This is a genomic window from Synergistaceae bacterium (assembly GCA_012728235.1).
In the GTDB taxonomy this organism is placed as follows: domain Bacteria; phylum Synergistota; class Synergistia; order Synergistales; family Synergistaceae; genus JAAYFL01.
The window spans coordinates 1-115,343 of sequence record JAAYFL010000055.1; the positions used below are offsets into that span (position 1 = coordinate 1).

At 35.8% G+C, this 115,343-nt stretch carries 92 protein-coding genes, 6 tRNA genes, 1 rRNA gene and 1 pseudogene (1 of these 100 running past the window's edge); 9 read left to right on the forward strand and 91 right to left on the reverse strand.

The features are described from left to right. Positions 1 to 132 (reverse strand): 16S ribosomal RNA (locus GXZ13_04140); the annotation flags it as partial. A gap of 289 nt (positions 133 to 421) precedes the next feature. Here GXZ13_04140 and GXZ13_04145 point away from each other — a divergent pair. Further along, positions 422 to 2,713 carry a PBP1A family penicillin-binding protein gene (locus GXZ13_04145; GenBank protein ID NLX75024.1) on the forward strand — a complete coding sequence of 764 codons (2,292 nt, stop codon included), beginning with the start codon at positions 422 to 424 and terminating at the stop codon, positions 2,711 to 2,713. Here GXZ13_04145 and GXZ13_04150 read toward each other — a convergent pair. The 16 genes and pseudogenes from GXZ13_04150 to GXZ13_04225 form a co-directional block, all read right to left on the reverse strand. Then, positions 2,710 to 3,726: a deoxyguanosinetriphosphate triphosphohydrolase gene (locus GXZ13_04150; GenBank protein ID NLX75025.1), complete on the reverse strand. Its 1,017-nt coding sequence runs from the start codon at positions 3,724 to 3,726 to the stop codon at positions 2,710 to 2,712. The two genes, GXZ13_04145 and GXZ13_04150, sit on opposite strands and share 4 nt — an antisense overlap. A gap of 92 nt (positions 3,727 to 3,818) precedes the next feature. Next, positions 3,819 to 6,455, reverse strand: a complete 2,637-nt coding sequence (locus GXZ13_04155; protein NLX75026.1) for a pyruvate, phosphate dikinase — start codon at positions 6,453 to 6,455, stop codon at positions 3,819 to 3,821. Positions 6,456 to 6,541: 86 nt separating this feature from the next. Continuing rightward, entirely contained in the window at positions 6,542 to 8,602 is a 2,061-nt protein-coding gene (locus tag GXZ13_04160; protein ID NLX75027.1) for a glycine--tRNA ligase subunit beta, read from the reverse strand. Then, positions 8,602 to 9,507 carry a glycine--tRNA ligase subunit alpha gene (gene glyQ, locus GXZ13_04165; protein ID NLX75028.1) on the reverse strand — a complete coding sequence of 302 codons (906 nt, stop codon included), beginning with the start codon at positions 9,505 to 9,507 and terminating at the stop codon, positions 8,602 to 8,604. Before glyQ ends, GXZ13_04160 begins: the two co-directional genes overlap by 1 nt. A 28-nt stretch (positions 9,508 to 9,535) precedes the next feature. Continuing rightward, entirely contained in the window at positions 9,536 to 10,252 is a 717-nt protein-coding gene (recO, locus tag GXZ13_04170) for a DNA repair protein RecO (GenBank protein NLX75029.1), read from the reverse strand. Beyond that, a complete protein-coding gene (locus GXZ13_04175; GenBank protein ID NLX75030.1) occupies positions 10,249 to 11,118 on the reverse strand; it encodes a GTPase Era in 870 nt (289 codons plus the stop codon). The genes recO and GXZ13_04175 overlap by 4 nt, the downstream gene beginning before the upstream one ends. Before the next feature lie 86 nt (positions 11,119 to 11,204). After that, complete coding sequence (gene ybeY / locus GXZ13_04180; protein ID NLX75031.1) at positions 11,205 to 11,693, reverse strand: rRNA maturation RNase YbeY; 489 nt, start codon at positions 11,691 to 11,693, stop codon at positions 11,205 to 11,207. A 6-nt stretch (positions 11,694 to 11,699) separates the two neighbouring features. Further along, entirely contained in the window at positions 11,700 to 13,772 is a 2,073-nt protein-coding gene (locus GXZ13_04185; protein ID NLX75032.1) for an HDIG domain-containing protein, read from the reverse strand. Further along, positions 13,741 to 14,751, reverse strand: a pseudogene (locus tag GXZ13_04190) (PhoH family protein). Before GXZ13_04190 ends, GXZ13_04185 begins: the two are co-directional and overlap by 32 nt. Positions 14,752 to 14,857: 106 nt before the next feature. Next, on the reverse strand, positions 14,858 to 15,682 hold the full coding sequence (gene mazG, locus GXZ13_04195; GenBank protein NLX75033.1) for a nucleoside triphosphate pyrophosphohydrolase: 825 nt from the start codon (positions 15,680 to 15,682) through the stop codon (positions 14,858 to 14,860). 53 nt (positions 15,683 to 15,735) lie between these two features. Next, complete coding sequence (locus tag GXZ13_04200; protein NLX75034.1) at positions 15,736 to 18,831, reverse strand: DEAD/DEAH box helicase; 3,096 nt, start codon at positions 18,829 to 18,831, stop codon at positions 15,736 to 15,738. A gap of 47 nt (positions 18,832 to 18,878) precedes the next feature. Then, positions 18,879 to 19,466, reverse strand: a complete 588-nt coding sequence (locus tag GXZ13_04205; GenBank protein NLX75035.1) for an aminoacyl-tRNA hydrolase — start codon at positions 19,464 to 19,466, stop codon at positions 18,879 to 18,881. 20 nt (positions 19,467 to 19,486) lie between these two features. Continuing rightward, on the reverse strand, positions 19,487 to 20,173 hold the full coding sequence (locus tag GXZ13_04210) for a 50S ribosomal protein L25 (GenBank protein ID NLX75036.1): 687 nt from the start codon (positions 20,171 to 20,173) through the stop codon (positions 19,487 to 19,489). Positions 20,174 to 20,234: 61 nt separating this feature from the next. Then, positions 20,235 to 21,206, reverse strand: coding sequence for a ribose-phosphate pyrophosphokinase (locus GXZ13_04215; protein ID NLX75037.1), 972 nt, complete (start codon positions 21,204 to 21,206; stop codon positions 20,235 to 20,237). A gap of 1 nt (position 21,207) precedes the next feature. Then, positions 21,208 to 22,605 (reverse strand): bifunctional UDP-N-acetylglucosamine diphosphorylase/glucosamine-1-phosphate N-acetyltransferase GlmU, encoded by a 1,398-nt coding sequence (gene glmU / locus GXZ13_04220; protein NLX75038.1) that lies wholly within the window; start codon positions 22,603 to 22,605, stop codon positions 21,208 to 21,210. A gap of 62 nt (positions 22,606 to 22,667) precedes the next feature. After that, positions 22,668 to 22,742: transfer RNA gene (locus tag GXZ13_04225), tRNA-Gln, on the reverse strand. Positions 22,743 to 23,163: 421 nt separating this feature from the next. Between GXZ13_04225 and GXZ13_04230 the strand changes: the two genes are divergently transcribed. After that, complete coding sequence (locus GXZ13_04230) at positions 23,164 to 24,159, forward strand: hypothetical protein (protein ID NLX75039.1); 996 nt, start codon at positions 23,164 to 23,166, stop codon at positions 24,157 to 24,159. A gap of 37 nt (positions 24,160 to 24,196) precedes the next feature. Here the strand turns inward: GXZ13_04230 and GXZ13_04235 are convergent, their stop codons facing one another. The 16 genes from GXZ13_04235 to polA all read right to left on the reverse strand — a co-directional run bounded on the left by GXZ13_04235 (position 24,197) and on the right by polA (position 44,172). Continuing rightward, positions 24,197 to 25,075: a UTP--glucose-1-phosphate uridylyltransferase gene (locus GXZ13_04235; GenBank protein NLX75040.1), complete on the reverse strand. Its 879-nt coding sequence runs from the start codon at positions 25,073 to 25,075 to the stop codon at positions 24,197 to 24,199. Further along, a complete protein-coding gene (glmM, locus tag GXZ13_04240; GenBank protein ID NLX75041.1) occupies positions 25,062 to 26,447 on the reverse strand; it encodes a phosphoglucosamine mutase in 1,386 nt (461 codons plus the stop codon). Before glmM ends, GXZ13_04235 begins: the two co-directional genes overlap by 14 nt. Positions 26,448 to 26,488: 41 nt before the next feature. Further along, positions 26,489 to 27,784 carry a hypothetical protein gene (locus GXZ13_04245; GenBank protein NLX75042.1) on the reverse strand — a complete coding sequence of 432 codons (1,296 nt, stop codon included), beginning with the start codon at positions 27,782 to 27,784 and terminating at the stop codon, positions 26,489 to 26,491. Next, positions 27,777 to 28,607, reverse strand: coding sequence for a TIGR00159 family protein (locus GXZ13_04250; GenBank protein NLX75043.1), 831 nt, complete (start codon positions 28,605 to 28,607; stop codon positions 27,777 to 27,779). The genes GXZ13_04245 and GXZ13_04250 overlap by 8 nt, the downstream gene beginning before the upstream one ends. A gap of 20 nt (positions 28,608 to 28,627) precedes the next feature. Continuing rightward, positions 28,628 to 29,476 carry a deoxyribonuclease IV gene (locus tag GXZ13_04255; GenBank protein NLX75044.1) on the reverse strand — a complete coding sequence of 283 codons (849 nt, stop codon included), beginning with the start codon at positions 29,474 to 29,476 and terminating at the stop codon, positions 28,628 to 28,630. A gap of 55 nt (positions 29,477 to 29,531) precedes the next feature. Continuing rightward, positions 29,532 to 29,783 (reverse strand): trp RNA-binding attenuation protein MtrB, encoded by a 252-nt coding sequence (mtrB, locus tag GXZ13_04260; protein NLX75045.1) that lies wholly within the window; start codon positions 29,781 to 29,783, stop codon positions 29,532 to 29,534. Positions 29,784 to 29,807: 24 nt separating this feature from the next. Then, complete coding sequence (locus GXZ13_04265; protein NLX75046.1) at positions 29,808 to 33,224, reverse strand: DNA polymerase III subunit alpha; 3,417 nt, start codon at positions 33,222 to 33,224, stop codon at positions 29,808 to 29,810. Next, a complete protein-coding gene (dnaX, locus tag GXZ13_04270) occupies positions 33,217 to 35,016 on the reverse strand; it encodes a DNA polymerase III subunit gamma/tau (protein NLX75047.1) in 1,800 nt (599 codons plus the stop codon). Before dnaX ends, GXZ13_04265 begins: the two co-directional genes overlap by 8 nt. 51 nt (positions 35,017 to 35,067) lie before the next feature. Next, positions 35,068 to 36,171, reverse strand: coding sequence for a M48 family metalloprotease (locus tag GXZ13_04275; protein ID NLX75048.1), 1,104 nt, complete (start codon positions 36,169 to 36,171; stop codon positions 35,068 to 35,070). A 148-nt stretch (positions 36,172 to 36,319) separates the two neighbouring features. Further along, positions 36,320 to 37,516, reverse strand: coding sequence for a thioredoxin-disulfide reductase (gene trxB, locus GXZ13_04280; protein NLX75049.1), 1,197 nt, complete (start codon positions 37,514 to 37,516; stop codon positions 36,320 to 36,322). A gap of 54 nt (positions 37,517 to 37,570) precedes the next feature. Continuing rightward, positions 37,571 to 38,416, reverse strand: a complete 846-nt coding sequence (prmC, locus tag GXZ13_04285; GenBank protein ID NLX75050.1) for a peptide chain release factor N(5)-glutamine methyltransferase — start codon at positions 38,414 to 38,416, stop codon at positions 37,571 to 37,573. Positions 38,417 to 38,426: 10 nt separating this feature from the next. Then, positions 38,427 to 39,500, reverse strand: a complete 1,074-nt coding sequence (gene prfA / locus GXZ13_04290; protein NLX75051.1) for a peptide chain release factor 1 — start codon at positions 39,498 to 39,500, stop codon at positions 38,427 to 38,429. Then, positions 39,484 to 40,434 carry a DUF1385 domain-containing protein gene (locus GXZ13_04295; GenBank protein ID NLX75052.1) on the reverse strand — a complete coding sequence of 317 codons (951 nt, stop codon included), beginning with the start codon at positions 40,432 to 40,434 and terminating at the stop codon, positions 39,484 to 39,486. Before GXZ13_04295 ends, prfA begins: the two co-directional genes overlap by 17 nt. A 2-nt stretch (positions 40,435 to 40,436) precedes the next feature. Continuing rightward, entirely contained in the window at positions 40,437 to 41,129 is a 693-nt protein-coding gene (locus GXZ13_04300) for an FAD-dependent thymidylate synthase (protein ID NLX75053.1), read from the reverse strand. A gap of 75 nt (positions 41,130 to 41,204) precedes the next feature. After that, positions 41,205 to 41,447, reverse strand: coding sequence for a 50S ribosomal protein L31 (gene rpmE, locus GXZ13_04305; GenBank protein NLX75054.1), 243 nt, complete (start codon positions 41,445 to 41,447; stop codon positions 41,205 to 41,207). Positions 41,448 to 41,568: 121 nt separating this feature from the next. Beyond that, entirely contained in the window at positions 41,569 to 44,172 is a 2,604-nt protein-coding gene (gene polA, locus GXZ13_04310) for a DNA polymerase I (GenBank protein ID NLX75055.1), read from the reverse strand. A gap of 139 nt (positions 44,173 to 44,311) precedes the next feature. Between polA and gltX the strand changes: the two genes are divergently transcribed. Continuing rightward, entirely contained in the window at positions 44,312 to 45,652 is a 1,341-nt protein-coding gene (gene gltX / locus GXZ13_04315) for a glutamate--tRNA ligase (GenBank protein ID NLX75056.1), read from the forward strand. Between the two features lie 189 nt (positions 45,653 to 45,841). On the opposite strand, the gene GXZ13_04320 is transcribed toward gltX, so the two are convergent. The 4 genes from GXZ13_04320 to GXZ13_04335 all read right to left on the reverse strand — a co-directional run bounded on the left by GXZ13_04320 (position 45,842) and on the right by GXZ13_04335 (position 50,530). Continuing rightward, a complete protein-coding gene (locus tag GXZ13_04320) occupies positions 45,842 to 47,515 on the reverse strand; it encodes a glutamine--tRNA ligase/YqeY domain fusion protein (GenBank protein ID NLX75057.1) in 1,674 nt (557 codons plus the stop codon). A gap of 68 nt (positions 47,516 to 47,583) precedes the next feature. Next, positions 47,584 to 48,603 (reverse strand): hypothetical protein, encoded by a 1,020-nt coding sequence (locus tag GXZ13_04325; protein ID NLX75058.1) that lies wholly within the window; start codon positions 48,601 to 48,603, stop codon positions 47,584 to 47,586. A gap of 14 nt (positions 48,604 to 48,617) precedes the next feature. Then, a complete protein-coding gene (locus GXZ13_04330) occupies positions 48,618 to 48,926 on the reverse strand; it encodes a hypothetical protein (GenBank protein NLX75059.1) in 309 nt (102 codons plus the stop codon). Then, positions 48,926 to 50,530 (reverse strand): hypothetical protein, encoded by a 1,605-nt coding sequence (locus tag GXZ13_04335; GenBank protein NLX75060.1) that lies wholly within the window; start codon positions 50,528 to 50,530, stop codon positions 48,926 to 48,928. The genes GXZ13_04330 and GXZ13_04335 overlap by 1 nt, the downstream gene beginning before the upstream one ends. A 239-nt stretch (positions 50,531 to 50,769) precedes the next feature. Between GXZ13_04335 and GXZ13_04340 the strand changes: the two genes are divergently transcribed. Then, positions 50,770 to 51,981: a dicarboxylate/amino acid:cation symporter gene (locus tag GXZ13_04340; protein ID NLX75061.1), complete on the forward strand. Its 1,212-nt coding sequence runs from the start codon at positions 50,770 to 50,772 to the stop codon at positions 51,979 to 51,981. Between the two features lie 82 nt (positions 51,982 to 52,063). On the opposite strand, the gene GXZ13_04345 is transcribed toward GXZ13_04340, so the two are convergent. From GXZ13_04345 to GXZ13_04440, 20 genes are all read right to left on the reverse strand, one after another. Continuing rightward, entirely contained in the window at positions 52,064 to 52,597 is a 534-nt protein-coding gene (locus tag GXZ13_04345) for a rubrerythrin family protein (GenBank protein NLX75062.1), read from the reverse strand. A gap of 126 nt (positions 52,598 to 52,723) precedes the next feature. Further along, positions 52,724 to 52,800 (reverse strand) — tRNA-Arg (locus GXZ13_04350). A gap of 19 nt (positions 52,801 to 52,819) precedes the next feature. Next, positions 52,820 to 52,915, reverse strand: a tRNA-Ser gene (locus GXZ13_04355). Between the two features lie 89 nt (positions 52,916 to 53,004). After that, complete coding sequence (locus GXZ13_04360) at positions 53,005 to 53,772, reverse strand: hypothetical protein (GenBank protein ID NLX75063.1); 768 nt, start codon at positions 53,770 to 53,772, stop codon at positions 53,005 to 53,007. 73 nt (positions 53,773 to 53,845) lie between these two features. Continuing rightward, positions 53,846 to 54,778 (reverse strand): riboflavin biosynthesis protein RibF, encoded by a 933-nt coding sequence (gene ribF, locus GXZ13_04365; GenBank protein ID NLX75064.1) that lies wholly within the window; start codon positions 54,776 to 54,778, stop codon positions 53,846 to 53,848. A gap of 1 nt (position 54,779) precedes the next feature. Then, positions 54,780 to 55,718, reverse strand: a complete 939-nt coding sequence (truB, locus tag GXZ13_04370) for a tRNA pseudouridine(55) synthase TruB (GenBank protein NLX75065.1) — start codon at positions 55,716 to 55,718, stop codon at positions 54,780 to 54,782. Beyond that, positions 55,709 to 56,695 carry a bifunctional oligoribonuclease/PAP phosphatase NrnA gene (locus GXZ13_04375; protein NLX75066.1) on the reverse strand — a complete coding sequence of 329 codons (987 nt, stop codon included), beginning with the start codon at positions 56,693 to 56,695 and terminating at the stop codon, positions 55,709 to 55,711. The genes truB and GXZ13_04375 overlap by 10 nt, the downstream gene beginning before the upstream one ends. Then, on the reverse strand, positions 56,682 to 57,068 hold the full coding sequence (gene rbfA / locus GXZ13_04380; protein NLX75067.1) for a 30S ribosome-binding factor RbfA: 387 nt from the start codon (positions 57,066 to 57,068) through the stop codon (positions 56,682 to 56,684). Before rbfA ends, GXZ13_04375 begins: the two co-directional genes overlap by 14 nt. A 247-nt stretch (positions 57,069 to 57,315) precedes the next feature. Next, a complete protein-coding gene (infB, locus tag GXZ13_04385; GenBank protein NLX75068.1) occupies positions 57,316 to 59,358 on the reverse strand; it encodes a translation initiation factor IF-2 in 2,043 nt (680 codons plus the stop codon). Next, positions 59,351 to 59,695 (reverse strand): hypothetical protein, encoded by a 345-nt coding sequence (locus GXZ13_04390; GenBank protein ID NLX75069.1) that lies wholly within the window; start codon positions 59,693 to 59,695, stop codon positions 59,351 to 59,353. Before GXZ13_04390 ends, infB begins: the two co-directional genes overlap by 8 nt. Beyond that, the gene (locus tag GXZ13_04395) at positions 59,679 to 59,990 is read right to left on the reverse strand and encodes a YlxR family protein (GenBank protein ID NLX75070.1); all 312 of its coding nucleotides are present in this window, start codon (positions 59,988 to 59,990) and stop codon (positions 59,679 to 59,681) included. Before GXZ13_04395 ends, GXZ13_04390 begins: the two co-directional genes overlap by 17 nt. 5 nt (positions 59,991 to 59,995) lie before the next feature. Next, on the reverse strand, positions 59,996 to 61,102 hold the full coding sequence (nusA, locus tag GXZ13_04400; GenBank protein ID NLX75071.1) for a transcription termination/antitermination protein NusA: 1,107 nt from the start codon (positions 61,100 to 61,102) through the stop codon (positions 59,996 to 59,998). A 38-nt stretch (positions 61,103 to 61,140) separates the two neighbouring features. Further along, positions 61,141 to 61,647, reverse strand: a complete 507-nt coding sequence (locus GXZ13_04405; GenBank protein ID NLX75072.1) for a ribosome maturation factor RimP — start codon at positions 61,645 to 61,647, stop codon at positions 61,141 to 61,143. Positions 61,648 to 61,781: 134 nt separating this feature from the next. Further along, the gene (gene rlmB / locus GXZ13_04410; protein ID NLX75073.1) at positions 61,782 to 62,537 is read right to left on the reverse strand and encodes a 23S rRNA (guanosine(2251)-2'-O)-methyltransferase RlmB; all 756 of its coding nucleotides are present in this window, start codon (positions 62,535 to 62,537) and stop codon (positions 61,782 to 61,784) included. Then, positions 62,530 to 65,358, reverse strand: coding sequence for an excinuclease ABC subunit UvrA (gene uvrA / locus GXZ13_04415; GenBank protein ID NLX75074.1), 2,829 nt, complete (start codon positions 65,356 to 65,358; stop codon positions 62,530 to 62,532). The genes rlmB and uvrA overlap by 8 nt, the downstream gene beginning before the upstream one ends. Beyond that, the gene (uvrB, locus tag GXZ13_04420; protein ID NLX75075.1) at positions 65,288 to 67,324 is read right to left on the reverse strand and encodes an excinuclease ABC subunit UvrB; all 2,037 of its coding nucleotides are present in this window, start codon (positions 67,322 to 67,324) and stop codon (positions 65,288 to 65,290) included. Before uvrB ends, uvrA begins: the two co-directional genes overlap by 71 nt. Positions 67,325 to 67,472: 148 nt before the next feature. Then, complete coding sequence (locus tag GXZ13_04425) at positions 67,473 to 69,353, reverse strand: ATP-dependent metallopeptidase FtsH/Yme1/Tma family protein (GenBank protein NLX75076.1); 1,881 nt, start codon at positions 69,351 to 69,353, stop codon at positions 67,473 to 67,475. A gap of 35 nt (positions 69,354 to 69,388) precedes the next feature. Then, positions 69,389 to 69,925, reverse strand: a complete 537-nt coding sequence (gene hpt, locus GXZ13_04430; protein NLX75077.1) for a hypoxanthine phosphoribosyltransferase — start codon at positions 69,923 to 69,925, stop codon at positions 69,389 to 69,391. A 65-nt stretch (positions 69,926 to 69,990) separates the two neighbouring features. Further along, positions 69,991 to 71,043, reverse strand: a complete 1,053-nt coding sequence (gene tilS, locus GXZ13_04435; GenBank protein ID NLX75078.1) for a tRNA lysidine(34) synthetase TilS — start codon at positions 71,041 to 71,043, stop codon at positions 69,991 to 69,993. A 198-nt stretch (positions 71,044 to 71,241) separates the two neighbouring features. After that, positions 71,242 to 71,317: transfer RNA gene (locus GXZ13_04440), tRNA-Gly, on the reverse strand. Between the two features lie 158 nt (positions 71,318 to 71,475). Between GXZ13_04440 and GXZ13_04445 the strand changes: the two genes are divergently transcribed. Both GXZ13_04445 and GXZ13_04450 read left to right on the forward strand, forming a co-directional pair. Continuing rightward, a complete protein-coding gene (locus GXZ13_04445) occupies positions 71,476 to 73,656 on the forward strand; it encodes a hypothetical protein (protein NLX75079.1) in 2,181 nt (726 codons plus the stop codon). Positions 73,657 to 73,705: 49 nt separating this feature from the next. Next, positions 73,706 to 73,783: transfer RNA gene (locus tag GXZ13_04450), tRNA-Pro, on the forward strand. A gap of 115 nt (positions 73,784 to 73,898) precedes the next feature. On the opposite strand, the gene GXZ13_04455 is transcribed toward GXZ13_04450, so the two are convergent. The 11 genes from GXZ13_04455 to GXZ13_04505 form a co-directional block, all read right to left on the reverse strand. Continuing rightward, positions 73,899 to 74,525 carry a V-type ATP synthase subunit D gene (locus GXZ13_04455; GenBank protein ID NLX75080.1) on the reverse strand — a complete coding sequence of 209 codons (627 nt, stop codon included), beginning with the start codon at positions 74,523 to 74,525 and terminating at the stop codon, positions 73,899 to 73,901. A gap of 14 nt (positions 74,526 to 74,539) precedes the next feature. Continuing rightward, positions 74,540 to 75,961, reverse strand: coding sequence for a V-type ATP synthase subunit B (locus tag GXZ13_04460; protein ID NLX75081.1), 1,422 nt, complete (start codon positions 75,959 to 75,961; stop codon positions 74,540 to 74,542). Next, a complete protein-coding gene (locus GXZ13_04465) occupies positions 75,948 to 77,744 on the reverse strand; it encodes a V-type ATP synthase subunit A (protein ID NLX75082.1) in 1,797 nt (598 codons plus the stop codon). Before GXZ13_04465 ends, GXZ13_04460 begins: the two co-directional genes overlap by 14 nt. Before the next feature lie 20 nt (positions 77,745 to 77,764). Beyond that, positions 77,765 to 78,103 (reverse strand): V-type ATP synthase subunit F, encoded by a 339-nt coding sequence (locus GXZ13_04470; GenBank protein ID NLX75083.1) that lies wholly within the window; start codon positions 78,101 to 78,103, stop codon positions 77,765 to 77,767. Beyond that, positions 78,096 to 79,106: a V-type ATPase subunit gene (locus tag GXZ13_04475; protein NLX75084.1), complete on the reverse strand. Its 1,011-nt coding sequence runs from the start codon at positions 79,104 to 79,106 to the stop codon at positions 78,096 to 78,098. The genes GXZ13_04470 and GXZ13_04475 overlap by 8 nt, the downstream gene beginning before the upstream one ends. 12 nt (positions 79,107 to 79,118) lie before the next feature. Next, complete coding sequence (locus tag GXZ13_04480) at positions 79,119 to 79,706, reverse strand: hypothetical protein (GenBank protein NLX75085.1); 588 nt, start codon at positions 79,704 to 79,706, stop codon at positions 79,119 to 79,121. 19 nt (positions 79,707 to 79,725) lie between these two features. Next, positions 79,726 to 80,226: a V-type ATP synthase subunit K gene (locus tag GXZ13_04485; GenBank protein NLX75086.1), complete on the reverse strand. Its 501-nt coding sequence runs from the start codon at positions 80,224 to 80,226 to the stop codon at positions 79,726 to 79,728. Between the two features lie 65 nt (positions 80,227 to 80,291). Beyond that, positions 80,292 to 82,310, reverse strand: coding sequence for a V-type ATP synthase subunit I (locus GXZ13_04490; GenBank protein ID NLX75087.1), 2,019 nt, complete (start codon positions 82,308 to 82,310; stop codon positions 80,292 to 80,294). Beyond that, positions 82,288 to 82,623: a hypothetical protein gene (locus GXZ13_04495; GenBank protein NLX75088.1), complete on the reverse strand. Its 336-nt coding sequence runs from the start codon at positions 82,621 to 82,623 to the stop codon at positions 82,288 to 82,290. Before GXZ13_04495 ends, GXZ13_04490 begins: the two co-directional genes overlap by 23 nt. A 154-nt stretch (positions 82,624 to 82,777) precedes the next feature. Next, a complete protein-coding gene (locus GXZ13_04500) occupies positions 82,778 to 86,482 on the reverse strand; it encodes a UvrD-helicase domain-containing protein (GenBank protein ID NLX75089.1) in 3,705 nt (1,234 codons plus the stop codon). Next, positions 86,475 to 89,366 (reverse strand): hypothetical protein, encoded by a 2,892-nt coding sequence (locus GXZ13_04505; GenBank protein ID NLX75090.1) that lies wholly within the window; start codon positions 89,364 to 89,366, stop codon positions 86,475 to 86,477. Before GXZ13_04505 ends, GXZ13_04500 begins: the two co-directional genes overlap by 8 nt. A 528-nt stretch (positions 89,367 to 89,894) precedes the next feature. On the opposite strand from GXZ13_04505, the gene GXZ13_04510 reads away from it, so the two are divergent. The 3 genes from GXZ13_04510 to GXZ13_04520 all read left to right on the forward strand — a co-directional run bounded on the left by GXZ13_04510 (position 89,895) and on the right by GXZ13_04520 (position 90,563). After that, a complete protein-coding gene (locus GXZ13_04510; GenBank protein ID NLX75091.1) occupies positions 89,895 to 90,041 on the forward strand; it encodes a hypothetical protein in 147 nt (48 codons plus the stop codon). A gap of 120 nt (positions 90,042 to 90,161) precedes the next feature. After that, entirely contained in the window at positions 90,162 to 90,419 is a 258-nt protein-coding gene (locus GXZ13_04515; protein ID NLX75092.1) for a hypothetical protein, read from the forward strand. 69 nt (positions 90,420 to 90,488) lie between these two features. After that, positions 90,489 to 90,563 (forward strand) — tRNA-Ala (locus tag GXZ13_04520). Between the two features lie 81 nt (positions 90,564 to 90,644). On the opposite strand, the gene GXZ13_04525 is transcribed toward GXZ13_04520, so the two are convergent. The 23 genes from GXZ13_04525 to mraZ form a co-directional block, all read right to left on the reverse strand. Then, on the reverse strand, positions 90,645 to 90,995 hold the full coding sequence (locus tag GXZ13_04525) for a hypothetical protein (GenBank protein ID NLX75093.1): 351 nt from the start codon (positions 90,993 to 90,995) through the stop codon (positions 90,645 to 90,647). A gap of 40 nt (positions 90,996 to 91,035) precedes the next feature. Continuing rightward, positions 91,036 to 91,848 (reverse strand): MogA/MoaB family molybdenum cofactor biosynthesis protein, encoded by an 813-nt coding sequence (locus GXZ13_04530; protein ID NLX75094.1) that lies wholly within the window; start codon positions 91,846 to 91,848, stop codon positions 91,036 to 91,038. 2 nt (positions 91,849 to 91,850) lie between these two features. After that, positions 91,851 to 92,333: a cyclic pyranopterin monophosphate synthase MoaC gene (gene moaC, locus GXZ13_04535; GenBank protein ID NLX75095.1), complete on the reverse strand. Its 483-nt coding sequence runs from the start codon at positions 92,331 to 92,333 to the stop codon at positions 91,851 to 91,853. A 3-nt stretch (positions 92,334 to 92,336) separates the two neighbouring features. Further along, entirely contained in the window at positions 92,337 to 93,311 is a 975-nt protein-coding gene (moaA, locus tag GXZ13_04540; GenBank protein NLX75096.1) for a GTP 3',8-cyclase MoaA, read from the reverse strand. Then, the gene (locus GXZ13_04545) at positions 93,296 to 95,215 is read right to left on the reverse strand and encodes a molybdopterin biosynthesis protein (protein ID NLX75097.1); all 1,920 of its coding nucleotides are present in this window, start codon (positions 95,213 to 95,215) and stop codon (positions 93,296 to 93,298) included. The genes moaA and GXZ13_04545 overlap by 16 nt, the downstream gene beginning before the upstream one ends. Beyond that, entirely contained in the window at positions 95,209 to 96,444 is a 1,236-nt protein-coding gene (locus GXZ13_04550) for a molybdopterin molybdotransferase MoeA (protein ID NLX75098.1), read from the reverse strand. Before GXZ13_04550 ends, GXZ13_04545 begins: the two co-directional genes overlap by 7 nt. A gap of 31 nt (positions 96,445 to 96,475) precedes the next feature. Beyond that, positions 96,476 to 97,141, reverse strand: a complete 666-nt coding sequence (locus GXZ13_04555) for a hypothetical protein (GenBank protein NLX75099.1) — start codon at positions 97,139 to 97,141, stop codon at positions 96,476 to 96,478. Positions 97,142 to 97,164: 23 nt separating this feature from the next. Beyond that, positions 97,165 to 98,604: a radical SAM protein gene (locus tag GXZ13_04560; GenBank protein ID NLX75100.1), complete on the reverse strand. Its 1,440-nt coding sequence runs from the start codon at positions 98,602 to 98,604 to the stop codon at positions 97,165 to 97,167. 88 nt (positions 98,605 to 98,692) lie between these two features. Then, positions 98,693 to 100,066, reverse strand: a complete 1,374-nt coding sequence (gene ftsZ, locus GXZ13_04565) for a cell division protein FtsZ (GenBank protein NLX75101.1) — start codon at positions 100,064 to 100,066, stop codon at positions 98,693 to 98,695. Positions 100,067 to 100,095: 29 nt separating this feature from the next. Continuing rightward, a complete protein-coding gene (gene ftsA, locus GXZ13_04570) occupies positions 100,096 to 101,460 on the reverse strand; it encodes a cell division protein FtsA (protein ID NLX75102.1) in 1,365 nt (454 codons plus the stop codon). Positions 101,461 to 101,498: 38 nt separating this feature from the next. Next, on the reverse strand, positions 101,499 to 102,320 hold the full coding sequence (locus GXZ13_04575; GenBank protein NLX75103.1) for a hypothetical protein: 822 nt from the start codon (positions 102,318 to 102,320) through the stop codon (positions 101,499 to 101,501). Next, positions 102,277 to 103,170 carry a UDP-N-acetylmuramate dehydrogenase gene (gene murB, locus GXZ13_04580; protein NLX75104.1) on the reverse strand — a complete coding sequence of 298 codons (894 nt, stop codon included), beginning with the start codon at positions 103,168 to 103,170 and terminating at the stop codon, positions 102,277 to 102,279. Before murB ends, GXZ13_04575 begins: the two co-directional genes overlap by 44 nt. Continuing rightward, entirely contained in the window at positions 103,154 to 104,542 is a 1,389-nt protein-coding gene (murC, locus tag GXZ13_04585; GenBank protein NLX75105.1) for a UDP-N-acetylmuramate--L-alanine ligase, read from the reverse strand. Before murC ends, murB begins: the two co-directional genes overlap by 17 nt. A 19-nt stretch (positions 104,543 to 104,561) precedes the next feature. Beyond that, entirely contained in the window at positions 104,562 to 105,677 is a 1,116-nt protein-coding gene (locus tag GXZ13_04590) for a UDP-N-acetylglucosamine--N-acetylmuramyl-(pentapeptide) pyrophosphoryl-undecaprenol N-acetylglucosamine transferase (GenBank protein NLX75106.1), read from the reverse strand. After that, positions 105,674 to 106,711: a cell division protein FtsW gene (locus GXZ13_04595; protein ID NLX75107.1), complete on the reverse strand. Its 1,038-nt coding sequence runs from the start codon at positions 106,709 to 106,711 to the stop codon at positions 105,674 to 105,676. Before GXZ13_04595 ends, GXZ13_04590 begins: the two co-directional genes overlap by 4 nt. Before the next feature lie 97 nt (positions 106,712 to 106,808). Then, positions 106,809 to 108,182 (reverse strand): UDP-N-acetylmuramoyl-L-alanine--D-glutamate ligase, encoded by a 1,374-nt coding sequence (murD, locus tag GXZ13_04600; GenBank protein NLX75108.1) that lies wholly within the window; start codon positions 108,180 to 108,182, stop codon positions 106,809 to 106,811. A 21-nt stretch (positions 108,183 to 108,203) separates the two neighbouring features. Further along, positions 108,204 to 109,166 carry a phospho-N-acetylmuramoyl-pentapeptide-transferase gene (locus GXZ13_04605; GenBank protein NLX75109.1) on the reverse strand — a complete coding sequence of 321 codons (963 nt, stop codon included), beginning with the start codon at positions 109,164 to 109,166 and terminating at the stop codon, positions 108,204 to 108,206. Positions 109,167 to 109,171: 5 nt separating this feature from the next. Next, entirely contained in the window at positions 109,172 to 110,560 is a 1,389-nt protein-coding gene (locus GXZ13_04610; protein NLX75110.1) for a UDP-N-acetylmuramoyl-tripeptide--D-alanyl-D-alanine ligase, read from the reverse strand. Beyond that, a complete protein-coding gene (locus tag GXZ13_04615) occupies positions 110,557 to 112,062 on the reverse strand; it encodes a UDP-N-acetylmuramoyl-L-alanyl-D-glutamate--2,6-diaminopimelate ligase (protein ID NLX75111.1) in 1,506 nt (501 codons plus the stop codon). Before GXZ13_04615 ends, GXZ13_04610 begins: the two co-directional genes overlap by 4 nt. Positions 112,063 to 112,086: 24 nt before the next feature. Then, complete coding sequence (locus GXZ13_04620) at positions 112,087 to 113,775, reverse strand: penicillin-binding protein 2 (protein ID NLX75112.1); 1,689 nt, start codon at positions 113,773 to 113,775, stop codon at positions 112,087 to 112,089. Continuing rightward, a complete protein-coding gene (locus GXZ13_04625; protein ID NLX75113.1) occupies positions 113,762 to 114,160 on the reverse strand; it encodes a hypothetical protein in 399 nt (132 codons plus the stop codon). The genes GXZ13_04620 and GXZ13_04625 overlap by 14 nt, the downstream gene beginning before the upstream one ends. Then, positions 114,132 to 115,085, reverse strand: coding sequence for a 16S rRNA (cytosine(1402)-N(4))-methyltransferase RsmH (rsmH, locus tag GXZ13_04630; GenBank protein NLX75114.1), 954 nt, complete (start codon positions 115,083 to 115,085; stop codon positions 114,132 to 114,134). Before rsmH ends, GXZ13_04625 begins: the two co-directional genes overlap by 29 nt. Before the next feature lie 2 nt (positions 115,086 to 115,087). Then, a protein-coding gene (gene mraZ, locus GXZ13_04635; GenBank protein NLX75115.1) for a division/cell wall cluster transcriptional repressor MraZ crosses the window boundary here: on the reverse strand, positions 115,088 to 115,343 show its 3' portion. Its footprint extends 164 nt past the window's final position; only the last 256 of its 420 coding nucleotides appear in the window; the start codon falls outside the window, past its right edge — the gene reads right to left on this strand; its stop codon occupies positions 115,088 to 115,090.

Here is a 115,343-nt window from a genome sequence, read left to right on the forward strand (position 1 = left end):
GTTACTCACCCGTTCGCCACTAGAATATTTAAAGTCCACTACAAGTAGCTTCTTCTAAATATCCCCGTTCGACTTGCATGTGTTAAGCACGCCGCCAGCGTTCGTCCTGAGCCAGGATCAAACTCTCCGTTTGATTCTGGTGCTCATTTGCTAGCTTTTAAATAGTTTCCTTACGTACTGTATTCTATTGGCAAGGTGCATACGTCGTTATTATTTAATGTGTTTTTTTTATAACGACGGGATGTAATATACTATGCATTTGATAAAAAAGCAAGTAGTTTTTATTTTTAGATTTTTATTTTTTCTTTTAACAAAGTATAAATACCCTTTGTATATATAAGTTGTATTTTATATATTAATAATCTAGAATTAACATAGAAATAAAACTGTTGTTGCCTTAAGTTTAGGGGGAGTCATAATAATGAATATTGATAAAAATAAAAAAGATTTTTCAACTAACAAGCAAAGGAAAGAAAAATCTTTTTTAAATCGGTTATCTTCAAATATCTTTCTCATGTTTATAGTGTCAATTGCTATTTTAGCTATTGTTCTGACTTTATTTATAAAAGATATATCAAGCAGCTTACCTACATCACAAGAAATCTTAGATCATGAACCTAATCTCGCTACTGTTTTGTATGATAGAAACGGACAAATTATCACACACCTATTTCAAGAAAATAGAAGGTGGGTCAAGCTTGATGATGTGTCCATTTGGATGGTTAAATCAATATTGGCAGCAGAAGATGACAAGTTTTATGAACACTCGGGAATAAGACCTACAGCAATTCTTCGAGCAGCATTAGTAGACTTTTTTTTCAGGGGAGCTTTACAAGGAGGAAGCACGATAACACAACAATTAGCAAGAAACCTCTTCTTGAGTAAAGAAAAAACAATTATAAGAAAAGCAAAAGAAGCAGTTTTAGCGATACGACTAGAAAAAATATACTCTAAAGACCAGATACTAGAGATGTACTTAAATACTATATATATGGGGCATGGAGCATATGGAATTGATTCAGCAGCTCAAATATATTTCCAAAAAAAGCCAAAGGACTTAAATGTGACGGAATCAGCCATATTGGCTGGATTAGTAGCTGCTCCAGAGAAATATTCTCCATATAAAAGCACAAATAACTCACAGATTCGCCGACAATATGTTCTTAAACGCATGTTAGATCTTAATTGGATGTCAAAAACTGATTATGACAAAAGTGTGTCAGAAGTAGTAACCCCCGCTAAAAGAGACACGTCAAAACAATCTCTATTCCTCACTGATGCACCACATTTTGTTTCATATATTTTGTTTAAAAAACTATTTCCTGAATATGGAGCGGATATGGTTTATAGGGGTGGAATGAAAATATTTACAACTATTGATTTTGATTTACAAAAAAAAGCAGAAGAACTAATTTCTGCAATGCCTAATGAGGGTGCTTTGGTCGCTCTAGATCCAAATACTGGTGAAATTTTAGCTTTGGTTGGCGGTAGAAACTTTGATGAAAGCAAGTTCAATCGTGCAACTCAAGCTTATAGACAGCCAGGTTCAGCATTTAAACCAATCATATACGCTACTGCTTTAGAAAACGGTTTTCGTTCAATAGAACATATACTTGATGCTCCTTTAGTTTTTCCTAATGGATGGGAACCTAAAAATTATTCTTCGCAATATGCGGGAGAAGTTACCATCATGGATGCTGTTGCCAGATCATTAAACACTGCTGCCGTTAGAGTCGCACAAATTAGCGGAGTCAGCAAAATAGTTGATTTCTCAAGAAGAATAGGGATTACTACTCCTCATTTGCCGGAGGATTTATCTTTGTCTTTAGGTACTGCGAGCGTAACACCTTTAGAAATGGCAGTAGCTTATTCAACTTTTGCAAATAACGGTTATAGGGTAGAGCCGTATGGGATAAAAGAAATAAAATCAAATAAAGGTGTTTCTATTGAGCAAAATGGGCCAAAGTTGACAAATGCAATCTCTGTTACAACCGCAGTTACAACACGATCACTTTTAGAACAAGTAACAACATGGGGAACTGGTGCAAATGCACATATTAAAGGATTTCAATCTTTTGGAAAAACAGGAACAACTAATGACTGGACTGATGCTTGGTTCATAGGAGGGGTCTCCGGTTTGGTTGTGGCAGTTTATGTTGGTAATGATGATCATAGTCCTCTTGGTGGTAAAAAAACAGGAGCAGTAGCTGCTCTACCTGTATGGAAAGCATTTGTTAGTTATGCTACAGAGAAATTAAAGTTGCCTACAACCTTTATTTTACCCCCAGATGCGGGGGTGGAGTCGGTTGAAGTCTGTAAAAAAACCGGATTTATTGCTGCCGACGGCTGTCCTAAAGCTAACATTCTACTCCCATCGGGACACGCTCCAACAGCAACCTGCCCTTGGCATGGAGGGAATATAACTGAAGCTAAATCTGATCCTAATGCGCCACAACTGCTTCTTGCTCCTATAGATGATGAAGCTACATATTATACCTACGTACTTAGAATTCCTAACGAAAATAAATCTACAGAAAGTACTATGGCTGAAGCAGACAGAACTGCGAGTAACATTAAAAGAACAACATCCCAAGAACAAGATAAAGTTCCTAACAAAGATGTCAAAGCATATAAAGATCCACATTCTAATGAAGAGAAAGAAATGGAAGCAAAATATCAAGAACTATTAAAAAAATATAAGATTATTGATTAGTCTATTAACTGGTTTATATGCTTGTTTTGTGGCCATGGTGACGGCACAAAGCGTTCTTGAAAAAGCTGGAGAGCATATCTATCTGTCATACCAGATATAAAATCAACTGTTTCTTGAACACTCTTCTGCTCTTTTTGTACTTCATATTCAAAAAGAGCAGTTAGCACGTGTTCTACTCTTGAGTCTTCTATTAAAGCATTCGCTCTACTATAAACATTTAAATAAAGGAATTCTCTTAATTTTTCTATGACAGAAAGCATTTCTGGATTAAATTGCAACGTATTCCGGCAGCTATTTTTAATTATATCTTTAACTAATGAATCTATTCTTTCAGCATGAGTTTCTCCCATTATTTTTAAAACATCTTTTGGGAGATCTTTTTCTTGAATCATACCTGCTCTTATAGCATCATCTAGATCATGGTTTAAATATGCGATTGAATCTGATATCCTAACAACCCATGCTTCCATGCTTGATGGATTTTTCAAATCATAGCCAACTTTAACATCTACTTGCCCTTTAGAATGCTGTAATATCCCCATTCTTACTTCCCATGTTAAATTTAGGCCTCTTCCATTCTTCTCTATAAAGTCAACAACCCTAAGGCTTTGATTTGCATGATGGAACCCATTTAATTTATATTTTTTTGCAAGCCCATCCAACACTTTTTCTCCCATATGACCAAAGGGAGTATGCCCTAAATCATGCCCTAAAGCTATAGCCTCTGTTAAATCTTCATTTAATGAAAGGGATCTAGATATTGTTCTTGCTATTTGAGAGACTTCAAGTGTATGAGTCAACCTTGTTCTATAGTGATCACCTTCTGGTAATAATAGAACTTGGGTTTTATATTTTAACCTTCTAAAAGAATTAGAATGTATTATTTTATCTCTATCACGTTGGAAACAGGTTCTTATTTCACAATCACTCTCTTCGTGTAAGCGCCCTTTACTCTTTGACGCCAACGCCGCATAAGGAGATAATATTTTTTCTTCGATCTCTTCCCAGTGCATTCTTATGTTCACATTTTATCTCCTCTGTTCATATAACCGTACGCAAAGTAAAAAACAAATTATATTTAACGTCTCTTATAAATTTTCTTTCATTAATCAAGTAAACCAAGTGCGACGTGCGCAGCAGAAATTCTGGCAACCGGAATCCTAAAAGGAGAACAGCTAACATAATTTAAACCTAAATGATGGCAAAATGCGACGCTTGAAGGCTCTCCCCCATGTTCTCCGCAGATTCCTATCTTTATTTCTGGATTTGTGGCTCTTCCTGAAGATACGGCCATTCTCATAAGAGTTCCAACGCCTTCTCTGTCCAATATCGCAAATGGATTGTGTTTTAGGATACCTTGATCAATGTATTGAGCCAAGAATTTTCCTTCTGCATCATCTCTTGAAAAACCAAACGTAGTTTGCGTTAAATCGTTTGTGCCAAAGCTGAAAAATTGAGCATATTCTGCAATTTTGTCTGCTACCATGGCAGCCCTAGGCAATTCAATCATAGTGCCTATATAGTAATTTAATGAACAATTATTCTTTTTTATAATATTATCTCCTATTTCTTTTACTGTGTTAAAGAGTCTTTTGGTTTCTTCTTGCGTGGAAACAAGGGGTATCATTATATTAGGAATAACGGTAATCTTTCTTTTTGCTAATTTACAAGCCGCATTAAATATGGCTCTTATTTGCATTTCATAAATTTCAGGATAAACCAATCCTAAACGACAACCTCTAAAACCTAACATTGGATTTTGTTCGCTTAATTCTATTGCTCTTTTTATAGTGTTTTTTATTTTTTTAGCTTCTTCACTATTAGAATTTGTTTTTTTAAGTTTTTCTTCCAGAACATTAAGTTTGGGTAAAAACTCATGCAGAGGTGGATCTAGAAGCCTAATGGTAACGGGTAATCCGTCCATTGCTTCTAAAATTCCTAAGAAATCACCTTCTTGCATTTTCTCTAATTTATTTAGTTGCTCTATTCTCTCTTCTGTGGTAGTCGAAACAACCATTTCTTCCATAACACTTATTCTTTCAGGAGCCATAAACATGTGCTCAGTTCTACAGAGGCCTATGCCTTTAGCACCAAAAACGCGTGCTCTCTCTGCATCTTCAGGAGTGTCCGCATTGCCCCAAACTTCTAGAGTCGCAACTTTATCTGCCATGTCAAGTATTATCTGGAAGTTTTCATCGAAAAGTGGATCAACTAAAGTGAGCTTTCCTAAGGCCACCTCTCCTGTATTGCCATTTAAAGTAAGATAGTCACCTTTGTTGACGATAACTCCATTCACAACAAAGTTTTCTTCCTTAAGGTTAATCTTAATTTCTTCACATCCAGAAACACAAGGTTTTCCCAAACCTCTTGCCACTACAGCAGCGTGACTTGTCATTCCTCCGTGTGTTGTAAGAACTCCTTGAGAAGCAAAAAGACCATGAATATCATCAGGTGTCGTTTCAGGTCTAACCAAAATAATCTTCTCTCCGTTAGAACCGCGTTCAGCTGCTTCATCTGCGTTGAATACTACTATTCCTACAGCTGCTCCAGGTGAGGCTGGAAGACCCTTTGCTAACCTTTGATAATCTACGTTGGGATCAATTTGAGGATGCAAGAGCTGTTCAATTTGCTCTGGAGAAACTCTTGATATTGCAGTTCTTTCATCTATTAATTTTTCTTTAAACATATCCACTGCTATTTTTACGGCAGCAGAAGCAGTTCTTTTGCCATTTCGGGTTTGCAAAATATATAGCTTGCCCTTTTCTATTGTAAATTCTATGTCTTGTGCATCTTTGTAATGCTGTTCTAAGAGCCTTACTATTCTAGAAAACTCTATAAAAACTTCAGGCATTTCTGTTTCAAGCTCTTCTATTGGAACAGGGGTTCTTATACCGGAAACAACATCTTCTCCTTGAGCATTAACTAAATATTCACCGTAAAGACGATTCTCTCCAGTAGAAGGACTTCTTGAAAAGCAAACCCCAGTAGCACAATCATCACCTAGATTTCCAAACACCATTGCCACAACGCTAACTGCGGTGCCATAGGAATCTGAAATGTTATTTATTTTTCTATAGGTTATAGCTCTTGGTGTATTCCAGCTTCTAAAAACTGCTTCTATAGCAAGCTTGAGTTGCTCCCACGGATCAACCGGGAACTCTAGCCCTTCACTTTTTACTATATCTTTGTATTCTTTAGTTAGTTCTTTTAATGATTCGGCAGATAATTTATGATCTTTTGATACTCCAGTTTTAATTTTTAAGGCATGCAATTTCTCTTCAAATTTATCCATTTTTACTCCTAAAACCACATTGGAGAACATTTGTATAAATCTCCGATAACTGTCATATGCAAACCTTTCATCTTTTGCTTCTTCTGCAAGAGCCACAACTGTTTTATCATTAAGCCCAAGATTTAAAATCGTGTCCATCATCCCTGGCATAGATACGGGGGCTCCAGAGCGGACGGAAACTAACAGGGGGTTTTTATCGCCTCCAAAATTTTTACCCGAAAGTGTTTCCACTTTTGATATGGCTTCTGTTACATTCGACCATATACTTGATACAAAATCCTCTTCTTTCCAATATTCATGACATGCCTCGGTTGTTATTATAAATCCTGGAGGAACAGGTAGCCCTATTTTCCACATTTGTGCAAGATTTGCTCCCTTGCCTCCTAAAAGCCCTCGCATAGACTCGTCACCTTCAGAAAAATCATATACATACTTTTTTGCCAAATCCATAATACTTCCCCCTAATAAATTAAACTTATTTAAATTATCTAAATTAAAAAGGCATTGTATAAATTATTTTTTACTTCTTAATAATACTACTTTAACAAACTAAAATCCCCAATTTGCATAAAAAACAACTCGCATTTCGCAAGTAAGGCTAGGCGGTTATTTCTAATTTCCAGATTTTTGTCCATTACTAATACGTCTTCAAAAAAACGTGATATTAGTGGGGCGAGCTTAGCTAACGTCAAAGAAAGCTTTTCCCAGTCGGAAGCTTTTATTGCATCTTTTGCAATGGTCGTTAAATATTCTAACTCATCATTAAGCTTCTTTTCAGAATCGTTAAGAAATTTCTGTGGGTCAACTTCGTTAAATTCTCTTGTAGCTTTTGTGAGTAAGTTTTTAACTCTGACCGCTGCAATAATTAAATCAGCAAACCAATCTTCTTTGCATACCTTTTGTAATGTTTCAGCCAAGCGCAGTATCTGTAATGGTCTATATGGTACCGTTTGTAAAGCTAAAAGGACAACATTTCTATCAAAGTTTCTTTCAAGTAATTGTACTTCAATACGTGTATTCAAAAAAGATAAAACTTGCTCAATCCTTTTACTTTCTAAAACAAACAGTGCGGCTGACGTCTCAACTAAATATCTTAAATCAATATCATAAAAAAGGCCCCAGATTATTTCGTTGATACAGCGGGCAGCCCTCCTAAGTGCATATGGATCTTGGGTTGAAGTCGGCTCTTGCCCTATTTTAAATATCGAAGTAATGGTGTCTATTCGTTCTGCCAAGCCAATTATTGCTCCTATATCATCAGTTGGAATTTCATCACCTGAAAATCTTGGCAAATATTGTTCATACATAGCTAGAGATACTCTCTTATCTTCTCCGGCTTTTTTTGCGTATTCTCTTCCCATAATGCCTTGTACTTCAGGGAATTCATATACCATACTTGATGATATATCTGCTTTTGATATTGATGCTGCTCTATCAATCATAGGTAATATTTTATTTTTCCCCAGCTTTTCTGTTAAAACTGATGAAAGCTTTCTTATCCTTTGAACTTTTTCATATAAAGATCCCAATTGCTCTTGATAAATTATATTTTTTAAATCATTAGTCATTTCTTCCAAAGTTCTTTTTCTGTCTTCGTTCCAGAAAAACGCTGCATCATATAGTCTAGCACTTAATACTCGTTCATTTCCTTCCTTCACTACATCCATATTCACGGCCAAATTGTTGCTTACACCTACAAAATATGGTAAGAGGTTTCCATCAAAGTCTCTTACAGGAAAATATCTTTGATTTTTTGCCATTGTTAATATCAATACTTCTTCTGGAATCTCTAAGAATGTCTTATTAAAACTACCGTAAAAAGCTATTGGATATTCGTTCAAGTGTATAACTTCTTTTAGTAAGTTTTCTTCTATATCTACCTTTACATCCAATTCTTTTTCTATGCTCTTAATTCCAGTAAAAATCTTTCTCTTTCTTTCCTCTGGATCAATTATGACAAAGTTTCTTTTAAGTTCATCAAAATATTCGTCCGTTGTAAAAATTTCAATTTTGGAACTTCCCATAAAGCGATGGCCTCTTGTTATTCTGTTGCTGAGTACGTTACCAAACCTAATATTAATGATATCTGATCCAAATAGGGCTAATAACCACCTTACAGGTCGTGCAAACCGAACATTGTTGTTTTCCCAATACATACTTTTGGGAAAAGAAAGGCTTTTTATTATTCTCTCTAATATTTCCGGAAGAATTTCTTTAGTTTCTAACCCCGACTGGCTCGTTACTGCCATTAAATATTCTGTGTTGTTAATTAATTCAACCTTTAAATCACATACATGCAGGCCTTGACTTTTAGCAAAACCTTCAGCAGCCTTTGTCGCGTTTCCATTTACGTCGAATGACTTTGATTTTGCAGGACCTTTTACTCTCTCTTCTCTGTCTTTTTGAATTATAGCAACATCCTTGATATATATTAAAAATCTTCTTGGTGTACCTTGTACTTTAATTTCTTCATGTTCTATATATGCCCGCTCAAATTCCTGTTTTGTATAGAGGTACAAGTCTTCAAGTGCTTTCTGTATAAAGCGAGCTGGAATTTCTTCTGTACCTATTTCAAGAATTAAATCTTTAGTATCCATTAAAATTCCACCTCCTTATAATTTTCATGTTTTTGGAATTTATTTAAAAGAGGAAATCCCATTACTTCTCTTTGTTTTATGTATAATTGGCAGCAAATACTGGCTAAAGCCCTTACTCTTCCAATATAGCCAGTTCTCTCTGTTACACTTATTGCATTTCTCGCGTCTAATAGATTAAAAGTATGAGAGCATTTTAAAACATAGTCATATGCAGGTAATACTATTTTGCGTTCTAATATTTTTCTTGCTTCAGACTCGTACATATTAAAAAGTTGAAAAAGCATTTCTGTACTTGCTATTTCGAAGTTATACATAGAATGCTCTACTTCGCTTTTATGGTGTATATCACCATATTTGACATTATCGGTCCAAATTAAATCATAAACAGAATCAACTTTTTGAACAAACATTGCAATTCTCTCTAATCCATATGTAATTTCTGAAGGCACAACATCCATATCTATAGCACCCATTTGTTGAAAATAAGTAAATTGCGTTATTTCCATTCCATCCAACCAAACTTCCCATCCAAGACCGGATGCACCAGTTGTCGGATTTTCCCAATCATCCTCAACAAAACGAATGTCATGCTCTTTTGGATTTATTCCAATAGCCTTTAAACTTTCAATATATATCTCCTGTATATTTGAGGGTGCAGGTTGAATTATAACTTGATATTGATAATAATGTTGTAATCGGTTAGGGTTTTCACCATAGCGGCCATCTGTTGGTCTTCTAGAAGGTTCTACGTAAGCGACTCGCCAAGGCTCAGGGCCCAATACTCTAAGGGTTGTTGCTGGATTCATAGTTCCTGCTCCTACTTCCATATCATACGGGTGCTGTATAATACACCCCTCTGATGACCAGAATTTTTCTAGCCTAAATATTATCTCTTGAAAATTCAACTCTTGTTGCCTCCTTTAAAAATGACTATCACTGAGAAGATAAAAACTTTTTTAGTTTAACAGAAAAATCATTAAAAATATCGATATCAATATTATTTTCGGACCAGGTGATAAAATCCTCTTGTTTCAACATCGCAGCACAGCGCATATCTTTGAGTTGGCTTATATTTACTAAAATATCACTCGTGCAATTTGAGCAACAAAAACCATCATCGCACCAAAACGAGCTTTCGTTTATTAGCGAACCACACAACACACATTGTTTAAAAGAAGGAGCGAGTCCCATTAAATTTAGTAATCTCCATGTAAAACGAAACTCCACTAGCTCTGAAGTACAACCATCTTTTAAAAGCAACATTGAACTCCATAATAAATTTAAGATATCATTACTTTCGTGAGTAGTAAAAATTACTCTACTAACAGTTTTATAAAGTCGAAGAGCTGTATGTAAGTGCTTAGAACACCTTCTTAATAACAAGAAATCTTCTTTAATTTCAGAGGATTTCAAATAAAGTCCAGATGGACTTTGATAGATATTATAGAGACCCCATACCATCGGCTCTATAGCACCACCAAATCTACTTTTACTTGATCCTGTTGGTGCTATAACCCACCTTGGCCCTAAATCACGTAAAAAAAGTAACAGAGTAAGACCGTTTTTAAGCGAGTCTTTTCTTTGTATAACTGTACCTGCTTGCTCATAATACCCCTGTTCTAGTTTCTCAAAATTGCTATACTGCATCAACTGCTATAACCCAATCTTCGAAGCTCGTCAACTGATTTCTTCCATCCTGGTTTCACTTTAACCCATAGCTCAAGATAAATGGGATATCCAAATTTCTCAACTAAATCTATTCTTGCCGCACATCCAATTTCTTTTAATTTTAACCCTTTTTTACCTATTATTATTCCCCTTTGACCGACTCGGTCGACAATAATAGTTGCTCTTATCTTTGCCACCTTTAGTTCCGGATATTCATCAGGATTCTTGAATTCTTCAATCAAAACAGCTACGCTATGCGGCACTTCTTCTTCTGTATGCAATAAAATTTTTTCTCTTATAATTTCTGCTGCTAAAAATCGTTCTGTAACGTCCATTAACATATCTTTATCATATATATAAGGTTGAGTTGGAAGGAATACGCTAATCTTCTCTATTAATTTTTTAAGATTAATATTTTCTAAAGCCGAAATGGGAACTACATCTTTAAAACAAAACCTATTACAGTATAAACTTGCAACCCTATCATATAAATCTATGTTTTTTAGTTTATCAATTTTATTAATAATTAAAATTACTGGAACAGTAACCGAAGAAAGTGTTTCTAAGATCATTTCTTCCCTCTCGTTTATCTTAGAACTTAATGCGTCAACTACAAAACATATTAAATCTACTTGGTTCAAAGTGTCTAATGCTTCTTGTAGCATATACTTGCCTAAATTATGTTCTGGGGTATGAACTCCTGGAGTATCAACAAAAATAATCTGCTCTTTATCTGATGTGTAAATACACCTAATTGCGTTCCTCGTTGTTTGTGGTTTATGAGAAACTGCCACAGCTTTTTCTTCAAGCATAGCATTTATTATTGAGGATTTCCCAACATTTGGCATCCCAATTAAGGCAACAAAACCTGTTTTAATCTTTTTATTTTCTTGAACATCGTTGTCGTTCAAATGCAAAAACTTCCCTTCATTACTTATGTATTAGAAGTGAAATACTCCAATAGCAAATCGTTTTGTTCTTTCCACATTTGTTGTTTCCGTTCATTGTTATCATGGTCATATCCGATAAGGTGTAATAGCCCATGAAATATAACTAATACCATTTCATTTATTACTTCTTTTTTTTGTTCTATTGCATTTTGTTTAATTATTTCCGGACAAATAATTATGTCCCCTAGTGGAAGAAATCTCCAGTCCAGAGGAGGACTAAAAAAACTGTCCTCTGTCTCCCAAAATGGAAAAGACAGGACATCTGTCCCTTCTGACATATGCCTATACTCGTTATTTAAAATAGTCATATTTGATAAATCCATAAAAGTGAGAGAGACATTTACATAAGAAACAGCCTCTGGAATAACATTTTTTTTTAGTAAAAAAGAAGTGTATATATTTTCTATTTTTTTAATGTTCTCATGACTAATATCACTTTTTTCTTTTAAGTCGAATGTAAATTCAAATGTCATTTTCGTTTAAACGTTTTCTTTCTCTATTGATGTTTTAAGTTGCTTCTCTTTTATAACATCTTTTATATCACGTACTTCTCTAGTATGGTATCCCGACATTAATATTTCAATAAAACTTGCTTTAATTCTTGATATATCTTTAAATGTGAAGTCTACGTTTTCTAACTGCTTGTCTTTAATTTTCGAATCTACTACAGCGTCAACTAAAAGTGTCAAATCTCTTAAAGTTGTAAGTGGTTTGTTAGAACCTTTTACTGCCGCTTCAACAGAATCTGCAAGCATAACCAGTGCAGTTTCCCTGGTTTGTGGTTTGGGACCTGGATATCTAAATTGTTCTTCTGTAACATTATCTTCTAAGGCTTGGGCTTTCTCATAAAAATATTTCTGCAACGTTGTACCGTGATGTTCGGATATAAAGCGCCTTAAGACCTTCGGTAGTTTATTCTCATCTGCTATTTCAAGTCCATCCTTAACGTGAGATATTATTACTAGTTCAGAAAGTGAAGGAGAGAGATTGTCGTGCACATTCTCTCCTTTTTTTTGATTCTCAACAAAATACATTGGGTTTTTTAATTTGCCTATATCATGGTAATATGCACCGGCTTTAACTAATAAGCCATTCATTTTCAACTCATCGGCAGCTGCTTCCGCTAACGTTCCCACCATAAGTGTGTGGTGATAAGTACCTGGTGCCTCAATTTGGAGGCGTTTCATTAGAGGTTGGGAAGGGTGACTAAGTTCAAGTAGTCTTAGAGGAGATATTACATCAAATAAATTTTCCCAAAGGGGGAGAAGAGCAACGACAACAGCACCCCAAACTGCACTAAAAACCAAGGATGAAACAACAAGTTTTTTAGTTATTGACAGACTAAGCCCCCAGTGTATTAATATTGAAAGTGTGCCCAAACATATACCTAAAAAGAACAAGTTTTTCCAAATAGTCATTCTATGATTGGGCGGATCTAAAAATAAAACTCTTCCTATCCCGGCAGAAAAAGAGGCCAATATAAACCCTATCGTAATAATGCCTGGTGATAAGCCATATGCAATCATGACACTTATTATTCCTCCACCAAAAATGATGTGGTATGAAAGAGAAAGAGGAATCGTTAGGCACAACCATCCAGTCATACCTAAAACCGCCATTGAATAGCTGCCCATACGAGCAAAAATTAGTTCCAATGCCCAAACCAGAGAAAGTACGATAGAAACATATAACCACTCTTTTTCAGACAACTTTTCCTTCAATCCGCTCTCGATCCAAACAGGCCAAAAACTCCATGCAAAGATAACAAAAAGAATAACTAACAGGTTTTTCCATGGATATTTTGCATCAGGGTATCCTTGGCTCCTTAATAACTTTGCCAACTCTACTGTTATAAGCTGTCCTTTTTGCACTAATACTGAACCAGGACGAATTTCCCTAATTACAGCGGGGATTTGGTGTGAAATATCCTCTCGTAGTCTGGCAGTCATTTCAAAGTCTGAATGTAATGTTGGGCTCATTACTACATCGAGTATTTGAAAAGCAACGTTCTTTTCACTTTGTTTAAGTTCTGTCAAATTTAATTGTTTCCATATTAGCTTTGCTTGTTGCTCTCTGGTATGTGTCTTATCTGTAATTTTATTTCCAATTTGTATTACAGCTCTTATAATCTTTTCTTTTGTGTCTTTTGGAATTTTTAATAACAGTTTAGTTAATTCCCTGTTAAGTACTATTTCATATTTACCACTCTCTATATAACTTAGTCTTTCAGCGAGTTGTTTTGTTTCTTCTTCGTCACGAACCATAACATCTACGATACGGTTGGCAGCTCGCTGACGAAGCTCAAGTGTAGCCATTTTATCTTCATAACGTGAAGTTATGAGTGCAAAATATGTTTTTTTAGACGGGTAACCAACACTGTAATTGTCTTTTCTATCTGATATATACCAGTTTAAAGAAATGAGAAGTGCAGCAAAAAACAATAGATAAAAGCGCAAAAATAGATATTGTTTATTTTCTGGCTTAAATTTACATTTATCTATCGTGTGTATCACAAATTTATCAAGTGATGTTTTTTTCTTTTTCTCTGTCATCATATTCCTCATAGGCCCGCACAATACGCTGAACTATTTCATGCCTTACCACGTCTCGTGTTGTCAAATTTATAAATTTGATGCCTTCTATATTTTTTAATACGTGAGTTACTTCAATTAGTCCTGATTTTTTTCTATGTCCCAATAAATCTATTTGTGTGATATCGCCAGTAATCACAGCTTTAGATCTAAAGCCGAGGCGAGTCAAAAACATTTTCATTTGTTCTTGTGTTGAGTTTTGAGCTTCATCTAGAATAATAAAACTGTCATTTAAAGTACGTCCCCTCATATATGCAAGCGGAGCCAACTCAATTATTCCCTTAGATAAATATCGATTAAACTTGTCTGGTGGTATTAGGTCATAAAACGCATCATACAAAGGCCTTAGATATGGCTCAATTTTATCAGACATATCTCCCGGTAAAAAACCCAAACTTTCTCCTGCTTCAACTACAGGCCGCACTAGAATAATCCTCTTAACCAAACTCTCTTTTAGATATGCAAATGCTTGTGCTACCGCCAAATAAGTCTTTCCCGTACCGGCTGGACCAATTCCAAAAGTGATGTCATTTTCTTTTATTGCTTTTACGTATTATATTTGCCCTGTTGTATATGGGCAAATAGGCTTCCCTTGGTTATTCAGACATATTACTTCTTCACGGAGATCTCTTAAATCTGCTGCCCCCTCAGAAACCATTTGATTAAAAAACATACGGATTTCTTCACTAGAAATTTCTTTGTTAAAAGAAGTAAACTCTGCAATCTGCTTCAAAACCCTATTTAGTTTTTTTATATTATGGCTATCATCTGATTTTCCTTTTATAGATATTTTTTCACCGCGTATATATATTTTTACATTAAAATAATTCTCTGCCATTTTGTGTATTTCTGAATAATGCGAGAGTAAGTGGATTACTTGCTCATCTATATAAGTTGCAGAAATTGTGTTTGTATTAATATTTTTTTCTTTGTTTGTCATTTGTAATAGTCTTTCCAATTGTTTTAGTATTTTAAAGCAAATAAGTAAGATTCACATAACAACTTTTCTAAAATTATCTCTATCGATCCAAGCTTTTTCATTATATCTAATTTTTTATTTTTTTGTCGTTCTCTTTTAATTTTGCTATTATCCAAAACGCTTCAAGTTCTTCTAGTGAAAAGTCTGACCACGTTTTTTTGCTGTTAGATATCGTTTCTTCTATATGTTGAAACCTAAGTGCAAACTTTCTAGATGCATTATTTAGTGACTCTTCCGGATCAATTTCAAGATGTCTGCATAAATTCACTATTGAAAAAAAAGAGTCTCCTATTTCATCTTCAATTCTATGCTTATTTTTTGTTTTTATGGCATCTTTAACTTCAGATATTTCTTCGTCTATTTTCTGTAAAACAGTTGCTATCGCTCCTTTAGGCCAATCAAAACCAACGTTTGCTGCCCTTTCCTGCATTCTATATGCTTTTAATAATGAAGGGAGTGTTTTGGGTATTCCTTCTAGAATAGAATGATTATTTTGTTCTTGCTTACGCTCTCTTGATTTTATTTTTTCCCAAGTATTTAAAACTTCTGATTTATCATTTAGTTTAAGATCTCCAAATACATGTGGATGTCGTCTTTTAAGTTTATCAGATATGCCATCAATTACATTTGATAAATTAAAAAAATTCTGCTCATCAGCAATGATTGATACAAAAACAACCTGTAACAAAAGATCTCCTGCTTCTTCACATATATTTGCATTATCTTCATTTTCTATTGCCTCTATTAATTCATAAGCCTCTTCTATAATATAGCGTTTTAATGAAGAAAGGGTTTGTTCTTTATCCCAAGGACAACCATCTGGAGCTCTAAGACGCCTCATTATTTCTATAAGGTGATTAAACTTGTCTGTTACGGATGTATTTTTAGTCATAGTAATATAAATTCTCCCTCATCTTTCGTTAAACATATGGAGTTTTTATCCCATTAAATTTCATCGCTCTTTATTATCTCACATAGAGAAGTAATTCCTACATATCCCCCTATTGAAATAACTCCATTTAGCCTTTTAGACCACTTACCTGTATATCTCAATTTTTCCCATTTTCCTTCTGGCTCTCCATAAATTATTGTTTCTTCACGCGAGCATAGTATTTTAGTAATTCCATATTCTTTCGCAAAACAACGTACAAATGCTAGATCAAAAAGAAACTTCAAACTATTCGGTAAATTCCCAAATCTATCTTCCGTTTCTTTCTTGAGTTCTACAACTTCATTAGGATCTTTTATTTTTATTAGCCTTCTGTAGAGTGTCACTCTTTGAGCTTCTTGTGGCAAATAAAATGTTGGAATTGTCGCGGGAAACAATATTTTAACTTCTACTTGTGATGTATATATCCCTTGAATTTTTTCTATTTCATCCGATAATAAATCATAATATTTTTGATGACTTATTTTTATCGCATTACCATGCTGTGCGACTCCTAACAAATCACCAGCACCCCTTATTTGCAAATCCCGTTGAGCCAAACTATACCCTGCTCCAAGCTCATCTAATTCTGCAATTGCCTCTAACCTCTCTTTTGCATTTGTAGAAAGTGCTGTTTCTACGGGATAAAATAGAAAAGCAAAAGCTTGCTCTTCTCGCCTTCCCACACGCCCGCGAAGCTGATAAATCTGTGCCAATCCAAGTTCGTGAGTATCATCAATTATCAGAGTATTCGCATTAGGTATATCCAAACCACTTTCAACAATCGTAGTACAAACCAATATATCAATTTCTCCTGAAGAAAATAAAGACATTGTTTTTTCTAATGCAACTTCTGGCGTTTTGCTATGAGCAATTCCAATCTTTAGTTTTGGAAAAAGTTTTTTTAGTTTTGCAGCTTTTTCATGAATATCATTTATTCTATTATGTACATAAAAAACTTGACCACCTCTGTTTTTTTCTCGCAACACAGCATTTATTAACAAATTTTCAGACCAGGGCCTAACTACAGTAATAATAGGTAATCTCCTTTGTGGGGGGGTTTGAAGGAGCGAAATATCTCTTAACCCACTTAATGAAAGCGAAAGAGAACGCGGGATAGGAGTCGCAGAAAGCATTAAAATGTCTACATAAGGTGCTGTTTTTTTTAAATGTTCCTTGTGCTTTACACCAAATCGATGCTCTTCATCAATGACTACAAGTCCAAGGTCTTTGAATTTTATGTCCTCACTCAACAAACGGTGAGTACCAATAATAACGTCCACCTTACCTTTTTTTAAATCATTTATAATCTCTCTCTGTTCAGGTAAGGGTACAAAACGAGAAATAACTCTTACTATTACCGGTAAATTACTGAATCTGGATGAAATTGTTTCGTAGTGTTGCTGTGCTAAAAGTGTAGTAGGTGTCATTAAAACGGCCTGTTTCCCATCAAATACAGATATTGCTATTGCTCTTATTGCCAACTCTGTTTTACCAAAACCTACGTCTCCAACTATTAAACGATCCATAGGGTACGAAGCTTGCATATCTATAGTAACTGCTTCAATGGCTTTCCTTTGGTCAACTGTTTCTTCATATGGAAAACTTCCTTCAATTTCTTTCATAAGTTCGGTATTAATCGAAAAAGAGTGTCCTTTTATAATTTCCCGCTCAGCGTACACTTTTAATAGGTCTGCAGCTGTTTTTTTTGCCAACTCAAATGTTTTTTCTGAACTCCTTTTCCAACGTGAACCCTTTAAACTATTTAGTACCGGCTCTTGTCCAGGCAAAGGAGACCATGCAGATATTTTATAAGAATACAAAACTGGCACTAGCAATCTTTGTTCTTCTGCATATTCAAGAACTAAATATTCCTGTTCTCCATCTACAGTTGTCACAATTTTTGAGCCAATGTATTTTGCTACACCATAGTCATCGTGTATAACCCATTGTCCAGGCTCTAATCCCGCTCCCCAATCTCTTGGAGCATTAATATAATCCGTATTTTCTATTAAATTAAAACCGAAAAGCTCATAATCTGATATCAAGACTATCTTTTCAATAGGATCAATAAAACCTTCTGAAATGCTCTTACTTATATGCTCATACACTTTATCTTGCGTCCAGTCTTTACTTAGTTCAGAACGAGTAAAAAAACTAATTTTATACCCTTCATAAACGAATGAGTCTATAAGCTTATCTAAATCTTTCAACTTGCCCTTATGTAAAGGAAATTGTTTGATTGGCATTTTATATGAAATGGTGTTAGTGTCGTGCACAACCCTTATTCTCTTATACTTTGAAAGTTTTTTAGATAAAAAACTCCACTCCAAATAAGGTAAGGCCTTCTGTAAATTACTATCAAGGTTTTTCCATAACCATAATGTGTTTTCTGCACTATCTTCAATTTCTTTAGGGTCAAAGTAAATAATGTGCATATTAGATGCAAAATTTTTTTCTAAAGAGACTCTATTTATCTCTGGAATTAAACTACGTATATAAAAATTTTCCAAATAAAATATACTTTTTTGGGTTTCTGGCAGGAATTGTCTAAGAGATACTATTTCATCATCAAAATATTCTACTCTGAGAGGATAGTCTTCAGATGGGCTATAAATATCTACAATACTTCCTCTAACAACATATTGGCCTGGAGACCAGACAAGATCATTCTGCACATACATATTTTTTATTAACCATTCAATAAGAGTATCTCTAGGTATATTTTGTCCTACAGACAATTGAAAAGAATAATCCGTGTTTTCAAAGGGAGCAAGAAGTGAGGTAGGAGTTGCTATAAGCATTCCATTCGTGTTTCTAAAACGGCTTAATATTCCGCCTCTTGACATCCTAATCGCATGAATTTTAAATTTGTCTTCTATAAAGGGAATTTCAGGAAGATAATATATTGATTCTTTTATGTTTAAACTTTTTGCATCGTTATAAAACTCTTTAGCTTGTCGTTGGTCGGGTAATATGACCAACAGTTGTGTATTACAATCTTTACATAGCCAAGAACGCATTGCACCTTTTGTTGGGACAAATACGGCTTTATTCCTATTCCAAAAATCCACACTTAAAGTGAAAAAATTATTTGATTTAGATTTGTTCATTTTGACACCATTTTTTTCTTAAAAAACCAGAAGAGGCGTGATATGTTTCACGCCTCTTCTGGTTCAAAATTAAGACCATTAATTTTACACATTGCCACTTCGATACCATTAAAAAGCCACAAATCAAGAGCTTTTATCGAAACATCTTTCAGTTTATCAAAGCTTTCCCGCTGTTCTGCTGGGATTTTCCCTAGAACCCAAGCATCTAATGCAATCTTCTCACTAGGTGTCCCTATTCCTATTCTTAACCGCGGAACATCCGTCGTTTTAAGAAGAGATAATATGGAACTCATGCCCTTGTGTCCGCCTGCAGAACCGTTTTTTTTAAGCCTTATTTTCCCCCAGGGTAGATCTACATCATCATACACTACAAGAATATCTTTTGTAGATAAGTTCATATATGTTACAGCTTGTAAGACAGATTCTCCACTTAAATTCATATAGGTTTTAGGTTTCAAAAATGTGACCTTTTGCCCTTTTATAAGAGTTGGCCCCCAAAAATATCCTTTAAATTTTATACTAGACCTATCTAAAGAAAAGTTTTTTACGTATGAATCAAGAACATGCCAACCAATATTATGCCGCGTCCAAATATACTCTGCTCCAGGATTGCCTAATCCTACAATTAGCTTCATGTATAAACGCTATCTTTGTACTACTCCGAAGCTTTCTCTTCGTTTTCTTCTTTGCCTTTTGATATAACTTCTACTTCTTGAGTTGAATGCGTATCATCGCCTAGTTCAGCCTCTTCGTCCTCAACCTGTACTTTGGGTAGAGCTATATGCAAAACAAGTATTTCTGGATCGGTCAACAATTCACTTTCACCTGGGATAGGAATATCTCTGACATATATATCAGAACCAACCTCTAGGTCTTTTATGTCACAATCTATTTGTTCTGGAATGTCACTTGGTTGAATTTCTACGCTTATAAATCTGGTCTCAAAAATTAACATTCCACCATCTTTAATTCCTTGACAAATATCCTCATTTATAACGTTTATAGGAATATCTACTTTGATTTTGTGTCCCTTAAGAACTTGATAAAGATCAACATGTCTAAGTTGCTGTGTTATTGGATGTCTTTGAACATCTCTAATGAGAGAGGAAACCACGCTGCCATCCTCTAAAACCAAATCAATAATCGTTGTTTCCTTATTTTTACTGTTTGCTACTGATATAATGCTCTTCATTGGCACAATGCCAGCAAATCCTTGTTTATATTCCGGTCCATATAAAACAACAGGACACATATTTTTACTTCTTATTTTTCTGCAAGCTCCTGTTCCCTTAGCTTCTCTTTTTGTAAATTCAATTTTTAAATTTTCTTTTTTTACAGCCATTATAAAAATTCCTCCCAAATTATTTAAATCTCTAATAAATTAATTATATTTTTGTTTAAATTTAACGAAATAGGATGCTTACTGAATGTTCTGAATGTATTCTTCTCAATGCCTCTGCAAAAAGTGGTGCAATTGAGAGAACATTAATTTTTTCTATTTTCTTTTCATCTGAAAGTGGAATTGTATCTGTTAATATAAGTTGTTTAATGCATGACTCCTTCAGTCTATCTATTGCGGGACCTGAGAGAACACCATGTGTAGCGCACGCATATATTGCAGTTGCTCCTCTTCTTTTTAGTGCTTCAGCCGCTTTTACTATTGTTCCTGCGGTATCTATTATGTCATCTACAAGGATTGCGATCTTACCTTCTACATTCCCTATTATTTCCATAACCTCACAACTATTGACAACCTCATGAGAACGTCTTTTATCAACAATTGCCAGGTCTGTTCCGCCTATTTTCTCTGCAAATTTTCTTGCACGCACTACGCCTCCTATATCAGGAGATACGACCGTTATCATCCCGTTAAGAACTTCTTGTTTTAACTCTTTTTGAAAGTAACTAGCTAAAAGTGAAGCCCCTGTTAAGTGATCAACAGGAATATCAAAAAAACCTTGTATTTGGCCGGCATGTAAATCTGCTGCCACCACCCTATTTGCACCTGCTTTTTCGAGCAAATTAGCTATTAGTTTTGCTGTTATAGGCTCTCTGGATCGAGTTTTTCTGTCCTGTCTTGCATACCCAAAATATGGGATAACAAGATTAACCCGATATGCAGACGCTCTCTTAAGGGCATCCACTATTATGAATAGCTCCATTAGATTTTCATTTGTGGGTTCACACGTGGGTTGTACAACAAAAACGTCTGCGCCACGGACGCTTTCTTCAATTGATACTCCTATTTCTCCGTCTGAAAACCTGAAGATTTTTGAAGCAGAGAGAGAGCATCCTAAACTTAGACAAACATTTTCTGCAAACTTTGGATGTGCACTTCCTGAAAAAACCTTTACTTCTCTAAGACCCGACGACATTTTATTTTCCTCCATCTTTTTCTCTTTTGCGTGAATACCAGTTTTCAATTATCTTTTGTTTCTCTCTACTAATAGCAAGAGAAGATTCTGGCACATTTTTCGTAATAGTCGAGCCTGCTGCCGTAGTCGCCTTATTACCAATATTTATTGGCGCAACTATTATAGTATTGCTTCCTATAAAACAATCATCACCTATTATTGTACTATGTTTTTTCTGGCCATCATAATTACATGTTATTGTTCCGGCTCCTATGTTCGTATTTTCGCCAATTTTAGAATCACCTATATATGATAGGTGTGGAATTTTTGTTTTTTTAGATATGCTACTTTTTTTAATTTCTACAAAACGACCAACCAAAACTTCCTCTAATAATTCAGAGTTTTCTCTTATAAAAACAAACGGTCCAATTATAGAATTGCTCTTTACTATGCTATCATTTATTCTTGTTGATCCAACTATCGTAACATTTTCTTCAATTTTTGCATTTTTAAGGATAGAAAAACTTCCAATTCTTGAACCAGTGCCTATAGTGCTATTACCATAAAGTTGAACATTAGGTTCTATTAGTATATCCTTTTTAAATTTAACCTCTGGGCCCACCCATGTCGTGCTTGGATCCATAAAGCGAACGCCAGACAACATCCATTTTTTCAAAATATTTTCTCTCATTAACGACGTTGATTCTGCTAGTTGTAACGGATTATTAACACCAAAAAACTCTGAAGAATAAGGAGACTTTATTGCTTTTATCCTTCCACTTTGTTTCTGTATTAAAGTAAGCACTTCTGTTAGATAATATTCATTTTGTTTATTTATGCAAGTAAGTTCATTGATTATTTGTGCCAGCGTTTTTGTTTTAAAAATATACATCCCACTATTGACTTCTTTACACATACGTTCTTCTTCAGACGCTTCTTTTTCTTCTACAATTTTAATATTAGATTGATTCCTTATTACCCTTCCATAGCCAGTGGGATCGGAAGTTTCAAAACTTAAAAAACTACAATCACATTTAGATTCAACGTGTTGTTCTATAAGATTTTTCAATGTTTCATGCGTTATATGAGGAGTATCTCCCGGAAGTACAAGAATATTTTCAAAATCACTCCACCACTCTTGGGCCAGCCTTACTGCGTGCCCAGTTCCTCTTTGCTCTTTTTGCCAGAGTATATCAACATCGGCTCGTTCGTTTTTTAACCATTCTTCAACTTTTTCTCCAGAAAATCCTAACATAACAGCGGTATTACCAATTTCAGATTTTTTAATTGCTTGCAATATATAATAAATAAGTGGTTTATCAAGTATGGGTTGGAGAACTTTAGGGGTGTCACTAAACATACGAGTCCCTTTTCCTGCCGCTAAAATTAAAGCACAAAAAGAAGTTTTTTTATTAGCCATTCTTTAGCTCTCCTTTTTATAAAATTAAATCTGTAATCTGTGTTTTTAATATGTAATTTGTTTGGCTGGGGCGGATGGATTCGAACCATCGGTGCCGGAGTCAAAGTCCGGTGCCTTAACCGCTTGGCTACGCCCCATTATAGGCACTTATATTTAAATAATTCAAAACTAAATATTTATAATTATATAAATTATTTTATGAAGGCTTGGAGCTCTGTTTTAACAACCTATATTTTATACAAGTATATTACTATTATAATAAATATATGTGTTTCTGCACAATTGATTATTCTATCTGCTACTTTTAATTTTGTCCATTATTTATTGAATTTAAATTAACCTAGCCTTTCTTTCTCTGCCCGTTATTTTATTTCCTCATAGTGATATAATTGTGCTTTGAACACAGTATTTATTGGATTAGTTGTAGATATAACACTTAACATAAATATTTGATATAAAAAGGACAAGTTGATGAAAAAATTAATCAATGTTTTGTATATTTTATTCTTTTTTTCTTTATTTTTAGTGCAATCGGCGTGTTCAGAAGTTGTGACGCAGTTGGATTATTTTGATATTAAAATTCCATTCATAATTGGTGAAGAAGTTATAGCAATCTATAAAAACGAACAATACTCTATTGGTAAAGTACACGCACTTCCCACAACAACTAGATATCCAAGCTACACAGCAAGTGCATGGGGCACTCCGGGGCATGTCTGCGCAACAGCAGTAAACGCCATACACATGTTGGTTTCAATTGAAAATGACAGGGGACGTACATTAAGTATTATCCCTCGAGAAACTATTGCACCGGCGGCAGGTGCCGGGGCTTCTATTATTGTAACTTCAAAAGCAGGCTATGGCCCTTTTGGTTCATGGGCCCCAAAAGTTGGCACTCAAGTTTTAATACAGAAAAAAGGCTCAACTTCAGAAAAGATTTTGTCATTAAACACTATTCCACAAGAAGGAGACATTTTGATACTACGTACAAAAAATGTCCCTCTCCCATACATGGCTGAGATAGAAAACCATCCGGGTGGACGTGTATTTCTTTGGGATAAAGATGGGTATACCGTAGTAGCTAAAGTTATAAAACCTGTAGGGGGTGTAGGAAGATTTGAAGGCACATTATTTCAAAGAATATGTGCATTACGTGCCAATCATTCAGGTGTAATTGATGTCAGTACTTCTAATTACGGAGATATTGGTGGATTTCAAATTATACCTTGGGAGCATGCAATTTCCTCGAAAGAAATGCAATCTGTTTGGGATTTGACTCAGTGGTTAGTTATTGGACATAAAGATGGTAAATCGAAACTTGGTGGGACATACCCTCTTTTTAAATTGGGCTTCACAACAGGTCCTTCATCTGACGAACGTCTGTGGGATATATGGTCAACGTATGGGAGAAAATCTCTTATACTTTTTCGTTTTAACGGAGGAAAATGGCAAAAGACTTCTAGTATTACTGGCAGAAATGATAAGGCACTAAAAAACGTAACTCACATTAGATTATACTTCCCGTTCCAAGAGGAAATACAAAAAACGAGATAGATTCTTTCCGGTTCCTGCATTAAATTACTATAAATTTTTATATTATTTTTTCTTCTTTTAGCGTTTCTAAAACGATTTCTCTTAATTTTTTATCTTGAAGAGATTTAATTATTGTTGCCTTTATCCAACCCTCTCTAACCCCACAATCTAATCTGCGCCCGTTATATATATAGCCATAAACAGGTTCAGTTTTTAACATAGAATCAATAGCATCGGTTAATTGATATTCTTTACCCTTCCCGGGTTTTATCTGTTTTAGATGTTTAAAAATCGAAGAGGATAATATATACCTACCCATAATTGCTAAGTTGGACGGTGCATTTTTAGGTTCTGGTTTCTCTACCAAAGCATTTATTTTGTAAATCCCTGTCTCAATTTCTTCCGCATCTACAATTCCGTACCTTGATGTTTCATTGGGGTTAACTTTTTCAAGGCATAATATTGAACCACCATATTTACTTCTAACAATGTCTAGTTGCGTTAGCACAGCGGGGTTAGAGATCATTACATCATCAGGAAGAATCAAAGCAAAACTTGAGTCTTTACAGTACTTCTCAGCGCACAGCACAGCATGCCCCAACCCTAATGGCTTCTCCTGAAATGCATAATGAAATTCCGCAAGTTCTGGGATTCTACTTATAATACGAACCAAGTCATCTTTTTTTTGATTTAGTAAGTGCTTTTCAAGGTTTTCCGAATGGTTAAAATATTTTTTTATTGATTCTTTTCCGCTACCTGTAACAAAGATAATATCACTACAGCCAGACGCAACAGCCTCATCAACTCCATGGTGAATCAAGGGCCTATCAATCAACGGCAGCATTTCTTTTGGGATATCCTTTGTCGCAGGCAAAAATCTTGTCCCCAATCCGGCCACGGGAAAGACTGCTTGCCTTACTTTCTCAAATACTTTCACTATTATTCTCCATAGAAATTGCCTCTATTGTTTCTTTTAACATTGAGGCTATTTTGTTATTTAGCTCTTCAGATCTAGACTCGACAAAGATGCGAATTAAAGGTTCTGTACCAGAAGGTCGTAGTAGTACTCTACCCTTTCCTAAAAGCATATTTTCTGCTTTTTCTAATTGGACTTTTAGTTTCGAGCTGTCCATTATCGTTTTTTTATTTTTTATCTCGACATTAGCCAGTATTTGCGGGTATCTATCAAACCTATCTACAAGCGTAGATATATCTTCATCAAGGTCTTCTATCGCTTTAAGAAACAAAATTCCAGAAGATAATCCATCTCCCGTATTGGCGTAATCTTGTGCTATTAGGTGTCCTGATTGCTCTCCACCTAATCTTGATTTTGTTCTACGCATTTCTTCCATTACATATCTATCACCAACACCACATCTAAAAACCTTAATATTCTCTTCTTTAAGCAGGTCTTCTAAAATCATGTTGCTCATAACTGTCGCGACGACTCCGCTTCCTAATTTTTTTTCAGATGCAAGCCATCTCGCTAAAATCCAAAGCATGATATCGCCATCAATTATTCTTCCTTTACAATCACACATAAGAACTCTATCCGTGTCACCATCATATGCTATGCCGAGTTTTGAGGCGTTTTTTATTGTCGCTTCACATATAAAGTTCATATGCGTAACCCCCACTCCGTCATTTATATTTAGCCCATTCGGATTATTAGCTAATAAGCAAACATTGGCCTTCCAATTTTCAAATATTGGTCCTACAAAATAAGAGGCAGCTCCGTTTGCTGCGTCAACTGTTATCTTGAAATCTTGTTTATTTACGATACTTAGGAGGGTAATAAGCATTTTCTGATAATCTTCACAATGATGAAGTCCGCTAATAATTACTCCTATTTTCTCTCTAATTGGACGATTTTCCGAATGTTCGAAATTAAGCATCTCTTCAACTAAGAGTTCATCTTCATCTGTTAACTTATAACCATTAGAGTTAAATAATTTTATACCGTTATATTCAGCAGGATTGTGTGATGCACTTATTATGACTCCTCCGGAATAACTATTGTTTGACAAAGTATAACTAACTCCGGGAGTAGGTACTACGCCCATATCTGTAACATTTGCACCCGCAGAATTAATTCCAGAAACTAATGCTGCTTGAATCATTGCTCCAGAATACCTTGTGTCTCTTCCTACAAGTATATTTATGTTTTTATAACCTAATTTTTTAAGAGAAGATACAAAAGCTCGCCCTACTTTTAGTGCGAACTCAGGAGTCATGTTATTTCTATTTGCTATATCTCTTATTCCATCTGTGCCAAAATATCTTCTGTTTTTATTTTCTGATATTGACATAAAGGTATCCCCTCTCATAATTCCCACTCGTTTATCTTTATCTAAAAACTTAAATTTGTGACCTCAACTTCTTCAGGACTTATAGTTTTTATATCTACTCCATATTTTAGATTCTTAATTAAAATAGGAAGAGATATTTGTTTAGATACGACATTAGAAACATCGACATATAAACTAAACGGCACTGAATTATTTAGTGTGTTCATTGTGGATTGTGAAGCTTCTATAGTTACAGTAGCCACCTTAGGCTCAAGCTTAAATTGAGTTAAGTTCGCCCCTACCAACGCAATGTTAATGTTAGTAAAAGTTGTAGTCGTTATCTTATTCCGTAAAGTTATTTCAACTCTCACTCTATCTGGCCCTCTTAGTTCTATTTCGGATTCTAAGTCTATTGGCCGTATCGGAACCATTAGCTGTATATTTTGCTCCAATCCAGTTATATCAATTGGAGGCAAAATTAATTCTTTCATTTTATCTATTGCACTCTTTTTACCATAAATGGAAACCATGTCAGGTATAATTTTCACCGTATTAATTTCAAGCCCATCATAAGGACTGCCAGTTATAGATACTTTTACGGGGATTTTATCGACTTGGATCTCATCCTCCAGCTTTATTTTTACGTTCGCAAACTTAGACGAGATAGAAATACGATCTCTATTTTGTTTATTCTCTACTCCTATGATTTCTATTTTTGCTTTTATGTCATTGCCAGTGTATTGCTTTAAATCTGGCAAAATGGCGTTAACTGCTTGAATACTTAATATATCAGACTCAGCACCTCCGACAGTTACCTCTTTAGGTGATATATTAACAGAAGAGACTACTTTCCCTTCAGGCAAATCACCTTCTATTCTCCATGAGAGTGGGATTTTGCGTTCAATATATCTTGAAAGCTCTACTGGAACTGTTGTTTTATTCCAACTTCTTAATCTTACTGTTGCTGGCACTTCAACTTTTATTGGAAGATTATATGTTCCTACGGAAAGATTTTCTAAATCAACTGTCGCCTTAATATCAGCATGCTCAACACGTGTTATCGTGCTAACTTTTCCTGAAATTTTTACCTCTATGTTTTTTGTTGGAGCATATATTATGTGTCCCTTTGGAAGGTTTTCATATTCTAGATTAACAGCAATATTTTTAGTTCCCTCATTATTGCCGTTCCAAGCAATAAAAACCCAAAATAATAGTGATATAAAAAGGGAAATGGCTGCTAAAACAATCCTTTTTTTCAATGATGTATCTGTTCTTGAGTAGGTTTCATTATTTATTCTTAGAATTATTTTTTTTAACTTTAATATTCTAGTTTTTAAATAACTTAATAAGCTATTCATTAGTGTTACCTCCAGGCCACTTATGCTGAATTTCTTCACGCAACCGTGACATAAAGTTTGATTCTTTTTTCCCCTCAAAGCTAAAATAATGATTACATATACTTCTTACTTGATTATCAGTAAGAGGTTTGGAGAGTACTCCACCAACCGCAATTGTAATTTCCCCCCGCTCTTCTGAAACAACAAACGCATACGCATCTGTCATCTCAGTAACTCCTAGAGCCGCTCTATGCCGTGTCCCATACCATCTAGATATATCGGCTTTTTCTGTTAAAGGAAGATAGCAGCTGGCAGCGAGTATACTTTCCTGGTCTAAAACCACTGCACCATCATGAAGTGGAGTGCCTGGCCAAAAAATTGATATTAACAGCTCTTCTGTTATATCTGACTTTAAAGGAATTGCTGTTCTCCATACTTCCTTAAGGCTAGTATTACGTTGAAGAACGCATAATGCTCCTATTCTCTGATTCTTGCAGTAGATTAAACTTTTTGTTAAATGTTCTGCTCTTATATCTGCTGATTTATTTTCTGTATCAGATCTCCAGAGATGCCCCTTACCTAATTCTTCTAACATATGTCTTAACTCAGGTTGAAATAAAATAGGTATTACTATAATAAAAGCTCCGAGCACTTTACCAATAATCCAAGACAACGTTCTTAATTCTAAAATATTTGCAATAGCTCCTATAAATCCGATAATAAGCAATCCTCTTAGTAGTTGCATAGCACGAGTACCAACAAGCAACATAAGCACTCGATATATAACAAATGCGACTATAAAAATGTCTGGTATATCTTGCCAACGCAAACTTATAAAAGGCAATAGATTTCCTCCTTAAGAGACTATTTTTTAATAAATTTAGATTTTCTTAGAATAGCAAGGTTTCTAATATCACCGTTATTTTCTTTTGGCGTCTCTAATATGGCTGGTAATGAATTAAATCGCTTATCTTGCATAAGAATTTCAAATGGAGTTAGTCCTATTTTCCCTACACCCAAGCTTGCGTGCCTATCTTTGCCAGAACCTAGTTCATTCAAGCTATCATTCAGATGCCAGCATTTTATGTTTTCTAGTCCAAGCTTGCTAATTAAAAGAGATGTTACATCATTATATCCAGTTACAGTTCTTATGTCGTAACCCGCAGCAAAAATATGACATGTATCAATACAAAACCCTATTCTTGGGCTAAAATTTAGCAATCTATGTATGCTTGCTAATTCAGAAAAATCAGATCCTATAACAGAGCCTTGTCCTGACGTAGTCTCCAATAAAATCGTAATATTGGTATTCTTAAATGTATCAATTATTCTCTGAAGAGACTCGGCTATTTTATTAATTGCAATAGTTTTAGGTAGCCCTAGCGCAAAACCAGGATGTAAAACTACTTCATTTATTCCAAGTAATTCACACCTAAGAATCTCCTGTTCAAGTGCATGTTCACTTTTAATCCTTATGTTTTTTTCTCCGGATAAATTTATAAGGTACGAAGCGTGAGATATTACCTTTGATACTGTCGATATCATAAAGGCATCTTTAAAGTTTTTTATTTCTTCGGATGATAATTCTTTGCTGTTCCATTGCAATTGATTACGCGTGAAAATTTGAATTGCTTCACACTTTAATAACTCGGCTCTTTTAAAAACCTTATGCAACCCACCAGCAGTTGATATGTGCGTTCCAATTAATAACATTATTAACAGTTTTCTCTATTTTTATGTTTTTGTTTCTTTAAAAAAAACATTTCACTTACTTACTGCTCTCTACTACACCATATTTTGTATGAACTTTTGCAAGTCCTCGAATTTTCATAGCAGAAATATGTTCTGTAAATTGTGCTATCCATACTTCTCCTTTTTTCAAGTTTTCTGTATGTAATATTTTGTTATCTGATCCCCTTGTAACTCCTATAACAGTTACACCATCTTCTAGTGCTTCAACAACTACAGATTCTGTAGCTCCGTAAATCGGACTGAGTTCATTAAATGTTTTATTTCCCATCTTATTTTTCCTCCAATCAATAACTCATTCAAGTATAGCCTTTTCCTTAGCATATTCATTAAATTCTTTTGTAAGTTTCTCGGATAAATCTATTTTCTGCCCCTTAAGTTCAGAAACTATAGTTTTATCAAAAGAAAATATTTTTAGCAATATTTTTTTGTTCCCTTTATGTTTTTTAAAAATATTGAAAAGGCCTATAAAAAACTCTTCTGTACAAAATTCTGCATTTATCGATAAAACCGAGTGCTCTTCAAGATTAGAAGCATAATTATCTTCAAAATAAACTTCATCTGCTAAAATCGAAATACCCCTGTCAAACCTAGGTTGACCTTTTATAAAAACAAGATCTCCAATATTTAGTAAAGGCTTGTATTTAGCCCATTGTTTCACAAATAAGACGACCTCAACAGTAGTATCAGCATCTTCAATAACTATAATACCCATTGGGTCTCCTCTTTTGGTATATTTTTCAGAAACGGAAGATAAAAGCCCGGCTGTGATAACTGGATACTTTTGCGACTGCCACTTTTCTAATTCTATTAATGGACAGTTGGCATATCTCTTAACAACGGAAGAATGTTGATTAAATGGGTGTCCTGATATATATAGGCCCATACTTTCTTTCTCAAAAGTTAATTTTTCTCTTTCACTAAAATCTTCGCAACAAGGCATTTCGGGACACATTACGGCGTCCTCTTCAGCAAAAAGAGATGATTGATTTTTACAAGAAACATTTCTTGAAGCTGCATCTATAAAAAGGGGCAAAGAGTTAAAAAGCTTTGCTCTATTTTTTTCTATACTGTCAAATGCACCAGCTTTTATTAAGTTCTCTAAAACACCTTTATTTACAACTCTTGTGTCTACTCTACTTATAAAATCCCATAATGAATCAAATTTGCCGTATTCTTCACGATTCTTAATAATATTTTCAATTGCAGCATGTCCAGCTTTAGCTACGGCAGAAAGCCCGAGTCTAATAACATCACCCACTACAGTAAAATCTTCCTTTGATTCATTAATGTTCGGAGGTAAAACAGGATATCCTGCATCTCTTACGCTCCTTATATACTGCCCCAATACATCCATTTTTGAGCCGACTATACTTGATAAATAAGAGGCTAAAAATTCAGGTCCATAGTTTGCTTTTAACCATGCTGTTCTATAACTTATCAAGGCATATGCTGCACTATGTGATTTATTAAACCCATAACCTGCAAACTTTTCAATCTTGTCAAATATTTCCCCTGCTTGCGTTGCTTCTACTCCTCTTTCGACTGCCCCCTTAATAAATTTTATTCTTTGTTCTGCCATAACATCCATTTTCTTTTTACCCATTGCTTTACGAAGCAAATCTGCTTCGGCTAGAGTAAATCCTGCTAGATCATACGCACTTTGCATAACTTGCTCCTGGTACAAAATAACCCCGTACGTTTCTTTCAGCGTCTCTTCAAGTTTTGGATGTAGATAGTGTATAGGCTCTTCCTTGTGTTTGTACTTGATGTATAAATCTGCCATTCCGCTTTCAAGCGGACCTGGTCTATAAAGAGCGACAAGTGCAATCATATCTTCAAAACAGTCTGGTTTCATTCGACGAACTAATGATGTCATCCCAGTTGATTCAAGTTGAAATACTCCGAGTGTCTCCCCCTTTTGAAGCATTTCGTATGTTTTTGTATCATCCAAGGGAATTTCGTCTAAATTTATATACCCCTTACCTCCAGACTGGATATTGTAAAGAGCACCTTCAATAACAGAAAGAGTTTTTAATCCAAGAATATCCATTTTTACTAGGCCTAATGCTTCAACTGGATCCATAGAATATTGAGTTACATTTTGTTTTTCACCAAATTTTCTTACAGGTAACATGTCAATAAGAGGGCTAGGTGTGATCACGATTCCTGCCGGATGTTGAGAACAATGTCGTGAAATACCCTCAATCTTTTGTGCGATGTCAAGAAGTTCTTTTATTCTAGGTTCGGTTTTATATAGATGTGCTAAATCTTGAATTCCTTCAATTGCCTCAGGTATTGAAGCTATACCAGACTTATTAGAATCAGCAGGAATAAGTGTTGTGACTTTCCTCACTTCTGGTATAGGTATACCAAGTGCTCTTCCTACGTCGGTGATGGCTCCTCTGCTTTTCATACAACCAAAAGTTATTATCTGAGCAACTTTATCACTTCCATATTTCTCCACAATGTATTCAATAAGTTCGTCTCTTCGCTTATCTGATACATCTGTATCGATATCAGGCATACTTAGTCTATCTGGATTTAAAAAACGCTCAAATAAAAGATTATATTTTATTGGATCCAAATCTGTTATACCCAAAGACCACGCTGTGATGGAACCTGCCGCTGAGCCCCTGCCTGGACCTATAGGAATATTACGTTCTTTAGCTGCATTTACGATGTCTGCTACTATACAAAAATATCCAGAAAATCCCATGGTTTCTATAACATTTAATTCGTAATCTAATCTATTTTTGTATCTTTCCGGAATTACATCGGATTTTACTCTCTTTTCTAACCCTTCCTCTGCATTCCGTCTTAAATAAGATTTAAGAGTTTCTCCCTCTGGAATAGGAAATTCAGGTAAATAGTATTTATCTTTTTTTAGCTCCACCTTACATCTATCCGCTATTTTTTGTGTGTTTATGAGTGAATCTGGGAGTTCTGCTCCGAAGATATCCCACATTTCTTCAGGCGACCTAAAATAATAGTCGTCGCCTTGAAATCTTAATCTGTTAGTATCACTTCTCAAACTATTGGTTTGAATACATAGAAGAACATCGTGCCATTGAGCATCTTCTTGTTTTAAATAATGAGCGTCATTGGTCGCTATAAGTTCAAAACTAGATCTTCTTGCAATATCTACCAAAGCCTTATTTACCAAAGCTTGTTCCGGAATACTATTATGCTGTATTTCTAAAAAGAAGTTGTCTTTTCCTAGAATATCTCTGTACATCTCTGCTCTTGCTGTGGCTCCAACGATATCTCCTTGCATTATAAAAGTTGGAATCTCTCCACCTAAACATGCGGAAGATGCTATTATTCCTTTGCCATATTTTGCTAACAAGTCATGATCTATTCTTGGTTTATAGTAAAATCCTTCCGTACTTCCTATTGAAACAAGACGAGTTAGATTGTGATACCCCTCTTCATTCTCCGCAAGAAGTATCAAATGATACTGATTCTTACTATCACGGCAAGTATGTCCATTAGGTTCAACATAAACCTCACAACCTAAAATTGGATTTACTCCAATGACCTTACATTTTGAATAAAACTCATAACAGCCATACATAACACCATGATCAGTGATAGCAACCGAATTCATGCCCATTTTTTTCGTTGTTATCGCTAATTCTTCACATCTATTAGCTCCATCCAAAAGGCTATACTCTGTATGAACATGTAAGTGAACAAAAGGTTTATTCATCATTGTCTCCTTCACAATTCAATGGTTCCATTTCGTCATATTTATCTGTTTCTTGTACGTACAATATTTCAGCACCCAATAATTTAAGGATTCTATCCGGAGATGCCAATGCTTTCGTTGAAATTTTCTTGTTATTTAAAACGTCTTGGCTATCTGACATGGCCATCCTATGTTTTTCTACCTTATTTTCTATAGAGGGTGCTAGGGGTGCTAAAACCTCAACTTCCTTTTTTTCTATTACATTTACAGAATAAACATCTTTTATTATCTTAATTAGCAGCTTTTTGTTTGATGGAAGAGAAATAATTGTCTTTGATAGACCACTACTGGGGAACTCAAATTGAAGTTCGTTGTTTTTTAACTTTATTATTACATTAAGCAAAGCAGATATAATCAGCAAGTCTTTCGGTTGTGTTTTACATATTATTTTTGTGAGGACATCAATACCTAATTCACTACACAACTCATTAATATCTAATGTATTATCTGCGCCAGAGGTTATTCTTACACTCGTTGTATTTGGTGACAAGATATTTTCATCAGGGTTCTTATTTTTTTCAAGAAGAGTCTTACTTGTATCCTGTTTTGTCATAGTTACCTGCGATATCTTTTTTGCGATTGGGATATTTTTTTCTGGCACATTTACTTGAGCTTGATAGTTTGTCTTTTCATCTATCTCTTTTTTTTCTTTTACCTCTTCATTAGTAAGAAGTTCATACAACTTGAGCATGATAATTCCAGAAAAAACTTCCTTTTTCATTCCATACCTTGTTCTAGGTAGCAAAGAGTTACAAAAATCACAAACGCTCTTTAGTTTTTTAGAACTCCAACTTGCTGACTCGTTTTTTAAAAACGTTCTTCCATCTTCAGAAATTTCTAAGACTTCAAAAATACTGTCTCCCCAAAGGCGATACAACCAAAGATCTCTAAATATAATAAAAAGTGCTTCACAAAAACTTTCTGGAGACACTCCAGAAGAAAGCATATCATCAAGATTAAGAACAGCTTTACTCTGATCATTTCGAAAATCAAGAATCCAATTTTCAAGTTCAGCTCTCGTTCCTCCCCCTGTTAATTCTTTTACACTAGCAAGAGACAATTCCCCTTTCCCTAAAACTATAGCTTGTTCTGAAAGAGAAAGAGCATCCCTAAGTGCTCCATCAGACAACCTTCCTATTTCCCAAATAGCTTCTTTTTCGAAAGATACTTTTTCACATTCGCATACATATGTTATTCTTTCTACTAATCCTTTTATAGATATCCTATGAAAGGGTATATGCTGACACCTTGACCTTATTGTCACAGGAACTTTATGTGGCTCAGTTGTTGCTAAGACAAAAAAAACATTTAAAGGAGGCTCTTCTAATGTTTTTAATAAGGCATTAAAGGACTCTTCTGTAAGCATATGTACTTCGTCTATTATATATACCTTATATAAGGAGCTTAGGGGCTTTAAATCAATGTGAGTTTTAAGCTCCCTAATTTCGCTGATACGTCTATTTGATGCTCCGTCAATCTCAATTACGTCTAAATGTTCTCCCGAAGTAATACTTTTACAATTTATACATTCTCCACATGGTTCTTTGTCTTCAGTAGGTGCTAAACAGTTTAAGGCTTTTGCAAGTAAACGTGCGGCAGATGTCTTTCCGCATCCCCTTGGACCAGAGAAAAGATAGGCATGACCTAATTTTTTATTTTTTAGTGAATTTTGTAGAATGCAAACTGCTGCATCTTGTTCTACCATATCAGAAAATGTTTGTGGTCTATATTTACGATAAAGTGAAATATACATTGCTTCCTCCTTGTCGGCTAGGTGAGCTGAATTCTTATTCTCATATAAGTTCTATTGGAAATAGTTAGAAATAGGATTTTCTCTTCTTGCCTCATTGATTATATCGTTTATTTTTGTTCGTAAGGTAGAAAATTTAGGGATTCCTGGGATAGAGTCACTTTCTTTAATTATGACATTACCTTTTATATATAGAGCTTCCTCTCCATTGGACGTTCCTACCTGAATATCATAAGGTGCCAGCTCTAACTCTAAATATCTATTAAGCTTTTCTGCTAGTTCTGTTAACAACAATGTTGATTTTTTTGACTCTTTAATAGATATATGCGTGATACCATCAATAGTCAGAGATATATCACCAGAAATTAAGACTACCTCTGGATTTAGTTTTTTTACTACGTCTCTTCTACTTACAGGAATTCCTTTATCCTTCATATATTTTAAAGCAGCCTCAACTCTCTCTTTATCATCTGGATGTGTTTGATAGATTCCTGGATTAATATATGCACGCTTTAATCTTTCAACCTTCAAACGCTCCATAGTTGTGAGCATCGCGGTTGGATTAAATCCGGCTTTAAATAAAATATCTATACCTATAGCATCCGCTTCCTTTTCCATTTCAATACTATATGAATTAATTATAGCAGTCTGAACAGCACTAGAAACTAACATTGCCGGTGCCCCAGCACCCTGTGTTGCTGCTAAAATGCCTAATAAAGTAATCAAGTTTAATTTACTACTCTTTTTATTTTGTTTTATTACGTGCGCTTTATCTGCATGCACAAACTCGTGTGCTAAAATTGCAGCTATTTCTGCATCGCTCTTTAAAAATGATAGCATCCCTGTGGTTATGTATGTTGTCCCTCCAGGCAATGAAAAAGCATTTGGTTCTTTCATTTCTAAAATACGAACATTATAATCTAAATCTCTTTCTAAAAATGGTATCAACCTGCTTGTTATCAATGATAGATGTGCTTCTTTATTCGGATCTAACAATCTAGGTATGTGTTTTTCTAATTCTAAGGCAGCCTTCTTACCAAATTCAGTTTCCTTCTTTATGGTTTTTGCGGCAGAATCAAGAGTATTTTTGGCTTCTAGGGAAGTCGTAAATGCACAATAAAACATTATAATTAAAGAAAGTAATGCGACTTTCTTCAAGAAACCACTCCTTTCTTAACTTTACATATTATATAATATTACTGTCCTTTTAATTACTCACAAGGGCATTTTTACTGTTATAAAACAAACAAAGCAGGAAGCGTACATGCTCTCCCTGCTTTGTTTGTTTTATGATATTTGTGAATTACTATTCCATGAAAAATTTTACAGCTGCAATTTCTTTGGGTTCAATATTGCGTATTAGTTTCCCATCTTTTATTTCTAATAATGCAGGCAAAGATTTTATTCCTAATTTTTCAAGAATTCTTTTATTTTTGTATCCATCTATAAAAGAAACTTTTTTGCCGCTTTCTCTTGAATACTTTTCGGTTTCAACTTGCAATGAAACTTGTGCTTTATCAATACTTGAAGTAATTAATGCATACACATGGGCCGGCTTAAATAATAACGACTCAATATGTAATTGTTCTGTGATATAAGAATGTGCAGACATCGCCGAAGTTGCCCCATCTCCAGCAGCTGTTACCACTTGACGTAACGATTTATCAAGCATATCTCCCGCAGCAAATATCCCCTCCGTTGAAGTTTCCATCTTTTCGTTGGTTATTATCCATCCATTCTCGGCTTGATTGACTATAGAGTTTTTTGCTCCAAGATATGACACATTAGGCTCTGTACCAACAAAAATGAATACTCCTGCTACAGCTAACTCCTGCAGGTTATCATTTTTTACGTTTCTTACCGTTATTTTCTCTACAAAAGTATCACCATCAATAGATTCTACGACAGTATTCCATATTGGCTGTATTTTGGGGTTGGATAATGCTTGTTCTACTGCAAGCTTGTCTGCTCTAAATTCATCTCTTCTATGAATTATATAAACTTTTTTCGCAAATCTTGTCAAATAATTTGCTTCTTCCACTGCCACATTGCCACCACCAACAACCGCTATAACTTCATCTTGAAAGAAAGCTCCATCACAGACTGCACAAAAACTAACACCTGCTCCTATCTTTTCTGCTTCACCCTTACATCCTAACTTTCTAAAACTTGCTCCTGATGATAGAATTATTGCGTCTGCTTCTACTTCGTTTTTATCTGTTACTACTATTTTTGTTCCATTTCTTATTTCAATTTTTTCAACTATACTTTCTCTTATCTCTGCTTTAAAATGTTCAGCATGTTCCCTAAATTTCTTTGCAAGCTCCATACCACCTGCGTGGATAGTTCCAGGCCAGTTCTCTATTTCATTAGTATTATTAATCTGCCCTCCAGGGGTTGCTTTTTCTAAAACGAGAACGTCTAATCCTGCTCTTTTTCCATAAATAGCTGCAGTAAGACCAGCAGGACCAGCTCCAATAATTACTAGTTCCCTTTTCTCCATTTTGGGGCACCTCCATATTATTATTTTATAAAAAATATTTTAACATCTTTTTATCTACTTTAACTGACATACAAGATGCCGCATTATGTTGTTATAATCATAAATTTTTTTTATTATTTTAAAATCTGCAGAGATACACTCAATAATTTTTTCTATTTGTTCATCTCCATCAGTTTCAAGAGCTATGTAACCAGCAGGTTTTAACAATCTAGGAGCATTATTAACTATTTTTAGTAGTACATCTATGCCCTCCTCCCCTCCGTCTAACGCTTCTCTCGGCTCGTAATCCCTAACATCTTTCATAAGACCTTCTATTTTTGATGTCGGAATATATGGAGGATTCGAAATAATAAAGTCTAAAGAGTTTTCTTTAATTGTACACTTTGAAGGTGATTGCTCACAAATAAAAGTAATTCTTTCATTTAAAGAGTATAAGTTTGCATTTTTTTGTGCCCACTTTAATGCTGCATCAGAAGAATCTATTCCGTATCCCTTATATTTTGGATTTTCTAATAATAGAGTAATCCCAATACAAGCACTTCCTGTACACCAATCAGCAAATAGCTCCGCATTAGGAGCCAAAGACAACAATGCTTCAATAAGCAACTCCGTCTCTGGACGAGGGATGAAACACCCTTCACCGACCTTAAATATCCTTCCGTAAAACTCTGACTCACCTAAAATATATGATAATGGTCTTTTCTGTAATCTTTCTTCTGACATTAAAAATATATTTTTAATGTTCTGTTCTGACAACTCATCTTGCATTTTTGTTATAAGCTTCGCTCTTGATATTGATAACACATTAGATATAATTATATCTGCCGTATAATTAGGTCTTTCTATGCCCGCTTTTAAAAAACAATTAATTAGTGTTTCTCTTATACTTATTATTTTCAAATCAGGCAGGTTACACTGATAAAGCCTTTAACTTTTCTGCCTGATCTGCTTCTGTTAGAAAAGTTATTAGCTCATACATATCTCCGTCTAAAATTTGCTCAAGCTTGTGAAGAGTAAGGTTAATTCTATGATCTGATATCCTATTTTGTGGGAAGTTGTATGTCCGAATTCGTTCGGATCTATCTCCTGTGCCTACCTGTCCCTTACGATCTGCAGCCATTTTCTCGTTTTGCTTCTGTAATTCTGCATCGTAAAGTTTCGTTCTCAATAGTTGCATTGCTTTCGCACGATTTTTTATCTGTGAACGCTCATCTTGACAAGTACATACTATACCGGATGGTAGATGTGTTATCCTTACGGCTGAATCTGTCATATTAACATGCTGTCCACCCGCTCCACTGGCACGATATGTATCTATTTTTAAGTCTTCTGGTCTTATATCTATATCAACAGCTTCAGCCTCAGGTAAAACTGCAACCGTTGCTGTCGACGTATGTACCCTGCCACTTGATTCTGTCTCAGGAACACGCTGAACTCTATGAACACCACTTTCAAACTTCAGCATACTATAAGCTCCCATGCCATAAACGCTAAATACGATTTCTTTAAAGCCCCCAATGCCAGTCTCATTTTGAGATATAATCTCTGTTTTCCAGTTTTGTCTTTCAGCAAAATGAGCGTACATTCTATATAACACCGCTGCAAAAAGGGCAGCTTCTTCTCCTCCTGCACCGGCTCTTATCTCAATAATTACGTTTTTCTCGTCATTTGCGTCTTCAGGAATAAGCAAAATCTGAATATGTTGTTCTAATTCAGGTATTTGTTTTTCAAGCATAGCAAGCTCTTCCTTCGCAAGTTCAGCAAAATCTTTGTCTTCACTTGTCAGCATCTCTTTTGCATCGGCTATTCCTTGTATCACAGCTTCATATTCGGCCAAAGCTTCTACAATAGGAGCCATTTTTGAATGTTTGCGAGCTAATGACTCCATTTCTTTTGGATTATTCGCAGTTTCCGAATCCCCCATTTTTAATTCTAATTCTTTAAAGTTTTCTTCTATTTCTTGCAATTTAGCTATGAAATCCATCTGTTATACCATTTATACCTTTCATTAAAAGTTCACTTTTAGAATTCAATGCCAAATCAAGAGCAACAAGAGCTATCTCAATTTGTTCAAGCGTTGGTTCTCTAGTCGTTATATACTGAAGTGAGAGTGCAGGCATGATGCAAAAACTGCCCCATGTTTCTGATTTTGAAGCTGATTTTATAAATTCATAAGAAATCCCGATAACTAGCGGAAGGAGTAAAACTCTACTTAATACACGCCAAACGAATGAAATTTCACCTATAAAAGAAAATATTACAATACTTATAAATATAACTACAATTAGAAAAGAAGTGCCGCATCGTCTATGTATTCTTGAGTATTTTTCAACCACAATAGGCACAAGGTCAGCTCCTGCTTCAAAAGCATTTATTGCTTTATGTTCAGCTCCGTGATAACAAAAAACTTGCCTCATATCTTTCCAAATACCGATAATTGCGATATAACCTATAAAAATAATTCCACGTAAAAGTCCTTCAAGTATATTCTTAGTAAAATTAGAGAATAAAAACTGTGAAGTCATATATTCAGAAGCGTACATTGGTAATGCCACAAAAAAGATCAATACGGCTACAAGTGCAAAAAGAATTGCCACTACCATCTCAAAAGGCGATAGTTCCTCTTTTTCTCCCAAATTTACGTCTGCTGAAATAGAAAGAGCTTTCATTCCTACTCGCAGCATTTCAACCATGCTTGCAAAACCTCGGAATATAGGTAATTTCCAAACTCCCTTTTTATACCAATCAGAACATTTCCATGATTTTTTCCATACATTCCCAGTTGGTTCTCTTAATGCCAACCCCCAATGTGAAGGCCCCTTCATAAGAACCCCTTCTATCACTGCTTGTCCTCCAACATCTTTTTTTAAAGCAATATTTAGAAGCATGTTTATAAGAGCTTTGATTCGAAAAATCATCTTCATTTTATTAACATACTTTCCATATCTTTATAAGGATCTCCACACGGGTGAACCTCTTTACATTGTCCATACACAATACAAGATGGTCCTCCCAACTTAAAAAGTTCAGGAGAAGCCTCTCTTACCAAAACATACATTTGCCGAGCTAATTCCCTTATTTCCCACTGTGATCTTTTACAAAGTCGTATAGAGAAAAAATGATGCAACTCTCTCGCATTCATTGAAATTACAATTCTTGTCTCTGCTCCATGTGGCAAAATAAACCTTGCATCCTCTTTTGTTATTCCTATTGATAAAAGTTTTTCATAACAATCCCAAGCAGAAGCAACTTGTTTTTTAAATATTGATTTTGCATCAGTATTGTTTTGTATTGCTGGGGGCATAATGCACTCGCGGGAAGACATCTCGACATATCTTTGGCTTTGTTGAGAATAGCTTGCAAGCCTATGTCTCACAAGCTGATGTGTTGCAACTCTACTGATACCCTCCACGGCAAATGTAAAAGAAACGTGCTCGAATGGAGACATATGCCCTGATTCGTTGAGCTTCTTTAAAAAAGATTCTATTTTATTATTATCTAGTTCATTAAATAAGTCGGCTGCTCCTGAAGAACTATAGCACAGCTTCGCTGCTGCAGCCACAACTTTTGCGGCATCAGGAGTAAAAGTGAGAAGCTTCACATCAATTGTCATAATAAATCTCCTCTCTATATACGCACAAAAATAATAAAGGAGGGAGCTGACTTGCCCCCCCCTTATACTTAAAAGCTATTCAGCTGCGGTGTTTTCTTCTACTTTTTTTTGCCCGTAATTCATTCCGGCATATTTCTGGCGGAATTTCTCAAGACGTCCCTCTTCAATTACTCTTCCCTTTTTCCCCGTATAAAAGGGGTGACATTCATTGCAAATTGAAACTCTCATATCACCGGTAGTTGACTTAGTTTCAAATGTATTTCCACAAGCACAAACCACCTTGCAATCTTCATATTTCGGATCAATATCTTTCTTCAATATATAAGCACCTCCAAAGATTCTTATAAAATAATAATTTTGCCATAACATACAGCAATACATTGTATTCTAGGATTGCAAAAGACGCAATAGGTATTTAAAAATTCTTTTGTTTTATATTTTATACTTCTGCTAAAGAATGTCCTCTTTTTGGAACTGCTTTTAATGGGATTGACAAGACACTTATATTTTCCATTACTTCAAGAAGTCTTTTCTCTACACTATCTGCATCTTCTTCTTTGCACTCACAAACAATAGAATCATGTACCTGTAAAATAATTTTTACTCCTTTAAATTCGGTATCTGTTAACTTTTTAAATCTTATCAAAGCCAACTTTGCTATGTCAGAAGCAGAGCTTTGTATAGGGGTATTAATTGCGACCATATTTAACGAATTTTTATCCCTACCTCCTATTGTTGATACCTCGTCTAAAGGCCTAATCCTATTAAATATTGATTCCGTATAACTTTTTTCTTTTGATATTTTAATGCTCTCATTTAAATACGTTTTTACCTTTGGTAAGGCCTCGAAATACCTTTCAACTATTTTTGAAGCTTCAGGCCTTCCTATACCAAGTCTTTGAGCCAGCCCATAAGAACCCATTCCATACAGCAATCCAAAGTTAACTACTTTTGCAAATCGTCTTTGTTCATCAGTTATTTTTTCTTGTAGCATCGAAAAAATCCATGATGCTGTTTCCAAGTGGATATCTTTGTTTTCAGAGAATGAATTTAGAAGTTTTTCCTCATTTGACAAATGTGCTAGAACTCTAAGCTCTATTTGAGAATAGTCAGCTGAAACAAAAATATTTCCATCATCAGGTACAAAGCATCTTCTAAATTTCATTGCACATTCGCCAAATTGGGGCAAATTTTGTACATTCGGATCTTTACTGGAAAGGCGCCCTGTGCCAGTTGATAGGTGATCAAAAATCGAGTGAATTTTAGAATCACCCTCTTCTGCTAATTTCAAAAATGGCTCTACGAAACCAGAATATATTTTCGATTTCTCTCTATACTTTATTAGTTTTGTAGGGACATAAGAATAAGGCTCAGGCAAACGTGACAGTTCTTCTAAAACTGTCATATCTGTAGAGAATCCTGTTGCCGTTTTTTTAATAGGAGGCAATTTCAGTTTTTCAAATAATAGCGTAGCCACCTGTTTGGGTGAATTTAAATTTATTTTTTCTGGAGACACTTCAGCGATACTGTCCTCTATTATTTTTATTTCGTTTTCTAGGTCAAATTTTAATTGATTCAGTTTTTTTACATCTACTAAAATTCCGTTTTTATGTAAGTCTGCTAAAACAGGACAAAGAGGCAGATCTATCTCAGCTATAATCTTTTTTATTTTAGGATGATGCTCTTCTATCTCAGAATTGAAAGCGTTCCATAGTTTGAAAAGAGAGTTAGCTAATTCTGCACCCTGGGGCATTTTTGTTTTTATTGTTTCTTCTATCCCTACCCCTGCCCTGTCGGGATGCAATACATAGTGCACTATTTCCACATCTTCGATTCTTTCTAATTTAGGAAGAGGGAAAGAATCTTTCTCTAACATTTTTTTATATCCGTATAAAATAGCTGCCACGTTTTTTGTCCACTCTGTATAATAATTTAACTCTTCATTATTGTTATAACGCACATATGATATTTTCCCATTTCCATCAGCAAGAACAAGGGCTTTTACACCATCTTTAACACACTCTGCAAGAGCTAACTTATGTTTTTTTAACATTTCTGTTAATTCTATCTCTTCCGGCACAACATTATTCAGAAAAATACTACTGCAAAATGATTCTTTTGTTTGATTTGCTTCAATTGTTTCTTTTATTTTTTTCACAGGCCCGTTAGGCTTTTTACTTTCTTTCAAATTATCATATAGCCTTTTTAATCCTAACCTTTGAGTTATTTCTTTAAGCAAAGAAAAATCAACGTTTCGTTTATTTAACTCATCCAAAGGCACACTATCTGTCTCTATTGGTATTATCAGGCTTTTACTGATATAGGCCATTTCTTTACCCAATTCAAGCTTTGTTCTTCTTGCCTTTGGGATACTGTCTAAATTAGCGTATATCTCATCTAACCCACTAAACTGTGCAATTAAGTCTTTTGCTCCTTTTTCTCCGATGCCCTTTACCCCAATAATATTATCAGCACTGTCTCCAACTAGTGCCAAGTAGTCTGACATTTTCTCGGGTGTAAACCCAAACTCATCGCAAAAATAAAACTTATCGTAAATTTTAAATTTTGAAACCCCTTTTATAGGACGCATTATTTGTATATCTTTCGATATGATTTGGAATAAATCTTTGTCTGCTGTTAGAATTGTAACTTGAATTCCACTCTCTGAGGCCGCTTTAGCAGTGGACACGATATAATCATCTGCTTCAATATTGTCTCTTACAAAAACAGGAAATCCCATCGCAGTGCATATTTCAATTATAAGAGGTATTTGAACTTTTAGTTTATCTGGGGTAGGCTTCCTACCATCCTTATACTCTTTATAAAGTTCATGTCGACGAGTCGGCCCTTTTGGATCAAAGAAAATGCCTATATAATTCGGATTAATATCCTTAACACATTTTAATAACATATTTGTAAATCCAACTATTGCATTTGTTGGTACCCCGTCTGGGGCTGTTAAAGTATCAGGCAGTGCATAGTATCCCCTGTAAACAAGGCCATGTCCATCTATTAAAAGCATTCTAGGGGTGTCTTCTATCATTTTTTAAAATTTCCCTTCAAAACAATGGCAATATTTGTCTTTTCGATATAATATTACTATCGTTAAAGATGATTAATTTCATTATACGAAATTATTTTGTCTGCTCATTAGTTTATTATAACCTATTGGAGGAAGATAGATGTCAGAAAAAGTAAGAGTTAGATTTGCCCCTAGCCCTACCGGTGCTTTGCATATTGGTGGAGCACACACAGCGCTTTTTAATTGGCTTTGGGCCAGACACACAGAAGGAACCTTTGTATTGCGCATAGAAGACACCGATATAGAGCGTTCAACAGCAGAATTTGAACAGTCTATTATGGACGGGTTGGATTGGCTAGGACTATCCTGGGATGAAGGGCCTAATAAAGGCGGAGATTTTGGTCCTTATAGGCAATCAGAAAGAAAAGATCTTTATTTAAAATATGCAGAACAACTACTCAACACCGGACAAGCATATAAAAAAGATGAGGCTATATTTTTTAAAGTCCCTAGCAACAAAAAGGTTATTTTGAACGATATGGTTTATGGAACTATAAACGTCATGAGTGAGAAAACTTCTGTTAATCAAGATGGTTCAATAAAAGATATAGTAATTATTAAAAGAGATGGATTACCAACCTATAACTTCGCGGTAGTGATTGATGACTACACAATGAATATAAATACTGTAATTAGAGGAGAAGACCATCTCATAAATACTCCAAAACAAATTCTTATTTATGAAGCATTAGGCTTTGAAACTCCCATTTTTGCTCATCTTCCAATGATTTTAGGTAAAAATAAGAAAAAACTTTCCAAAAGAGAGGGAGCAACAAGTGTTTTTGAATATAAAGATTTAGGATATTTGCCTGATGGTGTTTTTAATTTCCTTGCCTTGCTTGGATGGTCTCCTAAAAATGATCAAGAAATATTTACGAGGCAAGAAGCAATAAATAAGTTTGACCTATCAAATATAACCAAAAAACCAGCTGTTCTAAATATTGATAAGCTAAAACATATTAATCAAGAACAAATAAAAATAATGAAACCAAATGAACTTCTAGAAACAATAAAACCTTTCTGGATTGAATTAGGACTGAATATTTCTAACCTGTCTGACAAATACCTTTCTGATGTTTTACAAACAATGGGTGGACGCGGGCAAACTACTATTGAGTTAGCCGAATACAGTGACTATTTTATTTCTTTTGATGTCGTAAAAAGACGATACAATGCCGCTGAAATTACGGAGGAACACAGGCAGTTACTCAAGGCTTTTTTTAACAATCTTTTCTCCTTAGAAAAATGGACTTATGAAGAACTGCATAACTATACAACAAACTGGGTGAATGAAAATAATTCTAGTATGAAAGAAGTTGCTAATCCCTTACGTTGGGCCTTAACTGGACGCAAAGTAAGCCCTGGAATCTTTGAAGTTGCAGAGCAACTTGGGAAAGAAGAGTGTAAAATAAGATTAAAATATTATAATTTTATAAATTAGCAAAATGTCGTAATATATTTTTAGTTCCTAATTTAATTAATAAAAATGGAGTAACAATTCTTGATTTATTAAACCTATAAACTGTCAGACGATTCAAACCCCATATAAACACACAACAACTACTGCTTAAAAAACAAAGCAGTAGTTGTTGTATAAGCGCACTTAAATAAATCTGTACTTTTTATTCTGTTACTTATTTTGTTCTTTTTTCCAAGAATCTTTTAGAGCAACAGTTAAATTAAATACTGGAGCTTCTTTTGTTGTTGTCTTATCCGCACAAAAATAACCTTGTCGTAAAAATTGGAATCTTTCGAAGGGGACAGCATTGGCCAAACAAGGCTCAACCAAAACGTTTTCCAGCACTACAAGAGAGTTTGGATTTAGATAATACGAAAGATCTTTCCCTTCTTCAACCATACTCATATCACGAAGTGTAAAGAGGTGATCATATAAATTTACTTTTGACCTTACAGCATTACCTTCCCAAACCCAATGTAGAGTACCTCTAACCCTCCGTCCATCTGGGGCGGCTCCTCCACGACTCTCCATATCCACCGTACAATGTAGTTCTATTATTTTGCCAGATTCATCTTTTATAACATCGTGACAACTTATTAAATAAGCATGTTTTAGTCTCACTTCTTTCCCAGGAGAAAGTCTAAAAAAGTTTTTAACTGGGGATTCCATAAAATCTGACTGTTCTATATAAATTATTTTACCTATTTTAATTTCTCTGCTGCCAGCCATATGATTTTCAGGATTATTTTCTGCTTCAACGGTATCTATAAAATTTTCGGGCCAGTTTGTGAGAACCACTTTCAGTGGTTGAAGGACAGCCATGCATCTATCAGACTCTTTATTCAGCTCTTCTCTTATACAGTGTTGTAGAAAGTCAACGTCTATTAAGCTCTCTGATTTTGCAACCCCTATCTCATTGCAAAATCTCCTAATGGAAGAGGGAGTATACCCCCTAGCCCTAAATCCTGAGATGGTTGGCATTCTCGGGTCATCCCATCCATTTACAATTTTCCTTGTAACCAGTTCTGATAATTTCCTTTTGCTCATTAGTGTATAAGTTAAATTCAAACGAGCAAATTCAAACTGGCGAGGGACACTTGGCACGCCAACGTTTTCTATAAACCAATTATAAAGCGGCATATGGTCTTGAAATTCTAAGGTGCAAATAGAGTGAGTAATGCCCTCTATTGCATCTTCGTATCCGTGTGCGAAGTCATACATTGGATATATACACCATTTATTACCAGTTCTAAGATGGTCACTCTTTAAAATTCGATACATAACCGGATCTCTCATATTTAAGTTACTACTAGACATATCTATTTTTGCTCTTAGTACACAGGAACCTTCATCAAAATCACCATTTTTCATTCGCTCGAATAGCAATAGATTTTCTTCTATGCTTCTAGAACGATATGGAGAATCAACCCCACCCTTTGTTAACGTACCTCTATTTTCTTTAATTTCATCGCCAGTTTGATCGTCTACATAGGCTTTACCAGCTTTGATAAGCTCTATTGCCCATTCATAAAATTGGTCGAAATAATCAGAAGCAAAACAAAGCTTATCCCATTCAAAACCCAGCCACTTTACATCTTGTATTATAGATTCTACGAACTCGCCTTCCTCTTTTACGGGATTCGTATCATCAAATCTCCAGTTGCATTTACCATTAAATGTTTCAGCCAACCCGAAGTTTAAACAAATAGATTTCGCATGTCCGATGTGTAAATAACCATTTGGTTCTGGGGGGAATCGAGTTATTAGTGATTTAGTTACACCACTTTCTAAATCTTTTTCGATTATTTCTTCCAAAAAATTATTGTTTTTTTCTTTATCTGACATTGTATTCCCTCCGATATTATTTACAAAAATAACGAGTAAAAAGATATGCTAATTTATATATAGCTGCATTAAAGCAAACCCAGAATTAAATTCGGGTTAGAATTCAATAAAAAAATAAAACATATTATAAAAATAATAATTAAATGAATTAGTATTAGCGACAATAATCTGGGCAATATATGTTTTAACTTATCTCTTATTTCCCAAAAAATAGGAATAACAAATGACCTCGTTAATATGATTGTAATAAAATAAACAAAGAAGTTGATTGTTTTAATAAACCAAGGAATATTTATATTTTGAGAATTACTAGGTATATTTATAAAAGGTAGCAACGTTACCAAAATGATTGATATTATCAAAAAAGAACGCAACAATGACCATAAAGAGATTATAACTCTTGGAGCGCCTTGGAATTCGACTAACACATTATTATTTGTCAAATATTTAGAATTTTTACGAGTTTCGTGAGGTAATAATGCGAAGATAATCGCAGAGATAAATAGTAAAACAGCATAAACCAGAAAATTTTTCGTGCTCAACAATCCTGATACAGCAAGAGAACTCAATTTAAAAGTATCTGTAATACTAGAAGTTTTGTCTATATAGACAGCTATCAATGTAAAAAAAGCAATTATAAAAAAGCATGAATAAGCGAATTCTTTTATCATTTCTTTGGCTATTAGCCTTGAAACTTTTGTTCCTAAAGCATAGATAGCTAGTGTAGCAAAAACTTCTGAAAATAATAAAAACTGTACTATCTGTAATAAATCAGTGTTTTTTTGTATATAAGGAATAAAGGAAAAGTATGGAATAGTTGTACAAATAGGCATCAAGGCTGAAAGAGCGAGAACTGGTGCAGAAATGACAATTGCAACGGAAGCTGTTTCAGGCAAAACGACCTTACTAAGAAACTGTTTTTTGATAAGAACAAAGCTATATTCTTCACTTTTTTTCTTTAGCCAACTAATAAATATTTTTTTAAAATAAATAGCCGAGTATTCAATAAATACCGCCATAAAAAGAACAAACAGGAAAGCAATACCTGCTAACAAAAATTTTAGGAGAGAGATGATTAGATTAAACAAAATTTTCTCCTTTCTTAACGAAAAAATATTGCCACAGCAAAAAAGAAAAATAACATTAGGATTGCTATTAAATCGCTGGATGGATTATTAAACCATATGTCTATACAATTATTATGTAATATATATAAAAAGCTTTTTTCTTCATTTAAATCACTATCTATTATAACTTTGTCTACTATACTCTCTTTATAAATCAATCCGTTAGATGTATTTTTTATAATTAGAAACTGTATAATCCCTAAAATTATAACTGTAAGAAGAAAAAGAACACTCCAAGAAAATACGCCCCAAGTAAAATAGTCAGTTACAATTTTAGTTACCATTATTCTTCTCCATCTCTATTTAATAATCTAAAAACTTCCTTGTTTGCTAAAAGAGAGTCTACCGAAGGTGAAAGATATTTATTAAAAAATATGCCAGAGTAAAAAGTTGCAAACATAAAAAACAGTAATAACATGCTCAAATATATTTTAATAGCAATAGGCGTTTTATATTTTTCATTATTTATTAATATTCTCCTACTGATAAAAATATGAACAAAAAAACGCAGGGAATATATTAACATAATCAGCAATGATATGAACAAAAACAGCATAAGAATTGGATTATAATTGAATGCTGCCCTATACAAAAACTGTTTTGTCGCAAATCCTACAAATGGTGGCAATCCTGCCATTACACAGATCGACAAGAAAAAAGCTGCTGTGTGAATTGGGATTATATTAAACAAACCTCCGTACTGCCATAATTCTATATTGTTATATTTCTTTTTTAAATTAATAGAAATTATTGAAAGAATCGCTGAAAAAGGTAAATATAATATCCAAGTGGAAAGCATTCCATCCATTGCTATAAACCCGTATCGTACCAATTTATCTGCACTGAAAACTCCTTCCATTGCGACACTTAACATTATAAGCATCAGTGCCTTTAAATACTGCTCCATATTTTGAGTAAATTCTGTCGGATTAAAACTTCTGCCCATTACAACTATTACCAAAAATATGTCAATTAATCCCAAGAAAATAAATAAAATAGGAATCTTGTCTAGCCCCGGAATCGGCCTGTATAACAAAAAAACAACTCGAATAATAATGAAAAAGGATGCTTGTGACATCATTCTAAAAAATGTTCTACTTGTGACGTCTTCTACGTAAGGGAAGTGATTTATAAACATAAAGAAGGTGGGAACTAACAGGAATATAAAAGCATACAACTCACTTCTATTACCAGTAATTAAACTTGAAAGAAGTGCAACGTTGTCAGTTTTAAAAACCTTATAAAAAAAGAATGAAGCAATAAAAAACATAATTATAAGCAAGAACCTGGAGGAATAGTACCATATGGAATCAATAAATTCCTTTGAGTTAGACGGAATTGCCTTATAGAGTCCAATAATACCAACTTGAGTAATAAATAAAAATATTGCCATGGCAATAAGACCATCAGAATAAAACACACCTTGAACACCACAAAGGGTTAGAAGGAAAAAACCAGCTTTAGTCGGGGATAATTGTTTTTCCTTATCTATCAATGTAGAAAGTATTGATCCTAATGATATAAATGCTGTTACTGCAGCCGAAAAAGCCCCTAAGGTATCAACTTGTATTAAAGCGTGAATTCTTTGGTTTTCACCAATCAAAGTTCTAACCCATCCACTACTACTTAATATATAGTAAGAAGTTCCTCCCGTACGAACGTGCGATAATATCATTAAAGTTAAAAAAAAGTTTAGCAGGAAAATTCCAAACAATAAAAAATTAATGATTCCCCTTTCATTTTTAGCTATTAAGCCTTCTTCCAAAACTACAAGTCGTCGATAAATTCTCTGTATAAAAATTAACATTGACGCAATAAAAGGTATTACTAGGCTTATGAATGGCATTGGTGCCGAAAATAAATAATTTGCAAGTTTTATAAAAAACACTTTGTTATTCCTCCTAAGAAATTAGGCAATATTCTAACACTATTTATTGATCCAGTTATAAATTTAAATTATATCAGACTAGAATAAAATATTTAATTTATAACTAACTATTATTTATTATTAAATTTAAATAACATGTTAATTGTGATAAAATATCCATATTGGTAAGACTAACAGATGCAATTTGTAGAATAACAAAACTTATTAAGGGAGTGGTACATGTGAGTGAGCGTAAAAAAATGTCTCTTATCGGGAAAATAACGATAGGATTCATAATCGGTATCGTGCTAGGATTTATAATTGGTCCCATTGCTCCAAAATACACATTAATTTCGGCCTATATTTTGCCAATTCTAGATTTAATAGGAAGAATTTTTATTGCATTGCTGAAAATGCTCATTGTGCCCCTAGTATTTACAAGCATTATTATGGGAGCAGCTTCTGTTGGTGATCCTAAAGCGTTAGGGCGCATTGGCATTAAAACTCTTATTTTATACTCAGTCACAACCTGTATTGCAATAATTTTTGGTCTGCTGCTTGCCAATCTTGTTCAGCCCGGAATCGGACTTTCTTTGGAAGGAGCCGCTGGTGAAGCTAAAGCTGCAATGAGTATGTTTGAAGTAATAGAGAATATCTTCCCAGCTAACCCACTTGAAGCATTAGTATCTGGAAAAATGTTACAGGTCATTGTATTTGCTCTTTTCCTAGGAATTGCTGCCTCTCTAATTGGCAAAAAGGGGCAAAGCTTTCTTGAGGTAAATGAGTCTATCGCTGAAACTATGTATAAAATTACTAATATTGTTATGCAAACGGCACCACTTGGTGTTTTCGCACTTATTGCAACAACTGCGGCTAAGTACGGCCCTGCCGTGTTGGCTCCTTTCGCTAAAGTTATTTTTGCTGTGTACTTGGGATGTTTTTTACATGCGATAATAGCATATTCAGGCTTAGTTGTTCTATTTACAAAAAAATCCCCGATCTGGTTTTTTGGCGGCATAAAAGAAACCATGTTAGCTGCATTTGTTACTCGCTCCAGTTCTGCGGTCTTACCTATATCGTTGAAAAATGCACAGGAGAACCTTAAGATATCAGAACGAGTCTCTTCTTTTGTGTTACCCTTGGGGGCGACAATCAACATGGATGGAACTGCACTTTACCAGGGTGTTTGTGCCTTGTTTATAGCACAAGCTTTCGGTATACACCTTGATTTAGCTGCACAAGTTACTATCGTACTAACAGCAACCCTTGCCTCCATTGGAACAGCCGGTGTTCCCGGAGCCGGTCTCATAATGCTATCTATGGTTCTGGCATCTGTAGGCCTTCCTATTGAAGGGATTGGATTAGTTGCTGGAATAGACCCAGTTCTAGATATGGCAAGAACGTGTATAAATGTAACTGGAGATATCAGCGTTGCGTCAGTGGTAGCAAAATCTGAAGGCGAAGTACTATAGTTTTATTTTAGTTTGCTTTTAGTTTTTTATAAACATAAAAAGGACGTCACTTCAAATCGAAGTGACGTCCTTTTTATGTTTTTTATTCTTCTTTTGGCTTTACTTCAAAATATGCCTGAGGATGTTTACAAACTAAGCAAATTTGAGGTGCTTTGCTTAATTCGAAAATTGCTCCACAGTTACGACATTTCCATGAAACTTTTCCGTCTCTTATAAAAACTCTGCCTTCTGCAATATCATTTGCTAGTTTTTTATATCTTGCTTCGTGTTCCATTTCTACCTTAGCAATATTTTCGAACATTGCTGCTAATTCATTAAATCCTTCTTCTCTAGCTTCCTTAGCCATTCGAGGATACATTTCTGTCCATTCATCGTTCTCACCTTGGGCGGCCGAATGTAGGTTTGCCAAAGTATCAGATATTCCAGAAAGTGCTTTAAATTGTAATTTAGCGTGTTCTCTTTCATTTTCTGCCGTTTCTAAGAAAATTGCTGCTATTTGCTCATAACCTTCTTTTTTTGCCACTGAAGCAAAATACGTATATTTATTGCGTGCCATAGATTCTCCGGCAAAAGCTTCCCAAAGGTTCTTCTCTGTTTTAGTTCCCTTAAGATTCATGTAGATATTCCTCCTATACTGAGATTTAATTTTCATTTTTATCACAAACAAACAAATGAAAACCATCATTGAAAATTATATATTTTACTTTGTAAATCCACTATATTGATGTGGCATTTTTTTTATTGGCGCGCCGGACAAGATTTGAACTCGTAACCTTTGGATCCGTAGTCCAATGCTCTATCCAGTTGAGCTACCGGCGCACTTATTAAAGGGGGAAAATGGCGGTGAGGCAGGGATTCGAACCCTGGAGGGAGGTTTCTGCCCCCCTACCCGCTTAGCAGGCGAGCGCCTTCAACCTAGCTCGGCCACCTCACCAACGGAAATCATTCTATGCTGTGTTGTGTGCTTTGTCAACAGCTTAGTAAAATGCACATAACAAACATATGTTTATTTAAAAATAGTAACTACTCTTCAATATCAAACAAAGCTTCGTCTAGCACCTTAACATCTACTTTGTTTAGTATTTTTTTCTCAAACAACTTTTCTTTGCTTTCTTCTTTATCTTTTCGCACATCTTTAAAAACATCGGCACTAACTTCTTCAAAATCTTTCCCTTCGTACCGCCACTCTGCATATCTTTTATAGAAAGCTCTTGCATCTTCCTCTGTTACTGAAACTTCTGATTTTATATCATCTAATAGCTTTTCTCTTAATAAGTTTTGTCTAATATCGTCTTTTACTTGTTTCTCTGTTACTCCCATACTCTCTATTCTTAAGTCAAACTCTTCTCTGGTTGGGAATGTCTCCGTTAATTTAAGAAATTCCTTATCTATGTCTTCATCCCTTACTTCGACTTTTCTTAGTTTAGCCTCATGTTTGATTTCTTTACGAATAAATTCACCCTCTCTTTGAGCTATTAAAATAGAAAGGGCCTCTCTTCTATAAGCGACGATGTCCTTTGAGGTTACTTCAAATGCAGTATCTATTTTGCCTTGATTAACTAATTGGTGGTGCTCTTGTTCATCACGCTGTATTAAATTATATGCCACGTGTTCTAATTCAGATCTCATTATTTTCATTTTATCTACATTGGCAACGGGATAGTCTTTCTCACCTTTAGATGTTGATCCCGTTCCAGTATAAAGTCCGTATCCTGCAAAACATGATAATACAAAAAAAACAACTACAACTATCATAATTGCCTTTGTTTTATTTCTCAAAAAATTTAACAACAACATCGTCCTCCTCAATTGGTAAAAACAAGTAATAGATTAAATCAACCTTGATATAATACGATAGAGCCTGTTACATGTCAAAACAATTATGCGTAAATTTTTGGAAAATAGTTAAATTTTTTTTAAAATAACTTGTAAATACTGACCTTACATATTTTATATCTTCTTCTAGTTGTTTTTTGAAGTTTTCTTTACTATCAAATTTTATTTCATTCCTAAACTTATTTATTAAAAAGATTATAATATTTTTACCATACAAATTTTCATTAAAATCAAGTATATGAGCTTCACAAGAGAGTATTTGATTATCAACAAAAGTCGTGTTATAACCCAAATTAAGTGCTACAGGATGCCATTTATTCTTTATAAATGTTAAGGCTGCATAACTTCCTCGGGTAGGATATGCTTTATTTGGGTTTATTTTTATGTTTGCTGTTGGGAACCCCAATGACTTTCCCCTAGAGTCTCCTTTTTTTACCGCTCCGCTAAGAAAGAAGGGAATTCCAAGCATTGTTTTTGCTTCGTCCAACAATCCCAATAATACATATTCTCTGATGGCAGTACTGCTTACTATTTTATTTTCTATTCTAACGTTTTTAACAACATCAAGAGACCAATTTCTTTCTTTGCACAGACGATTCAACTCAATGGAACCACCTGTTCTGTCTTTACCAAACCTGAAGTTCTCTCCTATGACAAGTCCTTCTATTTTTTCTTTAATACTTAGAAAATCTAAAAAATCATCTGGTGATAGATTCGCAATAGTCCTTGTAAATGGGATTTTTACTACTGTAGGTATCTCAAAATATTGAGACAACAAATCTTTTTCCTCATCTGAAAACAGTTGAGGTAGTTTTGATTTATTAAGAAATTGCTGTGGATTGCCGTCAAAAGTTAAGACTCCCCATTTAATTTTTTTTTCTTCTGCTCTTAAGCGGGCTTTTTCTAAAAGCTTTTGATGCCCTATATGAAACCCGTCAAAAGCTCCTAATGCAAATATCATTTTATAGCCCCTCTTTATCTAATATATTTATGGAAGGAGAGAAGATAAAAGAGTTTTTTATCTTCTCTACCCTGCATATAGATATACTATTTTTATAGTGTACTGTGGTGTATTTTAATCCATCTGCAGATGATATAGGAAGTTGTATTCGCTTAACCTGAGAAATATGAATAGGAAGACCATTAGACAGATTTTGAAATTCTTCTTCATTAGCACTATATGAAGCATGGGAAGAGAAAAAAGAGCTTAACGGTATAACTTTCCTTCTAAGGTCTTGCACAGAATCCAATTCTTTTAATTGAGCAAAATTGAAACTCTCTTTAAGGTTAAACATTCCTACATTAAGGCGTTTTAAGGAAGAAACATGTGCTCGAGAAGCTAATACTCTGCCCAAATCACGTACTAAGCTTCTAATATATGTGCCTCGATTACAGAAGACTGTAAGTGAAACAGCACCATCTTTATTTAATTTATTAATTCGTTTTATTCTTAAAATAAAGACTTGTCTTGAATGGAGGGTTACTTCAGCCCCTGCTCGTGCAAGTTTATGAGCTCTTTGGCCATCAACACGCACTGCAGATATATTGGGAGGAGTTTGAAGTCTTGATCCTAAAAACCCACAAAGAGCTGAGTCTATTAAATCATCATTAATATGATTCCATCTTTCCCTTGCTATTACTTCTCCCGTTGCATCATCAGTAGATGTTTCGCTCCCGAATTGGATTGTTACTTCATAACATTTGGGCATATCCATAACAAAATTACTCAGCCTGGTAGCCTGTCCCAGTAAAAGAACCAAAACACCTGAAGCGGAGCTATCAAGTGTGCCTCCGTGACCAACTTTGATGTTTCCGCCCAATAACTTTCTTATCTCTTGGACGCAATGTGTACTTCTAATTGAAGGGGGTTTAATTATAGAGAGAACGCCAGTTAAAGACATTTCTGATTTAATATAGACCTTAATTTTGAAAGAACTTCTGAGAGATTCCCTGTTACTTTTGCACCCGCTGCTTCTATATGACCGCCTCCACCAAAAACAGAGGCTATTTCTCTGGCATTGTAAGGTGTCCTTGTTCTAATGCTTAATTTAACGCTACAATCATATTCGCACGCTAAAACGGCTACATCTACACCCTTAATTCTCAATAAAGTATTTACAAGTCCGTCTACTGAACTTAAGTTTTCTTCTATTTCTTTAAAATCTTTATCTTCAAGCCAAAAAATAGCAGCCTTATCATTAGCGAGTATTTCTGCTCTGGAAAAGGCTTTGCCCCATAGCTTCAAAACTGGCATTGTTAAATTCTGCATCATTATTGTGTCTACCTCAGCAGGCCTTGCTCCCATTTTGATCAAATATGCAGCACATTCATGGCTACTAGGAGTAGTTGAGCTGAATCTAAAATTTCCATTATCTGTTACTAACCCAACGTAAAGAGCAGTCGCTTCCTTACTAATCATATCAAAGTTACCCGCTATAAAAAGGTTAGTAATAATCTCTGCTGTTGCAGAAACTCTTGGTATCACTAGATTTAAAGAGCAAAAGTTCTCATTATCACCATGATGGTCAATATTTATTGTTAGTAATTCTAAATCTTTTAATTTGGAGAATTGATCTATAGACCTTGCTTCATTACTTATATCAACACATATTATCACTTCATCTTTAAGAAAATTCGGGATTTTATCACACTGTTTATAGTCATTCGCATAGGGTAAAAAGCGATATGTCTCTGGTAAGGGATCTCGGCCTATTATTGAAGCTTTTTTATTAAGCCTTAGAGCCAAAGAATAAAGAGCAAGCCCCGACCCAAGTGTGTCTCCATCAGGATTCTCATGACAAATAATAGTCCATGCTGATTTTTCTTTTAAAGCTTTTATTATTTTTTTTACAGTATTATTATGTTTAAAGTTTTTCATCATTTTCTTTTAAGCCAACAGCCTTTTGGGCTTCAATGGCGGCCACTCTATCTAACAACCTATCCATTTCTCTAGCTTTAACTTCAGTATCATCATATATAAAGTTGAGCTCGGGAATTTTACGAAGCTTCATTTCCTTCCCCAATATTGAACGTAATTGTCCTGATACTAAATCAAGCTGTGATTGCAATGTTTCTTTAGATGAAACATCAAGCAAAGTATAATAAACTCTAGCATAGCTTAAATCTTTTGAGACAGAAACTTTTGTTAATATTGCATCTTTCACGATATCATTTTTTATTCTGCATTGCAGCATTACTGAAATTAATCGTAGAAACTCCTTATTTATTCTCTTCATTCTCAGAGTAACCATGCGATCTTACCTCCCGGCCGGAAATACTAATCTCACAAACCAGCTTACTATAACTATCTGTATGCAACATTAAAAAAATTAAATTATTAAAAATCTGCTAGAATACATACTGTCACTTGTAATACTAGTTAAAAAAACAGAATTAGGCATTAATAAAACATATATTCATTAATCTATTATTGATTTATCCTTTAAAAAACATAAACGATAATAAAATCTTAAGTAAAAGGTATAACTAACTTAGAAACTAATCTAATGTTCTCTTCTTTTTCAAGATTTCATAAGCTTCAATTACGTCTCCTACACGAAAATCTTGGAATTTTTCAAAGCTTAATCCGCACTCGTTTCCAATTTTTATCTCTCTTACATCATCCTTAAAATGTTTCAAACTGGAAAGTTCCCCGTTCCAATAAACGACGCCATCACGGATAAGACGAACCTTGGCGTTCCTACGAATAATTCCTTCCATAACACGGCATCCTGCAATATTTCCTATTTTAGGAACTCTAAAAATATCTCTTATTTCTGCATTACCAAGTGTGTTTTCTCTCAATTCTGGCTCCAGCATACCCTCCATAGCTGCTTTGACATCATCTAGCATGTCATATATAACTTGATAAAACCTTATCTGTACTCCCTCAGATTCTGCAATCTTCTTAGCGTTGCCATCCGGCCGAACATTAAACCCAATTATGATTGCATTAGAAGCAGAGGCTAACATAACATCCGACTCTGATATTCGTCCTACTCCATCATGTACAATATTTATCATTACTGCCTCTGAACTCATTTTCATAAGTGAAGATTCAAAGGCTTCTATAGACCCCTGAACATCAGCTTTTAAGAGTAGATTCAACTGTGGAACTTCTTTCGTTTGCATTTTTTCATATAACTCTTCTAAGGTGAGACGCTTGGTTTTATTGTTATCAATTTCTCTTCGCTCAATTTCATTCTTAGCCATAATATCTCTAGCTTCTCTCTCAGTTGACAGAGTTGTAAACTTTTCCCCCGGCATCGGTACTGCTTCCAGACCTAGTATCTCCACGGGCGTGCTTGGTAATGCCTCTTTTATCATTTTGCCCGAGTCATCCAGCATAGCGCGTATTTTTCCCCAAGCAGTTTTAGTGTTAACAATATCTCCTTTACGCAAAATGCCCTGCTGTACAATAACTGTTGCCACAGGCCCCTTACCTTTGTCAAGGTTTGCTTCAACAACTGTTCCTGTAGGCTTTGCATTGTAATCTGCTTTTAGCTCTTGCATTTCAGCAACAAGTAGCAACATCTCTAACAGAGCATCAATGTTTTCTCCCGTTTTAGCAGCAACCTCAACCATTATAGTATCCCCACCCCACTCTTCGGGAACAAGTCCATAATCGGAAAGTTGTTGTCTAACCCTTTCAGGCTTTGCATCTGGTTTATCAATTTTATTGATTGCAACAACTATTGGTACACCCGCAGCTTTCGCATGATTAATTGCCTCTATGGTCTGAGGCATAACCCCGTCATCTGCTGCAACTACTAAGACTGCTATGTCGGTAACTTGAGCACCTCTAGCTCTCATTAGAGTAAAAGCCTCATGACCAGGAGTATCCAAAAAAATTAATGAATTTCCATTATAGTCAACAACAGCAGCTCCAATATGTTGAGTAATTCCACCAGCTTCTTTTGCCGTTACTCTTGTATTTCTAATAAAATCAAGCAGAGATGTTTTGCCATGGTCAACATGTCCCATAACGGTTATTATGGGAGGCCTAGAAAGAATCCTTGTATTCTCTTTTATGCTGTCTATTTTCTTATCTTTTACAGTTCCCTTTACAATTTTCTTCTCTACACGTTTTTTAGCTTTCTCTTCTGTGAGAGAGGCTTTAACCTCTTGTGCTTTAGCTTCTTCTTCTGTATAAAAGATAAAATTTCTTTTAAATCCTTCGCTTAAAACACTCAATATTTTTTCATCAACTTCTGCAGAAGCTGGAATCATTAAGCCTGCTGCCATCAGCAACTTGACTGCATTTCCCGGTTTTTCTCCTATTATTAAAGCAACGTCAGATACAGAGTCTCCTATACGTACTTTTTGTTCCTTATACTTTGCGAGGATATCCTCTGTTGTTTCTTCTTTTTCTTGAGCTTTCGTCCCATCTTTAACCGTTTTAATTACAAGATCTGCGGCTTCACTGTCAATTGAGCTCATGTGAGATTTTACTTTTAATCCAAGATTAACTAAGATTTCTAATATTTCCGGATTACTTTTATTAAGGGTCTTTGCAAGCTCATATACTCTAATTTTACTCATCGACATCACTCCTATCGTATAAAATTAATATTTTTTTAGCAAGACCGCCATCCGCAGGCAGAGCTGCTATTTGCACTTCTTTTATCCCTAACCGTTCACCTATTATTTTTCTGCCGGTGTTTTGCAGTGCGATATATGTTAAGTTATTACGCTCTGATACTGTAACAACTTTTCTTTGAATTATTTTGGAAGCATTATTCGCTAATAAGATAAAAAGCTTTTTACCTTTTCTTATTTGTGCAAAGACATCATCTTGTCCTATTATAAGCTCACCTGCACGTCTGGCGAGTCCCAACATATTTAGAATTTCATTCTCACTATTAATCATTTTTTCCACAATCTTGTTCTTTACTACAAATTTCTTCTAGAAGAATATATATGCTATCGTCTATAGGAACCTTTAAGGCTCGAGAAAAAGCTCTCTTCTTTTTTGCTTGTTTTATACATTCAGCACGAGCACACACATATACCCCTCTCCCATTGGCCCTTCCTGTCGGGTCATATAAAACTTCTTTTTCAGGGGTCCTTACTATGCGTAATAATGTACGCTTTGGAGATTCTTCCATACAACCAACACAAGTACGCGGTTTATTTTTCTTGAATACAGGTTGATTTGTGGTATTTTTTTTCATTAGATTTACTCATTTTCTTCGGACACTTCAGATATATCTACAAAAAGATCCTTCATCGTTGGCAGTTTCTCGTCCTCACTGACTTTTATGTCTATTTTCCATCCTGTTAATCTAGCTGCCAAACGAACATTTTGTCCCGTTTTTCCAATAGCAAGCGAAAGTTGTTCGGATCGCACATAAGCAACTACAGAACGGTCTTGGTCCAAAAGTGGTTCTATTTTTAAGACTTTTGCCGGAGAAAGAGAATTTTTTATGTATGTCAAAATATCCGGATTCCAAACTATAATATCTATTTTTTCACCATTTAGTTCTGACGATATAGACTTTATACGCCCACCTTGCTTCCCTACGCTTGCACCAAGAGGCTCAACATTTGCGTCTAAAGTCGCAACAGCGATTTTAGCTCTGGCTCCTGCCTCTCTCACTATGTTGCGTATTTCAACAATACCTTCCTGTATTTCCGGCACCTCTATTTCTAAAAGCTTTCGCAATAAACCAGGATGCGTCCTAGATACAATAATTCTTGGCCCTTTTGTAGTTTGTCTTACGTCTAGGAGGTAAAACTTCTTTCTTTCTACCGGTATATATTCTTCTCCTATTATTCTCTCTTCTTTAGGAATTATCGCCTCTGTTTTTTCGTTAAGATGTACTAGTATTTGATCATCTTCTGCTTTAAAAATTGTTCCTGTAACGATGTCGCCTATTTTGTCTGCAAATTCTTCGTATACAACCTGGCGTTCTGCATCTTTTAGGCGCTGTATTATAACCTGTCGGGCAGTTTGTGCGGCTATCCTACCAAAATTTTCGGGGAATAGTTCCTTACGAATTAAATCTCCAACCTCAACTTCTTTTTCGCCTCTTCTAATGGCTTCATCTAAACTTATTTCAGTGTCTGGGTTTTCTACGTGCTCAACTACAAGACGCACCTCATAAAGTGTAAACTCCCCATTCTCTGCATCAATGTAGACTTCAATTGTATGATTTCCGCCTTTAAACTTTTTATATGCTGAAATCATTGCTGCTTCAAGGCTAGACACTATGATTTCTTCAGAGAGCCCTTTTTCTTTCTCTATTTGCTGTAAATTTTTTTTAAAATCCTTTCCTAGTAGCATCTATCTCTTCCTTTCTAAAGCTTTTGTAATGTTAATTGTTATTTTCGTTTTTTCTTGGACGCTATTTTCTTAAAAGTTTTTTTCTGACCAGGTTCTCTTATAAATAATAGCTTCCCTCTAACTATCTCGCTGTACAAGTAGACCTTTTCTTCATTTTTATGTAACAATTTTATCTCACTTAAATCTGACACTGATAACAGGGTTCCTGAGACTTTTTTGTTGCCTTTAAGAGTAAGTTCAATTTCTTTTTCTACAAATCTTTTATAATCGTCTATTGTAAAAAGTGGACGTTCTATACCGGGAGAGCTGACTTCTAAAAGATAATTGTTTGGCAACAGAGATTCTACACTATCCAAATATTCCGTAATTTCCCTTGTGACTTTTTCACAATCAAGAATATCTATACCATTTTGCTTATCTAAATAGACTCGTAACACATCCATTTCGTTTTCTTTTATAAATTCAGATCCTATACATTCATAGCCTAAAGATTCTATTGTAGATTTTAACTCAGCAAAAATTTTAGAATAACCCTCTTTAGCCATAAACCACACCTCCTGTAACAAAAGAAGAGTGGGCAAGCCCACTCTTCAAACATTTTTCCTCTCTTGACCCACATACTATCACCTTTTGAAGTCACCGTCAAGCTTTATACTTTAACCCTTTAACTTGCTTAACATTAAGACCTTCTCCACTCAAACATTGCAAGTGCTGCTGCTACTGACACATTTAAGGAGCCAACACTTCCTTTTATTGGTATTTTTCTTAATTCATCACATGTATTGGCAACTGATTTACCCAATCCATTCCCTTCAGCACCTACGACAAAAACCGTGCGAGGGCTCATGTCTGATTTAAAAAGAGTTTCTTCTGCGTCCATAGAAAGACCGACAACCCAGAATCCCTCTTCTTGCAAAGTCTTGATAAGCTGAGTTAAATTGCCTACTTTTATTATCGGCAAACGCAATGCAGCCCCAGAACTTGTCTTAACAACTGTCCCTGATGGCAAGCATGAACCATGTTTAGGAATCATAACTGCAGATGCGCCGGCAGCTTCAGCACTTCTAATGATTGCCCCTAGGTTATGGGGGTCTTGTACATGATCACAGAGTAACATCATTACATGAGCCGGTCTTTCAGGTATCGTTTTCAAAAAATCATCAACCGACCAAAGTTTCATTGGCGTTATATGTGCCACCAATCCCTGATGATTGGCTTTATCTGTTATTCTATTTAATACAAGTGAGTCAACTGCTTGATACACGACATTACTCTTGCGACAAAGAGCGTGTATTTTTGATCTTACGTGATTCTGAATGTTAGTAGATATTAGTATTTTTGCACACTTTTCAGGAGACTCCTCTAGCAAAGAAAAGACAGGATTCCTTCCCCAGCAAATATCTTCATTCATCCCCTTAAAATTTCCCTCAGTCATTTGTATGTCCTTTCTTTATATCTTTAAGAAATGCTTTCAAATGCAACCCTGTGAAAGTTTTTTTCAAGGCAACCTCTTCTGGTGTACCTCTTGCTACAACTCTGCCGCCCTCTGTTCCTCCATCAGGGCCTAGGTCTATTATATAATCAGAGGATGCCAGCACATCAAGATTATGTTCTATAACAAGTATTGAATTTCCCTGCTCTATTAATTTGTTAAGTAATTTTAAAAGTTTTTTGACATCTGAAAAATGTAATCCGGTCGTAGGCTCATCAAGTAAATACAAGGTGTTCCCTCTAAATTTTTTACTTAGATGTGTTGCCAACTTAACTCGCTGTGCCTCTCCCCCACTTAATGTAGTAGAAGACTGCCCTAATTTTATATAACCCAATCCTGCCTCTTGTATAGTCTTAAGCTTATTAAGAATACGTGGGATATTTCTGAAATGCTCTGCTGCCTGATCGATAGTTAGGTTAAGCACATCTGAAATGGTTAGTCCCTTATGTCTAACTTCTAACGTCTCACTATTATATCTTTTGCCTTTACACACATCGCATTCAACATAAACATCTTGTAGAAACAGCATCGATATCTTTAGTACGCCGTCTCCCTTACAGGCTTCACACCTTCCTCCTTTGATATTAAAACTAAAGCGACCCGGTGTATATCCTCTAAGTTTTGATTCTGGTAATTGTGAATAAAATTCTCGTATCGAAGTAAATACCCCTGTATATGTTGCGGGGTTTGACCTTGGCGTTCTCCCAATAGGACTTTGGTCAATAAGAACAATATTTTTTAACTTTTGATAACCTTTTATTTCTTTATCTTTTACCAAGCGAGACCTAGACTCTTTGTCAAATTTGCTACACAACCCTTTATACAATATTTCATAAAGAAGAGTACTTTTACCTGAACCAGAAACTCCACTTAATGTAGCGAATACTCCTAAGGGAATATCAACATTTATATTTTTTAAGTTATTTTCGGAGCAGCCTATTAGAGAGATTGAAGCCGTAGGGATTCTTCTTTTTTTATGTGGTATATAAGCTCCATTTACTTCTCCTCTTAAATAAACAGCGGTAGAAGAATTTCCCGCTATAATTTCTTCCATGCTGCCACTTGCAATCAATTCTCCTCCTTGCTCGCCGGCTCCTGGCCCCAACTCTAATATATAATTAGCAGCTTTCATTGTATCCCTGTCGTGCTCCACTACAATTACACTGTTGCCTAAGTCTTTTATAGAACAAAGGGTCTTTAATAGTCTTTCAGTGTCTCTAGGATGCAATCCTATTGTAGGTTCATCAAGGACATAAAGAACGCCTGTGAGCTGAGAACCTATTTGTGTTGCTAAGCGAATGCGCTGGCTTTCTCCTCCGCTCAGTGTATCTGCTCTTCTAGATAAACTTAGATAACCCGCACCAACATCATTTAAAAAAGATAACCTTTTCTTAACTTCAGAAATAGCCTGTTTTACTATTTCTTGCTCTCTCTCCGCAAGTTTTAGTTCATCTAGCACAACTATTAAGTCTTTTATCGGCAATTCTGTAAGTTGAGCAATATTATAACCACCAAGTAAGACTGATAATGCTTCGGGTCTCAAGCGAGATCCGTGACACACGCTACACTCATCCTCTATTTGAAAACGGAGAAGTTCATCTTTATATGTTTCAGACTCAGTCTCATTAAATCTTTTTTCAAGCCACGGTATTAATCCTATGTACCTCCCGTTGTACTCGTGCTCACCTTTGTAAGATGTAAAGGTCAAAGGAATCGACTCGTTAGAACCATTTATCAAAATGTCTTGTGCATTTTGAGGAAGCTCTTTAAATGGCTTAGAAATATCCCAACCGTTTTGTTTTGCAATTAATTCCGCTCTCTCAACCATATATTTAACTGTCTTCCAAGGGATAAAACCTCCATGGGCTAAAGGTAAATCAGGGTTTACTGCTAATTCTTCAGAAAAATAGACATGATTGCCGAGGCCAGAGCATTCAGGACATGCAGAAAAAGGATTGTTAAAAGAAAATAATCGGGGTTCAATGTCGGGCAAACTTATTTCGCAGTCTGGACAGATATATTTTTCTGTAAGAAGTAAGTCCGGCATATTTCCTGAGACCAGTAACACTAACCCACCAGACAGTTTCATTGATATTTCTACTGATTCTGCTAGACGCGGACGATTTTCTTCTTTGACTCTGAGTCTATCTATTACACATTCGATTGAATGTCGTTTATTTTTATCAAGTTCAATCTCTTCCTCTAGCCATAACAGAGTTCCGTCAATACGGGCTCTTAAATATCCTTGTTGCTGAAGTTTTAGCAATAAATTTTTGTATTCACCCTTTTGTCCTCGTATAATTGGGGATAGAACTTCTATTGGTTTTCCGTCATATTCTCGAAAAATTCTATCTGTTATTTCATCAATGCTGTAACGATGAACAATTTTGCCGCATTGATGGCAATGTGGGATTCCAGCTCTTCCGAAAAGCAATCTTAAATAATCATAGATTTCAGTTACGGTTCCTACCGTTGACCTAGGATTATGGCTTGTTCCTCTCTGTTCAATAGAAATGGCCGGAGATAATCCTCTTATATCATCTACATCTGGTTTTTCTGATACACCTAAAAATTGCCTCGCATAAGAAGAAAGCGACTCAACATAACGTCTCTGTCCTTCAGCATAAATTGTATCAAATGCTAAAGAAGATTTGCCCGAGCCAGAAGGTCCAGTTATCACAACAAGCTCGTTTTTAGGTATTTCTACGTCGATGTTTTTTAAATTGTTTTGGCGAGCGCCTGTAATTTTTAATACCTGTTTCACTTTCAGATTCACCTTTCAAATGCACAATTAAATCTCTGATTTCAGCTGCTTTTTCAAAATCAAGTTCTTCAACTGATGACCACATTTTTTTCTCTAATTCACGAATACTGTAGCTTTTAGTTTTGGAAGAAGCCTCCGCTACTCTACCTTCGAGAGTCTCGTCTTCAATAAGTTCTGTTGGAAGCAAGTCTTTTATTTCTTTGGTTATTGTACTTGGAATAATGCCATGCAGTTCATTATATTTTATCTGTTTTATACGTCTTCTTTCTGTTTCTTTTATTGCAGAATTCATACTGCCGGTAATTTTATCTCCATACAAAATTACTTTGCCAGCCTCATTCCTTGCGGCTCTGCCAATCATTTGTATTAACGAGCGGTGCGAGCGCAAGAACCCTTCCTTATCCGCATCAAGTATTGCTACTAAAGAAACTTCAGGGAGGTCTATTCCTTCTCTTAATAAGTTAACACCAACTAATACTGCGTAATCTCCTCTCCTTAAATCACGCAGAAGCTCCGCCCTCTCAAAAGTATCTAGTTCTGAGTGTATATAGCGGACTTTTATTCCTAATTCGGCCAAATATTCAGCTAAATCTTCCGAGGAACGCTTCGTTAGAGTCGTAACAAGTACTCTTTCTCCTTTTTTAATTATTGGTCTAATTTCTTCGATTAAATCATCTATCTGTCCAGTTGCATTGTGAACCTCAACAATAGGATCAACAACTCCAGTGGGACGAATTATTTGTTCAACAACTTGCTGTGAGTTCTCATACTCATAGTCTCCAGGTGTTGCAGAAACAAAAAGAGCACTTTTAAGAAAGGGAACATATTCATCCCATTTTAATGGTCTGTTGTCAAGGCAAGAAGGCAATCTGAACCCGTGTTCAACAAGAGTTTCCTTACGAGATCTATCTCCGTTATACATACCCCTTACTTGAGGTAATGTTATATGTGATTCGTCAACAAAAACAAGAAAATCATTAGGGAAAAAATCCATAAGAGTTCCCGGTGTATCACCTGGCTGTCTTCCATCCAAATATCTTGAATAATTTTCAATACCGGAACAGTACCCGACTTCTAAAAGCATCTCTAAATCGTATTTTGTCCTTAATTTTATTCTTTCAGCTTCAAGAGGTCTATTTGCTGCATTAAAATTACTTATGGACTGTTTTAGCTCTTCTTCTATAAGTTCAGATGCTTTTTCAATTGCATCTGAAGATGTCACATAGTGTTGTGCTGGGAATATTCCAGCTTGCTGTTTCGAATTCTGTATTTTTCCAGTAATCGCATCTATTTCTTCTATTTTCTCAATTTCGTCATCAAAGAATAGAACCCTAATAATACTATCGCTATAGGCTGGATATATTTCAATAATCTCACCCCTACTAGAAAAAACTCCCGGCTCGCGAACCATATCATTACGTTGATAATAGTTTTGTAACAGTCGACTCATAAAAGCTCTTCGATTCCACTGTTCTCCAACAGCAAATCTAAAAATTGCATCCTCATAATTTTTTTTCTTTCCCAAACCGTAGATACAGGAAACACTTGCCACAACAATTACATCCCGCCTTTCTAACAATGCCTTTGTTGTTGCTAGTCGCAGTTTTTCTATTCTTTCATTAATAGAAGCATCTTTTTCAATATAAATATCCTGTGCGGGCATGTAGGCTTCAGGCTGATAGTAATCATAGTAACTCACAAAAAAATTAACGGAATTGTCTGGGAAAAACTCTTTGAACTCGCTATATAGCTGCGCTGCTAACGTTTTGTTATGAGCCATAACTAGTGTTGGGCGTTGTAGCTGCTGTATAACGTTTGCCATAGTAAACGTTTTTCCGCTACCAGTGACGCCCAAAAGAGTTTGCTTTGTATTGGGAAGATTAAATCCTTTTACAAGTTTTTCAACCGCTTTAGCCTGATCTTTAGACATTGGCCAAGGACTTTTTAAATTAAACAAATATTCCATTGTCTCATCCTAACTAAAAATTTAAGACGCCCGGGAAATCCCGAGCGTCCCTTATGATATTATATCAAAAAGAATTAGCTTAAATTGCATGTTATACCTGTTTTTATACACACATTATGACTCTATTCTATTGAAGAAAAATAAAACATTAAGCCTCTTCTGAAAGCTCACTTTTCTGAGATTCAGAATTATTCTTGCTTTCCAACTCTTGTTTTTCTTTTTGCGGATATTCAAGCAAATCTACAAGCAAATCTCCATCCAACACTTCTTTTTCAAGTAAGAGGGCGGTTATGTTTTCAAGCCTATCATTATTTTCTTCAAGTATCTTTTTTGCTCTGTTAAAAGCTTCATCAATTATAGAGCGCACTTCTTGATCTATCGCATAAGCCACTTCTTCACTATAATTTCTGTCTTCCACAAGTTCTCTTCCAAGAAAAACTTCGTGCTCTTTTTTGCCCAGAGTAACTAGTCCCAGCCTATCACTCATGCCAAATTGAGTAACCATTTCTCTGGCTATCTGTGTTGATCTTTTGAGATCATTAGAAGCACCGGTGGTTACGTCTCCAAAACGCAGGGACTCTGCAGTACGACCTGCTAATAAGATTGTTATTTTATCAAAAAGTTCTTGTCTCGAAATTAAGAACCGATCTTCTTCCGGCAATTGCAAGGTATAACCCAGTGCCATATGCCCTCTTGGAATAATTGATATTTTATGTACAGGATCTGATCCCTCGATCTTACTTGCTACCAATGCGTGTCCGACCTCATGGTAAGCAATTATCTCGCGCTCTTTTTTGCTTATAATTCTACTTCTACGTTCAGGCCCAGCTATAACACGGTCTATTGCTTCTTCAAATTCGGGCATTTCTAGTCTCTTTTTACCTCTTCTTGCCGATAGAAGAGCAGCTTCATTAACTAAATTTGTTATATCTGCTCCCACAAAACCCGGTGTTCTACGTGCCAAAACATCTAAGTCTACGTCTTTAGAGACCTTTTTATTTTTAAGATGAACTTTAAGAATTTCGCTTCTTCCTTTTAAGTCTGGGGCATCAACCACTACTTGCCTATCAAAGCGGCCGGGGCGCAACAGTGCTGGGTCAAGAATATCAGGTCTATTTGTTGCAGCTATAAGGATTACGCCTGTTCCTTCTTCAAAACCATCCATTTCAACTAGAAGTTGATTTAGAGTCTGCTCTCTTTCGTCATGGCCTCCTCCTAGTCCCGCCCCTCTGTGTCTGCCCACCGCGTCAATTTCATCAATAAATATTATAGATGGTTGAAATTTTCTGGCCTGTTCAAAAAGATCTCTAACCCTTGCGGCTCCTACTCCAACAAACATCTCCACAAAATCCGAACCACTTATGCTAAAAAATGGAACGTTTGCTTCTCCGGCAACCGCTCTTGAAAGGAGGGTTTTACCAGTACCAGGTGCTCCTAATAAAAGTACTCCTCTGGGGACTCTTGCTCCGAGTTTTGTGAACTTGTCCGGAGATTTTAAGAATTCTACAACTTCTTCTAATTCTTCTTTAGCCTCATCACATCCGGCGACATCATCAAACGTGACCTTCGGTTTATTGTCCAGAAACATTTTCGCTTTGCTTTTGGCAAAGCCCATGACCTTGCTTCCTCCACCCTGCATGTTGTACATAAAATAAATCCAAACTGAAATTAAAAGTAGTGGAGGCAACAATGCGGTCAAAAGCGTGGCCAACCAAGAAGTTTTTTTAGGAGGAATGACCTCAACATCCACACCGTTCTCACTGAAATACATAGCTAATCTAGCTGAATCAGATAGGTCAACTGTGTGAGTTATAAACTTTTCTCCATTATTAAACGTACCTTTAATCTTTTCTTGTTCAATTTTTACACTTGCAACATTTCCGGATTTTATTTCTTTAAGAAGCTGTGAATAAGTTACTTCTGATTCTTGTATATTTTTTATTTCAGGATTTAGAAAGTTACTTACTAAAGCTACTGCAAGTACAATCAATAATATATACATACCTATATTTCTGGAAGTTTTCTTCAAACCGTGATTCCTCTCTTTCGACCAATAACTATTTTCTATAAAATCGGCTCAACTATATGTAAAGAAGACAGATGGCGGAATTTTCCCGCATAATCTAATCCGTAACCCACTACAAATTTATTGGGGATGATAAAACCTGAATATTTTATTTGAACAGGCGTCGTTCTGCACTCTTTCTTATCAAGCAACACACACATTTCAAAACTTTTGGGAGATCTTGTGTTAAAAAGTTTTTTTAAATATGCAAGAGATACCCCCGTATCTATGATATCTTCTATTATAAGAACGTTTTTGTTAGATATATCAGTGCTTATATCTTGCTGTATCTGTACAACTCCACTGCTTTTTGTAGATAGTCCATATGATGAAATCGTAAGAAATTCCATTCTTATATCGACCTCAGGACCGATTGCTCTAAGAAGATCTGTGAAAAAGACCGAGGCCCCTTTTAATACACAAATACAAACTAATTCCTCTCCAGAGTAATCCTTGCGAATTCTAGCTGCAATTTCTTTGATTTTATACTGTATTTCTTTTGCTGAAATCAGTATTTCTCCCACTTTATAGTCCACTATTAAAAACTCCTTCGCTAAAACTCTTATTTTACAAAACATTAATTATAGTAACATATACTGTGCTATCTAGCCCACCACGGAAGCATTTCATTTTTTGTTATTTTATTATTTTTATTTAATGATTCTTCTACATCTTTTCTATGTAACCAGCCAATACCTCTTTCTGAATAGCAAACTTCTATATCTCTTGCCCATTGAAAGCGCCAAAACCCGCCTTTCTTAAGTAAAAGCACGAGTTCCTCTGTTCTTTTCCTCGATAAAGTCGGAAGTTGCAATCTATTTCCTTGCATACGTAAAATATCGGCTAATTCTTCTTTTGAAATTTTCTTTATTTTATTACTGTGCCATGAAACTAGTGAAGGAGGCAGCAAAAACGATACTTTATCAAGAAGATTTGCAGTACGTTTGGAGCGTTCGGATAATTCGACCTCAATTTGTTTTGCCAACCCTAACATGACACTTTCAAAATTTTTATTTACGTTGTCGTGTATCCATGGGATAAGTTCATTCCTTATTTTATTTCTTAGATAACTGGAATCCTCATTGCTTGAATCTTCTCTCCAGGAGATATTATTCTGTTTCAAGACTTTTCTTAGTTCGCTTCTTCTAAAATTTATTATAGGCCGAACTATATTTCTGTTGACTGGAGGAATTCCACGTAATCCAGGAAGACCAGTGCCTCTAAATAGATTCATCAGCTGAGTCTCTACGACATCATCTGCAGAATGCCCCACTGCAATAAAAAATAACTTTTCTTTTTCTACAACTTCGTTAAAAAATGTATACCTTTCACGCCTAGCAGCCATTTCAAAAGATTCACCCGCTAATCTTTCTTCATATACTTTTAGTCGTTTCACGTAACATTTTATTCCCCACCTCTCACAAAGATTGAAAACAAAACTAGCATCTTCGTGTGATTGTCCATTCCTTGTCGTGTGATCTAAGTGTGCTGCCACTAATCTCCCTTTATAGAAGTTTTTAAGTAACCAAAGCATACAGACAGAATCAGCACCGCCGGAAATAGCCATTACTAACCCTTCGGAGTTCCACCAACCCTGCCTCACACCGGTACTTTGTATTTTTTCTCCAGATAAAAGGTTAATATCTTTAATCACATACTGTCACCACACGTATAAAAACTATTTTAAGAATACTTTTATATTAAATCCTATTCCTTTACTATATAACGCTAATTAATGGAATCTATTTCAACTTAATTATAATAGACGTTATACAATTTTTGTTAACATAAGCCGAATAACATTTTAATAATAAAAAAACCCGCGAGACATGTCTCGTGGGTTTGTTCACTATGGAGCGGAAGACGGGACTCGAACCCGCGACCTACGGCTTGGAAGGCCATCGCTCTACCAACTGAGCTACTTCCGCAAAATAACAAAATGGATAATACAATCTGCGGCTTAAACTGTCAAGTCTTGATTTAAAAAGAAAGAAATAATCTGGGCAGTTATAATCTATAATAAGGATATTGTTTTTTTATTTTTCATTATATACTTAACAAAAATATTTACTGGAGGCCATCCCGAATGTGGAATTTAGATGATAACTGTGTTATTCATAAAAAACATCATGTAAAATCATTTAATTTATCAAGCTATATTGCCACTCTTTCATCTTATATAAATAAAATCTCCGAAGATGAAACTTGGATTCGTTCTGGAAATTTTATTAAAGAGCAATTTAAGGATAAAATTTCTTCCTGTCAACTAATAGGCAAGGTAGTTTTACCGGAAGGAACTACAAGTATAGAAATATTGCTCATAAAAACACAAGTTGGGGTATCTTTATCTGATTCAAGCGAAGATGTCTGCGAATTTATCCGAGACTATCTCTTTAATTATTCCGTTACTTCCGCTTTTACAGCGATACTCCCCTCTTCTGGAGAAGAATACATAGAATATTTTATTGCTTCTCCAACATTCTTTAAAGTAAAAATACCTAAAGATATACTTTATTTTATGTGTACACAAACCCTAAAAAATTACATTAGAAACTGTTGCTCAATTACAACAAACGACTTTCAGTTTGAAGAATTATACACAACCGGCTCTCCTTTGGCTTCTAAAGCGAATGAAGTAGAAAAAGTACTAGAGAATATGGAATTTTGTGATATTTCATCTGGTTCTGGTGAAATTATTATAACTATGTCATATATCATTTCAAAAATTAGATTAGCTTTAAACTCTTTCTTATCGAAGAATACAGAGAGAAAAGAAATAGATTATCTCTGCGATTTTTTTTCTAATTCCTTATATACAACTAATTTTGATCTTAGTGCGTTAGAAACTCTTAGAATTGCATTGCTTTTAAATTATCCAGCTACTTCTATAAAAAGGAGTAATATGGTTTGGGGAAACATTTTAATTGAAGATTTGTTCCATGGTAAAAAGTTTGACATTATTATTACTAATCCTACTCATATGCGACAAGAGCTTTTTTCCGTGATAAAAGACAAACTTGTTTCTTATTATTCTCATTCGACAAGCTCAGACTTATATTGTTTCTTTGCAGAAAGAGCTTTTGACATGATAAAAGACGTGGGATGTCTAGGACTGATAATGTCTAATAAGTGGATGCTTTCAGAATATGGACAACCTCTTAGGAAGTTCTTTCTCTCTAAAAATATAATAACATTGGTTAATTATGACCATATAAGGCCACTAGCCGGCTTATCTACGCCATTATCGCTACTTATAGCAGACAATAGCACTCCTTCTGAACAACTAAGCATTACAAATGTCTTTGATAGCGACTGCAACAATATATCTAATTATGTGCAAGATTATGCTCAGGTTATAGACAAATCATTTTTATCTAAAGAGAGCTGGAATTTTACATCTACAAAGATAAGTAACTTAATAAATAAGCTAGAACATTCTGACGTTATTCCTTTATCAGAATACTCTGATAAGAAAATTTTTAGAGGTATTTTGACGGGGTTAAATAAAGCTTTCATAGTAAGCAATAAAATTGCAGATGATTTCAAGTACAACGAAGCTTGTGCTGCAAAAATATTACGTCCTATATTATCAGGTAGAGATATAAAAAGATATGAGGAAGCATCCCCAAATAAGCATGTCATATTTATGCCTAAAGGCTACACAAACAAATCAAGAGGCACAAAAGACCCTATTGATTGGTTAATAGAAACCCATCCTTCAGTAGCTACACATCTTGCAAATTTTGAAGAAAAAGCTAGAAGACGTAGTGATAAGGGAGATTATTGGTGGGAACTGAGATCCTGTAAATATTGTCATCTTTTTGACGAGATCAAGATTATCTGCCCTACAATTGTAAAAAAGCTCTCAGCAACTATAGACAATAACAAATACCTTTCTAATGATAAAACTATAATTATCGCTTGCAATGATTATTATTTGCTAGGCCTATTAAACTCTAAACTTCTAGATTTTTACTTCAGGAATACTGCAAATAAGCTATTAAACGATCATTTTGAGCTTAAGTTGTCCCTGCTTTTAAAATTACCAATAAGAAAAATAAGCAGAACTAATTCTTTTTCTGTAAAGCAAAAAATACTTATTGAACGATGTGCGAGAGAACTTAGTAGTATGTATTCAATATCTAGAGATAATCAAAGAAAAATTTCGATTGATAAAATCCGATCAACTGAAAAAGAATTAAATAATGTAATATACAAACTATATAAATTGACACCCTCTGAAATAGATATTATTGAGAATTATTGATTTTCACATACTGTTATTTTTTTAAATTAGTGTTATAATCTTTCAGTCTCGGGATGTAGCGCAGTCTGGTTAGCGCACCTGCTTTGGGAGCAGGGGGTCGGAGGTTCGAATCCTCTCATCCCGACCAAATAAATGAATATCAATAAAAGTGCTATTTTACGCTTCACATAAAGGACATAAAAGTAGCGACAGATTAAAAAATAATCTGTCGCTACTTTTTATATTATTTCTTTTGTTAAAACTTAGTGAGCTCTGACAATATCTTTTATGACCATAAGTCTTGATAATGTTGATCGCTCTGCTTCGTCCAATTTCATTGCTATTGAACGAATCGTTTCTGTAGTGTTTGGTATCATTACATGTTCAAGTGCATTTACACGACGCCTTGTTTTTTCAATTTCAAGTGCCATAGAATTAACCGCTTTTTCTTCTGCTGCAAGTTCTACCAGCTTTGGCATAAGAGACAAGAATTGTTCAAGAGCAACGTCAAGACTTCCGGGAGAAGCGCCCAAACCGTAATTCAGTTCAATTTCTTGTTTGGGTAAGCTAAACTTTGGAACACGTACACTCATTACGTTGGCGAAACTAACATCTACCCTCATATCACCACTGGTTGACATCAAAGTCTGCTCAAGCATTTGAGGCAAAGTCTGTGCTCTAGCTAATAAAAATCCTGCATAACATAAGGCTAATTCCTCTTCTATTTTCTGCCGCAACTGGTAAACAGCTCTAGCTCTTACTAAGAATTCCTTAACCAGGGCATCTTGTTTATCCTTTAATAATTTATGCCCTCTTTTTGCTACGACAAGACTCTTTTTGAGCTTGGATAACTCCATCCTATTAGGGTTTACATTAAGTACTTTTGCCATATATCAACCCCTCCTTACTCATTTACAGTAGATTGAGTCTTTTCCCCTTCTAAATTTAATAAAGGTTGTAAATATTTTTCGACATATTCGTCTCTGACTCTTTTAAGCTCCTTTGTTGGGACTATTGTCAGCAGTTCCCAACCAAGTTGAAGGGTTTCCTCTATGCTTCTATTCTCGTATTCTCCTTGGCGGATATATTCGTTTTCAAATCTATCAGCAAATTTTGCGAATGCTTTATCTTCCTCAGACAAAGCACTATCTCCAAGGATAACAGCCAGTTCTTTTGCTTCTTTTCCTCGCGAATAAGCTGCAAAAAGCTGATTAGTGAGATCTGCATGATCTTCTCTAGTCTTATCCTTACCTATTCCCTTATCTTTTAATCGAGACAACGACGGCATGACATCAATAGGGGGGTATATCCCTTTACGATGGAGACCACGTGCAAGAATAATTTGTCCCTCTGTAATATATCCTGTAAGGTCAGGTATCGGGTGCGTCTTGTCGTCTTCGGGCATAGTCAGTATAGGCAACTGTGTTATTGAACCTTCTTTTCCACGGAGTCTTCCTGCTCTTTCATACATTGTAGCTAAGTCAGTGTATAAATAGCCAGGATAGCCTCTACGACCAGGCACTTCTTTACGAGCAGCTGATATTTCACGAAGTGCTTCACAATAGTTTGTAAGGTCAGTCAAAATGACAAGTACGTGCATTCCCTTCTCAAAAGCAAGGTATTCTGCCGCAGTCAATGCAAGTCGTGGAGTAGAAATACGTTCAATAGCAGGGTCATCAGCAAGGTTCACATACATGACTGTGCGCTCTACAGCTCCAGTTTTTCTAAAATCTTCCATAAAGAATGATGCTTCTTCAAATGTAATCCCCATTGCGGCAAAAACTACTGCAAAGTTAGCATGTCCACTTATAACATTGGCCTGCCTAGCTATCTGCGCCGCCATCTGACTGTGAGGCATACCACTTCCGGAAAATATCGGTAGTTTTTGACCTCTTACAAGCGGATTCATTCCGTCAATAGCGGAAATACCAGTTTGGATAAACTCAGAAGGGTAATCACGTGAAAAAGGGTTAATTGGGTTCCCATTAACATCTAACAAATCTAGAGGTATTATGGGTGCACCTCCATCAATTGGATCCCCTCGTCCGTTAAAGACGCGTCCCAACATATCATCTGAAACAGGAAGCTTTAATACGTCTCCAAGAAAACGTATTTGAGAGCTTTCTACATCTATTCCTGTGCTGCCTTCATAGACTTGTACTAAAGCTCTGTCTTCTGTAATTTCAAGTACTCTACCTGTTCTTTTTTCTCCTGTAGCAAGACGTATTTCTGCAAGTTCATCATATGACACGTTTTCAACCTTTTCAACCAACATAAGGGGTCCGGCCAGGTCGCATATAGTTCTATATTCTTTAGGCAACATCATGATCACCTCCGGGTACTCCAAGTTTACCAAGCTCTGTTTTAATCGTTTTCTCTAAATCGGAAATTTTATCAAGCTCTTCTTCCGAAATATATCTCATTCTTGCAATCTCTTCACGAATAGGGTGGTTTATCACTGATTTTAAATTTCCTCCGCGAGACAATACTTGCATGGCCATGTCGTGGAAAGTTAAAATTATGCGAAGCATTCTAAACTGCTTATCCATAGATGCATACGTGTCTATCTCGTGAAATGAGTTTTGATGTAAAAAGTCTTCTCTTATTGACTTTGAGGTTTCCAGAACCATTCTCTCTTCTCTAGAAAGAGAGTCAATTCCAACAAGCCTGACGATTTCTTTAAGCTGGTCCTCTTCCTCTAGAAAAGTCATCGCATCGATGCGTAACTTACTCCATTCCCCATCATATTTATTATCCCAATACTCACCCAGAAGCTTTGCATACAGTGAATAGCTTGATAACCAATTTATTGCGGGGAAATGTCGCTGATAAGCGAGTTGCGAATCCAGCCCCCAAAATACTTTTGTAACTCTAAGAGTATTTTGAGTTACTGGTTCAGAAAGGTCGCCTCCTGGAGGAGATACGGCACCTATAACCGTTACAGCGCCTTCTCTACTATCTTGTCCACAACAAATTGCACGCCCCGCTCTTTCATAGAAAGTCGCCAGTCTGGTACCTAAATAAGCAGGGAAGCCCTCTTCTCCTGGCATTTCTTCAAGCCTACCAGACATTTCACGAAGCGCTTCTGCCCAACGTGATGTTGAATCCGCCATCAAAGCAACAGAATATCCCATATCTCTAAAATATTCAGCAATTGTTATCCCCGTGTAAATAGATGCTTCTCTAGCAGCAACAGGCATATTTGATGTGTTCGCTATAAGTAAAGTTCTCTTCATTAATGGCTGTCCTGATCTGGGGTCCTCTAGCTCAGGGAACTCAAGCAAAACGTCCGTCATTTCATTGCCTCGTTCTCCACAGCCTATATAAACAATTATTTGTGCATCTGCCCATTTGGCCAACTGATGCTGTATAACTGTTTTACCTGAACCAAAAGGACCAGGCACACAAGCTGTTCCACCTCTGGCAATAGGAAACAAAGTATCAATGACACGCTGTCCTGTCGTAAGTGGGACCTCAGGAGCTAGCCTTTTGATTACTGGTCTCGGCTGACGTACTGGCCATCTCTGCAAGAGTTTAATATCGTAATCTTTACCCTTTGAATCAGTTACAACAGCAATGACTTCTTCAACGGTAAAATCTCCCTGCTTGATGTTTTTTATTTTTCCAACGATTCCGTGTGGAATCATAATTTTGTGATCCACCAATTCTGTTTCAGCAACAGAACCAATAATATCACCTGCAACAACTTCAGTCCCTACTTCTACTGATGGAACAAAGCCCCATTTTTTTGTCCTATTTACTGCAGGAACATTAATACCACGCAATATATAAGGACTTTTTGCTTCATTCTGGATAGCTTCCAGTGGACGTTGTATCCCATCAAAAAACTCTTCAATAAGTCCAGGTGCGAGCTCTACGCTAAGTGGCTCTCCTGTGCTTACAACCGGTTCTCCAGGGGTAAGGCCTGAAGTTTCTTCATAAACCTGCACGGATGCAGTATCATCTTTTAGTTCAATTATTTCACCGACAAGTCCTGCATTACCAACTCTTACAACGTCAAACATGCAGGCTCCGGCCATGTCTTTAGCGATAACAAGAGGTCCGGAAATTTTTGCGATGAAACCTGTAACGGCGTTTGGTATAGCCAATTACATCGCCTCCATCTTTTTCATTTAACTCCAAAGATATCCATGCCTACAGCACGTTCAACATTTTGTCTTATTGAAGCGAGCCCTATGCCTATGGATCCTCTTTGGTTGGGAACGGGTATTATTGAAATATCATTAAATTCGCTTATCTCTTTTATTGCTTCATGGTTATCTTTATATATTGATTCTTCTACGAAGAGTACCGCAAAGTTCTGTCGTGCTATTTTATCAATTAGCATAACTATTGCATCACGGCTCTCCTCATTGATAGTAGTATCATCAAGACCAATAGATTTAAAGGGTAGCATGCTGTCATAACTTCCAAGGGCAGCCATAGACATTTTATTCACTTTAGACATTACGCAGCAACCTCCTCAATTGTTCTTTATTTCCACCACTGGTCTTTGCAACCAAAATCATACGTACATTTTTTACTTCCATTTCCTTGTCCCAAAGATACGCCAATATATTCTCAGGGGCATTATATGAATAGCGACTTGCGGCAAGCTTGTGCGTATAATAGTCATCCAAAACCTTTTCAAGAGACAGTATTAAATCGGAGAATGTGCCGCCAGCATCGATGCTATTGATTGTTAGACCATATTCCGTATACTCAAAGAACCTCTTCCAACTTTCAAAAGGCTCATTTATGAGTGCAACAAGTGAATTAACGTCAATCTTCCCACCTAAATGCATAAACAATAGAGCGTTTGATGCATCATAATTAAAACGCTTTAACCTTAGAAGAGCTCTTATGTTTTCTCCGTCTATTCTGCTTCGTATCCAGCTTAAGGTTTCTGGCATATCAAGCTCTTTAGCCGTCTCTAACATAACTTGATACATCCTATCATCCAACAAACGCTCGACATCTAAGATATTGTTAGTTTGCTCCCAAATAGCTATACATTTTGGCAATAAATTATTGAGGTCAAATGGAAGAAATTTGTATTCTTCCAGTTCAATATCATTGATTAAGCTCTCTACTGAGAAAGAACCAAGCGAAGTGAGAAAGTCCCACCTCTTCTGACCACCTTTTTCAACATTAAAAGCACTTTTAATCAATACTTTTACATTATGAAAATCATATTGATAACGAAGCAAATCTATGAGTCTCTTCTCCGGTATAAACGATTCTATTTCGCTATACTTCGACTTAAGTTCAGATTCTAATAATTTATCAAAATCATAAACTCCACTATTTAACGTTAACGTAGTCGAATAGGATGTCTCACCCAATATTTTGAATGCCGTCTCCAGATCTTCTGCGTCAATCATTCTCTGTAATACGCTGGAATCGAGAAGTTGATGTTCCATCGCCCGAATTCGTGCAACAGCATAGCCGTACGCATCGTGTTGAGACATCAGAACACCTCCTTACTCTTTTGGTGGAAATAAACGTTTAACAACTTCAGATTCTTTTTTCTCCTGAGCAACTTGTATAAGCATATCCCAAGAGCAATTAGTTCTAATCTTATCCCTCTTCAAAATAAATCCGCCTGAGATATTGGCTATTTCTTTTGATAAAATAAGGTTTGTGTTGTTTTTTTTGTTGTATGCGTTAATCCATGCCTCATCAACAAATTTTTCGTTTTCTCCAATTAACACTTCTTCATCACCTGTGACAACAGACTTCTTAAGAAGTGAATTGCAAAGTTCTAGATAGTCCTCTTTATTAAAAGCCTTCATTTTATTAAGAGCCTCATCGAACACATCTTGTATTAATGTACGTTTTGAAAGTAGCTTTCTCTTTTTAACGTCGATATTTGCTACTATTTCGCGTCTTTTGAAGATTTTAGGCATTTCTTCTTCAAAACGCTTCTCAAAAGATTCCTTTACTGCAGCGTTCTCTTTATTGGCATGCTCAATTATTTCGGAGGCTTTAGACCTTGCTTTAGCTAGAACTTCTTCTGCTTCCCGATATGCATCGTTTTTTATTTTTTCTGTGAGCTGTGCTAAAGACATAGTTTCCCTACTTTTCCAATTAAAAACTTATGCCGTTGAGCATCAAAATACTTACAAGAAGCCCAAAAACAGCATATGTTTCACACATAGCGGGCAGAATAACTGCCTTTCCTATCTGTTCGGGACGTTTTGATATCATAAGGATAGTGGCAGCTGAGGACTTACCCTGCCATATTGCCGAATAATATCCAACTATTGTTATTGGAAGACACGCAAAAAGAACTCCTAGGCCTTGCCAAAGAGTTATAGCAACGGCAGCACCACCAAGCAATCCTGCTTTTTGAAGAGCTAAAACCGCGACAAGAAGGCCATAAATACCCTGTGTTCCAGGAAGAGCCAGAAGGACTAAGCAATATCCGAACTTGTCAGGATCTTCTGTCATAACACCTGCTGCTGCTTCGTTTGCTATCGCGATTCCCATTGCAGATCCAGTGCCTGCAATTCCAACTGCCAGAGCTGCACCGAGTATTACCAGCATTGGACCAAGTTGCGTGGCCATTGTTTCAAGAATTGTTTCCATAATTAATAAAACCTCCCTAATAATATGTGTTAATTTTTTATCTAATTAATATTTACATAATATAGCTAGATCGTTACATCAACTTCGCTTGTAAGACGCGAATATTTTGGGACATAAGTTAAAGGAACGAAGTCCTTTCCCTTTGCGTCAAAGAACTTTCCAAAAAACTCTACATACTGTAACCTCAATGAATGCACAAATGCTCCCAACAAATTAACAAGGATGCTAAAAGTGTGTCCTACTATAAATATTAGTGCTGCCAAGAATATTCCCACATAGGGGGTACTTGCTACAAGAGTCCCGAGTAGATTTATAACCATACCGACAGCTGCTGAACCTAAGCCTAAAGCAAGTAGTCTACTGTAGCTAAGTACGTCTCCAAGATAACCGGTTACATTATATAAACTTAAGACTCCTGATAATAATCTTGAAAAAATATTCTTTTTTTCTCGTCCTTGTGTTGCTATAAGCAGTATTACCGAAATTATAGATAATATTTTAGATGGCGCAAGAAAAGCTTCATTTATAACTCCACCCATAGCCATGCCCATTACGACTAAAGAAACAAGAAAAACAATCCAGCCGGCATGGACAAAAATAGCAGCGACTTTATCTCCCTCTTTCCAGCTTGCATACATAGCTATTATTAGTCCAAAGATGATATGTACAAAACCAAGTGATAAAGAAATTATAAGAAAAGTCATTGGGTCATTCATAGGGTCTAAAAATTGTAGTGCATCTTTAATGGGTATTAGAGGGTGTAAAAAGGAAAACGCAGTTATACTATCACCAAACCAAGACCCTGTGACTGCACCAACAAAAATTGTTAGAGTCATAGCTATGGTCAGAATAACAAAAAACTTCCTCAGTATGGGCGTTAGGCGATGCTTAACAAGGATATAGCCGAAAAGAGCCGTAAGAATTAACCCGTATCCCGCATCTCCAAAACACATGGCCATAAACAAAAAGAAAAAGGGAGCCATAGGTGTTGAAGGATCCACCTTTCCATATGTTGGGGTACCATACATAAGAGTTAAGGGTTCTACGCAAGACGCCCACTTAGAATTCTTGAGTAGCGTAGGCGGCATCTCGTTTTCTTTGGGTTCGACAAGGGCAAATTCAGTCATGTTTTCATATTCTTTAACTTTTGCTTCAACAAGGCTAAGCTTAGCTGTTGGAAGCCAAAGCGACCAAATTAAAACCTCTTCTGTGGGTAATGCTGAAAGCATTGAAACCAATCTATCTCTGACTATATTCCAATAATCTGTATAATCACGAATCATTTCTAAGCCTTCATTTGCTTTAGCAGCAATTAAGGCCTTCTCGTTTTGCTCTCTTTCCTTACATTCATCAATTTCTTTTGTAAGCTTTATTTTTTCCTCTGGAGCAGTTTTATTAAATTCTCTTGGAACATCGACTCTGTTAGCTGAAAAATCGGTAGCTATACTTTGAACTAAGTCGCCTTTTTCTCTCCTATAAAGCAAAGCAAAAGTTATCTCGGAATCTTTTTGTTTATGGGACAGCTCCTGTAACTCAAAGAAGTCTCCTAGTTCCCTTGTAAGTTTATTCTTAAAATTATCAGATAACTCACTAGAGACAGTAAAAATCTCTCCCAACACAGTTGCTGTGCCCTTTGTAAAAAGTTCTAAGGGCCATTTCACCTGTTCCAATTGTTTTAATTGCGAGAATAATCCTCTCAATCGAGTTTCGTTTGAATGATACAAAGTAAGAGCGTCGTCTTTTCCCTTCACATAGTTGTAAAGATCTAAAAATTTTTGCTCATCTACCTTTGCCTCTAGAGTAGACAACGATATTTGCCGGATATCACCTAACATTATCGATAAAGAGCTTCCTTTATCTGTTTCATATGGCTCAAGTAAGCGCATTAAGTATTTTGCATCAGATAATAATTCGTCTATATGCGCAAGCTTTGATTGTAGCTGAGAAACTGACCCTGCATCGAGATTACCTTCAGTTTGTGGAACGAATTCACAACAACCCAAAGCTTGTATTTTCTCTGCAAGTTTAGTAGCTACAGATTTATGCACTGCTATTTGAGCCTTACTCATCTGCGTGAGAGCCATAAGACGCCACCACCTCTTTTACCAACCATTTTGCCACAGCTTCTACGCTGCCTTTTTTTTCATCATAATATAATTTCGCTTCTTCTTCTCCCTCAGCAAAAATTTTTTTTGCCTCGGCATCTGCGTTTTTTTCCGTTTCTGTTACTTTCTCACGCCACTGTCTATGACACTGCTGCTTATTTGCTTTTATGAGCTGTTCTGCGTCTGACTGGGCAGTAGCCAATATATTAGCAGACTCAACATTGGCTTCAGCTACTATTTTTTTTGCCATAGTTTCTTGTTCTCTTATACCTTCAGCTAAATTTTCTGCCAATAAGTCCACCTCCCTCCATACACTATTTCTTATATTCTATAAAAAAATAACCTAACAATTTTACACATAGAATCGGCTATAGTCAATTTATTCTTATCTACAAGAGCCTTTTAAAATACGCCGCGCAAGTAAACACAGCATCTTATTTATTTTTTTACATTTCACATTCTTCGCTCCAAGGACAGACGGAGCATCTAGTCAACGCTCTGTCATATCTATGAGAAAGAGCCAGTTTTGATAGAAGATGTACATTTTCACCTATCGCATGCAACTTATCTTCATCAAGTACCCTAACTCTTACATTATCATTAGTTAAATAGTTTATCCCTACAACAATATCATTGTTTTTAAACATATTTTTCTCTATACGATACTTCCAAATAGCAAAAGCGTAAAAATCTAGCTGTGCGTCATAATATTCAGTGGGTGCAATGTTTTCTTTGGTAGTCTTCCAGTCCCGTATATGGATACTGTTATCTCTTTCCCAAAATATATCAATTGAGCCTACCATCACAAGTTCTTTGTCGTACACCCTAAAAGGGGTCTCGCGTTTAAGTCCGTCTTTACTATTATTAAGAATTTTGAGATTTTCCCCTTCATCGCTTTCTGCAAATTTAAATAACAATTCTCGAATCTTTTTTCTTGAACTGCTTAATTTGAATTCTGGCTGTAGATCTAAGGGTATTTTTTTAAGCGTATTATTAAAAACGGACTCGTCTTCATCCGGGACAAGAACATTTATAGAATTTTTATCAAAGTCCCATCTGCTTAAAAACCAGTGAGTTAAACTTCCAAAATCAGCTCCTCCAACACCATCCTCGCTCTTATTAACCCATAGCATCTCTTTCCCTTGTCGATATGCCAAACGATAGGCAGTAGGACACCAACTAAGCATTGCATAAGCAGATGCCGAAAAACGAGCAAGTGTGGCCGTATCTTCTTCTCTTAATTCTAATGCTTTTGCTTTTATTTGTTTCTCTACTCGTCTTGCTGTCAATCTTTTTGTACTGTTATCTATTGTGAGCCATGAAACATTACAGAAATCTAATTTAGAGTGGGCTAAATCAAGTGTTTTATTTTCATCTGTCTCTCTTTGTGGTATTTCTATTTTAGCCACTTTAAACAAATGACTTAAAAAACTGTTGTCTTTGGGCTCGGATATTTTGTTATCACTACTTTCGCACGTTAACGTACCACAAAGTATAAGCTTCTCTCTTGCCCTTGTTGTAGCTACGTACCATAGTCTTTCTTGCTCTTCAGACTCCATTTTATTTTCAATTTCTGAATGCCAAATGCCAGAAACAGTATTTTTATTCCCAAAGTTTTCATCTTCATAAAAAAGAAAGTCTGGTATTACTGGAGACAGAATGCCATATTTCAAGGATAAACTGATTCCGGAAACTTTTTTAACATCATTTTCAATTCCGACTAAAGCCACAATAGGAAACTCTAGTCCTTTTGATGCATGAATTGTCATTATTTGTACTGCATCATGCTCTTCGTCTAAAACAGTAGGTTCTTCTTTTTGCCCTGCGTTCACTGATGCATATTGCAAATAATCTGACAATCCAACCAGAGAGCGCCCCTGTACTGATTCATATTCATTTGCCAAATCTGCAAGAGCAACAATGTTCGCTGTTACCCGATTTCTCATTCTAGGCTCAAAGGCTTTCAGATAATGTGGAACTTTTATTATCTCATGTATTAGATCTACTACCCCTTCAAGATCTGCAATAGCCTTTAGTCTCATCAGCTCTTTCCATACTTCTGGCAACTTTTCTTTTACTACATCACTCAGCCTTATTGGCTCTCTTTTTACTTTTAATCGATAAGCTGCAAACAGTGTATCTTCTGCTACTTTAGGCTCTACTCCACTAAATGGAGAGGCCAACCACCCTGCCAAAAGATATGGGTCTTCAGGCTGAGTTAGCAGTGAAATTAAATTTATTATGTCTGCTACTTCTCCTCTGGCAAAATAATCTTTTGATGTGCAAATTCTGTATGGTACCTCTATTTCATCGAATGCACACTCTATTTCTGAATATACTGTTCTGGAAGGAACAAGAACGGCAAAGTCCTTCCACGTGACATCTCTGAACTTATTATCTTCTTTTATTTCTTTATCCCAAATCTGTGTTTTTGAATTAATCATTTCCTTTATTCGTACAGCTAACTCCTTAAAACATCTTGTTCTCATTTCTTTTATATTTTCATTTTTCCCCCATTTTTCTTCGCCTTTTTTATTAAAATAAGGCTCCCTTGCTTCAATACCTAATAATATTTCAAGAGTCGGGTTTATGGGGTTTTGGTTTCGCCTCTCCCACCAAATAGCATCGCCTTCTGCTCCCACTAGCGGTTCATATTCGAAAGGACAAGTAACATCTTTTTTTGCTGGCCATAAGGACTCAAATATGCTATTGATTTTATTAAGAAGAAGATCGTGTGTTCTAAAACTTTTATCGAGAGTTACATAGAGGCTATTAGGAGCATTACCACATTTTGCTTCACGAATATATTTTTGAAATATTGATAAATCCGCGTGACGAAAACGATAAATTGATTGCTTTATATCTCCAACTATGAAAAGTGTGCTGCCCATATCTTTCCAAAGAGCTTGCAACATATCCTCCTGCAGTCTATCAGTATCTTGAAACTCATCGACTAAAATATGCTTGAATTTCTCCCCATATTTTTTATTTTTATTTAAAACATCTGACGCATAGCGAATTAGGTCGTTATGGGTGAGTATGCCTTCTTTCTTTCGCAATGATTCCCAACACTGCCACCCTATCGCTGCAGTTTTATTCAAAAGCGACAACAACGCAATTTCACTATTAGAGGGCATAGAAGCCATCAACACCTTGACTTTGGCCTCATCTCTCCAAGTTTTTAAATTTTTATTTTCTATAGAGGATATTATCCTTCCAATTGCATCCTTCAATTTTGAGTTTCCAGGTAATTTTGCTAATCCTGAGTATAATATTTGCTTTGCGAAAGTTTCTAGGCACACGCTAGAAAACTCTGCTTCAGAATAATCTAACATAATATTTTTTAAATTTTCAAAACTTAAGGGATTATTAATTAGCTCTTCCCTTACAAAGACATCTGAAAAGACTTCTTCTTGCCACAAGTTCCATATTTCCACAAATATTTTCTTTTGGCTATTTACATCTTCAATTAGAGCGCAATTGTCTTGATTCCATATTTCATCTGGAGTTTTTCCATAACTCCCGAATTTCTCTGATGCATCTTTTGCCATTTTTGTTAGTTTTTTGGGTGTATAAAAGGAAACAAATTCACTGAAAAATTCATTGTTAAAGAGCTCTTCACAGCGCTCCTGCCATTCCTTATCGTTCAATATTTGCAATAGTTTTTCATTGGACAATGCTGCGAGAGATTCTGAAAAAGTTTTCCACCATAAATCTTCACTCGGTGCAGTTGTAATAGATGCCCCAGGATCTATGTCAAGTAGTAGGCCTGACTCTCTAATTACCTTCATTGCAAAAGAATGAATTGTTGAAATATGAGCATCATCTATATACTGTATTCTTTGCTTAAAATGCGGAAGATTACTGCTAGATTTTTCGTGCCAAGACAATAAAGTCTTCTTTATCCGCTCCTGCATCTCTCTTGCCGCTTTTTCTGTATATGTCAGCACAAGAATTTCATCTACCTTGCAGTCGGGATCCTGGGCCAGCAGCCAAGCAAATCTTTGTGACAAAGTTTGTGTCTTACCTGTTCCTGCTCCAGCACTTACAACTGTCAATTTTTTCTCACTTCTTATTGCTTCTATTTGAGAGCTGGTTCCATTAATATTGTCCTTCTCCCACTCGTTACGAAAAAAGACAGTATTATTCATTGCAACCACCTCCAAAATTATCATCCTCGCCTTCTTCTAAATCATAAGAAACAGCTTCTTTTTTTCTGCAAATTGTATAAAACTCACAATACCTACTACAGGCGAGAGAGTTATAATCCGCCTCATATATCCCTTTTTTAATAGATTCCGCCATATCATGTATATGCTCTTTTGTTTCTTTTAACAAATCATCTAATTCTTTATTAGTGTTTTTTGCTTCATAAACTTCTTTTATTTCATTATCGATAAAATACCCACACAAAGTACCACTCTTATGCCCTACCCAAGCGTAACCTATAGGCCGGTATCCTTTCCCTTGTTTTATTATTGAATATGCAGCAAGTTGCCAATCATCTTTGTGTTTATTTGCATCTCCAAGCTTATAGTCAAGAATTACCATGCGTTTCACATCTTCAGATTCAAATATATCAGCTCTATCCAATCTCCCTCTAAATTTTACTCCGCCAACATCTAATTCCGGCAACCAAGACTCTATTTCCACATTTGTTCTTCCTGACATGTTTTTTTCAATTTTATCAAGCAACAAAGCTACTGACTCTACTTGTTTCTTAAGTCTATCTGCTTGTCTTTTTAATCTTCCATCTTTTATTAGGTTAGGGTATTCTTCAGCTGCTTTATCCCAATATTTCTTGCTTAAAATTACAAAACTTTGTTTATTATTTTTCTGATATTCCAACCAAGAAAGCTCCCATAGCTTATGTACAAAACTACCGGCAGACAGAGGATCAAAAAGATCTGTCCTTGTCTTTTCTAGCCCAAGCACTGACTTACACCAATAGCGATAAGGACATTTTATCCACTCATCTAATGAGCTAAGAGAAACTGTCTTTTCTAAAAAATCTTCTCCCCATTCTACTTTTCTTGGCATTCTGTCCCTGTCAATCTTTTTTTCTCCTTCACTTACTTCGGCTCCAGAAAACCATGTCTCGTTTTTATCAGGTGTCAAACTTAACAAAGGATATAATATTTCCCCTTTAGCGGGATAATTAGTTTTTATCGACTCTAGAAATTGTGCTTTGCCTACGGGCCTGGCATTTGAATCGTTTAAAGAGCGTGTAAAAATTATTCCATCTACACCTGTCGCTATCAATCTTCTAAAAAGAGATTCTCTTTGCTCTCTTTTGTCATGTAAGTTAGGAAGATATAGTACAAATGCGTCACTTTCTTTTTCAACATCACTAACTGTTATATTGTTGATTTTTTCTTTATTCTCATCACTTAAAAGGGGAGACTCCTTAAACTTCCCCGGCCATGTGTCATAGTCCACATCAGTCATAATCCAGTACCTATGTTCAGCTAATACAGGAGGGGAGCCTACATATACAGTAACCGAGCCATTTTGCTGGAGCGGCATAGGAAGTTTGGCATTTTCATTCCAATCCAATATGTAATTAATCGCATCCGAACCCGACAAAAACACATTAAGAAGTTCCTTAATATTTTTATCAGAACTTTCAACTGTTTTTATTTTTCTCTCTAGCTCTCTAATGCTATACGCAAAATTCTTTATCTCTGAATCTAATTCTACTTGGGTAGAAACTAAAGGCCCTATTTTATTTGTAATATCAAGATCTAAAATAAAATCTCTCCATGTGCTCAATACTGTTACTGGAGAACCTCCCGTCCTAATCTCCGAACAAAAACCTATTATTCTCTTAAATACTTTTAACATCTTTTCCTGGTTTTTAAGATTTAATTCCCATTTTTTTTGACCTTGCGGATGATATTTTAGGCAGTTTTTAAAATTAAAATCTTCAGTATGAATGAGGGGTGAAGACAAAAGTAAAAGTGTTTCGTGTGTATCCCAGTTACTTGAATATGCGCTCCATATTAACTTGGGCAATTCACCCAATAAGGTTTCACCAACATTTTCCCGAACTTGCAGGTTATAGGGGATTTTATAGCGTGACAAAGCGCTCTTAAGTATTTTTAGTCGTTTCTCTTGTACTTGTATTCCTATATCCCCAAAACTTGTAAAGCCGCCAATTTTACTTAAATCACTCTTGTCATGTAGCCATAATGCCAATTCTCTAGCTATAGCATTAAATTGTAAAAACGCATTACTAGCATTTAATTCCATATAATTTATTTCTATTGCTGTTTTTTCTTTATATCCTTTATAGTCTGATATCTGTTTTATTGAGTCATGTCTATATTCTAAGCCGGAATTTGGTAATATAAATATTTTTTCTACCTCTTTGTCAAAGCTATGTTTTACTAAATTTAGCTGACCTCCGGTAAATGTAAGAAATCCTATAAAAACAAATTTATGCTCTTTCGAGTAGCTACGCACTTTGGTATTGTTTAACAACTTACTCGTTTCTGTTGCAATCTGAGCACTGTCTAGGAGGTTATTTTTTTCTAAATATGACAAATAATCTGAATAAAGACGATATAAAATTGCCTCCGGAGAAGTTTTGTTTCCTTCCGTTTCGCTAATCTTCTCTGTTAATGTTTCCGGCAACACTCCTTCTAAGAGCAAATCGCGAATATTTTCCCCAAGTATTTTTACAAAACCGTGTCGTTCTACCCCAGGCGGCAAGTCCAACCCAGCATTTTTTGTTTCTTTAACAAATAAGTTTAATAGATGTTTTAGAATAAAAAGGTGATCAGTCGGATCTAGTACATGTCGTGGAGAAACCTCTGCGACAATATTTAACTCATTATAAAGATCGCTCCAAACCCAAATTTTCGGACGCTCTTCGAGAAACGAACCATTATCAGAAATTAAATCTAATAAATACTCTCTGTCCATACCTGAAGGCACAATAAAAATAGCCTTCTCTTTGTTTTTTTCATAAATTTCTGCCAAGCGCTTTTGTTTTTCTGATATATGGTAATAACTCTCAACGCTTACACTCATGTTAACTCTCTCCCGAATAATCATTCTAAAAACATAGTCTTATGCATGAATTGTTTTTTATTTTATATTTAAAGTGTGACATTACAATTACTACGTTTATCTCATGTCTTTTCCTTCATAAAATATTAGTGTTTCCCTATCTTATTACTTTTATAGTTTTTAAATTTCTATTTCGTTTGTTTGTAGTTTAAGGGTAAGTGCTGTACAACCTATTGACAAGTTATTCTTGAAAGGTATCACAGTATTTAATTTTAACACTATAATGAGCTAATTGCTTTTAATACAGCGTAATTTATGTTGCTAAAATTTTAATTTTAGCAATATATAACACAATTCGTTTCCAATTCACTATATGTTTTGCTAAGCTAATAATTAAAATATTAGCTTTATAATGCGATTAAAATTTAAATATAAATTACATTGTTTAGCTCTTATGTATATAATATTGGGAAGAAATAAAATCAAATTTTTTTCATTGTGTATAGATACGATAAAACGAGTGAAAGATATACAAAGGAGGGGATGTATATGCTTTGCTGTACAATCTGTGGCAGGGTGCTTAAGGAGTGTTGTGATCTTTTTCATGAGGCAATAACAGAAGATGGAGAAACTGTCGTCGTTTGTAATGATTGTGCGATAGAAAATGATTTAGACTTTGAGCCTGAAACGGAATAAATATAAAACATAAATTTAAGGACATTTTAATTTCTGCCGATTCCTCTTTAATATAACAAAAAATAAACAAGGCTATCTATGTTTTTACAATTAAATCAATACAAAAAAGGAGATGGAAAGATGAACTGTTTACAAATCATGGCAATAAGAGTTGAGCAAAGAGAATCAACTGCCATTGAGGTACAAAAAACTTTAACGGAATACGGATGTGCTATTTCTGTCAGATTGGGATTACACAATAATGTACTTGACAAGTGTTCTCCTAAAGGACTATTAATACTTCAATTGTGTTCTGAATTAAAAGTATCAAAAGAATTAGAACACAAGTTAAATCTAATTGATGGAGTAAAAGCAAAGCTAGTGGATCTCTCTGAGTAAATAAGCTAGAATGACTTTTTAAAGTTGACAAGCGAATAGTAAGTGATAAACTACCACAGTAGTTTTAATGGGGATGTAGCTCAGCGGGAGAGCACTTCCCTCGCACGGAAGGGGTCGTCGGTTCAAATCCGATCATCTCCACCATTTTTACTTACCAATAGAATCGAACACAAGGGGCAACAACGGAAAATTGATCTCGTTGTTGCCCCTTGTGTCGTTATTATTTTAACCTACAAGGCTAATAGCTTTTAATATGTTTTCGTAATCTGCTTTTAAAGATAATAGTGCTTCGGTTGTATTGACGGGCTCACATGGACGCAAAAGATCTGTAATTGTCCGCAAGTTATTATAAAAACTGTAGAAATGTAGTGTCCCAACTATTCTTTTTAGTATTTTTGCATGTTCATATGCACTTTTATAATCATTATTGTTAATATATATTTGCATCTTTTCAAAGTTTTTATCTTCTGGAAATTCTTTGATACTTTTAATATAAAAATCTATATCGTTTTTAAATTTACGCTCAACCTCTTCGACATCTATACCATATTTTTTTAGGTTATTTAAATCTACCATCCTTATCCTTCCTTCTTTCAAATTGCTTTAAATTAATTAATTAGTCCCTATTTGAACAGTTCACAACTAGGCCAGCTAAAATCTCTACAGAATGTCTTATTCCGCTAGAAATTGCATTAAAACACTCAGTTGCACCTTTTTCGCTTCCGGGCAAAGCTATTATTAGAGTTTTATCTCTTACGACAGCCAAACCGCGTGTCAAGAAAGAGTGCTTTGAATAACGTGATGTTTTCATACGCATCATTTCTCCAAAACCAGGAACTGTTTTATCAGCGAGTTGTATTAGTGCTTCAGGTGTATTATCTCTCGCGGATATGCCAGTACCTCCGGTTGTGAGTATTAGATTATACCCCTTGTCACACCAACGCTTTACTCTTTCAACAATATCTTCTATGTCATCAGGCACTAAATCTCGCTCCATGACGATTCCTCCCTGTGACAAAACAAGTTCTTCGAGTTTTGGTGCAGAAGTATCTATCCTTTCTCCTCGATACCCCTTATCACTTATTGTTAATAAAGCCACACATAATGGTAGCCATACCGTGAATTTAGTTGACACACTCAAAAAACCAGGTATTTTCACTTTTAATAGTTCGCTTTTTTTGTCCCATCTAAGAAGCGTGCCATATTCTTTGAAAATAAGAAAATCTCCGTCTTTGAGTTCTGTTTCACGTGAGACAATTATAATTAATGAATCCTTCTTATCTTTATCCTTTAATTTTTCTCCTGCATAAACTAATTTTATTTTTAGAGGCGTTCCATTAACGAAACTCTCTCCATTTATATTCTTATGTACATAACATAATGTATGATCTCCAATAAGTGAAGGTGCATAAAGCCTTAATATTCTCATATCTAATATCCCTCAGCAGTCCATTCTCCGCTTCTTCCACCGCTTTTTTGAGTTAGACGGATGTCTTTTATTATCATTCCCTTGTCATGAGCCTTACATATATCATAAAAACAGAGAGCTGCAGTTGATACTCCGGTCAGAGCTTCCATTTCTACTCCAGTACTTTCATTGGCTTTAACTTCACATACAATGTGCAATGCTTTTTTCTCTGCATTTAAACTGCACTTAACATTTATTTTATCAAGCTTAATTGCATGGCAAAGCGGTATAATAGACGGTGTATTTTTAGCACCTATTATCCCAGCAATTTCTGAGATTGAAAAAGGATCTCCTTTCTTTACAGAACCGGAAAATACTGCAGTATAAACTGAATCTGGTAAAATAATCCATCCTTCAGCAGTAGCACTGCGTAATGTTTTTACTTTGCCACTTATATCCACTAACGTTGGGTGTCCCTGTTTATCGAAGTGAGTGTATTCAGACATTTTCTAACCTCCTATAGCGGACATATTACTGTCCCCTTTTTTTATATCTTTCCAGCATTTAGGCTTAGATTCCATATGATTTAATATTGCGATTTTTAATGCATCGCGGTCATTATTAGCAATGAGCTCTCTTAACGGCAAATCTTGGTCCGAAAAAAGACATTTTTTTAAGTAACCAGCAGACGTAACTCTCAATCTATTGCAACTGTTGCAAAAATGATCTGACACAGCAGCGATTATACCCACTTTTTGTCCTGTATCTGTATTTTTGTAATACTTGGCAGGACCATCAAATAGTGAGATTCCTTCAATTCTTTCCCATTCTCCATGCTTTTTTAATATAGAAAATATTTCTTTCGCTGATATGAATCCTTGTTTAGTCCAAAGTTTGTCATTAAGGGGCATCAACTCGATAAATCTTAGTAAAACACCCTCTTTTTTTGAGAAGTTTATTAGATCTAATACTTCGTTATCGTTGAAACCCTTTATCAATACAGTATTTAATTTTATATTTTCGATCCCTTGCCTTAAACTCTCTCTTATTCCGTCTAATACAAGGTTTAGACCATCTACTTTAGTTAAACTAATAAACTTTTGAGAGTCTAGAGTATCAAGGCTAATGTTTAAAGAATTTATCCTAGACTTTATTAATTGCTCCAAGTATTTTGTTAAAAGAAGGCCATTGGTTGTAAGAGCCATCTCCATGTCTGGAAATAGCTGTCTGGTCTGCATTAAAAACAAACCCATCCCTTTTCTTACCAAAGGTTCGCCCCCGGTAAAGCGAATTTTTTTTACTCCAAGCTCTTTAAACACATTACACAATTGTAATATTTCTTCATATCTTAGAATATCTTCGTGAGCAGATAATTTTACTCCTTCCGGAGGCATACAATAAGTACAACGTAAATTACATCTATCTGTTACTGATATGCGAGCATATGTTATATAACGCCCATAACTATCTATTGTTCCGGCCATCTATAACCACCCATTTTTTCTACTTTTTTGCGCCATTCTTTATCCTCTAAACTTTTAAGAAGTGCAATTATACCAATGTGATTGAGGTACTTCTCAGGGATAACAAGCTCATACGGTTCTTCTGCCAACGGTATAAAATCGAGTTTTAATGCATCTGCCACAGCTTTGATTCCCAAGGTAGCATCTGCTAATCCGGAAAAGACCCTATTTGCTGCTTCCATATGTGTTGTACAGTGTTGGTCATATCCTTTTACCTCTGAAGGGTTTTTATGATGTTTTTTTAAATAATGGTCAAATAAAACTCTTGTTCCCGCTCCTGGTTGTCTATTTGAAAATACGAGGTCCTTATTAAAAAGATCTTCTATAGTCAAGATGTTCTTAGGATTCCCCGCTTGAACTATAATCCCCTGTGTTCTATAAAATACAAGTATTCTCTTCCACTTTTTGCCATTTGAAAAACGCCTTATAAAAATATCATTGTATGTACCGTCCGCCTCATTTAATAAATGAGCCGCAGCTAAGTGACATTCATCGCGACCAAGTGAGGCCAAGCCCCCCATACTTCCAACAGCTCTTGAAACAAATTCTCCGCCTCTTTCGTTTATAGGCGTTGCAAGAAGCTGGATTGCAGGATCGTCTGATCCTTGAAAGAGTATCCTTTTTTCTAAATCTACACTTCTAGTTAACCAAACTGAAATATCTGAACCTTTTTCATATTCCAATGCAGAGGAAGGAAGCAAGGCAATCCCGTCAGCATCTGCTAAAGAAGATAAAACACTGGCTCCTGACGTCAATACCCAGGCATAAACAATATTTTCCACAACTGCGAGTTTTACTCTCAACCATTCTTCTATTCCCGATTGAGATGAATAAGGAACAAGGAGTTTCGCATCTAGCGTTTCGTTTGAGCCTATTGCAATTTTGAATAACTGTTGCAAGTCAACACCTTGTGAGTAAAAATTGTTAAGTAGAGGAAAGACCAGCGACCAAAGAACCACTGCCGTTGACATTGGGAATCCCGGTAAACATATTACGGGTTTGTTTGATATTTTTGCTGCAATAGCAGGTCGTCCTGGTTTCATTCTGAGCCAGCGGAATAAGATTTCTCCCAAATTATCAAAAACTTCAAATGTATAATCTTTATTGCCCTTTGCAGAACCAGCACCTATTAATATAAGATCATAATCATTAACTAAGTCCATTATTTTATTTTGAAGAGTTTCTATGTCATCAGGTATTATCGAAGACACATCTATTTCATGTCCCCACTTTTTAAATGTTGCCTTTACAAATAATGAGTTACTTTCAACGACTGTTCCTAATCTAGGGGTTTTACTGCTTAGCCAATCTTTCGTTGAAACGATTTCGTTGCCTGTCGGAACAAAAATGATTTTTGGTTTTTTATATATAGTAATTTCTTCTATCCCCGCACATATGAAGAGAGATATAAGTGCGGGCGTAACAACATCATTTTTTCTAGCTATAATTTGACCAGCAATAACATCTTCGCCAAGAGGGCGCACGTTGGTTGAAGGTGTAAGTGCTTTGTAGACGAGTAAATCTTCTACTACTAAAGAGGAATCCTCAACCATTAGAACGGAATCTGCCCACAAAGGGATATTAGATCCTGTGTTAACCCAAAAATATTGATTTTTTTGCAGTTTTATAGGGGTTGCCCGGGTGGCACCTGTTGTTGACGATGAAATTAATGCATATCCGTCCATAGCTGAAGCAGGATAGTGAGGTACATTTCTTTTAGCCAGAACATCAGATGCAAGGGTTTGTCCTAAGGACATCTCAATTTCAACTTCACAAATTTCTGACTTGCCTAGTTTTTTGAAGTTTTCTTTTAATATTAAGTAGGCTTCTCTAATCGAAACATGTTCAGGATATTTTTTTACCATAACCATACCTCAACATAATCCCCCATACGGAGCGTTTCTCTATTTTCCGGTATTCTTATAAAACCATTTGAATCTGCAAGAATTGAAATATACCCCGATTTTCCGAGAAGAGGGATAACTTTCCCCATTTCATCAATTTTACAAGGTATGAATTCCTCCACACCACTTGTAGCAACAAGATCTTTAGAAAGCTGGAGATTTAACCTGTGTCCATATGTCTCTTTCTCTGCTCCAATCAACTTAAGCAATAGAGGCAAAACAACAACATATGCCACTGTTATACAGGAAAGAGGATGACCTGGCAAACTAATTACTAGTTTTTTATTTTTTAAAGAACCTCCTATTAGAGTGGGCTTACCAGGGGCAATATTGATTCCCCTAGTAATGAGCCCAGGATAGTCTAGAGAATTTAACACTTCAAAGGAATAATCTCTAATTCCGACAGATGAACCACCACTTAAAATTAATATATCGCAATTACTTAACTCTTCTTTTACCCTTCTATGTAGCTCTTCAAGTTTGTCAGATACTATCCCTTTATATTTAGCATCAAAACCATGCTGCTTTAAGATAGACACAATAGAATAGCTGTTCACATCTCTTATTTTCCCTTCTGGGAGGGGGCACGTCTTAACAGGAACCACTTCATCACCTGTACTCAATACAGTTATTGATAAGTTAAAAACTGAAATACTATTTATTCCGAGAGTTGCCATAATACCTATAGTAGAAGAGTTTATCAATTCTCCTCTTCCAAGCACTTTTTCACCTGAAGTAATATCCTCTCCTGCAACTATTATGTTATCTCCTGATTGAACACCTTTTCTTATCTCAACATATCCACTAATTTCTGACGTATTTTCTAACATAACGACCGTATCAGAACCTGCAGGCAATATACCACCGGTTGGGATAGGCGCTGCTTCCCCCATTCCGACCTCAAAAGATGGTGAATTTCCCATCTCAACTTCTTCTATTTTCTTCAAAAAGGATGGGGTGGCAGAAGTAGCAGAAAGCACATCTCTGCTTTGGACGGCAAAACCATCTCGTAAACTTCTGCTTTTAGATGGATATGAAGAGTCAGAATAAATAGAATTTGCTATTCGTTCCCCGGTTGAATCATTCAATTCCAGCGTTTTTATGTTGTCAAGCCACGGAAATTTAAGAGCTTCTGAAACGCGAAGTATGGTTTCTAGACGAGGAATAACTTTTTTTACAAAACCTGACATCTGTAATAACCTTTCAGCGATTGTTTCTCATTTATTTTATTGAAACGAGATATGTTGGATATCCCACGGCTTGTAATTTTGCTGCCAATTTTGAAGCGTTCTCTTTAGTCTCATGACCCATAACCCTTACTCTATAAAATGGTTGGCCGTCTTTTACAGAATCAACTATATAAACAGTATGTCCCTCTGTTTTAGCTTTATTATGAAGGGCTAAAGCACTTGCTTTAACTTTAAAACCACCTATTTGTACATCCCATCGCGGTTTTGTTTGACTGGTCACCTGACCAGTTCGCACCGGTGCTTTTATTTCCTGTTTTGGAGAGATTTTAGGTTGCGGCTTGGCTTTAGATTTAACAGGCGTTTTTTGAGGTTGCTCGATTTTTTTTATCTCTACCTGTTGCTCTGGCACCAAAGGAACATCCTCTCTAATAGAATCTTTATCTTCAATGTACTCGTTTTCTGTTCCTGTATCTACTGAAATTAAAGGATCGTCTGTATTTTTTTGTTCAATCGGTTCAAAAATTTGATTTTGAGTTGACTTCCCACTCAAATAAACGTCATTAGGATCCATAAAAAACAATTTCACACTAATAAAGAAAAGCGCAAATAACATAACTACTGCAAGCGGCAATATCAATTGGCCGAATGTTCTAATTGATTTTATTTCTTTGTGTTTTCTCGTTTTTCTTGAAACCATTTATATCTACTCCTTAAAAATGTCTACCAAAGAAGCGAAAGCTCTTCCATTGTATATTCTCTTGAAGATTTTTTTTCAAAAGGAACATTTTTCTCTATGGAATTAGACAGATTAACACTGTCTTTATAGCTAAACCAAGTTAAATTATATTCTTCAACTGCTTCTTTTGGACTTGTTAATCTCAGTTGAGGTGTTTTTTTGGTAATTTTTCTTAATTCACCAGATATCATTTTATATTTTTTTCTTATAGCGGAAGTTTCTATAAAAGGGTCATTCTCCCATAGAGTGCCTGGCTTCGGGACAAAAGGACCAACAGAAACAATTAATTTTTGACCGGTTTGCTCTATTATACTACGGCAAAGATCCGCAATAGCGGTAATATCTTCGTCAGACTCTCCGGGCAAGCCAATCATAAAATATAGTTTAACCTGAGTAATCCCGTTAGATGCGGCCATGCTTAACTTCTCAATGATAGAGTTATTAGTAAATTTTTTACCGCATGAAAAACGCAATAAATCTCGTCCTGTTTCTGGGGCAATGGTTATGCTGTGCCTATTGCCTTGTGCCAATGCCAGAACCATTTTCTCCGTAAGCCCGTCAATTCGTAGAGAGGCAAAGGAAATCCCTTTTTCTTTATACAGTAAATAATCCAACAGTTTGTTTAAATCAGGATAATCACTTGCTTCTGGGGTGACAAGCCCAATTTGATCGACATCTATTTTTGAAAGGACTTCGTCAAGCTGTTTTTTTATAACTTCAAAACTTCTAAATCGCATCTTTCCAAATGACCCTGGAAGGGTGCAATACTTACAACTTCGGGCACATCCTCTTTGCAACTCTACTAACAATGTCTTTCCAAATACGCTTTTTGGCGTAGTCCAAGTACTGCACATTGGATAATCCTCATTAACGGGCAATACTTTATTTAGGACTCTTTTTTTTATAACCTTGCCATTTTGAATATGAATAGGCGGTACAAGCAGAGAATCACACTCACCAAGTTCTTCCCATAACTGTTCTCGATCAAAGTGAGAAATATAACGCCTAAAACAAGCTGTCAAAAAATCAAGAATATCCAACCCATCTCCCAAAACTATAAAATCGCAAACTCCAGATAAAAGAAGTGGGTTTATATATGTAATTGCTCCTCCAGCCCCTATTACTGGGAAGCTTCTATTTTTCCTGTCTTGGCAAGAGAGAGGGATCCCCGCCGTTTTTAACCAATTAAAATACGAAACTACACCCAGCTCATATGAAACTCCAGCAGTTATAATAGGAAATCTCTCAAGCAAAGTATCGCTGTCAACAGAGCGAAATGGTGTTGGATATTCAAAAAATCTTTCTACTGCTACCCCTTTTTCACGAAGCATTCGAAAAACAAAATGCATACCCAAATTAGAAGATCCTATTGAATAATCAGCGGGATAAAACAATGCCCAAGGGAGATCTCCGCCTTTGGGCAATTCTGTTGTAAATATTTCTTCTCTTCTATATTCTTCCCAGCTTTGCCAGGCAGTTACCTTTTTATTTTTTTGGTGGTCTCCAAAAAATTTACTCAGAGTGATTCTTCTTTCTTAAGAGGGAAGGTGCATCGAAAGAATTCTCTAGCGTTCCGCTGAGATTAAACAAGTCATCTTCTGCTGAAGCCTGAATAGGCTGTGGTTTTGTTATTTCTTTCCCCTTTATTTCGCTCTCTTCCTCAGGAACCTCAAGCTTTACATTTTGATTAGTAACATCTTGATACAACCCCAATTGCTTGTTATTAGAACCTACTCTTGCAGTTTGTTGTGCATCATGAGCCTTTGTAACATCTATGCCCGTATTTATTTTACTTGCTGAATATAAATTCAAATTCTTCACAGCTGATACGTCTAGGTTCTTTCTTGCTTCAGAAATAACGGAATGAGCAGGGCTTCTTTTCGTACTTTGAACATTTGAAGAAATCTGCTGTGTTTCGTCAAAACCTGCAGCGATAACTGTTATTTGTATTGAATCATCCATATCAGGATCAAAAACATGCCCCCAAATAATAAAAGCTTCTTCGTCTGCTGCTTCAGTTATTATCCTTGTTGCTACATCTATTTCATGTATTCCAACATTAGCTCCACCAGTTATATTAAACAAGATTCCTTTTGCCCCTGATATTTTCGTGTCCATTAGAGGATTATTTATTGCATTGTATGCTGCCGTCGCAGCTCGCTTTTCTCCATATCCCTCTCCTATGCCCATTATTGCAGATCCGGCATTAGACATAATTGTCTTTACATCTGCGAAGTCAACGTTAACCAGCCCAGGGCGTAATATTAAATCAGTTACACCTTGCACAGCTTGGTGTAAAACTCCATCAGCAAGCTTAAAGGCATCATTTATTGTCGTTTTGTTATCTGTTCTTGAAAGTAATTTGTCATTAGGAATAACTATGAGTGCATCTACATTGCCTTTTAATTCTTTTACCCCGTTACTGGCCTGCAAAACACGGCGTTTCCCCTCAAAGGTAAAAGGCAACGTAACTACAGCGACTACAAGAGCTCCAGATTCTTTGGCTATAGATGCTATTACTGGAGCGGCTCCGGTTCCTGTTCCTCCACCCATCCCTGCGGCAATAAACACCATATCTGCACCTTCAACCGAAGCGCGAATCTCTTCCCGTGACTCTAAAGCTGATTTACAACCAATTTCAGGATCCGAACCTGCGCCCAGCCCCTTTGTTAGCTCTTTCCCTAGTATCATCTGAGTTGAAGCTTCAGAAAGCTCTAAATGAGCCATATCTGTGTTGGCTGCGATGAACTCAACCCCTAGCACACCACCTCTTATGATGTGATTTAAGGCGTTATTGCCTGCTCCTCCAACCCCTATTACTTTTATAACTTCTCTTGTTAGTGTGCTTGATTTATCTAGCTGAAATATTTCGGATACTTCATTCATTAAATTTTCCCCTTCCTAAAAATCAGAAATTAAAATAGCTCACTAAACATCTTTTTAATTCCTTGAATTAGATCGAATAAATCTCCTTCTCTTTTATCCCCCAAAGGTTTTTTATTGTTCCTAATTTTAATTAATGGTTCGGGGACCAAGGTTCTTCCGTCCATATTTTCAGGTATATTTTTTATTGAAAGTGAATTATCCAAATATTTAAATGGATCTCTTTCCCTTTCCAGAATGTATCTTATTATTCCGGCAGCTGAAGAGTACTCTTGAGTGTTGCGTCCAGGTGGCATGCGAGTTTCATCAACGGGAAGAGAAACTCTTGTAGGCAAGTCCATTAAATCTAATAAAAACCCATCTATACCCTCTGTTTTAGAAACACCCCCTGTTAAAATAATTCCAGCAGGGAGCATCGCTACATCGGCACATTTTATCTCTGGTCTCACTAAAATATCAAATAACTCTTCCAATCTACATTTTATAATTTCGTATAAATCAATTTTAGCAACAGAATAATCTCTATCGTTAGAAACGAAATCTACAGTCTCTTCATTATCTTCTGGAGGGGCTAATATGGATATCTCTTTTTTTATTTCTTCAGCTTTGTTCAATGGTAGCTTCAAAACACTTCCAACATCATTAGAAATATGATCCCCACCAATGGAAACAACCCCAAGATGTTTCGGACGGCCGTTTGAATACACAGCCACAGAAGTGGTTCCACCACCTATATCTATGACAACGGCACCAGCTAAAGACTCCTCCGGAGATAGTACTCCCAAGGCTGATGAAAGTGGCTTTAACACTAAACCAATTACATCAAGTCCTGCTTTATAAACACAATTCATTATATTTTGTATCGTTGAAGAGGGGACTATTACAGATTGAAGCTGTATATCAAGCCGCATCGCAGTCATCCCTAAAGGATCATCTATCCCTGCATTGCCATCAAGCGAATATTCAACAGGAATAGTGTGGAGTATACTTTGATTGGCAGGCACAGCTACATCTGCTTGCGCCGCTTCAATTACTCTTTCTATGTCTAGGCTCATAACCGGCCTTGCAACTCTCCCTAGAGAAACCATTCCTTTTGAACGGATATTTGTTACTTCACCGCCACCAAAAGAAACAGTCACCTCTTTTATTTCTTGACCGACCATATTTTGTGCATCACTTACTGCTTGTTTTACAGAACGAACAGCTTGATCTAGGTTTACAATCATGCCTTTTCTAATTCCGCTTGAAGGAGCTTGTCCAACCCCTATTATCTGAGCTCCATCGCCATTTATATCTCTTTCTGCGACAACTACTGTTATCTTACTTGTACCTAAATCAAGTCCAACAATAAGCTCGGGCTCAGTCTCTCCGATATAGCGCGAGGCTTTTCTGAACATGCACATAGCCCCCTCTTTCTATATTATATTTATTCTATTTATTGTACCTTATTTTGTATTAAAATTTTACCTTTGTAAGTTGTATCTATAAAAATATTATTAGGTATTTCATTCATGTTTGGGTATATTTTTTTAATTGCCAGAAGCGGCTCATTCCAATCCTTAGGGTCATCTAAAAATAATATACTCAATCCCTTTGATTTTTGCTCATTAAAAAACAATTCAACAACTTGAGTATCGCCTTTGACTTTAGCTTGTATGAAATTTACAGAATCCAACAAACCGTGTTCCCTAATGTTGCTATACCACTCTTCTATCCTATCTATAGGTAAGTTTGTATCCATAACATTACCCTTTTTATTGGACAAATCAACCGGCAACTTTCTGTCACTGCTCCAAGATAATATTGGGAGATCGTTTATATCACTCTTAATAATTTTTTTATTTTCTTCTAGTGTTGTTAGCCAAACTCTACTGTCTTCAGAAACATACCAATACTTCCCACCCCAATACATTCTAAATAGGGGTTTTAATGGAGAACACTTAGCTCTGAATTTCCCCCATCCTTCCAGAAAAATATTCAGTTTTATTGGGAAATAATTACATATATGTTCTTGGTGTTTATGACTCCTCATCCAATATAAAGGCCATATTTTCTCTTCCAGAGAACTTAAGCTCCCCCACACAACACCTTCTGACAAAAGGCCTTGTGGCTCTATCGTTATATTATATACTCTAAATATAGCATAACGAGACTCTGCGGCCGCTAACGCACCGGAGAAGAGTGCAAAACATATCAAAAATATTTTTATTCTCTTAATAGATCTTCTTCTGAAAGTCGCCAAAGAATTGGATTTCATATTCCAGATTAACTCCATACTTCGCGTATACTCTGCTTCTGCATAATTCGCTCAAATTAAATATGTCTGAAGAAGAGGCTCTTCCAGTATTCTCTATAAAATTGGCATGAGAAGAAGACACTATTGCATCTCCACAACGCAAACCCTTGCAACCTGAATTTTCAAGCAAGCTTCCTGCAAAATGTCCTTCCGGATTTTTAAAAACACATCCCGCAGTTTTTTTACCTAGAGGTTGTCCTTTTTTGGAATATGAATACTCTTTTATTTTTTTAAATATTGTATCTTTAGATACCTCTTTTAATAGAAAAGAACACTTTGTTATCATAAACGTACTGTTGTTAAACGGGTTTTTTCTATATTGCCAATTAAGGTCTTCAGCACTCCAAACACGAATACTCCCATCTTTTTCTATAGTTTCTATTTCTGATACCACGTTTTTTAATCCTTCATTTCCAGCGCCTGCATTACCCCACAAGGCTCCTCCTACCGTTCCTGGAATACCAGTAAAAAACTCTAACCCTGTCAAGTTTTTATTAATAGCAAAAGTTAGTAGGTCTTTTGTAGTGAAACCACTTTCTACACTCACTCTAATTTTTTTTTCAAAATTATCGTCATTTACTGCTATATTACTAAGCGAAGATGTATGAAATACTGTCGCATCAAGAAGACCTTCAACAATAAGAACATTTGAGCCTCCTCCAAGCACATATATATCTTTTTTGTCATTTTTTGCACAGAGATATTCTTTAGCAGCTTCTTTAATTGTGCTAGGAACAAGCAATTTTGCACAAAATCCACCTACTTGCCAAGTATTAAGACTTCTTAAATTAAAATTATTTGAGAGCGTCATTTTTACCTGTTGCACTAAGTAAGTTTTTATATATATATTTCCCTAGGCTCCCTACACTTCCGGCCCCTATAGTTAAAATAAGGTCTCCTTGGCGTGCGTCCTTACATACAGACTGTACAAGCTCATCAAAGTTCCCTGATAATTCATAATGTGCTTTATTATCATCTGTTGCCGCATCAAATATTAACTTAGAGGTAATTCCTTTTATAGGAAGTTCATCTGAAGAGTAAACTGGCAATATAAAAGCTTTATCAGCTAAAGAAAGGACATCTGCAAATTCTTTATATAGTGCAGCCGTGCGACTAAATCTATGCGGCTGAAATATGGCAACTAATCTACGATCTGGATAAATTTCACGCACTGTATGTAGTGTCGCACGAATTTCACTTGGATGGTGTCCATAATCATCATATATTAAAATATTTCCTATTTCTCCTGTCTTTTGAAGCCTGCGTTTTGCACCGCTAAAATTGACAAGAGCGGATTTAACATCTTCTATTGCTATTCCCATCTCGTGAGAGGCCGCACATGCAGCCAATGAATTAAGGACATTATGCTCACCTGATACTGCTAAAGACAAACGCTCTATTTTTTTGCCTTTATAATTCAAGGTATATGATACTCCTCCACCTAATCTATGCTGTACTTCAGTTGCACCCCAATCCCCCCCGGTGCCCCAACCATATGTAATGATATCCTTTTTATCAAATTTATATTCTGATAACAAATTAGCTATTCCTGAATCTTCCATACACAAAATCATTTTTCCATTTTCTTTTCTATTCAAAAGGAACTCATAGAATGCATCTGTTACTGATTTAAAGGTGATATAATAATCTCTGTGGTCCCAATCAATATTTGTTACCACAGCAATCTCTGGATGAAAATAAGTAAAGGAACGATCACTTTCATCAAGCTCTGCCACCATATAGTCGCTCTTTCCAAGTTTCGCATTGGTGCCTATGTCTGCGAGTTCCCCCCCGATTGCAATTGTGGAGTCAACTCCTGCACTCTCAGCTATCATAGAAATCATAGAAGATGTAGTTGTCTTCCCATGTGTGCCACCTATTCCGACTCCTTTGCGCGCATTAAAAATTAAACTTAGAACTTCGGCCCTGCACGCCACAGTAATTTCCTGTTGCCAAGCTTTAAGGATTTCAGGGTGATCTATAGGAATTGCACTAGAATAAACCAATATATCAGGTTGGTATTCGTCTATATGATTTAAATTGTGTTCCATTGAAATTGATATTTTTCTATCTATAAGTCGTTTCATATAGCTTGTTTGGATAATATCACAACCTGAAACTATGGCTCCTATTTGATCCAATAGGATGGCCAGCCCACTCATTCCAGCCCCACCAATTCCCATTAAATGTATTCTTTTTGATTTAAGATTTATGTTCCTGTCCAGAACCAAAGAAAGCACTCCTTTCAATCTTAAGAGAAAGTGCAAGCCAAAAACTTTCACAAGTCCTATTTGCACTATTATATAACCTTATATTATTCTTTACTGACGGGTCTTGATATATTTTATAAACTTTAGCAAGCTTGTTTTCAAAATCTGTTAGATTCCTTTTTTCATCCCAAATGACAGCGGCATTCTCAGCTGTAAAAATACTTGCATTACTGAACTGGTGATCATCTGATGCTTCTCTCCAAGGTACAACAACAGACGGTATCCCTAATGAACCTAACTCTGCAAGAGTTGAAGCTCCTCCACGTGCCACTGCTATATCAGCAAGTGAATACAATAATGACGCATCCCAAACGTGAGGAAGTAAAAAAACATTGTTTTGTATTTTTTCCGGCTTATCAGACACTCCGGGTAAGACAAAAATCCATTTTTTGTATTTTTCTTTTTTTGCCATCTTTGAAATTTTGTCTTTTATAGATACACTGCCTAAGGAACCAGTTAACCCAACAACTATAATCCCTTTTGGCAATCTTTCAAGAAAACCTAATTTCTTCCAAGCATCTTTCCTGTCATACTTCTTGAAGGTTCTAACAGGGACTCCTATCGGTGTAAAAGTCCCGTTTTTTAAAGGATTGCATTCCTCCCAACCAGTAAATATATCAATTTTCATAATTCTCGCAACCCTTGTGCTCTTACCTGCATAAGCATTTTGTTCATGTATAACAATAGGAATTTTATTGAATTTACAAAGCAACATAAATGGAACAGAAATATAGCCTGCAAAAAGTATACAGATAACCGGATCCAATTCCCGTAAAATTCGCTGCGCTCTAAAAAAACTTATAAAAAACGTTAAAAAACGATGGATTTTTTGTGATATATTTGCACCCGAGAAGGGAGAGCCCTCTATCGGCAAAACTCGTGGCTCAATATTGACAGATTTATATATCTCATGCTCTATCAGTCTCGCACCACAAACATAATTTACATTAAATTCCTTTTTATTAGTCTCTATCCAGCTCCCAAAAGATATGGCAGGCCATATATGTCCTCCGGTGCCTCCAGCCACAAGCAAAATATTCTTTTTCATAGAGGGGCAACCTCCAAACTACTCTCTCTCTCAAGTCTCATTAAAATACCCACTCTTGCCCACATGGTTAATAATGATGTTCCACCATAGCTAACAAAGGGAAGGGGCATACCTGTCATTGGTGAAAATTTTGTTACACCTGCAATATTTATAAAAAGAGGTAATATAACTGTAAGGGCTATCCCCCACGTTAACGATGCATTAAATTCTGAGTGCACCTTGTAATATATTCTTCGTACTCGAGAAATCCAAAAGGCAAATAATCCTAAAACACCTAAAGTGCCAATAAGACCAAGTTCTTCTCCTATTGCCGCGTAAATAAAATCAGTATACGCAGCAGGTAAGTAGTTTAACTTTTGATATCCATGTCCTAAGCCCGAACCCCAGAATCCACCATTTGCAAAAGCTATTAGCCCTTGAATCGCTTGAAATCCTGTTTTTAATGGATCAGCCCATGGATCAATAAAAGCTAACACCCGGCGCATTCTATATACCTTACCGAAAACAAGACTAGGGACTGCTACACCCGCAATCACACCCCCAGCAAAAATGGGGTATTTCCAACCCACTCTTTCTACATACATGCCCATACAAATCAAAAATAAAAGCATAGCACTCCCAAAATCAGGTTGAAAGAGAAGTGGTAAAACGGCAAAAAACATTAATATACAGGTTGAGATGAAAGCCTTTAATGGGTCTTTGCTTGTTCGAGTTTGTATTTTAGCTAAATGTAAAGCCATTGCGAGACATAATAACTCACCGGGCTGAAAAGAAATCCCCATACCCGGAATTTGTATCCACCTACGTGCTCCACCCACAGCTGTAGCTGTACCAAAAAAAAGAGGCACCCATGACATTATCCATGTCGTTATTAAAATAAATCCACTAGTCTTATACCAAAATTTTAGAGGAAACAAATATACTATCAACATGGATATAACTGCTAAAAAAAACCACTGTAATTGTTTCATTCCCATTTGAAAAGGAGTGCCTGTAGAAGCAAAAGATGTGGTACTAGTTGTAGAAGTAATCATAAGAATTCCAATCCCTGTCAAAATAAAAGGAATGACCCATAAAAAAGGAGTTACTCTGAAATTATCCGATATGTTTTGGGATCTCACATCTTCCACTTTAACTTTCTTCTCTTTCTATAATTTTTTTAACTTGTTCACAAAAATCTTTTCCCCTAGCTTTATAATCCGCATACATATCCCAACTTGTACAAGCCGGAGAAAGAAGAACAATATCACCAGATGTGGCTTTTGAGTATGCAACTTCTACTGCTTCTTGCATTGTGTTTACTACAGAATATGCTTTAAATCCAACTCCATCCAAAGCTCCAGCAATATTTTCTTTCTCCGAGCCAATCAAAACAGCATATTTTGTATAGCTCGTAACAGCTTCTGCCAGTGGAATGTAGGATTCACCCTTTCCCTGTCCTCCTAATATGACGACTTTAGTCCCGTTTAATGCAGTTAACGCTGTGATAGTTGCGGCAACATTAGTTCCTTTGGAATCATCTACAAAAGTAATTGAATTTACTTCTCCGACATAAGAACAACGATGTTGTGGTGGAGTATAAAGCGAGATAACCTTTTCGGGAACTGCTATGTTATATAACTCAAGCAAAGACAGGGCCATAGCTAAGTTCGTCAAATTATGTGCGCCAAGCAATTTTATATTTCCAAATTCAAATAATCTTCTTAACCTATTCCTTTTTAAGTCGCACAACCAAGCAGCACGTTCCTCATTGTCTAAAAAGATACCAGTAATATTTTTTTCTTTAACATCCCATGAGAGAGGAATACAATCCAACCCATCTTTTATATTCAATATCTTCATATCATCACTTTGGCAAATAAGAACACCTGATTTATCTATATAATTTATTAATTTAGCTTTCGATGCGATATAATTCTCATATGATCCGTGCCAATCTATATGATCGGGAGCTATATTGGTAATAATAGCGGAATCACAATGAAATTTTTTTGACCAATGCAACTGAAAACTGCTGAGTTCTATTACAATAAAGCTATATTCATTCTCAGCAATCTCAGCAATAGGCTTGCCGATATTGCCGCATGTAGCTACATTGTGCCCCATTTTTTCTAAAAAATAACCTAACATAGAAACCACTGTTGTTTTGCCATTACTTCCTGTTACAGCTAGAATCTTCCCCGACAAAAATGGGTAAACAAAATCGATCTCTCCTGTAATTATTATTCCTAGACGACTTGCTATTTTGAGCATTTCATTCTGCGGCGAAATTCCGGAACTAACCACTATCTCACTATAACTTAACAACTTATCTGTGTTTCCATTTTCTTCCCAAGTAATTCCCTGTGAAATAAATAACTCTTTTTGCTCCATTTTTATCTCACTTGAATCAGAAACGAATACTTTTGCCCCACATTTTTTTGCCAGGACAGCCAATGCAGCACCACTTACACCGGCTCCAATTATTGCTATGTTTTTATCCTTTAAACAATCCTTTTTAATCATTAACCTATACCTCTATGCCGTCTAAAGTAAGGATATTAGATAATCTAGAGCAAAGAAACAAGCTAACATCCCTATTATATGTATTATCCAAAACCGTATGACAATCTGCGTTTCCTTCCACCCCAGCAATTCAAAATGATGATGAATTGGGCTCATTAAAAATATTTTTTTATTGAAACATCTGATGGATATTATTTGAATCGCAACAGACAATATTTCTGTTCCAAACAGGAAACCGAAAGGAATTATAACTATAAAAACTCCAGAACAAAGCGATAGAGAAAAAAGGAGGCCTGCTAAAAAATGTGAGCCAACATCCCCCATAAAAACCTCTGCCGGATTAAAGTTTTGCCAAAGGAATCCCAACAAAATTCCAAAAGTTGTGATTAGAATCCACAATAATACGGGGTCATTACCAAAAAAACCTATTGCACCGGCCAAAGAAAGCAACATACATCCCGTAGCTAATCCGTCAAGTCCATCTGTAACATTAACCGCATTTTGAAACCCTACTCCAACAAATGTCACAAGCAATACTGAAGGTATAGTTGGTAAAACGCGACCAGGCAACAATTCAAGCCCATCAGGCAACACCCATATGACCCAAGGAAGGGTAACTGTTATTTGTAATATTAGTTTTTGTATACTTCTTAACCCATCACTTGAGTGTTTAACGTATTTTATCCAATCATCAATAAACCCAACTGAAGCGGACAAAACAGTATAAATCGCTATTTTATAAGTTATATTGTTCGGCTCTATAGCTTTAATAAAATACAAACATGCAATTGATATTAAGAATATAGGTATAAACACTAAGCCACCCATAGTGGGTGTTCCCAGCTTAGTCTTTTCGTGCCAAGAGGGTCCATATAATTTAACTTGCTGTTTTATTTTGAGGTGATTCATCTTTGATATCCATATTTTTTGAAAAATAATCTCCGCCAAGAAACAGGAAAGAAATAATAATAAAAACATCAACATACCTATCACCCCTCTAGCTCTTTAACTATTTTTGCTAATCCATAAGAATTTGAACCTTTTACCAAAATAAGACCTTGAGATATGTTTAAAAGCTTTACCTGTTCTAACATCTTTTCATATGTTTCAAAACATAGAACATTAGGATTTAAAGTGACATCAATTGCACCCCACTCTTTCCCCAACAAAAAAACTTTGTCAAAAGCATCTAATTTTTTTATTATATTATTATGATACTGAACAGATTCTTTACCAAGCTCTTTCATTCCAGCAAGAACTGCATATGATTTAAACTCGTAATTTTCTCTAAGATTAGCGATATTATCTAGCGCAGCCTCCATTGAACATGGGTTGGCATTGTACGATTCATCTATCAGCCAAGTTTCGTCGTTAATTTTATGCAAAACCCCTCTACCTTCAATAGCACGTGATTTCTTTAGTGAATTTCTTAGTTGTTCCTCACTGACATCATATAGACTCCCCACTGATACTGCATAGCCTATATTATAAGCATGCTGTAAACCGAAAAGGGACGAAACAAAAGCAAGACTTTTTTCTCCTTCTAGAAACTCTACATATAATGAGGATAAGCTGTCTTTAAGAACCATTTTAGCTTTCACTATTTTTAGTGATGCATCAGCTGCATATCCCACAGAAATAACATTGCCTTCATAACAACTACGTATGTTTTTTTTGAGAAGCTGATTATCTCCATTTATTATTACATTTTTAATATTAGTTGAAGAGCATATTTCGAGTTTTGCTTTTAGTACTCCCTCTATACTCTCAAGCTCTTCCAAATGTGCGGCCGCAACTGAAGTGATTATCGCCGTATCTGGTGAGAAAAAATCAGCCATTTCTGATATTTCCCCCGGTCTATTTGTACCAAATTCAAGTACTAAGATCTCTGTATCAGGAAGCATTGAAAGCACTGTCAGACTAGAACCAATAATTGTATTGAAACTCTTTATTGCTCCATGAACCCTATATTTCTCTCGTAGTACGGATACAACCAACTCCCTCGTTGTTGTTTTACCGACACTTCCTGTAATGGCAATAACTTGAGGAGTCGTTTTTTTAAGATAGGCTTGTGCCAGTGTAGCCAAAGCTTTGTTTGTATCTTCTACAACTATAAATGTAATCTCATTAAAAAATGGCTGATTTATATCTAGTTTCTCTATTTCTCTTGCATCTATCAGCAACAACTTTGCACCCCTGCTTACAACATCTCTTATAAACATATGGCCATCTACGCAGGATCCCTTTATAGCAACAAATGCATCATTAGGTTTTATTTCTCGGCTGTCACTTTTCCAAATTCTATTTATTTTAATATCAGGACCGAAAAACACTCCTCCACAAATTAACGCTGCTTCGGAAGCTTTTATATAACTCATAAGTGCACCTCTACCTTGTTTTTCAAACACCAGTTAAATAGAACGTCCTTGTCTAATAGTGGAACCGGCCCTTCCTTACGGATTTGATAACGCTCGGGACCTCTGCCGGCAAGCAATAAAATATCATTTTCCGTCAATCTCTTTAAACCACTTTCTATTGCCTCTTTTCTGTCAACAGACAAATCATAATTACTGTTATATTTTTTTACTCCCTTTTCAATTTCAGAAATGATACATTCAGGATCTTCACTTCTCGGGTTATCCGAAGTAATGATAAGTTTATCTGCTAATTTCCCGGCAACTTCTCCCATTATAGGTCTTTTATCCCTATCTCTATCTCCTCCTGCACCAAATACTATATGCAGTTCTCCTTTGCATACTAATCTTAGAGTTGATAAAACCTTCTCTAAACTATCCGGACTATGAGCAAAGTCAATCACGCAGGCACCCTTATTCTTCAACTTATACCTTTCCAATCTACCCGGAATCTGTTCGATTTTTGAAAGCCCCTCAAGTGCAGAGACAAGTCTCACATTTAATGTCGAGGCAATCGCCAAAGCTTCAAGAGCATTGTGCACGTTATAATCTCCTAAAATTGGAAGTTTAAGTGAAAGATTTTTTTTGCTGCCTTTGACTTTAATTTTAACCTTCATCCCATCAATAGACATTTCTTCGATAAAAGCGTAAAAATCAACATTCTTTTCTTTTGTGCCAAAAGTAACAACATGGGTTCCATATTCATTAATTAATCTTTTGCCATATTGGTCATCGATGTTAATTATGGATTTCCAATCTTTTTTTACATAGCAATCAAAGAGTTTTTTCTTAGCTAAAAAATACTGCTCCATATTTTTATGGTAATCCAGGTGATCTTCTGTTAAATTACTAAATCCTATCCTATCGAAGTACGTTCCCTCAATTCTTCCCTGTTCTATGGCATGTGAAGAAGCCTCCATAATGCAAACATCACAATTATTTTCTGCCATTCTTGACAGCCAATATTGCAAATCAGAACCTTCAGGCGTAGTATGGATGGCTTCCACTGTATTCTCACCATCATCATAATATACCGTTCCAAGCGATCCTGTTTTTATTCCGTTATTTTCTAGAATGGATTTAAGCATGAAGGCTGTGGTTGTTTTGCCATTGGTGCCAGTTAATCCAACCATTGTTAATTTTCTTGTGGGATGTCCATACAACAAGGATGCGACTCTCCCCATATTCCTTCTTATATCTTCACAAATTATCTGAGGAACATCTAAGTCTAGACGTTTTTCACAAAGAAAAGCTTTAGCACCGGAGATCATTGCTGTACGAGCAAAATCATGACCATCAAAATTTTCGCCTTTTACGCAAGCGAACATATCTCCTTCTTGTACATTCCTACTGTCAGAGACGATTCTTTTTATCTCAACATCTTCACAATGAGCATAACTGGGTGGGTATAAGTTTATACTTAATGAATTTTCATCGATTAAGCATAGGAGCTCTTTTAAATTCATTTTATACTCCCCCCTTGTTATTATTTATAGTGAAGGCATTAGTTGTATAACATCTTCTGCTATTGATTTAAAGACAGGAGCAGCTATCTGTCCTCCGTAAAACTTACTACCTTTAGGTTCGCCCAATGTGATTAACATTACATATTTAGGTTTGTCAGCAGGCCAAAAACCAACAAAAGAGGCAACTCGAAGTCCTTTGACATACTCTCCTGAAGAAGCGACTTGCGCTGTTCCTGTCTTACCAGCTATGGATACAAGATCAGACTTAGCCAATAATCCTCCGCCTTCATCTACAACTTTTTTCATTGCGGCACATAAAAAATCAGCTGTTTTCTTCGACACAGATTGATAGCGAGTTTTCCTGGCACCTTTATGTATAACCACTCCGTGGCTATCTTTTACCTCTGAGATAATATAAGGTTTTAAAAGATATCCGCCATTCACTATGCTTGCAACAGCCATAACTTCCTGTAATGGCGTCACTGCTATCCCTTGACCTATAAATACATTTGCGGCCGAACTGCCAAGCCACTCTTCTGGCTGTCTGATAAGTCCATTTTCTTCTCCGCTCATCTCAATTCCTGTTTTTTCTCCAAAACCAAACTGTTTAAGCATTCCATATGCTTTATGTCTTGGGACACTTCCAGACATTATTGACATGGCGATATTACACGAATTCATTAAAACTTGAGTGAGATTTTGAACACCATGCGCTTTCCTATTTACATCGTTAATAACTGTATCTGCTATGACAATACTTCCGTTACAACGATATCTGCTACTTTGGTCAGCAGTACCACAATCCATTGCTATAGACATAGTTATAGGCTTGAAAATTGAACCAGGTTCATAAACTCTCCCGATTACATTGTTTCTGGTAGCCTCTTTGTTGTCTAATAATAAACCTCTATTATTTGCATCAAGAGTTGGGTAACTAGCTAGTGCTATAACCTCGCCCGACCAAGGATCAACACAGACTGCTGCACCCCAAGAAGCCTTAACTCCCTTAGCCGCTTCATCAAGTCGCCATTCTACAATTTGTTGTATCTTTGAATCTATAGTAAGTTTTATTGACCCACAAGTATCTTTTGTCTCTTGATTCTCCCCCACTACACCCTTCAGGCCTCCCTGAGAACCTCTGGTTAAGAATCGTGTCCTTGGCGGAGAGAATAGAATGTGATTCCAAGCTAATTCTACTCCCGCTTGTCCATAATCATCTATGTCACAAAATCCTAATATGTGGAATGCTAAAGGGCCGTGGGGATACACTCTTTTTTTCTCAGTAAGAGTGTAAAGACCCGGAATTTTCTTGTTAGCCAACTCACTCTTCTCTGACAGCAACACATTTCTTGCTACCCAATGAAATCTCCCGTTTAATGGTTTAGAGAATTTTTTTGAAACTTCCTTACCAAAAGAAGATTCTAAAACATCTGCACTCTTGGGATTCCAAAACTTTGGATCTATAAAAAAACTCGTGGCCGGTATTGAGACCGCAAGAGGAACATTATTTCTGTCTGTAATTTCACCTCTTGAGGCACTCACCGCCACGTTAGCCCAATACTGTTTTTGGGACTGATTGACAATTCTTTTATCTGGTTTAAGTTGAATCCAAGCTGTCGCCACAGCAAGCAATGCTATTACAAAGTAAACCAAAAACCATACAAGCTTCGAACGCTTACACTGTTCAGGCTGATCAACTCTAGTTTTTGGCATGCGCACTCTTTACGAAGGGATTTAGCCTTTCTATTAATCCTTCTTCTCTTACTACATTTGTTTTCGCACTAGCTACGGCTACCACATTCATGTCTATTTGTACTATTTGAGGATTCTCTCCATTTACCATGCCCAATTTTTCTCTGGCATAGCTATAAATCCTTGCCGGTGCTAATAGTTCGGCGTGCACTTGAGATAATTTTTGGTTTTTCTCCTGACATCTCTCAATGCTTGCAACAGTTTCTGAGATTCTATGATCAATATACAATCCATAGAGTCTGAGAGAGCCCAAGCAAATAGCAGAAACAAACACAAAGAAAAGACTTAAAAACAACAACTTAGAATGGGCTTCTTCATTAGTCTGTCGGTATTCTCTGTAGTACATTGTGAGCTCCACCTTTCTCCGCAAATTTTTTAAATATGCGTAATTTTGCACTCCTAGACTTATAATTTTGTTCAATCTCACTTTCAGTAGGCTTTATAACTTTTCTTGGCTCCTGCTTGCCTATACAGTCCTCTTCCCACTTCTTGAATCTGTGCTTAACCATTCTGTCTTCCAATGAATGATAAGAAATTACTAATATTTTCCCTTCCGGTGCTAATATTTTTAGTACTCCGTCTAAAGCTTCGTCCAAAGCTTTTATCTCGTCATTGACTACGATACGTAGTGCTTGAAAAATCTTTCTAGCAGGATGCCCTCCCATTTTTCTTTGTACTGGTGCTGGCAAAATTTCACGTATTAATTCAACAAGATCCCCTGTTGTTTCAAGTACTCCTCCACTTTCTCTGTGTCTTACTATCCCTCTTGCGATATGATATGCATTCGGGTCTTCCCCGTATAATCTGAAAATTTTGGTTAACTCGCCTATTGACCACTCATTTAATATTTTCCCCGCACTTGGAGAAGCTTCGCTCTTGTTTTCACTGTTCATTTTCATACTTAGCGGTCCATCATTTTGAAAAGAAAAACCTCTCTCTGCATTTGTTAACTGAATGTTTGAAACACCTAAATCAAAAAGCACTGCGTTCGCGCCATTCCAACCTTTTCTTTCAGCTAACTTTTCAATATTGCGGAAGTTGTCTGCTATTATTTCAAAACGACCTGTAAAGGGTAACAATCTTTCTGCTGCAATCTCTCTTGCATACGAATCTTGATCAAATCCAATAATTGTTGCTTTTTTACATTTCTTCAAAATTTCTATTGAATGTCCTGCTAATCCCAGTGTTGCATCTACAAAAACTCCTACCGAATCAGACGGCTCTAAAGCAGACAGAACTTCGTTAAGCATTACAGGAACATGTTCGTTCATAATTATTCCAGCTCTTCGGCCATGTCACTAAAATCAAATAAAACTTCTTTTCTATGCTCTTCCCATTTCTTTGTATCCCAAATTTCTATGTGGTCTTCTGCGCCTATAAACGTTATCTCTTGATCTGCATTAGCATATTCACGTAAAAGTAGGGGCAATAATATCCTTCCCGAAGCATCAATTTCCTGTTCTGTTGCCATTGATAAGAGCACTCTACGGAAATCACGCGTTTTTTTCTTAAAAGAGGACAAATCTTTT

What these genes read in the sequence shown, in the direction of transcription:
- murC (NLX75105.1), bottom strand. Translation starts at nt 104,542, where the DNA reads ATGGGAATTGGTGGGGCTGGAATGAGTGGGCTGGCCATCCTATTGGAT.
- ribF (NLX75064.1), bottom strand. Translation starts at nt 54,778, where the DNA reads ATGATATTTGCATTAGGAGCTTTTGACGGGTTTCATATAGGGCATCAA.
- GXZ13_04395 (NLX75070.1), bottom strand. Translation starts at nt 59,990, where the DNA reads ATGAAAAAAAATACCACAAATCAACCTGTATTCAAGAAAAATAAACCG.
- GXZ13_04500 (NLX75089.1), bottom strand. Translation starts at nt 86,482, where the DNA reads ATGAATAATACTGTCTTTTTTCGTAACGAGTGGGAGAAGGACAATATT.
- GXZ13_04255 (NLX75044.1), bottom strand. Translation starts at nt 29,476, where the DNA reads ATGTTATTAATTGGAACGCACATATCAACTGCTGGTGGGTTGCATAAG.
- GXZ13_04330 (NLX75059.1), bottom strand. Translation starts at nt 48,926, where the DNA reads ATGGTAACTAAAATTGTAACTGACTATTTTACTTGGGGCGTATTTTCT.
- GXZ13_04475 (NLX75084.1), bottom strand. Translation starts at nt 79,106, where the DNA reads ATGTCTCAACACGATGCGTACGGCTATGCTGTTGCACGAATTCGGGCG.
- GXZ13_04405 (NLX75072.1), bottom strand. Translation starts at nt 61,647, where the DNA reads ATGGCTAAAGAGGGTTATTCTAAAATTTTTGCTGAGTTAAAATCTACA.
- GXZ13_04615 (NLX75111.1), bottom strand. Translation starts at nt 112,062, where the DNA reads ATGAATTTAAAAGAGCTCCTATGCTTAATCGATGAAAATTCATTAAGT.
- GXZ13_04625 (NLX75113.1), bottom strand. Translation starts at nt 114,160, where the DNA reads ATGTACTACAGAGAATACCGACAGACTAATGAAGAAGCCCATTCTAAG.
- GXZ13_04455 (NLX75080.1), bottom strand. Translation starts at nt 74,525, where the DNA reads ATGGCAAAAGTACTTAATGTAAACCCTAATAGGATGGAGTTATCCAAG.
- ybeY (NLX75031.1), bottom strand. Translation starts at nt 11,693, where the DNA reads ATGACATTTGAATTTACATTCGACTTAAAAGAAAAAAGTGATATTAGT.
- infB (NLX75068.1), bottom strand. Translation starts at nt 59,358, where the DNA reads ATGAGTAAAATTAGAGTATATGAGCTTGCAAAGACCCTTAATAAAAGT.
- GXZ13_04515 (NLX75092.1), top strand. Translation starts at nt 90,162, where the DNA reads ATGAACTGTTTACAAATCATGGCAATAAGAGTTGAGCAAAGAGAATCA.
- mazG (NLX75033.1), bottom strand. Translation starts at nt 15,682, where the DNA reads ATGACTAAAAATACATCCGTAACAGACAAGTTTAATCACCTTATAGAA.
- GXZ13_04550 (NLX75098.1), bottom strand. Translation starts at nt 96,444, where the DNA reads ATGTCAGGTTTTGTAAAAAAAGTTATTCCTCGTCTAGAAACCATACTT.
- GXZ13_04575 (NLX75103.1), bottom strand. Translation starts at nt 102,320, where the DNA reads ATGAAATCCAATTCTTTGGCGACTTTCAGAAGAAGATCTATTAAGAGA.
- GXZ13_04215 (NLX75037.1), bottom strand. Translation starts at nt 21,206, where the DNA reads ATGTCGTCGGGTCTTAGAGAAGTAAAGGTTTTTTCAGGAAGTGCACAT.
- rsmH (NLX75114.1), bottom strand. Translation starts at nt 115,085, where the DNA reads ATGAACGAACATGTTCCTGTAATGCTTAACGAAGTTCTGTCTGCTTTA.
- GXZ13_04145 (NLX75024.1), top strand. Translation starts at nt 422, where the DNA reads ATGAATATTGATAAAAATAAAAAAGATTTTTCAACTAACAAGCAAAGG.
- GXZ13_04510 (NLX75091.1), top strand. Translation starts at nt 89,895, where the DNA reads ATGCTTTGCTGTACAATCTGTGGCAGGGTGCTTAAGGAGTGTTGTGAT.
- GXZ13_04595 (NLX75107.1), bottom strand. Translation starts at nt 106,711, where the DNA reads ATGATTACTTCTACAACTAGTACCACATCTTTTGCTTCTACAGGCACT.
- GXZ13_04265 (NLX75046.1), bottom strand. Translation starts at nt 33,224, where the DNA reads ATGAATAAACCTTTTGTTCACTTACATGTTCATACAGAGTATAGCCTT.
- GXZ13_04200 (NLX75034.1), bottom strand. Translation starts at nt 18,831, where the DNA reads ATGAACAAATCTAAATCAAATAATTTTTTCACTTTAAGTGTGGATTTT.
- rbfA (NLX75067.1), bottom strand. Translation starts at nt 57,068, where the DNA reads ATGGTTACTCTGAGAATGAAGAGAATAAATAAGGAGTTTCTACGATTA.
- moaA (NLX75096.1), bottom strand. Translation starts at nt 93,311, where the DNA reads ATGGCCGGAACAATAGATAGTTATGGGCGTTATATAACATATGCTCGC.
- trxB (NLX75049.1), bottom strand. Translation starts at nt 37,516, where the DNA reads ATGGAGAAAAGGGAACTAGTAATTATTGGAGCTGGTCCTGCTGGTCTT.
- truB (NLX75065.1), bottom strand. Translation starts at nt 55,718, where the DNA reads ATGTCTTTAACTGGCGTTCTCTCTATAATTAAACCCCCTTCAATTAGA.
- GXZ13_04210 (NLX75036.1), bottom strand. Translation starts at nt 20,173, where the DNA reads ATGGCTGTAAAAAAAGAAAATTTAAAAATTGAATTTACAAAAAGAGAA.
- GXZ13_04605 (NLX75109.1), bottom strand. Translation starts at nt 109,166, where the DNA reads ATGTTGATGTTTTTATTATTATTTCTTTCCTGTTTCTTGGCGGAGATT.
- GXZ13_04295 (NLX75052.1), bottom strand. Translation starts at nt 40,434, where the DNA reads ATGATTTTTCGAATCAAAGCTCTTATAAACATGCTTCTAAATATTGCT.
- polA (NLX75055.1), bottom strand. Translation starts at nt 44,172, where the DNA reads ATGATAGAAGACACCCCTAGAATGCTTTTAATAGATGGACATGGCCTT.
- rlmB (NLX75073.1), bottom strand. Translation starts at nt 62,537, where the DNA reads ATGACTGAGGGAAATTTTAAGGGGATGAATGAAGATATTTGCTGGGGA.
- GXZ13_04340 (NLX75061.1), top strand. Translation starts at nt 50,770, where the DNA reads ATGTCTCTTATCGGGAAAATAACGATAGGATTCATAATCGGTATCGTG.
- GXZ13_04155 (NLX75026.1), bottom strand. Translation starts at nt 6,455, where the DNA reads ATGGATTTGGCAAAAAAGTATGTATATGATTTTTCTGAAGGTGACGAG.
- gltX (NLX75056.1), top strand. Translation starts at nt 44,312, where the DNA reads ATGTCAGAAAAAGTAAGAGTTAGATTTGCCCCTAGCCCTACCGGTGCT.
- prfA (NLX75051.1), bottom strand. Translation starts at nt 39,500, where the DNA reads ATGGATTTCATAGCTAAATTGCAAGAAATAGAAGAAAACTTTAAAGAA.
- GXZ13_04300 (NLX75053.1), bottom strand. Translation starts at nt 41,129, where the DNA reads ATGACAATTGATGTGAAGCTTCTCACTTTTACTCCTGATGCCGCAAAA.
- GXZ13_04490 (NLX75087.1), bottom strand. Translation starts at nt 82,310, where the DNA reads ATGGCTCTCACGCAGATGAGTAAGGCTCAAATAGCAGTGCATAAATCT.
- glmM (NLX75041.1), bottom strand. Translation starts at nt 26,447, where the DNA reads ATGTCAATATCAGAAAATAAAAACAGAAGATATTTTGGCACAGATGGA.
- GXZ13_04445 (NLX75079.1), top strand. Translation starts at nt 71,476, where the DNA reads ATGTGGAATTTAGATGATAACTGTGTTATTCATAAAAAACATCATGTA.
- moaC (NLX75095.1), bottom strand. Translation starts at nt 92,333, where the DNA reads ATGTCTGAATACACTCACTTCGATAAACAGGGACACCCAACGTTAGTG.
- glmU (NLX75038.1), bottom strand. Translation starts at nt 22,605, where the DNA reads ATGGCTAATAAAAAAACTTCTTTTTGTGCTTTAATTTTAGCGGCAGGA.
- GXZ13_04590 (NLX75106.1), bottom strand. Translation starts at nt 105,677, where the DNA reads ATGAAAAAGAATATTTTGCTTGTGGCTGGAGGCACCGGAGGACATATA.
- GXZ13_04610 (NLX75110.1), bottom strand. Translation starts at nt 110,560, where the DNA reads ATGAGTTATATAAAAGCTTCCGAAGCAGCGTTAATTTGTGGAGGAGTG.
- GXZ13_04555 (NLX75099.1), bottom strand. Translation starts at nt 97,141, where the DNA reads ATGGTTTCAAGAAAAACGAGAAAACACAAAGAAATAAAATCAATTAGA.
- GXZ13_04245 (NLX75042.1), bottom strand. Translation starts at nt 27,784, where the DNA reads ATGAATAGCTTATTAAGTTATTTAAAAACTAGAATATTAAAGTTAAAA.
- ftsZ (NLX75101.1), bottom strand. Translation starts at nt 100,066, where the DNA reads ATGAATGAAGTATCCGAAATATTTCAGCTAGATAAATCAAGCACACTA.
- nusA (NLX75071.1), bottom strand. Translation starts at nt 61,102, where the DNA reads ATGCTACTAGGAAAGGATTTTAAAAAAAATTTACAGCAAATAGAGAAA.
- GXZ13_04175 (NLX75030.1), bottom strand. Translation starts at nt 11,118, where the DNA reads ATGCCAAATGTTGGGAAATCCTCAATAATAAATGCTATGCTTGAAGAA.
- mtrB (NLX75045.1), bottom strand. Translation starts at nt 29,783, where the DNA reads ATGGGAAATAAAACATTTAATGAACTCAGTCCGATTTACGGAGCTACA.
- GXZ13_04460 (NLX75081.1), bottom strand. Translation starts at nt 75,961, where the DNA reads ATGATGTTGCCTAAAGAATATAGAACTATATGCGACCTGGCCGGACCC.
- GXZ13_04620 (NLX75112.1), bottom strand. Translation starts at nt 113,775, where the DNA reads ATGCCAAAAACTAGAGTTGATCAGCCTGAACAGTGTAAGCGTTCGAAG.
- GXZ13_04470 (NLX75083.1), bottom strand. Translation starts at nt 78,103, where the DNA reads ATGTCTAAAGTGAATAAAATGTCTATGGCTGCCCTTGGAAGTTATGAC.
- GXZ13_04505 (NLX75090.1), bottom strand. Translation starts at nt 89,366, where the DNA reads ATGAGTGTAAGCGTTGAGAGTTATTACCATATATCAGAAAAACAAAAG.
- GXZ13_04530 (NLX75094.1), bottom strand. Translation starts at nt 91,848, where the DNA reads ATGAGAATATTAAGGCTTTATGCACCTTCACTTATTGGAGATCATACA.
- GXZ13_04375 (NLX75066.1), bottom strand. Translation starts at nt 56,695, where the DNA reads ATGAAAAACTTTAAACATAATAATACTGTAAAAAAAATAATAAAAGCT.
- GXZ13_04485 (NLX75086.1), bottom strand. Translation starts at nt 80,226, where the DNA reads ATGGAAACAATTCTTGAAACAATGGCCACGCAACTTGGTCCAATGCTG.
- GXZ13_04545 (NLX75097.1), bottom strand. Translation starts at nt 95,215, where the DNA reads ATGGTAAAAAAATATCCTGAACATGTTTCGATTAGAGAAGCCTACTTA.
- GXZ13_04525 (NLX75093.1), bottom strand. Translation starts at nt 90,995, where the DNA reads ATGGTAGATTTAAATAACCTAAAAAAATATGGTATAGATGTCGAAGAG.
- murB (NLX75104.1), bottom strand. Translation starts at nt 103,170, where the DNA reads ATGACGCTCTCAAATAATTTTAATTTAAGAAGTCTTAATACTTGGCAA.
- uvrB (NLX75075.1), bottom strand. Translation starts at nt 67,324, where the DNA reads ATGGAATATTTGTTTAATTTAAAAAGTCCTTGGCCAATGTCTAAAGAT.
- GXZ13_04185 (NLX75032.1), bottom strand. Translation starts at nt 13,772, where the DNA reads ATGACAGAGAAAAAGAAAAAAACATCACTTGATAAATTTGTGATACAC.
- dnaX (NLX75047.1), bottom strand. Translation starts at nt 35,016, where the DNA reads ATGTATATTTCACTTTATCGTAAATATAGACCACAAACATTTTCTGAT.
- GXZ13_04480 (NLX75085.1), bottom strand. Translation starts at nt 79,706, where the DNA reads ATGTCTTTAGCACAGCTCACAGAAAAAATAAAAAACGATGCATATCGG.
- GXZ13_04150 (NLX75025.1), bottom strand. Translation starts at nt 3,726, where the DNA reads ATGCACTGGGAAGAGATCGAAGAAAAAATATTATCTCCTTATGCGGCG.
- GXZ13_04160 (NLX75027.1), bottom strand. Translation starts at nt 8,602, where the DNA reads ATGGATACTAAAGATTTAATTCTTGAAATAGGTACAGAAGAAATTCCA.
- GXZ13_04205 (NLX75035.1), bottom strand. Translation starts at nt 19,466, where the DNA reads ATGAAGCTAATTGTAGGATTAGGCAATCCTGGAGCAGAGTATATTTGG.
- GXZ13_04320 (NLX75057.1), bottom strand. Translation starts at nt 47,515, where the DNA reads ATGTCAGATAAAGAAAAAAACAATAATTTTTTGGAAGAAATAATCGAA.
- ftsA (NLX75102.1), bottom strand. Translation starts at nt 101,460, where the DNA reads ATGTTCAGAAAAGCCTCGCGCTATATCGGAGAGACTGAGCCCGAGCTT.
- GXZ13_04345 (NLX75062.1), bottom strand. Translation starts at nt 52,597, where the DNA reads ATGAATCTTAAGGGAACTAAAACAGAGAAGAACCTTTGGGAAGCTTTT.
- murD (NLX75108.1), bottom strand. Translation starts at nt 108,182, where the DNA reads ATGATTAAAAAGGATTGTTTAAAGGATAAAAACATAGCAATAATTGGA.